The sequence below is a fragment of the Arthrobacter sp. TJ-236 genome, assembly GCF_058269235.1.
In genome coordinates this window covers 623,603-737,792 of record NZ_JBZCNI010000002.1, presented here as the reverse complement: position 1 = coordinate 737,792, position 114,190 = coordinate 623,603, and the positions used below count along the sequence as shown (strand labels likewise).

106 protein-coding genes, 2 tRNA genes and 1 pseudogene (2 of these 109 cut by a window edge) are annotated in these 114,190 nt (G+C 70.3%); 24 read left to right on the top strand and 85 right to left on the bottom strand.

The window, feature by feature from the left end; translation table 11 throughout:
• Positions 1–376, bottom strand: partial view of a translation initiation factor IF-3 gene (gene infC, locus AC4D16_RS12035; protein ID WP_490955154.1) — the beginning only. Its footprint begins 833 nt before the window's first position; the window shows 376 of its 1,209 coding nt (coding positions 1–376); its start codon is at positions 374–376; its stop codon lies beyond the left edge, outside the window.
• Between the two features lie 516 nt (positions 377–892).
• Between infC and AC4D16_RS12030 the strand changes: the two genes are divergently transcribed.
• Positions 893–1,210 carry a DUF1844 domain-containing protein gene (locus tag AC4D16_RS12030; protein WP_490955203.1) on the top strand — a complete coding sequence of 106 codons (318 nt, stop codon included), beginning with the start codon at positions 893–895 and terminating at the stop codon, positions 1,208–1,210.
• Between the two features lie 58 nt (positions 1,211–1,268).
• Here AC4D16_RS12030 and AC4D16_RS12025 read toward each other — a convergent pair whose 3' ends face one another.
• From AC4D16_RS12025 to AC4D16_RS11990, 8 genes are all read right to left on the bottom strand, one after another.
• Positions 1,269–2,564 (bottom strand): MFS transporter, encoded by a 1,296-nt coding sequence (locus AC4D16_RS12025; protein WP_490950793.1) that lies wholly within the window; start codon positions 2,562–2,564, stop codon positions 1,269–1,271.
• A 25-nt stretch (positions 2,565–2,589) separates the two neighbouring features.
• On the bottom strand, positions 2,590–3,444 hold the full coding sequence (locus AC4D16_RS12020; protein ID WP_490950792.1) for an SseB family protein: 855 nt from the start codon (positions 3,442–3,444) through the stop codon (positions 2,590–2,592).
• Positions 3,441–4,199: a bifunctional 1-(5-phosphoribosyl)-5-((5-phosphoribosylamino)methylideneamino)imidazole-4-carboxamide isomerase/phosphoribosylanthranilate isomerase PriA gene (priA, locus tag AC4D16_RS12015; RefSeq protein WP_490950791.1), complete on the bottom strand. Its 759-nt coding sequence runs from the start codon at positions 4,197–4,199 to the stop codon at positions 3,441–3,443. Before priA ends, AC4D16_RS12020 begins: the two co-directional genes overlap by 4 nt.
• Positions 4,200–4,332: 133 nt before the next feature.
• On the bottom strand, positions 4,333–4,488 hold the full coding sequence (locus tag AC4D16_RS12010; protein ID WP_490950790.1) for a hypothetical protein: 156 nt from the start codon (positions 4,486–4,488) through the stop codon (positions 4,333–4,335).
• 4 nt (positions 4,489–4,492) lie between these two features.
• A complete protein-coding gene (gene hisH, locus AC4D16_RS12005) occupies positions 4,493–5,131 on the bottom strand; it encodes an imidazole glycerol phosphate synthase subunit HisH (RefSeq protein WP_490950789.1) in 639 nt (212 codons plus the stop codon).
• Entirely contained in the window at positions 5,128–5,745 is a 618-nt protein-coding gene (gene hisB, locus AC4D16_RS12000; RefSeq protein WP_490950788.1) for an imidazoleglycerol-phosphate dehydratase HisB, read from the bottom strand. The genes hisH and hisB overlap by 4 nt, the downstream gene beginning before the upstream one ends.
• An 84-nt stretch (positions 5,746–5,829) precedes the next feature.
• On the bottom strand, positions 5,830–6,963 hold the full coding sequence (locus AC4D16_RS11995) for a histidinol-phosphate transaminase (RefSeq protein ID WP_490955153.1): 1,134 nt from the start codon (positions 6,961–6,963) through the stop codon (positions 5,830–5,832).
• A 9-nt stretch (positions 6,964–6,972) separates the two neighbouring features.
• Positions 6,973–7,413, bottom strand: a complete 441-nt coding sequence (locus AC4D16_RS11990) for a LysM peptidoglycan-binding domain-containing protein (RefSeq protein ID WP_490955152.1) — start codon at positions 7,411–7,413, stop codon at positions 6,973–6,975.
• Positions 7,414–7,820: 407 nt separating this feature from the next.
• Between AC4D16_RS11990 and lexA the strand changes: the two genes are divergently transcribed.
• Entirely contained in the window at positions 7,821–8,492 is a 672-nt protein-coding gene (gene lexA, locus AC4D16_RS11985; protein WP_490950785.1) for a transcriptional repressor LexA, read from the top strand.
• 67 nt (positions 8,493–8,559) lie between these two features.
• Here lexA and AC4D16_RS11980 read toward each other — a convergent pair whose 3' ends face one another.
• Positions 8,560–10,650 (bottom strand): ATP-dependent DNA helicase, encoded by a 2,091-nt coding sequence (locus AC4D16_RS11980; RefSeq protein WP_490955151.1) that lies wholly within the window; start codon positions 10,648–10,650, stop codon positions 8,560–8,562.
• Entirely contained in the window at positions 10,643–12,226 is a 1,584-nt protein-coding gene (gene hflX / locus AC4D16_RS11975; RefSeq protein WP_490955150.1) for a GTPase HflX, read from the bottom strand. The genes AC4D16_RS11980 and hflX overlap by 8 nt, the downstream gene beginning before the upstream one ends.
• 187 nt (positions 12,227–12,413) lie before the next feature.
• On the opposite strand from hflX, the gene AC4D16_RS11970 reads away from it, so the two are divergent.
• Positions 12,414–13,022 carry a class I SAM-dependent methyltransferase gene (locus AC4D16_RS11970; protein WP_490955149.1) on the top strand — a complete coding sequence of 203 codons (609 nt, stop codon included), beginning with the start codon at positions 12,414–12,416 and terminating at the stop codon, positions 13,020–13,022.
• A 26-nt stretch (positions 13,023–13,048) separates the two neighbouring features.
• On the opposite strand, the gene dapF is transcribed toward AC4D16_RS11970, so the two are convergent.
• The 6 genes from dapF to AC4D16_RS11940 all read right to left on the bottom strand — a co-directional run bounded on the left by dapF (position 13,049) and on the right by AC4D16_RS11940 (position 19,055).
• Complete coding sequence (dapF, locus tag AC4D16_RS11965; RefSeq protein ID WP_490955148.1) at positions 13,049–13,996, bottom strand: diaminopimelate epimerase; 948 nt, start codon at positions 13,994–13,996, stop codon at positions 13,049–13,051.
• Positions 13,997–14,026: 30 nt separating this feature from the next.
• Complete coding sequence (miaA, locus tag AC4D16_RS11960) at positions 14,027–14,938, bottom strand: tRNA (adenosine(37)-N6)-dimethylallyltransferase MiaA (protein ID WP_490955147.1); 912 nt, start codon at positions 14,936–14,938, stop codon at positions 14,027–14,029.
• Positions 14,935–16,452, bottom strand: coding sequence for a tRNA (N6-isopentenyl adenosine(37)-C2)-methylthiotransferase MiaB (miaB, locus tag AC4D16_RS11955; RefSeq protein WP_490955202.1), 1,518 nt, complete (start codon positions 16,450–16,452; stop codon positions 14,935–14,937). The genes miaA and miaB overlap by 4 nt, the downstream gene beginning before the upstream one ends.
• A 150-nt stretch (positions 16,453–16,602) precedes the next feature.
• Complete coding sequence (locus AC4D16_RS11950) at positions 16,603–17,076, bottom strand: regulatory protein RecX (protein WP_490955146.1); 474 nt, start codon at positions 17,074–17,076, stop codon at positions 16,603–16,605.
• A 527-nt stretch (positions 17,077–17,603) separates the two neighbouring features.
• Positions 17,604–18,647, bottom strand: coding sequence for a recombinase RecA (gene recA / locus AC4D16_RS11945; protein WP_490950778.1), 1,044 nt, complete (start codon positions 18,645–18,647; stop codon positions 17,604–17,606).
• Positions 18,648–18,836: 189 nt separating this feature from the next.
• Entirely contained in the window at positions 18,837–19,055 is a 219-nt protein-coding gene (locus AC4D16_RS11940) for a DUF3046 domain-containing protein (protein WP_490950777.1), read from the bottom strand.
• A gap of 231 nt (positions 19,056–19,286) precedes the next feature.
• Between AC4D16_RS11940 and AC4D16_RS11935 the strand changes: the two genes are divergently transcribed.
• A complete protein-coding gene (locus AC4D16_RS11935; RefSeq protein ID WP_490955145.1) occupies positions 19,287–19,796 on the top strand; it encodes a MarR family winged helix-turn-helix transcriptional regulator in 510 nt (169 codons plus the stop codon).
• A gap of 73 nt (positions 19,797–19,869) precedes the next feature.
• Here the strand turns inward: AC4D16_RS11935 and AC4D16_RS11930 are convergent, their stop codons facing one another.
• From AC4D16_RS11930 to dapA, 6 genes are all read right to left on the bottom strand, one after another.
• Complete coding sequence (locus AC4D16_RS11930) at positions 19,870–20,310, bottom strand: helix-turn-helix domain-containing protein (protein ID WP_490950775.1); 441 nt, start codon at positions 20,308–20,310, stop codon at positions 19,870–19,872.
• A 123-nt stretch (positions 20,311–20,433) separates the two neighbouring features.
• Complete coding sequence (locus AC4D16_RS11925) at positions 20,434–20,919, bottom strand: CinA family protein (protein ID WP_490950774.1); 486 nt, start codon at positions 20,917–20,919, stop codon at positions 20,434–20,436.
• 10 nt (positions 20,920–20,929) lie between these two features.
• Entirely contained in the window at positions 20,930–21,547 is a 618-nt protein-coding gene (pgsA, locus tag AC4D16_RS11920; protein WP_490955144.1) for a CDP-diacylglycerol--glycerol-3-phosphate 3-phosphatidyltransferase, read from the bottom strand.
• Positions 21,544–24,444: an FtsK/SpoIIIE family DNA translocase gene (locus AC4D16_RS11915; RefSeq protein ID WP_490955143.1), complete on the bottom strand. Its 2,901-nt coding sequence runs from the start codon at positions 24,442–24,444 to the stop codon at positions 21,544–21,546. The genes pgsA and AC4D16_RS11915 overlap by 4 nt, the downstream gene beginning before the upstream one ends.
• A 142-nt stretch (positions 24,445–24,586) precedes the next feature.
• Entirely contained in the window at positions 24,587–26,287 is a 1,701-nt protein-coding gene (locus AC4D16_RS11910; protein ID WP_490950771.1) for a ribonuclease J, read from the bottom strand.
• Positions 26,284–27,243 carry a 4-hydroxy-tetrahydrodipicolinate synthase gene (dapA, locus tag AC4D16_RS11905; RefSeq protein WP_490955142.1) on the bottom strand — a complete coding sequence of 320 codons (960 nt, stop codon included), beginning with the start codon at positions 27,241–27,243 and terminating at the stop codon, positions 26,284–26,286. The genes AC4D16_RS11910 and dapA overlap by 4 nt, the downstream gene beginning before the upstream one ends.
• Before the next feature lie 105 nt (positions 27,244–27,348).
• On the opposite strand from dapA, the gene AC4D16_RS11900 reads away from it, so the two are divergent.
• On the top strand, positions 27,349–28,527 hold the full coding sequence (locus AC4D16_RS11900; protein WP_490955141.1) for a heparan-alpha-glucosaminide N-acetyltransferase domain-containing protein: 1,179 nt from the start codon (positions 27,349–27,351) through the stop codon (positions 28,525–28,527).
• Between the two features lie 119 nt (positions 28,528–28,646).
• On the opposite strand, the gene AC4D16_RS11895 is transcribed toward AC4D16_RS11900, so the two are convergent.
• The 7 genes from AC4D16_RS11895 to AC4D16_RS11865 all read right to left on the bottom strand — a co-directional run bounded on the left by AC4D16_RS11895 (position 28,647) and on the right by AC4D16_RS11865 (position 34,437).
• Entirely contained in the window at positions 28,647–29,117 is a 471-nt protein-coding gene (locus AC4D16_RS11895; RefSeq protein WP_490950768.1) for a hypothetical protein, read from the bottom strand.
• A complete protein-coding gene (dapB, locus tag AC4D16_RS11890; RefSeq protein ID WP_490955140.1) occupies positions 29,114–29,884 on the bottom strand; it encodes a 4-hydroxy-tetrahydrodipicolinate reductase in 771 nt (256 codons plus the stop codon). Before dapB ends, AC4D16_RS11895 begins: the two co-directional genes overlap by 4 nt.
• A 16-nt stretch (positions 29,885–29,900) precedes the next feature.
• A complete protein-coding gene (locus AC4D16_RS11885) occupies positions 29,901–30,344 on the bottom strand; it encodes a molybdenum cofactor biosynthesis protein MoaE (protein WP_490950766.1) in 444 nt (147 codons plus the stop codon).
• Positions 30,331–30,807: a MogA/MoaB family molybdenum cofactor biosynthesis protein gene (locus AC4D16_RS11880; protein WP_490955201.1), complete on the bottom strand. Its 477-nt coding sequence runs from the start codon at positions 30,805–30,807 to the stop codon at positions 30,331–30,333. The genes AC4D16_RS11885 and AC4D16_RS11880 overlap by 14 nt, the downstream gene beginning before the upstream one ends.
• Positions 30,808–30,917: 110 nt before the next feature.
• A complete protein-coding gene (moaC, locus tag AC4D16_RS11875; protein ID WP_490955139.1) occupies positions 30,918–31,412 on the bottom strand; it encodes a cyclic pyranopterin monophosphate synthase MoaC in 495 nt (164 codons plus the stop codon).
• Complete coding sequence (locus AC4D16_RS11870) at positions 31,409–32,731, bottom strand: molybdopterin molybdotransferase MoeA (protein ID WP_490955138.1); 1,323 nt, start codon at positions 32,729–32,731, stop codon at positions 31,409–31,411. Before AC4D16_RS11870 ends, moaC begins: the two co-directional genes overlap by 4 nt.
• A 65-nt stretch (positions 32,732–32,796) precedes the next feature.
• On the bottom strand, positions 32,797–34,437 hold the full coding sequence (locus AC4D16_RS11865) for a molybdopterin-dependent oxidoreductase (protein WP_490955137.1): 1,641 nt from the start codon (positions 34,435–34,437) through the stop codon (positions 32,797–32,799).
• 141 nt (positions 34,438–34,578) lie between these two features.
• Between AC4D16_RS11865 and moaA the strand changes: the two genes are divergently transcribed.
• A complete protein-coding gene (gene moaA / locus AC4D16_RS11860; RefSeq protein ID WP_490955136.1) occupies positions 34,579–35,649 on the top strand; it encodes a GTP 3',8-cyclase MoaA in 1,071 nt (356 codons plus the stop codon).
• A gap of 1 nt (position 35,650) precedes the next feature.
• Entirely contained in the window at positions 35,651–35,902 is a 252-nt protein-coding gene (locus tag AC4D16_RS11855; RefSeq protein ID WP_490950826.1) for a MoaD/ThiS family protein, read from the top strand.
• Positions 35,903–36,061: 159 nt separating this feature from the next.
• Here the strand turns inward: AC4D16_RS11855 and AC4D16_RS11850 are convergent, their stop codons facing one another.
• The 4 genes from AC4D16_RS11850 to AC4D16_RS11835 form a co-directional block, all read right to left on the bottom strand.
• Entirely contained in the window at positions 36,062–37,429 is a 1,368-nt protein-coding gene (locus AC4D16_RS11850; RefSeq protein ID WP_490950760.1) for a M16 family metallopeptidase, read from the bottom strand.
• A gap of 101 nt (positions 37,430–37,530) precedes the next feature.
• On the bottom strand, positions 37,531–39,786 hold the full coding sequence (locus tag AC4D16_RS11845; RefSeq protein ID WP_490950759.1) for a polyribonucleotide nucleotidyltransferase: 2,256 nt from the start codon (positions 39,784–39,786) through the stop codon (positions 37,531–37,533).
• A 277-nt stretch (positions 39,787–40,063) separates the two neighbouring features.
• Entirely contained in the window at positions 40,064–40,333 is a 270-nt protein-coding gene (gene rpsO / locus AC4D16_RS11840) for a 30S ribosomal protein S15 (protein WP_490955135.1), read from the bottom strand.
• A gap of 103 nt (positions 40,334–40,436) precedes the next feature.
• The gene (locus AC4D16_RS11835) at positions 40,437–41,432 is read right to left on the bottom strand and encodes a bifunctional riboflavin kinase/FAD synthetase (RefSeq protein WP_490955134.1); all 996 of its coding nucleotides are present in this window, start codon (positions 41,430–41,432) and stop codon (positions 40,437–40,439) included.
• Between the two features lie 514 nt (positions 41,433–41,946).
• Between AC4D16_RS11835 and AC4D16_RS11830 the strand changes: the two genes are divergently transcribed.
• On the top strand, positions 41,947–43,767 hold the full coding sequence (locus AC4D16_RS11830) for a hypothetical protein (RefSeq protein WP_490955133.1): 1,821 nt from the start codon (positions 41,947–41,949) through the stop codon (positions 43,765–43,767).
• Here the strand turns inward: AC4D16_RS11830 and AC4D16_RS11825 are convergent.
• The 4 genes from AC4D16_RS11825 to truB all read right to left on the bottom strand — a co-directional run bounded on the left by AC4D16_RS11825 (position 43,764) and on the right by truB (position 46,318).
• Positions 43,764–44,483: a DUF4345 domain-containing protein gene (locus tag AC4D16_RS11825; RefSeq protein ID WP_490955132.1), complete on the bottom strand. Its 720-nt coding sequence runs from the start codon at positions 44,481–44,483 to the stop codon at positions 43,764–43,766. The two genes, AC4D16_RS11830 and AC4D16_RS11825, sit on opposite strands and share 4 nt — an antisense overlap.
• Positions 44,484–44,574: 91 nt before the next feature.
• Positions 44,575–45,024, bottom strand: a complete 450-nt coding sequence (locus AC4D16_RS11820; protein ID WP_490955131.1) for a hypothetical protein — start codon at positions 45,022–45,024, stop codon at positions 44,575–44,577.
• On the bottom strand, positions 45,021–45,389 hold the full coding sequence (locus AC4D16_RS11815) for a hypothetical protein (RefSeq protein ID WP_490950753.1): 369 nt from the start codon (positions 45,387–45,389) through the stop codon (positions 45,021–45,023). The genes AC4D16_RS11820 and AC4D16_RS11815 overlap by 4 nt, the downstream gene beginning before the upstream one ends.
• A gap of 2 nt (positions 45,390–45,391) precedes the next feature.
• Positions 45,392–46,318, bottom strand: a complete 927-nt coding sequence (gene truB / locus AC4D16_RS11810; protein ID WP_490955200.1) for a tRNA pseudouridine(55) synthase TruB — start codon at positions 46,316–46,318, stop codon at positions 45,392–45,394.
• A gap of 92 nt (positions 46,319–46,410) precedes the next feature.
• Here truB and AC4D16_RS11805 point away from each other — a divergent pair, with 92 nt between their 5' ends.
• Entirely contained in the window at positions 46,411–47,586 is a 1,176-nt protein-coding gene (locus AC4D16_RS11805; protein ID WP_490955130.1) for a pyridoxal phosphate-dependent aminotransferase, read from the top strand.
• 142 nt (positions 47,587–47,728) lie between these two features.
• On the opposite strand, the gene rbfA is transcribed toward AC4D16_RS11805, so the two are convergent.
• From rbfA to rimP, 5 genes are all read right to left on the bottom strand, one after another.
• On the bottom strand, positions 47,729–48,166 hold the full coding sequence (gene rbfA, locus AC4D16_RS11800; protein ID WP_490950750.1) for a 30S ribosome-binding factor RbfA: 438 nt from the start codon (positions 48,164–48,166) through the stop codon (positions 47,729–47,731).
• A 114-nt stretch (positions 48,167–48,280) separates the two neighbouring features.
• The gene (infB, locus tag AC4D16_RS11795) at positions 48,281–51,181 is read right to left on the bottom strand and encodes a translation initiation factor IF-2 (RefSeq protein WP_490955129.1); all 2,901 of its coding nucleotides are present in this window, start codon (positions 51,179–51,181) and stop codon (positions 48,281–48,283) included.
• 138 nt (positions 51,182–51,319) lie between these two features.
• Positions 51,320–51,589 carry a YlxR family protein gene (locus tag AC4D16_RS11790; protein ID WP_490950748.1) on the bottom strand — a complete coding sequence of 90 codons (270 nt, stop codon included), beginning with the start codon at positions 51,587–51,589 and terminating at the stop codon, positions 51,320–51,322.
• 209 nt (positions 51,590–51,798) lie between these two features.
• Positions 51,799–52,869 (bottom strand): transcription termination factor NusA, encoded by a 1,071-nt coding sequence (gene nusA, locus AC4D16_RS11785; RefSeq protein ID WP_490955128.1) that lies wholly within the window; start codon positions 52,867–52,869, stop codon positions 51,799–51,801.
• Complete coding sequence (gene rimP, locus AC4D16_RS11780; RefSeq protein ID WP_490955127.1) at positions 52,859–53,599, bottom strand: ribosome maturation factor RimP; 741 nt, start codon at positions 53,597–53,599, stop codon at positions 52,859–52,861. Before rimP ends, nusA begins: the two co-directional genes overlap by 11 nt.
• Before the next feature lie 117 nt (positions 53,600–53,716).
• Between rimP and AC4D16_RS11775 the strand changes: the two genes are divergently transcribed.
• Together AC4D16_RS11775 and AC4D16_RS11770 are read left to right on the top strand one after the other, a co-directional pair.
• Positions 53,717–55,030, top strand: coding sequence for a DUF4439 domain-containing protein (locus AC4D16_RS11775; RefSeq protein ID WP_490955126.1), 1,314 nt, complete (start codon positions 53,717–53,719; stop codon positions 55,028–55,030).
• Positions 55,020–56,078 carry an aminoglycoside phosphotransferase family protein gene (locus tag AC4D16_RS11770; protein ID WP_490955125.1) on the top strand — a complete coding sequence of 353 codons (1,059 nt, stop codon included), beginning with the start codon at positions 55,020–55,022 and terminating at the stop codon, positions 56,076–56,078. The genes AC4D16_RS11775 and AC4D16_RS11770 overlap by 11 nt, the downstream gene beginning before the upstream one ends.
• On the opposite strand, the gene AC4D16_RS11765 is transcribed toward AC4D16_RS11770, so the two are convergent.
• From AC4D16_RS11765 to AC4D16_RS11690, 16 genes and pseudogenes are all read right to left on the bottom strand, one after another.
• A complete protein-coding gene (locus tag AC4D16_RS11765) occupies positions 56,046–56,891 on the bottom strand; it encodes a sulfite exporter TauE/SafE family protein (protein ID WP_490955124.1) in 846 nt (281 codons plus the stop codon). The two genes, AC4D16_RS11770 and AC4D16_RS11765, sit on opposite strands and share 33 nt — an antisense overlap.
• A gap of 5 nt (positions 56,892–56,896) precedes the next feature.
• A complete protein-coding gene (locus AC4D16_RS11760) occupies positions 56,897–58,696 on the bottom strand; it encodes a proline--tRNA ligase (protein ID WP_490955199.1) in 1,800 nt (599 codons plus the stop codon).
• Between the two features lie 157 nt (positions 58,697–58,853).
• Positions 58,854–59,756 carry a GNAT family N-acetyltransferase gene (locus AC4D16_RS11755; RefSeq protein ID WP_490955123.1) on the bottom strand — a complete coding sequence of 301 codons (903 nt, stop codon included), beginning with the start codon at positions 59,754–59,756 and terminating at the stop codon, positions 58,854–58,856.
• Positions 59,710–60,873 carry a flavodoxin-dependent (E)-4-hydroxy-3-methylbut-2-enyl-diphosphate synthase gene (gene ispG / locus AC4D16_RS11750; RefSeq protein ID WP_490955122.1) on the bottom strand — a complete coding sequence of 388 codons (1,164 nt, stop codon included), beginning with the start codon at positions 60,871–60,873 and terminating at the stop codon, positions 59,710–59,712. Before ispG ends, AC4D16_RS11755 begins: the two co-directional genes overlap by 47 nt.
• 99 nt (positions 60,874–60,972) lie before the next feature.
• Positions 60,973–61,263, bottom strand: coding sequence for a YciI family protein (locus tag AC4D16_RS11745; protein ID WP_490950741.1), 291 nt, complete (start codon positions 61,261–61,263; stop codon positions 60,973–60,975).
• A gap of 9 nt (positions 61,264–61,272) precedes the next feature.
• Complete coding sequence (locus tag AC4D16_RS11740; RefSeq protein ID WP_490955121.1) at positions 61,273–61,722, bottom strand: hypothetical protein; 450 nt, start codon at positions 61,720–61,722, stop codon at positions 61,273–61,275.
• Positions 61,723–61,791: 69 nt separating this feature from the next.
• Complete coding sequence (locus AC4D16_RS11735) at positions 61,792–62,406, bottom strand: MarR family transcriptional regulator (protein ID WP_490955120.1); 615 nt, start codon at positions 62,404–62,406, stop codon at positions 61,792–61,794.
• Between the two features lie 39 nt (positions 62,407–62,445).
• Positions 62,446–63,789: a M50 family metallopeptidase gene (locus AC4D16_RS11730; RefSeq protein ID WP_490950738.1), complete on the bottom strand. Its 1,344-nt coding sequence runs from the start codon at positions 63,787–63,789 to the stop codon at positions 62,446–62,448.
• 98 nt (positions 63,790–63,887) lie between these two features.
• Positions 63,888–65,102, bottom strand: a pseudogene (gene dxr, locus AC4D16_RS11725) (1-deoxy-D-xylulose-5-phosphate reductoisomerase); the annotation flags it as partial.
• Between the two features lie 43 nt (positions 65,103–65,145).
• Positions 65,146–65,967, bottom strand: coding sequence for an HpcH/HpaI aldolase/citrate lyase family protein (locus AC4D16_RS11720; protein ID WP_490955119.1), 822 nt, complete (start codon positions 65,965–65,967; stop codon positions 65,146–65,148).
• Complete coding sequence (locus tag AC4D16_RS11715) at positions 65,964–66,506, bottom strand: MaoC family dehydratase (RefSeq protein ID WP_490955198.1); 543 nt, start codon at positions 66,504–66,506, stop codon at positions 65,964–65,966. Before AC4D16_RS11715 ends, AC4D16_RS11720 begins: the two co-directional genes overlap by 4 nt.
• A 20-nt stretch (positions 66,507–66,526) precedes the next feature.
• A complete protein-coding gene (locus tag AC4D16_RS11710; protein ID WP_490950736.1) occupies positions 66,527–67,177 on the bottom strand; it encodes a CoA transferase subunit B in 651 nt (216 codons plus the stop codon).
• Positions 67,178–67,179: 2 nt separating this feature from the next.
• Positions 67,180–67,977 carry a CoA transferase subunit A gene (locus tag AC4D16_RS11705; RefSeq protein WP_490955118.1) on the bottom strand — a complete coding sequence of 266 codons (798 nt, stop codon included), beginning with the start codon at positions 67,975–67,977 and terminating at the stop codon, positions 67,180–67,182.
• Between the two features lie 45 nt (positions 67,978–68,022).
• Positions 68,023–69,204: an acyl-CoA dehydrogenase family protein gene (locus AC4D16_RS11700; RefSeq protein ID WP_490955117.1), complete on the bottom strand. Its 1,182-nt coding sequence runs from the start codon at positions 69,202–69,204 to the stop codon at positions 68,023–68,025.
• On the bottom strand, positions 69,201–71,312 hold the full coding sequence (locus tag AC4D16_RS11695) for an acetyl/propionyl/methylcrotonyl-CoA carboxylase subunit alpha (protein ID WP_490955116.1): 2,112 nt from the start codon (positions 71,310–71,312) through the stop codon (positions 69,201–69,203). Before AC4D16_RS11695 ends, AC4D16_RS11700 begins: the two co-directional genes overlap by 4 nt.
• Before the next feature lie 4 nt (positions 71,313–71,316).
• A complete protein-coding gene (locus AC4D16_RS11690; RefSeq protein WP_490955115.1) occupies positions 71,317–72,936 on the bottom strand; it encodes a carboxyl transferase domain-containing protein in 1,620 nt (539 codons plus the stop codon).
• Between the two features lie 120 nt (positions 72,937–73,056).
• On the opposite strand from AC4D16_RS11690, the gene AC4D16_RS11685 reads away from it, so the two are divergent.
• Together AC4D16_RS11685 and AC4D16_RS11680 are read left to right on the top strand one after the other, a co-directional pair.
• Positions 73,057–73,710 carry a TetR/AcrR family transcriptional regulator gene (locus AC4D16_RS11685; protein WP_490950731.1) on the top strand — a complete coding sequence of 218 codons (654 nt, stop codon included), beginning with the start codon at positions 73,057–73,059 and terminating at the stop codon, positions 73,708–73,710.
• Between the two features lie 68 nt (positions 73,711–73,778).
• Entirely contained in the window at positions 73,779–74,246 is a 468-nt protein-coding gene (locus AC4D16_RS11680; RefSeq protein WP_490950730.1) for a GNAT family N-acetyltransferase, read from the top strand.
• A 98-nt stretch (positions 74,247–74,344) separates the two neighbouring features.
• Here the strand turns inward: AC4D16_RS11680 and AC4D16_RS11675 are convergent, their stop codons facing one another.
• From AC4D16_RS11675 to pdhA, 3 genes are read right to left on the bottom strand one after another with little or no spacing between them, the layout of a single operon-like run.
• Positions 74,345–75,901, bottom strand: coding sequence for a dihydrolipoamide acetyltransferase family protein (locus AC4D16_RS11675; protein WP_490955114.1), 1,557 nt, complete (start codon positions 75,899–75,901; stop codon positions 74,345–74,347).
• Positions 75,898–76,926 (bottom strand): alpha-ketoacid dehydrogenase subunit beta, encoded by a 1,029-nt coding sequence (locus tag AC4D16_RS11670; RefSeq protein ID WP_490955113.1) that lies wholly within the window; start codon positions 76,924–76,926, stop codon positions 75,898–75,900. Before AC4D16_RS11670 ends, AC4D16_RS11675 begins: the two co-directional genes overlap by 4 nt.
• On the bottom strand, positions 76,926–78,158 hold the full coding sequence (pdhA, locus tag AC4D16_RS11665; RefSeq protein ID WP_490955112.1) for a pyruvate dehydrogenase (acetyl-transferring) E1 component subunit alpha: 1,233 nt from the start codon (positions 78,156–78,158) through the stop codon (positions 76,926–76,928). Before pdhA ends, AC4D16_RS11670 begins: the two co-directional genes overlap by 1 nt.
• 186 nt (positions 78,159–78,344) lie before the next feature.
• Between pdhA and AC4D16_RS11660 the strand changes: the two genes are divergently transcribed.
• Complete coding sequence (locus AC4D16_RS11660) at positions 78,345–78,827, top strand: Lrp/AsnC family transcriptional regulator (protein ID WP_490955111.1); 483 nt, start codon at positions 78,345–78,347, stop codon at positions 78,825–78,827.
• Positions 78,828–78,923: 96 nt separating this feature from the next.
• On the opposite strand, the gene AC4D16_RS11655 is transcribed toward AC4D16_RS11660, so the two are convergent.
• Both AC4D16_RS11655 and AC4D16_RS11650 read right to left on the bottom strand, forming a co-directional pair.
• The gene (locus AC4D16_RS11655) at positions 78,924–80,561 is read right to left on the bottom strand and encodes a solute symporter family protein (RefSeq protein ID WP_490950724.1); all 1,638 of its coding nucleotides are present in this window, start codon (positions 80,559–80,561) and stop codon (positions 78,924–78,926) included.
• The gene (locus AC4D16_RS11650) at positions 80,558–80,941 is read right to left on the bottom strand and encodes a DUF485 domain-containing protein (RefSeq protein WP_490955110.1); all 384 of its coding nucleotides are present in this window, start codon (positions 80,939–80,941) and stop codon (positions 80,558–80,560) included. Before AC4D16_RS11650 ends, AC4D16_RS11655 begins: the two co-directional genes overlap by 4 nt.
• A gap of 310 nt (positions 80,942–81,251) precedes the next feature.
• On the opposite strand from AC4D16_RS11650, the gene AC4D16_RS11645 reads away from it, so the two are divergent.
• From AC4D16_RS11645 to AC4D16_RS11630, 4 genes are read left to right on the top strand one after another with little or no spacing between them, the layout of a single operon-like run.
• Positions 81,252–82,439, top strand: a complete 1,188-nt coding sequence (locus AC4D16_RS11645; RefSeq protein ID WP_490950722.1) for a histidine kinase — start codon at positions 81,252–81,254, stop codon at positions 82,437–82,439.
• 27 nt (positions 82,440–82,466) lie between these two features.
• On the top strand, positions 82,467–83,186 hold the full coding sequence (locus AC4D16_RS11640; RefSeq protein ID WP_490950721.1) for a LytR/AlgR family response regulator transcription factor: 720 nt from the start codon (positions 82,467–82,469) through the stop codon (positions 83,184–83,186).
• A gap of 11 nt (positions 83,187–83,197) precedes the next feature.
• Positions 83,198–83,635, top strand: a complete 438-nt coding sequence (locus AC4D16_RS11635) for a DUF485 domain-containing protein (protein ID WP_490955109.1) — start codon at positions 83,198–83,200, stop codon at positions 83,633–83,635.
• The gene (locus tag AC4D16_RS11630; RefSeq protein WP_490955108.1) at positions 83,628–85,151 is read left to right on the top strand and encodes a sodium/solute symporter; all 1,524 of its coding nucleotides are present in this window, start codon (positions 83,628–83,630) and stop codon (positions 85,149–85,151) included. The genes AC4D16_RS11635 and AC4D16_RS11630 overlap by 8 nt, the downstream gene beginning before the upstream one ends.
• Before the next feature lie 102 nt (positions 85,152–85,253).
• Here the strand turns inward: AC4D16_RS11630 and AC4D16_RS11625 are convergent, their stop codons facing one another.
• The 6 genes from AC4D16_RS11625 to rpsB all read right to left on the bottom strand — a co-directional run bounded on the left by AC4D16_RS11625 (position 85,254) and on the right by rpsB (position 90,353).
• Positions 85,254–85,829 (bottom strand): DivIVA domain-containing protein, encoded by a 576-nt coding sequence (locus tag AC4D16_RS11625; RefSeq protein ID WP_490955107.1) that lies wholly within the window; start codon positions 85,827–85,829, stop codon positions 85,254–85,256.
• A gap of 79 nt (positions 85,830–85,908) precedes the next feature.
• On the bottom strand, positions 85,909–86,802 hold the full coding sequence (locus AC4D16_RS11620) for a phosphatidate cytidylyltransferase (protein WP_490955106.1): 894 nt from the start codon (positions 86,800–86,802) through the stop codon (positions 85,909–85,911).
• A complete protein-coding gene (gene frr / locus AC4D16_RS11615; RefSeq protein ID WP_490950716.1) occupies positions 86,802–87,359 on the bottom strand; it encodes a ribosome recycling factor in 558 nt (185 codons plus the stop codon). The genes AC4D16_RS11620 and frr overlap by 1 nt, the downstream gene beginning before the upstream one ends.
• 119 nt (positions 87,360–87,478) lie before the next feature.
• Entirely contained in the window at positions 87,479–88,216 is a 738-nt protein-coding gene (pyrH, locus tag AC4D16_RS11610; RefSeq protein WP_490950715.1) for a UMP kinase, read from the bottom strand.
• Positions 88,217–88,447: 231 nt separating this feature from the next.
• Positions 88,448–89,284: a translation elongation factor Ts gene (gene tsf / locus AC4D16_RS11605; protein ID WP_490950714.1), complete on the bottom strand. Its 837-nt coding sequence runs from the start codon at positions 89,282–89,284 to the stop codon at positions 88,448–88,450.
• 133 nt (positions 89,285–89,417) lie between these two features.
• Positions 89,418–90,353 carry a 30S ribosomal protein S2 gene (rpsB, locus tag AC4D16_RS11600; RefSeq protein ID WP_490955105.1) on the bottom strand — a complete coding sequence of 312 codons (936 nt, stop codon included), beginning with the start codon at positions 90,351–90,353 and terminating at the stop codon, positions 89,418–89,420.
• A gap of 459 nt (positions 90,354–90,812) precedes the next feature.
• On the opposite strand from rpsB, the gene AC4D16_RS11595 reads away from it, so the two are divergent.
• Entirely contained in the window at positions 90,813–91,400 is a 588-nt protein-coding gene (locus AC4D16_RS11595; protein ID WP_490955104.1) for a murein hydrolase activator EnvC family protein, read from the top strand.
• Positions 91,401–91,482: 82 nt separating this feature from the next.
• Here AC4D16_RS11595 and AC4D16_RS11590 read toward each other — a convergent pair whose 3' ends face one another.
• From AC4D16_RS11590 to AC4D16_RS11560, 7 genes are all read right to left on the bottom strand, one after another.
• The gene (locus tag AC4D16_RS11590; RefSeq protein WP_490950711.1) at positions 91,483–92,673 is read right to left on the bottom strand and encodes an acyl-CoA dehydrogenase family protein; all 1,191 of its coding nucleotides are present in this window, start codon (positions 92,671–92,673) and stop codon (positions 91,483–91,485) included.
• Between the two features lie 204 nt (positions 92,674–92,877).
• Positions 92,878–92,951: transfer RNA gene (locus AC4D16_RS11585), tRNA-Ile, on the bottom strand.
• 62 nt (positions 92,952–93,013) lie between these two features.
• Positions 93,014–94,285, bottom strand: coding sequence for a glycosyltransferase (locus AC4D16_RS11580; RefSeq protein ID WP_490955103.1), 1,272 nt, complete (start codon positions 94,283–94,285; stop codon positions 93,014–93,016).
• A 49-nt stretch (positions 94,286–94,334) separates the two neighbouring features.
• On the bottom strand, positions 94,335–95,210 hold the full coding sequence (locus tag AC4D16_RS11575; RefSeq protein WP_490955102.1) for a DMT family transporter: 876 nt from the start codon (positions 95,208–95,210) through the stop codon (positions 94,335–94,337).
• On the bottom strand, positions 95,198–95,809 hold the full coding sequence (locus tag AC4D16_RS11570; protein ID WP_490955101.1) for a CDP-alcohol phosphatidyltransferase family protein: 612 nt from the start codon (positions 95,807–95,809) through the stop codon (positions 95,198–95,200). Before AC4D16_RS11570 ends, AC4D16_RS11575 begins: the two co-directional genes overlap by 13 nt.
• Positions 95,810–95,923: 114 nt before the next feature.
• Positions 95,924–96,781 carry a phage holin family protein gene (locus tag AC4D16_RS11565; RefSeq protein WP_490955100.1) on the bottom strand — a complete coding sequence of 286 codons (858 nt, stop codon included), beginning with the start codon at positions 96,779–96,781 and terminating at the stop codon, positions 95,924–95,926.
• 159 nt (positions 96,782–96,940) lie between these two features.
• Positions 96,941–98,398, bottom strand: coding sequence for a sugar porter family MFS transporter (locus AC4D16_RS11560; protein ID WP_490955099.1), 1,458 nt, complete (start codon positions 98,396–98,398; stop codon positions 96,941–96,943).
• A gap of 251 nt (positions 98,399–98,649) precedes the next feature.
• Between AC4D16_RS11560 and AC4D16_RS11555 the strand changes: the two genes are divergently transcribed.
• A complete protein-coding gene (locus AC4D16_RS11555; RefSeq protein WP_490955098.1) occupies positions 98,650–99,879 on the top strand; it encodes a multidrug effflux MFS transporter in 1,230 nt (409 codons plus the stop codon).
• Positions 99,880–99,954: 75 nt separating this feature from the next.
• Here AC4D16_RS11555 and AC4D16_RS11550 read toward each other — a convergent pair whose 3' ends face one another.
• The 6 genes from AC4D16_RS11550 to AC4D16_RS11525 all read right to left on the bottom strand — a co-directional run bounded on the left by AC4D16_RS11550 (position 99,955) and on the right by AC4D16_RS11525 (position 108,035).
• Entirely contained in the window at positions 99,955–101,469 is a 1,515-nt protein-coding gene (locus AC4D16_RS11550) for an SDR family oxidoreductase (protein WP_490955097.1), read from the bottom strand.
• Between the two features lie 93 nt (positions 101,470–101,562).
• Positions 101,563–101,635 (bottom strand) — tRNA-Asn (locus AC4D16_RS11545).
• A 54-nt stretch (positions 101,636–101,689) separates the two neighbouring features.
• Complete coding sequence (dnaG, locus tag AC4D16_RS11540) at positions 101,690–103,684, bottom strand: DNA primase (RefSeq protein ID WP_490955096.1); 1,995 nt, start codon at positions 103,682–103,684, stop codon at positions 101,690–101,692.
• A gap of 73 nt (positions 103,685–103,757) precedes the next feature.
• Positions 103,758–105,041 carry a deoxyguanosinetriphosphate triphosphohydrolase gene (locus AC4D16_RS11535; protein ID WP_490950702.1) on the bottom strand — a complete coding sequence of 428 codons (1,284 nt, stop codon included), beginning with the start codon at positions 105,039–105,041 and terminating at the stop codon, positions 103,758–103,760.
• An 82-nt stretch (positions 105,042–105,123) separates the two neighbouring features.
• Positions 105,124–106,329 carry a tRNA dihydrouridine synthase DusB gene (gene dusB, locus AC4D16_RS11530; RefSeq protein WP_490955197.1) on the bottom strand — a complete coding sequence of 402 codons (1,206 nt, stop codon included), beginning with the start codon at positions 106,327–106,329 and terminating at the stop codon, positions 105,124–105,126.
• A gap of 158 nt (positions 106,330–106,487) precedes the next feature.
• Entirely contained in the window at positions 106,488–108,035 is a 1,548-nt protein-coding gene (locus tag AC4D16_RS11525) for a YibE/F family protein (protein WP_490955095.1), read from the bottom strand.
• Positions 108,036–108,249: 214 nt separating this feature from the next.
• On the opposite strand from AC4D16_RS11525, the gene AC4D16_RS11520 reads away from it, so the two are divergent.
• From AC4D16_RS11520 to AC4D16_RS11510, 3 genes are all read left to right on the top strand, one after another.
• The gene (locus AC4D16_RS11520) at positions 108,250–108,978 is read left to right on the top strand and encodes an alpha/beta hydrolase (RefSeq protein WP_490950700.1); all 729 of its coding nucleotides are present in this window, start codon (positions 108,250–108,252) and stop codon (positions 108,976–108,978) included.
• 77 nt (positions 108,979–109,055) lie between these two features.
• The gene (locus tag AC4D16_RS11515) at positions 109,056–109,871 is read left to right on the top strand and encodes a DUF1295 domain-containing protein (RefSeq protein WP_490955094.1); all 816 of its coding nucleotides are present in this window, start codon (positions 109,056–109,058) and stop codon (positions 109,869–109,871) included.
• A gap of 2 nt (positions 109,872–109,873) precedes the next feature.
• Positions 109,874–110,689: a lysophospholipid acyltransferase family protein gene (locus AC4D16_RS11510; RefSeq protein ID WP_490955093.1), complete on the top strand. Its 816-nt coding sequence runs from the start codon at positions 109,874–109,876 to the stop codon at positions 110,687–110,689.
• 103 nt (positions 110,690–110,792) lie between these two features.
• Here AC4D16_RS11510 and AC4D16_RS11505 read toward each other — a convergent pair whose 3' ends face one another.
• Together AC4D16_RS11505 and AC4D16_RS11500 are read right to left on the bottom strand one after the other, a co-directional pair.
• A complete protein-coding gene (locus AC4D16_RS11505; RefSeq protein WP_490955092.1) occupies positions 110,793–111,704 on the bottom strand; it encodes a GNAT family N-acetyltransferase in 912 nt (303 codons plus the stop codon).
• On the bottom strand, positions 111,704–113,092 hold the full coding sequence (locus AC4D16_RS11500) for a glycine--tRNA ligase (protein WP_490955091.1): 1,389 nt from the start codon (positions 113,090–113,092) through the stop codon (positions 111,704–111,706). Before AC4D16_RS11500 ends, AC4D16_RS11505 begins: the two co-directional genes overlap by 1 nt.
• Positions 113,093–113,412: 320 nt before the next feature.
• Here AC4D16_RS11500 and AC4D16_RS11495 point away from each other — a divergent pair, with 320 nt between their 5' ends.
• Positions 113,413–114,190, top strand: partial view of a M28 family peptidase gene (locus AC4D16_RS11495; RefSeq protein WP_490955090.1) — the 5' portion only. It continues 848 nt past the right edge of the window; the window shows 778 of its 1,626 coding nt (coding positions 1–778); its start codon is at positions 113,413–113,415; the stop codon falls past the right edge of the window.

The window sequence follows — 114,190 nt, the reverse complement described above, 5'->3', positions numbered from 1 at the left end:
CGAACTTCTGGAGCAGGCGGATACCCATCTCGGGGCGCTGCTGCTCACGTCCACGGAACTGGATCATGGCCTTGACCTTGTCGCCCGCACCGAGGAAGCGGATGGCGTGGCCGCGCTTGGTCTCGTAGTCGTGCGTGTCGATCTTCAGGCGGAACCGGATCTCCTTGAGGACCGTGTTGGTCTGGTTCTTCCGGGCCTCGCGTGCCTTGACGGCCGCTTCGTACTTGTACTTACCAAAATCCATGAGCTTCGCGACCGGAGGCTTGGCCTGCGGTGCTACCTCGACCAGATCCAGGTCGGACTCGGCGGCGAGACGGAGGGCGTCCTCGATACGGACGATTCCTACCTGTTCGCCGGCAGGACCGACCAGCCGCACCTCGGGGACGCGGATACGATCATTGATTCTTGGCTCGCTAATGTGTGACTCCTGTGGCTTCTCAGGCGGATACCCGTGCAAACGAAAGAAGGCCTTCCATTGCATGAGCAATCGAAGGCCTCGACGGACGATCCGGGGGACGGAGGGAAGCGCGAGCTCCCTGCGATCACCGCCAGGACCGACCAGGGACCCGGCTACCTGCAATATCTCCGGGGAGATACCAGGCAAACGCGGGTGGGAGAGGTCTCCGCTTGCATACCGGTTACAGGCCCGGGCTCCGAAGAGCACGCGAGTTCCAGCGACCGGTTGGTCTGTGCCAAGCTTACCAGTATGGACACGCCCCACGACAATCCGCAGCACTCCCCCGGCCCCGTCGAGCCGACCGCCTCCCGCCGCAGCTTCACCGACGAGCAGGAATCGACCGCCGGCGCGATGAACTCGGGCGCATCCGGTGTGCCCGGGGAGGCAGGGACCACCGACACGGCGAGTGACGCCGAGGAGGGTGTGCGTCGTCAGATGCGCGACATCTCCGAGGTCGCCGCCGTGGAGGTCATCGTCACCTCGGCCGTCCACCTCATGAGCGCGGCGGCGGTCAAGTGCGGGCTCGCCCACGAGGACCACGCCGAACAGTTGAAGGACCTCGACGAGGCCCGGAAGCTCATCACGGCTCTCGCGGGCTTCGTCACGGCGGCCGCTCCCGAGATCGGCTCGCAGCACGCCGGACCGTTGCGCGACGGGCTGCGGTCGCTGCAGCTCGCCTTCCGCGAAGCATCGATCATCCCGGACCCTCCGGGCAAGGGCCCGGGCGAGAAGTACACCGGCCCCGTCAACTGACCAGTCAGTAGGGCCCTCGCGGGACGGAACCGGTGCCGCGACGGCGGCAGCGGAAGCCCTAGCGGGACGCCGGGGCCGCGTCGCTCACCGCGCGCCGGCCGTGCGCAGCCTGCACCGTCAGCCCCACGACGCCGATCAGCGCGGAGACGACGGCCACGGCGGTGAAGCCGCCCCAGGGACCGGTGAGGTCGATGAGGAAGCCCGCGACCGGCGCGCCCAGCGCGACGCCCGAGGTCAGTGCCGATCCGTACCAGCCCATGGCCTCTCCCCGGCGGTCCTCCGACACCAGCTCCGCCACCTTCTCCGACGCCGCCGACAGCACGGGTGCGCACAGCAACCCGGCGGGAATCGTCAGGAGGGCGAGGGCGAGCGTCGTCTCTGCGAAGCCCAGCGGCAGGGTCAGCAGTGCCATGCCCAGGAGCAGCAGGGACGGCGGGACAGGACGGTGGAGCGCCCCGTACACCAGGCCACCCACCACGGACGCCGCACACCATGCCACGAACACGAGCCCCAGCTGGCCCTCGTTGCCGTTCAGCTCGAGCGTGGCGACGATCCCCACCTCCGACCCCGAGAGCACCAGCCCCGCGCCTGCGGCGATGACCATGACGAGCACGAGCGACGGCGTCAGCCACGGGAAGGCCTGCCTGACGCCGCGGCGGAGCAGGGACGCCCTGGGGCGGTGGTCGGGGTCACCCGGGCCGATCAGGTCCGCTGCAGCCTCCCCCACTCCTGCGGGTGCCGCAGCGGCGAGGGTCACGGCCTCGGCGGATCGGTCGGAGCGCGTCGGCGGGTTGAACCACATGAGGAAGATGCCCGCGGTGGCTGTCGCGAGGCCTACGAGGGTCAGACCCAGCACCGTGGAGATCTGCGTCGCGAGCACCACGCCGACCGCCGGGCCCGCCATGAAGATCACCTCGGTGGAGATGGCGTCGAGCGTGAAGGCCGTGCGTCGCTGATCGCCGTCCACGAGGACGCCCAGCGCCTGGCGGATCACGGAGAAGGCGGGCAGCGTGAACAGCCCGCCGATCAGCGCCGCGACGAGCAACCACTGGTAGGACAGGTGCGGCGCGATGGACCAGATGGCCGCCTCGGCCACCACGGACGGGATCAGCGCACGTCGCAGACCGACGGTGTCGATCCGTCGGCCGCGCCACGGGGCGCCGACGGCGATCCCGATCGTCACGACCGCGGCGACAGCGCCGGCCTCCGCATACCCCCGGTCGAGGGTCTGCACCACGTGCAGCGTGAGCAGCACACCGGCTGCCGAGTGGGGGAAGCGGGCGATCATGCCGACGAGCAGCAGCATGCGGACGGGCCGCACGCGGAGCAGCTCTCGGTACACGGCGAAATTCACGGGCGTTCTTCCTTGCCGACCCTCGTCAGCGCATGAGTTTGATGTCGAGCGAATCGACGCGTTCCACGAACGCGGGGAGGCCCAGCAGCCTGGCCCGCAGCGACGTCACGGCAGTCTTCACCTGGTCGGCGGACAAGCCCTCCCGGAGCCGCACGTCCATCCGCAGCTCGGGGCCCGGGCCGCCACCGGAGGCAATGCTACCGTCGGCGGCGCGGGTGAGGACGCCGGCGCCCGGTCGCAGTTCGAGCCCGACGACGAACTCCTCCCCGACGGCGACGTCACCCACGAGGGAGGCAAGTCCCTCGTCCTCGTAGGACGGAAGCCACGCGGTCCCCTGCGCGAGCGCCCACACGGCCGGACGGCGGAGGACGAACGTCACCTCGGCACCGGGATCGAGCACCAGGAGTTCCGCCTGCTCGGCGGCGGCCGCAAGAGCCGCGCGAGGGGCGACGACAGCGACGGGCCGCGCGGTCGGGTGCCACGACGCGAGCCGCGCGGTCGAGGAGAACACGGGCAGCGCCGCCCGCCCGTCGGGCGCCGTCAGCGTGACCAGCGCCATGTCGGCTTCCTTGTCGGCCGTCAGGCCGTCGTCGGTCTCCACGGCCGCAGCCACCTGCGCGACGATCGGGATGAAGACCCTGGCGCTCCCGAGGGCCGCGAAGACGGCTCGCTCCCGTGGGCCGGGTTGACCCGGCGTCCCGAGCAGCGCCGCGACGGCGGTGACGAGACCGGCGTCGGGTGAGCCGTCGTCGTCGTCGAACACGTGCAACGGGTTCCTGTCCCCCGAGAGGTCGCGGTCGGCCCACGGCCTCCCGGCCGAGTCCGCCGCGTTGCCCTCGAGCGCCGCCCGGATGTGTGCCGGGAGCTGCCGACCGCTCACTCGTCGGTGCCGGGCAGCCCCGCGACGTCGAGCGCCTGCGGCAGCGTGAACGCTCCGGCGTAGAGCGCCTTGCCGACGATCGCGCCCTCGAGGCCGAGCGGCACCAGCTCGCGCAGGGCGGCGATGTCGTCGAGGCTGCTGATGCCACCCGATGCGACCACGGGCCGCATCGTCCTGGCGAGGACCTCGCGCAGCAGGTCGATGTTCGGACCCTTCAGCGTGCCGTCCTTCGTGACGTCTGTGACGACGTACCGGGCACACCCGGCGTCCTCGAGGCGCTGCAGCACCTCCCAGAGGTCACCGCCCTCCTCGGTCCAGCCGCGCGCGGCGAGGGTGGTCCCCCGGACGTCGAGCCCGACGGCGACGGCGTCACCGAAGCGCGCAATGACCCGCTCGGTCCACTCCGGGTTCTCGAGTGCAGCCGTGCCCAGGTTGACGCGGGTGGCTCCGAGCTCGAGCGCGGCCTCGAGCGAGACGTCGTCGCGGATGCCCCCGGAGAGTTCCACCTTGATGTCGAGGTGCTTCACGACGCGCTCGAGGAGGTCCCGGTTGGAACCGCGACCGAACGCCGCGTCCAGGTCCACGAGGTGCACCCACTCCGCGCCGGCCTCCTGCCAGGCGAGGGCGGCGTCCAGGGGGTCCCCGTAGCTGGTCTCGCTGCCCGCCTCACCCTGCACCAGGCGGACGGCCTGGCCGTCGGCGACATCGACGGCGGGCAGGAGTTCGAGCGAGGGGGATTCGGCGAAGGGGCTCATGGGGCTGCTTTCTGCGGGGACGGAACGGGCCGAGGGTCGACGTCGGTCGGGGAGGTTCGCGGTCGGTCGTGGTCACGGGGCGGACCGGTGGTGACCGGTGGTGATCCGGGTGGGACGAGTGCGTGCGAGGGTGTCACGCCTGGAGGGTGAACAGGTAGGCGGCGAGCAGGGAGAGGCCCGCGAGGACGAGGAAGGCGATCCAGACCCAGCGTGGGAATTCCTGACCGCGGAGTGAGAACGCTCCGCCGATCAACAGCCCGGCGACTCCCATCAGGACCAGGCTCAGCATCCGATCACCGCAGGCTGCCGATCCAGTTGCGCAGGAGCTGGGCCCCGGCGTCGCCGGACTTCTCCGGATGGAACTGCGTCGCGGCCAGCGGACCGTTCTCCACGGCTGCGATGAAGGGGCCGCCGTGGCGCGACCAGGTGACTTGCGGAGGTTTCATCGCGGGCTGGGTCACGTCGAAGGACCAGTCCTGCACACCGTAGGAGTGCACGAAGTAGAAGCGCTCGTCCTCGAGCCCGTCGAAGAGTACCGACCCGGCGGGTGGCTCCACGGTGTTCCATCCCATGTGGGGCACCACGTCGGCCTTGAGCCGTTCGACGGTACCCGGCCACTCGCCCATGCCGGGCGTGCGCACACCGTGCTCCACACCCTCGTCGAAGAGCACCTGCAGGCCCACGCAGATGCCGAGCACGGGCCGTCCACCGGCGACGCGCCGCCCGATCATGCGGAGGGCGTCGACGTCCTTCAGGCCCTTCATCACCGCCTCGAAAGCGCCGACACCCGGCACGAGGAGCCCGTCGGCGTTGAGGACGTCGTCCGGCTTGGCGCTGAGGACGACCTCCGCCCCGACGTGTTCGAGCGCCCGCACCACGGAGCGGACGTTGCCCGAGCCGTAGTCGAGGACGGTCACCGTGCGTGAGGTCACAGCGATCCCTTCGTCGACGGGATGCCCGTGACCCGCGGATCGGGCTCGACAGCCGCGCGCAGCGCCCGCGCGAGCGCCTTGAACTGCGCTTCGACGATGTGGTGCGGGTCGCGTCCGGCGATCACGGTGACGTGCAGGCAGATCCCGGCGTGCAGGGCGATGGCCTCGAACACGTGGCGCGTGAGCGACCCGGTGAAGTGGCCTCCGACCAGGTGGTACTCCTGCCCGGCGGGCTCACCCCCGTGGACCAGGTAGGGGCGTCCGGAGATGTCGACGACGGCCTGGGCGAGCGCCTCGTCGAGAGGCACGGTGGCTTCCCCGAAGCGACGGATACCGGCCTTGCTGCCGAGTGCCTGCCTCAGCGCCTCACCGATGGCGATGGCGGTGTCCTCGACCGTGTGGTGGACGTCGATGTGCGTGTCACCGCTCGATTTGATGGTGAGGTCGATCAGGGAGTGCTTGGACAGAGCCGTGAGCATGTGGTCGTAGAACGGCACGGTGGTGTCGATCGACGAGACTCCGGTGCCGTCGAGGTCAAGCTCGACGAGCACGCTGGACTCGCTGGTGACGCGCTCGATGCGTGCCGTACGAGTGCCGGAGGCAGTGACTGTCATGACATCCCTTCGAAGGATCGATGATCAGGGGGTGTGGTGGGCCTTCGCCCAGGACCGCGGATCGCGCGGACCCGCCGAACCAGTCTAGAAGACGTGCGCGCCGGGCACGGTGGCCTGGTCGCGCTCGAGGAGTCCGGAGAGCACCCGGAGGAAGACGGTGGTCTCCTCCTCCGTGCCGGCCGTCACCCGCAGTGAACCGGCGATCCCGACGTCGCGGATCAGGACGCCCGCCTCGAGGAGACCCTCCCAGATCCGGCGGGGATCCTCGAGGCCCGAGAAGAACACGAAGTTCGCATCCGACGGCGCAGGAGTGAGGCCCAGATCGGTCAGTTCGCGGACGATGCGGTCCCGCTGCACCTTGATCGCCTCGACGTTGGCCAGGAGGGTGTCGGCGTGCGTGAGGGCCGCGTTCGCCGCCGCCTGCGTGAGGGCGGACAGGTGGTACGGGAGCCGCACCAACCGGAGGGCGTCCGTCACCTCGGGGGCCGCCGCGAGATACCCGAGCCTCGCGCCCGCCATCGCGAAGGCCTTGCTCATGGTGCGCGAAACCATCAGGCGCGGCCGGCCGGGCAACAGGGTCAGCGCACTCGGGGTGCCCTGCTGGAGGAATTCGCCGTAGGCCTCGTCGACGATGATCATCGCCCTGGCCGCCTCACCCGCTGCATAGGCCGCCTCGATCACGTCGAGACCAAGGGCCGTCCCCGTGGGGTTGTTGGGTGAGCAGAGGAACACCACGTTCGCGCCCGACTCCGTGACCGCCCGCGCCGTGGACTCGGGGTCCATCGCGAAGGCCGCTCCGCGCTCCGCGGTCACGTAGCGCGTCCCCGTGCCGCTGGCGAGCAGCGGATACATGGAGTAGGTGGGCGGGAAGCCGATGGCCGTGCGTCCGGGACCGCCGAAGGCCTGCAGTATCTGCTGGAGCACTTCGTTCGAGCCGTTGGCCGCCCAGAGCTGGTCGGGCGTCAACCCGTGACCCAGGTACGCGGCGAGGTTCGCGCGAAGTTCCGAGAACTCGCGGTCCGGGTACCGGTTCAACCCGCCGGTGGCGTCCGACACGGCGGCCACGATGGCCTGGTGGACGTCGGCGGGGACACGGTGCGTGTTCTCGTTGACGTTCAGGAGGATGGGGACGTCGAGCTGGGGCGCACCGTAAGGGTGCTGCCCTACGAGGTCGTCGCGGAGGGGCAGGCTCGCAAGGGCGTCGGCAGAGGAAGGCACCTGCCGAGTTTAGCCCTGGACGGGTACCGAGATGCTCTGTCCGGCTTGCACCACGGAGGTCCGCAGGTTGTTGAGCTCGACGATCTCGGCGACGACATCCCGCGTATCGCGATCAGGCGCATAGGACGAGGCGAGGCCCCAGAGTGTCTCCCCCGCCGCGATGGTCACGTCGATGGTCGGCGCTGCCTGCGACGGCCCGTCCCCTGCCTGGGCCTGGGACGTCAGGAACGCCCCGAGCAGGATGAGCATCGCGACGATCAGGGTGATCGGCAGCCCGACGAGGAGGAGACGCCCGCGGCGGGTCAAGGTGATGCGATCGGGTACGGCGGCGGGCGTGTGGACGCGCTCGGCGCCGGCCGACGTCCGGGGACGGGCGACGGTGGGCACGATGACGCCACGATCGACGATGGACGCCGTGGAGCTGCCCTGCAGAACCAGTGCTTCGGTCATGACCTGCCTCTTCCCTTCGAACGGTCCGTCCGGGATCTGATCCCGAATCGAACATGCGTACTAATACTCCTGAGTCCTTTCTAGCACTGAGGAACGATGCGTGTCGAGACTCGCTCGAACATATGTTTGAAAACAAGCATCGACTCGCCTAGCGTGGCGTGAAGGACCGACGACCGTTATTCCTTGTCCCCTCGGGGACCCGGGCTTCCGATCTAGGTCCAGACAATCACCCGCCACCGACAGAATCGCTCCCGCGGTCCGGACGGTCCGGCGGGGGAACCCAGATCTGGACGAAGGGCATGCGCGTGGCGGAAGCAGCACCGGCAGACCGGCAGGAATCGAACACAGCGAGCAGTCCGCGCGCGGTTCCCGGGCCGGCCGGTCGTGGTCGTCCCCGCGGGCGGTCGGTGTCCAAGGGCCTGACGCCGCGGCAACTGACGATCCTGGAGACCATCCAGCGGTCCATCTCGGACAAGGGCTACCCGCCGTCGATGCGTGAGATCGGCGACACCGTCGGTCTCGCGAGTCTCTCGAGCGTGACCCATCAGCTGTCCCAGCTGGAGCGCCTCGGCTACCTCCGGCGGGATCCCAAGCGTCCGCGGGCCATGGAGGTCCTCCTCCCGCTCACGCTGACGACCGACGGCGCGTCATCGGACCCGTCGGACGGCGGGGCGGCGTCGAGCGCGGATCAGCAGATCGCGGTGGACACCGCACTGGTACCCCTCGTAGGACGCATCGCGGCTGGTGGGCCGATCCTCGCGGACCAGGTGATCGAGGACGTGATGCCCCTCCCTCGCCAGATCGTCGGGCACGGGGAGCTGTTCATGCTCAAGGTCTCCGGTGACTCCATGGTCGACGCAGCCATCTGCGACGGCGACTGGGTGGTGGTGCGGAAGCAGCAGAGCGCCCAGAACGGGGACATCGTCGCGGCGCTGCTCGACGACGAGGCCACCGTCAAGACCTTCCGCCAGCGTGACGGGCACACCTGGCTGCTCCCCCAGAACACGAGGTACGAACCGATCCTCGGCGACCACGCCAGCATCATGGGCAAGGTCGTCTCGGTGATGCGAGCGCTCTGACGCCGTCAGGCCCTGACCGGCCGTGTCAGCGCCGTCGACGGCGGTCGTCACCGCCCGTCAGGCCGGGTCAGCGTGCGGAGAGCCGCTCGAGGATGCCGGTCACGGTCGCCCGGTCGGTGGTCGCCCAGAAGGGCGGCAGCGCAGCGCGGAGGAACCCGCCGTACCGCGCGGTCGCGAGGCGGCTGTCGAGCACCGCGACCACGCCGCGGTCCTCCGCCGCGCGGATCAGACGACCCGCGCCCTGCGCGAGCCGCACCGCGGCATGCGTCGCCGAGACACTCATGAACCCGTTGCCCCCGTTCCGCGCAACGGCTCGCGTGCGCGCCGTCATGAGCGGATCGTCCGGCCTCGGGAACGGGATGCGGTCTATGATCACCAGCCTGCAGGACGACCCGGGGACGTCCACCCCCTGCCAGAGGGACATCGTCCCGAACAGGCAGGTGTCCGGCTCGTCGGCGAACTGTGTCACGAGGGCGTTGAGCGAGGATTCGCCCTGGCACAGGATCTCGAAGTCCACCTCGGGCCGGAGTGTCTCCGCAGCCTCCTCGGCGGCCCGTTTCGAGGAGAAGAGGCCGAGCGCTCCCCCACGGCTCGCCGTGATGAGCGTGAGGATCTCCGCGAGCTGGGCGTCGGACACCCCCCGCTCCGGCTTCGGCAGGTCCTGTGCCACGTAGAGCACACCCTGCTTGGGGTAGTCGAACGGGCTGCCGACGTCGACCCCGGTCCAGGCCGGGGCACCCGGGCCACTGAGCCCGAGCGATCCCGCGACAGGACCGAACTCGGAACCGATGGCCAGCGTGGCGGAGGTGAGGATCACCGTGTGGTCCTCGAACAGACCCTCGCGCAGGCGACCCGCCACCGAGAGCGGGGCGACGTTGAGGGTGGCCGGTGAGGTCTCGTCCGGCTGGGAGTACCCGGAGCCCGGAGTGAACGTGCTGGGGCGGGAAGCCCACACCACCTCGTTCAGGTCGGCCGCGGCGAGGATCCGCTCGGCGAGTTCGAAGACGAGCGTCACCCGGGCGCGCGCCACCTGCCGCCCGCCGTCGGCGTCGGCCTCCGACTTCCCCTCGGTCTTCGTGTCCGACAGGGCGGCGCGGGAGGCGTCCCGCACCTGCTCCAGGGACTGCGCGAGTTCCTCGGGCAGTCCGCCCGGCAGGAGCCCCGACGGCAGGCGTTCCGAGGCCGCCTCGAAGGCGTCGCCGGCCGTGTCGAGAGCGCCCGTGCTGATGGACGCGTGCCGCCGCAGCGCTGCAGCGGCGGCGGAGACCATCGACGCCGAGAGCTGACCGGACACGGCACCGGTGACGCGGTCGTGCAGCTCGTGGGCCTCGTCGATGACCACGACGTCGTACTCCGGAAGTACGGCGAGCCCCTCGAAGGCACTGATCGCGAGCATCGCGTGGTTGGTGATGATGATGTCGGCGTCCGCCGCCGCCGCGCGCGCCTTCTCGCTGAAGCACTCCTGCGCCACAGGGCAGCGCGCCGCACCGAGGCATTCCATGCTGGACACCGACACCTGTCGCCACGCGCGGTCGCTCACGCCGGGCACGAGGTCGTCGCGGTCGCCCGTCGTCGTCTCCTCGGCCCACTCACGCAACCGCACCACCTCCTGGCCGAGGGCCGAGGCGGGAGCACCGCCGCCCAGCGGCGGGGACGGATGCTGTGCGGCGTCCTCCCCGAGGCTGAACAGCGTTCCCGGGGCGTCCTCCTCCGGGAAGCCGCCGCCGGTCTTGTGGAGGCAGACGTAGTTGGAGCGCCCCTTGAGGAGCGCGACGTCGACCGGGCGGGAGAGCGCCGGGCGGACGGCGTCGAGCAGCCGCGGGAGATCCCGTCCCACGATCTGCGCCTGCAGGGCGAGGGTCGCCGTGGAGACGACCGACGGGCGGTCGCTCTCCATGGCCTGCGCTATCAGCGGCACGAGGTAGGCGAGGGACTTACCGGTTCCCGTGCCGGCCTGGACGAGGAGGTGATCCCCCGAGTCGATCGCCTCACTGACCTGTCGCACCATCTCGTGCTGTCCCGCGCGCATCTCACCGCCCATCGCACCGACGGCGGCGTCGAGCAGTTCGAGGGATCGGCGGGCGTGGGGGGAGGGCACCCCGCCGGCCGCGGTGTCCGGCGCCGCGATCACGGCGCCGGACCGCGTGGACTCACTCATGCCGCAGGTACGGCTCCAGTTCGGCTGCCAGACCCTCACGCACCATCACGTCGAGGCGCGTTCCCTCGTCCACGTGCTCCATGCCGAGGATCTCGGCGTCCTCCTCGTGCAGGCGGCTGACGATCTCCCCGTGCTCGTAGGGGATCATCAGGTCCATCTTCACCCCGGGTCGCGGGATGCTGGTGCTGACCAGTTGGCGCAACTCGGTCAGGCCCTCGCCCGTGCGGGCGGAGACGACGACGGAGCGCGGCTCACGCTGCCGCAGGCGCTCGATGACGAACGGATCGGCTGCATCGGCCTTGTTGAGCACGATGATCTCCGGCACCTTGCGGGCGTCGACCTCCGTCAGCACGGCGCGGACGGCCGCGATCTGCCCTTCGGGGTCCGGGTGGGACGCGTCGACGACGTGCAGGATCAGATCCGCGTCCGCCACTTCCTCGAGCGTGGAACGGAACGCCTCGATCAGCTGCGTCGGGAGTGACCTCACGAAGCCGACGGTGTCGGCCAGCGTGTAGCCGATGCCGTCCGGCGTCTCGGCCCTGCGGATGGTCGGATCAAGAGTCGCGAACAGGGCGTTCTCCACGAGCACGCCCGCGTCCGTCAGCCGGTTCAGCAGCGACGACTTCCCGGCGTTGGTGTACCCGGCGATCGCGACCGAGGGAACCTGGTTCCTCCGTCGGTTGGAGCGCTTCGTCTCGCGGGCAGGTTTCATGCCCGCGATCTCACGACGGAGCTTCGCCATCCGCGTACGGATCTTCCGGCGATCGAGCTCGATCTTCGTCTCACCGGGACCACGGGAACCCATACCGGCGCTGGCGCTACCCACCTGGCCACCGGCCTGCCGGGACATCGACTCGCCCCAGCCACGCAGGCGCGGCAGCAGGTACTCGAGCTGTGCGAGTTCGACCTGCGCCTTGCCCTCGCGGCTCTTGGCATGCTGCGCGAAGATGTCGAGGATCAGGGCCGTGCGGTCGATCACCTTGACCTTCACGATGTCCTCAAGGCCACGTCGTTGCGACGGCGAGAGCTCGCTGTCCACGATCACGGTGTCAGCACCGGTGGCCTGCACGATCGACTTCAGTTCCTGCGCCTTGCCCGAGCCGAGGAACGTGCCCGGATCCGGCTTCAGCCGCCGCTGGACGATCCCGTCCAGGACCTCCGAGCCGGCCGTCTCGGCCAGCGCCGCGAGCTCCTGGAGGGAGTTCTCGGCGTCCTTGGCCGTACCCTCGCTCCAGAGCCCGGCGAGGACGACCCGCTCGAGCCGCAGCTGCCGGTACTCGACCTCGGTGACGTCCTCGAGCTCCGTGGACAGTCCAGCCACGCGCCGGAGGGCGCGCCGCTCGGCGAGGTCCTCCTGGTCGCCGTCGGCGTCGGATGGCGTGTCGTCCCGCGACAGCGCGAGGGCCCGTGACCGCCACGTCTTCTCGATGGGAGCGGCGGACGTCTCCTCGCCCGCTCCCGACTTCTTCACCTTCGCCACAGCAGCTTCATCGCTGGCGAGGATCCGGTCGATTACTGCCTGGATCTCCTCCGGGCCCATGTCGGCTCCGTCGGTTCGTCCGTCATTCGTGGTCATGTTCTCCTTTATGGGATGTCCCCCAATTCTACGTCTGCGTGCCTCCCCTGTGGCAGGTTCTTCTCCCAGCGCGAAACTCCCCGCTCCACGACCGCCCCTAGCGCAGCGGTGCGCGGGGGGAACCGGCCGCCGCACCGCCCGCCAACCGCCCGCCAACCGCCCGCCAACCGCCCGATAGGCTTTCTGCATGGATTCGCAGCACTACTTCACCGCCTCGCCGCAGGGCCCTGCGGTCCGTCGTCCCCTCTCCGTGGTGCTCGCCGGGACACGGCGCGAGCTCGTGACGTCGTCGGGCCTGTTCAGCCCTGACGGCATCGACAAGGGGACGGCGATCCTGCTCGACACCGTCCCGCCGCCGGAGGGCGGCACGCTGCTCGACATCGGCAGCGGGTGGGGACCGATCGCCCTCACCATGGCACTGCTGTCACCCGAGGCGACCGTGTACGCGATCGACGTCAACGAACGCAGCATCGCCCTGACGGCCGAGAACGCCGACCGCCTGGGGCTCCGCACCATCCGCTCGAGCACACCCGACGACGTGGATCCCTCGCTGCAGTTCGACACGATCTGGTCCAACCCGCCCATCCGTATCGGCAAGCAGGAGCTCCACGCCCTGCTGCTGCGCTGGCTCCCCCGCCTGGCCCCGGGTGGTCGCGCGTGGCTGGTGGTGCAGAAGAACCTCGGCGCCGACTCCCTGCTGCGCTGGCTTCAGGAGGAGTTGCCCGCGGGATTCGTGGCGCGCCGGGCGGAGACGTCGAAGTCGTTCCGCGTCCTCGAGGTGCGGCGCCCCGACTGAGTCGTCGGGCGCGAAAGACCCGGGGTTCAGAGGTCGGGGTGGAGCGTTCCCTCGGCCACGAGCACTGCCGGACCGCTCAGTTGCACGTGCTCGCGGCCCTCGGGTCCGGCGAAGAACGCGACGCCGACCGTGCCACCCGGCACGCCGACGAGCCACTGGTCCGGCGCTCCGGCTCCGGCCCAGTACCGGATCGCCGCCGCGGCCGCGCAGGCGCCCGTGCCGCACGAGAGGGTCTCCCCCACGCCCCGCTCGTGGACGCGCATCGTCACGCGGCCCACGCCGTCATCGCCCACCAGCGGCTCCGACGGCACGACCAGCTCGACGTTGGTACCGTGCGGAGGTACCGGCCGGACGATCGGCGCAGTGTGGAGGTTCGCGGTCCCGAGTTCCTCGTACTCCGCGAGGGCGACGACGGTGTGCGGGTTCCCCATGCTGATGGACAGGGCGGGGCGGTCGACGTCGAGCCCCGCGACATCCACGATCGCGTCGGTTCCCCGCGCTGCCGCCGCCTCGGGGTCGATGAGGTCCCATGGACCCATGTCCACCGCGTATCCCTCACCGGACCGCGAGACGCGCTTGACCCCTCCCCGCGTGCCGATCGGGAGCGTGGCGCCGTCGGGCAGGTCGACGAGGCCCTGGGCGATCAGGAAGTGCACGAACACCCTCACACCGTTGCCGCACATCTCCGAGACGGAGCCGTCACCGTTGCGGTAGTCCATGAACCACTCGGCGTCCGGTTCGGTCGGCAGGAGGGCCCGGCCCTCCGGGAGCGCCGTGGAGCGCACCGCGCGGATGAACCCGTCCGCGCCGATACCCAGGTGGCGGTCGCAGGCCCGGGCGACGAACGGCACGTCGAGCGCGAGGGAGCCCTCCGGATCCAGGGTCAGGATGAAGTCGTTGCCCGTCCCGTGGCCCTTGGTGAAGGGCACCCCCGACGGGCGGGAGGACTCGTCGATGGCGCCGGTAGTGGTCATGGGCGGGTCATGGGCTCGTAGGTCACGGTCCTAGCTTAGGTCGGTCCCGCGACGGACCACATCGACGGCCCGCTCCCTGAGATCGGCCGCCTCCCAGTCGAGCCACGCGATCCGCGGGTCGGCGCGGAACCACGTGAGCTGCCTGCGCGCGAAGCGGCGTGTGGCGTCGATGGTGTCCTCCGTGGCCGCCGCCACCGTCATGCTCCCGTCGAGCACCCGCAGGAACTGGGAGTAGCCGAGCGCGCGCGACGCCGTCCGGCCACGCCGGAGCCCTGCCTCCTCCAACCGCGCCACCTCCTCCGCCAGACCGTTGCCCACCATCGCGTGCACGCGCTGTGCGAGGCGTTCGCGAAGGAGCTCCCGGTCCACCGCGAGGCCGATCTGAACCGCGGGCCGGTGGTACTCCCGGCGCGGCATGAAGGAGCTGAAGGGGAGGCCGGTGATCTCGTGGACCTCGAGGGCGCGGACGAGCCGCCGATCGTCCTCGATCCGTGCGGCGGACACGGGGTCGACCGCGTGGAGCCTGCCGCGGAGGACCTCCCGCCCCTCGACGCCGAGCTCGGCCTCGAGGCGGCTCCGTACGCCGGCGTCGGTGGGCGGGAACTCGAGGGTGTCGAGTGCTGCGCGGACGTACAGGCCCGAGCCCCCGACGAGCACCGGCACACGGCCGCGGGACCGGATGTCCTCGAAGACCCGGCGGGCCTGGTCCTGGTACGCGGCGACGCTGGCTTCCTCGGTGACGTCGAGGACGTCCAGGAGGTGGTGCTCGATGCCTTCGCGCTCGGCAGGCGGCAGCTTCGCGGTGCCGATGTCCATGCCCCGGTAGAACTGCAGCGCGTCGGCATTCACGACCTCGCCGTCCAGCCCGCGTGCGATCGCGACGCCGAGGTCGGACTTCCCTGACCCGGTGGGACCGACGACGGCGATGATCGGCTGCGTCACCCGGCGGAACCGCGCACGGGCAGCGGCGGCATGCCCAGCGAGACCGCCCGGGGCGCTCCCGTCGCAGGCGCCGGCGCCCCGCACGAGTCAGCCTGACTTCTGTCCCAGGCATCCCCCGCACGTGAGCGGCGCACCCCGTACTCGGCTGTCGTCGGATCGGACAGCAGATGGAAGGAGGCGGCCTCCGTGACGGGCACCGTGACGAAGTCCCCGGGCCGCGGGATCTCGGCGCCGTCGGGTACGGAGAAGTGCACCAGCCGCTGGTCCTTCGCACGGCCGGTGAGCCGGTGCGTCTCGCCGCCTTTCCGCCCCGGCTGGTCCGTCACGAGCACCTCGACAATGCGGCCCACCTGACGGGCGTTCTCCTCCCGGGCGATGCGGTCCTGCAGGGCGGTCAGACGCTCGAAACGCTCCTGGACCACGGCCTTCGGCAGCTGGTCCGGCAGATCGGCGGCCGGGGTCCCGGGACGTTTGGAGTACTGGAAGGTGAAGGCGGTGGCGAACCGCGACCGTTCTACGACGTCGAGTGTGGCGAGGAAGTCCTCCTCGGTCTCCCCGGGGAAGCCGACGATGATGTCCGTCGAGATCGCCGCGTGCGGCATCCGCTCGCGCACGCGGTCGAGGATCCCGAGGAATCGTGAGGACCGGTAGGAACGGCGCATCGCTTTCAGCACCCGGTCCGATCCCGACTGCAGGGGCATGTGCAACTGGGGCATCACGTTCGGCGTCTCGGCCATAGCGTCGATGACGTCGTCGGTGAAGGCGGCAGGGTGTGGGCTCGTGAAGCGGACGCGCTCGAGGCCCTCGATCGCGCCGCAGGCGCTTAGGAGCTTCGCGAAAGCTCCGCGATCTCCGAACTCCACCCCGTACGAGTTGACGTTCTGACCCAGCAGGGTCACTTCGACGGCGCCGTCGGCGACGAGAGCCTCCACCTCGGCCAGGATCTCACCCGGCCTCCTGTCACGTTCCTTCCCCCGGAGGGAGGGGACGATGCAGAAGGTGCACGTGTTGTTGCACCCCACGGAGATGGACACCCACCCCGCGTACACCGATTCGCGCCTCGTCGGCAGCGTCGAGGGGAACACATCGAGCGACTCGAGGATCTCGAGCTGGGCCTCCTGGTTGTGTCGGGCCCTCTCGAGCAGGGCCGGCAGCGCCCCGATGTTATGGGTGCCGAACACGGCATCCACCCAGGGCGCCTTTTTCAGGATGGTCTCGCGATCCTTCTGTGCGAGGCAGCCGCCCACGGCGATCTGCATCCCGGGGCGGGCCTCCTTGACCGCCTTCAGGATGCCGAGGTTCCCGTAGAGCTTGTTGTCCGCGTTCTCCCGGACGGCGCAGGTGTTGAAGACGACGACGTCCGCCTGGCCTCCCCCGGTGCGCTGCAGGCCCGCACCTTCGAGCAGGCCGGAGATGCGCTCGGAATCGTGCACGTTCATCTGGCACCCGAACGTCCGGACCTCGTAGGTACGTCCGTCGACGGGTGTGGAACCCGTCGGAGCGTCCACGGACACGGGACCTTCATCGAGGACGGTCGACGGCGCGTCGAGCCGGGGGGTCTGGGCGATACTCACGCGATCAAGCGTACGGCGGGCGACACAGGCACCCGCAATCCGCCTGCGTTCCGGCTGCTACTGCTGGTCCGGCTACTGCTACTCGTCCGGCTACTCGGACGCGGCGCCGGCGTCTGCCACGGTCTCCGCCACCACGTCCTTGACGATGGCGAAGGCGGCACCAGGGCTGTAGCCCTTGCGCGCGAGGACCCCCACGAGCCGCCGGATCTCCTTGTCGCGCAGCGAGCGGTCGGAGAGATCGGTCCGCGTCCGGAGCTTACGCACGACGATCTCCCGCGCCTGGTCGTGCTCGTCCTCGTCGGAGATCTGCAGGAGGGCTTCCTCGGCGAGCTCGGGATCTATCCCCTTCTCCGCCAGCTCCCGTCGGATGGACGCCCGGGCGAGCGCCTTCACCGAGGAACGCGTTCTCACCCACAGACGGGCGAACTCCGCGTCGTCGATGAGCTGCACCTCCTCGAAGCGATCGAGGAGTGCCGTCACCACGGACGCGGGAACGTCCCGTTCGGCGAGCTTCTGCCCCAGCTGATGACGGCTCCGCGGACCGAGTGCGAGCTGTCTGAGCATGATCGCTCGACCCTCGGTCGCCCATTCCTCGTCACTTCGGTCCTGCGCGACGCTGTCCGCAACCGTTCCATCGCCTGAGGTGTCGCGGCCACCGATCCGCCCCCGACTCCTGGACGCCGCGCGGCGCGTACCTCGGCCGGAGCCGTCGGCATCGGACGGAGACGTCGCGTCGGAGGCACCGGCGAGGTTGTCCGCGGAGGGCGGCCGTGCCTCGTCGGCGGCTTCGGCCGAGGTGCCGAAGGCCGGCGCGAAGGGGTCGCTGTACGACGACCACTTCCAGGAGCGGCTCCGGCTCGTCCGGGCAGCCCGAGGCCGCCCCCCTACGCTGCTTCCGTCCCGTTCGTCGGCAGAGTCCGGGCCGGGCGAAGGCTCTGTGCGGGACCGTTGTCGGTCGCGGCGTGCGTGTACCGGAGGGCTTTCGGCGTCGCCGTCCGGCTGAGCCCGACCGTTTGGGTCATCGCCATCGAACCGGCCGAAGGAGATTCCCCATCCGGCCGGTTCGGGTGCGGTGTCCGACGGCACAGGTGCTACTCGCCGCCGACCGCTTTCAGCTTCGGCGCTTCCGGCTCCTCGACCTGAACGCCGATGCCCAGCTTCACCCTGATCTTCTGCTCCAGTTCGTCGGCGAGGTCAGGGTTGTCGATGAGGAACTTCCTCGCGTTCTCCTTGCCCTGGCCCAACTGGTCGCCGTCGTAGGTGAACCATGCACCGGACTTCTTGACCAGGGCGTTCTCCACGCCCACGTCGATCAGTCCGCTCTCACGTGAGATCCCGTAGCCGTACAGGATGTCGAACTCGGCCTGCTTGAAGGGCGGCGCCATCTTGTTCTTGACGATCTTGGCGCGGGTGCGGTTACCGATGGGGTTCACACCCTCCTTCAGCGTCTCGATGCGCCGCACGTCGATGCGGACGGAGGCGTAGAACTTCAGCGCCTTACCACCCGTCGTCGTCTCGGGGCTTCCGAAGAACACGCCGATCTTCTCGCGCAACTGGTTGATGAAGATGGCAGTGGTCTTCGTCTGGCTCAGGCGACCGGTGATCTTCCTGAGCGCCTGGCTCATCAGACGGGCCTGCAGACCCACGTGGCTGTCACCCATCTCCCCCTCGATCTCGGCACGCGGCACGAGAGCGGCGACGGAGTCGATGACCACGAGGTCGATGGAGCCGGACCCGATGAGCATGTCCATGATCTCGAGCGCCTGCTCGCCGGTGTCCGGCTGAGAGACGAGCAGGGCGTCCGTATCCACGCCGAGCCGCTTCGCGTACTCGGGATCGAGCGCGTGCTCGGCGTCGATGAAGGCGACGATGCCGCCGTTGCGCTGGGCACTGGCGACCGCGTGCAGTGCCACCGTGGTCTTACCGGAGGACTCCGGCCCGTAGATCTCGACGATCCTGCCCCGCGGGAGGCCACCGATGCCGAGCGCGGCGTCGAGGGCGATGGAGCTCGTCGAGATCGTCTCGATCGGGGCCCTGATCTCGTCCCCGAGACGCATGATCGAGCCCTTGCCGTACTGCTTGTCGATTTGTGCGAGTGCAGCTTCGAGGGCTTTCTCGCGGTCTGGAGCGGCCATTCTTCACCTCGGTCATCCATGGCCAAACGGCCTGTTTACGTGTTCATGACGACTGTATTTGCAGTCGCCGACAGTTTGAGATGCGGCCGCCGCTATGTGCACAAGTGGGGACCACCGCCAGTGTCGATCATACGACAGACCGAACAGGTATTCGATTAATTCGTCCTCCGCGCGCGTGTTGTCGGTGCGTCAGCGGGGCCTCACGTCGCGACCGAGCCACCGCTCGCGCGGCACGTCCTGTACCCGGCAGATCGCCTCCCAGACCGCCTTCGGATCGACACCGGCATCCAGCGCCTCGGCGGCTGTCCGATCCCCCAGACGGTCGACGACGAGATCCCGCGCCAGCGTCCGCGAGTAGCCGGCCCCGAACTCGTCGTCCATCAGCCGCCAGAAGTCACTCGTCCGCATCGTCCATCCCTGTCCTCATCCGTGTCCGTGTCCGTGTCCGTGCCCGAGTCCGGGCCGCTGTCCGGACCCGTGCTCCCTGTCCCCGACCCTGCCCATGTGTCGCTCGTGCTGCCTGCCGGTCGCCCCGCACGCTCCACCCCATCATGGATCCCGGAGCCCGTGCCCGACGGCCACAGGAACGTCGTGCCGTCCGGTACTGGCGGCCCGCGCCCTGAACCCTACAATTGCCCCATGAACTCGAAGTCGAGCACCACAGACGCCGCCCCGGGCCTCCCAGCTCGTCCGGGCGACGACGCGGACACCGATGCCGCGATCGAAGCCCTCGAGCAGCAGCTCAGCATGCTGTGGCGGCGTGCTCGCTCGAACTCCTACAAGGTCGCCCGGCGCGTGCACCCGGACATGGAGCCCGCTGCCTACGGTCTGCTGGTGATCCTGCAGCGGGAGGGCTCCATGCGCCTGACGGACATCGCCGCGAGCGTCGGCGTCGGCAAGCCGTCCGTCAGTCGCCAGATCGCCATGCTCGAGCATCTCGGCCTGGTGCAGAAGGAAGCCGACCCCCTCGACGGCCGTGCGCAGGCGATCTCGCTGACGGCGGCCGGCACGCGTCAGCTCGTCGCGGCCCAGACCGCGCGCAAGCAGGCGTTCCACGAGCTGATGGAGGACTGGGACGTGTCGGACCTGACGCGTCTGGGTACCCTGATCGCCCAGCTCAACAACACGTACACCAAGGACAACTGGTGACGAACGGCAGGAAGGCCCGCCCCGAGGGGCGGGCCTTCCTTGTTCCCGGGGTGTCCCGGACCGGTTCGGTGGACTAGCGGTTCGTCGCCGCGAGCCCCCGACGGAAGTCGTCGTTGAGACCCTCGGTGAACTCGTCCCCGAACTCGCGGGAGAATTCCTGAGGGATGGTGTCCGGGATGGACACGCCTTCTGCTTCTGCCAAGCGGTCGCTGACCTCGCGCAGCATCGAGGAGAGCGGTACCTCGAGTGCACTGCAGATCGACGAGAGGAGTTCGGAGGATGCTTCCTTCTGCCCACGCTCGACCTCGCTGAGGTATCCGAGGGAAACCCTCGCACTGTGCGACACCTCTCGCAGGGTACGGCCCTGGCGCTGGCGGACGTCACGGAGGACGTCGCCGATCTCATGACGTAGAACTACCATCTTGCGCTCCTTGGGCTTGCGTTGTGCGTCCTCCGCCAACCCCACATCACGCCAACGGACCACACCGTTTACGGAGACGGGCTGCTTTGCCATCTGAATCGCCTTGCTCCCTCATAGATGAGGCGCCGCCCGGTGGGCGTGCCTCCTGATGATGACTTGCCCCGTTCGACCTGAGCTTGAGTCGTCAACCCTACCAACGGGCGACTGTCTACATAACTACCCTCGGTGATGGTTTGTTCCCCTGGACAGCTCGGCGAACAGCTCGGTGAGAACCGCCTCCCGCGTCGCGAACCTCACTGCCTGACGGTCGCCGGGGAAGCCGTAGGAGAAGGTGCGCGTCCCCTCGCTCGTGCTCACCGCCGTGAATACGGTGCCTGACGGCTTGCCCTCGTGCGGCCCTGGACCTGCGACACCGGTGGTCGCAACCCCGATGTCCGCCGAGAACAGACGCCGTGCACCATCGGCCATCGCCGCCGCGACCCGAGGGTCGACCGCCCCCGCCGTCTCGAGCAGCTCGGCGTCGACCCCGAGCACCGCCTGCTTGACGGAGAGCTGATAGGCGACCACGCCACCCTGGAGCACGGCGGACGCCCCGGCGACGTCGGCGAGAGCGGACGCGATCAGACCGGCCGTGAGTGATTCCGCGGTGGCGAGGCTGAGGCCGCGTTCGGTCGCGAGCCCGACGACGCGGGCCGCGAGCACCGACGCCGTGCTAGGCGCGACCGTCACCATGACCCGCGGACCGGGCACCGGCGCGGAGCCTGATCGCCTGGACGACGTAGTCGACGCCCGTCACGACGGTGATCACGACGGCGGCGGCCATGACGACGGCGGCGGGCCACCAGGCCCACTCGCCGAGCAACGTCTGCAGCGGGACGAGGAACAGCAGGATGGCGGCCGTCTGCACCACGGTCTTCAGCTTCCCGCCGCGCGAGGCCGGCATGACCCCGTAGCGGATCACGGCGAACCGCAGCAGCGTGATGCCCAGCTCGCGGGCGAGGATCAGGATGGTCACCCACCACCAGAGCTCGCCCAGGACGGACAGCAGCACCAGCGCGGACCCGATGAGCAGCTTGTCCGCGATCGGGTCCGCGATCTTGCCGAAGTCCGTGATCAGTCCGCGGCTCCGCGCGAGGTCGCCGTCGAGCTTGTCCGTGTAGATGGCGATCGCGAAGGTGATCACCGCGAGCCAGCGGAACAGGCCGTCCGCGCCGTCGTCCGCGAGGAGGAACCAGATGAAGAAGGGGACGAGCAGGATGCGGACGACTGTGAGGACGTTCGCGATGTTGAGGACCGGCACTGCCGCGTTCGTGGAGTCGGCCACGCTCATCTCCCGGTCAGGTTCCAGGCGTCGTGCCCGTCGTCGTCGTCCGGATCCGTGCTGGGATCGGCGCCGTCGTGGTAATCGACGGCCTGCGCCCTGGCCGCGAGGTCGTCCGCCACGAGATCGATCGGCGGCCGGACCTCTGCCTGCCGGGGCGCCTCGTCTCCGCGCATGGCGCCCAGGACGGACTCGAGATCGTCCGGCTTGACCAGCACGTCGCGGGCCTTGGACCCCTCGGACGGACCGACGACACCGCGGGATTCCAGCAGGTCCATGAGCCGGCCCGCCTTCGCGAAGCCGACGCGGAGCTTCCGCTGGAGCATCGACGTGGACCCGAACTGCGTGGTCACCACGAGTTCGGTGGCCTGCAGCAGCACGTCGAGATCGTCCCCGATGTCGTCGTCGATCTGCTTCTTCGGCGCCTCCACGGCGACGTCCTCGCGGTACGTCGCCTGGAGCTGTCCCTTCACGTGCTCGACGACCCGGTGGATCTCCGACTCCGTGACCCAGGCCCCCTGCACGCGCATGGGCTTGGAGGCACCCATGGGCAGGAAGAGGGCGTCGCCCTGGCCGATGAGCTTCTCGGCGCCGGGCTGGTCGAGGACCACGCGGGAGTCGGTGACCGAGGACGTCGCGAAGGCCATCCGGGAGGGCACGTTGGCCTTGATGAGCCCGGTCACGACATCGACCGACGGACGCTGGGTGGCGAGCACGAGGTGGATGCCCGCGGCTCGGGCGAGCTGCGTGATGCGGACGATCGAGTCCTCGACGTCGCGCGGGGCGACCATCATGAGGTCGGCCAGCTCGTCCACGATCACCAGCAGGTACGGGTAGGGCCGCACGACGCGCTTGGACCCCTCGGGAGGCACCACCTTGCCGTTGCGCACTGCCTTGTTGAAGTCGTCGATGTGCTTGTAGCCGTAGTTGGCGAGGTCGTCGTAGCGCGTGTCCATCTCGCGGACCACCCACTGCAGCGCCTCCGCGGCCTTCTTCGGATTGGTGATGATCGGGGTGATGAGGTGCGGGACGCCCTCGTAGGCGGTCAGTTCCACGCGCTTCGGATCGACCATGACCATCCGGACCTCGTCCGGCGTGGACCGCATGAGGATCGACGTGATCATCGAGTTCACGAAGGAGGACTTTCCGGCGCCGGTGGCTCCCGCGACGAGCAGGTGCGGCATCTTGGCGAGGTTCGCGACGACGAACCCGCCCTCGACGTCCTTGCCCACACCCATGACCATCGGGTGCTCCGTCTTCCGGGCGTTCCCCGAGCGGAGCACGTCACCGAGTGAGACGGTCTCACGGTCCGTGTTCGGGATCTCGATACCGATGGCGGACTTGCCGGGGATGGGCGAGAGGATCCGGACGTCCGAGGACGCGACGGCGTAGGAGATGTTCTTGGACAGCGCGGTGACGCGCTCCACCTTGGTGCCCGGGGCGAGCTCGATCTCGTACCGCGTGACGGTGGGCCCGCGGGAGAAGCCGGTCACCTTCGCGTCCACGTTGAACTGGTCCATGGTGTGCGTCAGGGCGGCGACGACGGCGTCGTTCGCCTCCGAGCGCTCCTTCGGCGGGGTACCGGCGGGCAGGTAGTCGGACGGGGGCAGGGTGTAGGCGACGTCGCCGGCCAGCTGCAGCTGCTCCGTCCGCTGCGGGATGGGCGTGGGAGGCACCTGCGGCTGCACGGGGGTGGAAGGAACGATGAGTGCCTGGGCGGCAGGCACGACGTCAATGGCCTCGGTGGCGCCCTCGGGGGCGCGGGGCAGCGCGACCGGAGGAGCGACGGGCGCCGCGGCGCGGGCACCCTGCGTCCGCTTCAGTTCCTCGGCTGCGAGCTCCTGCTTCGTCGGACGACGGACGCCCGGCGGCACGGCCGCCTCCGCCTCACGGGCGCGGCGCTCCTCGTCCTCGATGAGCGCCCGCTCGAAGGCCTCGTCGCCCACGTAGCCGTCGATCCCGGACTCGGAACCGGCGTCGTGCGGTGCAGCTGCTGTGTCGCGGCCGAACAGGCGCTTACGGCGTTTCGGCCCCGGCGCCGCACTGGCGCCGTGCGTCTCGTAGAGGTAGCTCTGGTCGTGGTCCTCGTCGTCGCTGCGGTCGCGCCGGCGGGCGGGTCCGCCGGAACCGTCCGCATCCTGACCCATGAGGTGCTCGTAGAGCGTGCGCAGGCGCGAGGGGATGTGTCGGAACGGCGTTGCCGTCACGATCAGCAGGCCGAGCAGCACCAGGAGGCTGAGCAGGAAGGCGACCGGCCAGGCCGTGAGGACGCTGCTCAACGGGCCCGCGACGAGGAATCCGACCACGCCGCCGGCACGCCACAGCGCATCGAGGCCGTCCGACAGGCCGGGAGCGCCGCCCACCAGGTGCGCTATCCCGGAGCCGGCGAAGAGGATGACGAGTTGACCGATGGCGATGCGGTTGTTGCCCCGGTGTCGCTCGGGATACCGGAACAGACGCACGGCTCCGATCACCAGCATGAACGGCAGGAGCAGGGCCATCCAGCCGAACGTGCCGCCCGCGGCTGCATGGACGACGTCGGCGGGTGGGCCCGTCAGTGCCCACCACTCGACGGCGGCGACCGCGAGGGCGAGCAGCATCAGGAAGAATCCGGAACCGTCGCGGCGGAGCTCACGCTCGGGGGCGACGTCGTGACCGAAGGTGCGGACACCCGAGGCGACCACGCGGGCCATGCTCATCCAGACGGCGCGCACGGCCCTCAGGGGGAAGGCGAGGCGCTCCTCGTGCTGGGGCTCCGGCGTCACCGGGGCCTGCCGTGTCTTCGTGACCGCGCGGCCCGCGGCCTTCGCAGGAGCCTTGCCACGCGAGGGCGTCGAAGCGGCCGAGGCTCCCCTGCCGCGGGTCTGCTGCTGGCCCCGCGGGGCGGGGGACGTTCGAGTGGCCATGATCCTCACGGTACCCGACAGGTCTGGCGCGACGCCGGATTCCCGCACCCGCCCGATCGGGAACGGGTAGCGCTACCGGCCTGCGGAGCGGGCGACTCCGGGCCGCGTGCGAGAGCCATACAGTCACCGCGTCGCTCCCGGCTCAGGCCTCCAGCACCACCGGGATGATCATGGGGCGCCGGCGGTGGCGCCGGTTCACCCAGGTACCGATGATGCGCCTGACGACCTGCTGGAGCTGGTAGGTGGTGTGGTCGCGGTTCGTCATCACCGCTTCCTCCAGGGCCTCGGCGATCCTCGGTTTGATCTCGTCGAACACGGAGTCGTCCTCCGCGAAGCCGCGCGCGTGGATGTCCGGGCCGGACACGATCTTGCCCGTGGTGCGGTTGACCACGGTGATGATCGAGATGAATCCCTCCTCGCCGAGGATGCGCCGGTCCTTGAGGTCGGCGTCGGTGATCTCGCCGACGCTCGAACCGTCCACGTACACGAATCCGCACTCGACCGCGCCGACCACCTTCGCGGTGCCGTCCACGAGGTCGATGACCGAGCCGTCGTCCGTGAGCAGGACGTTCGACGCGGGGATGCCGGTCTGCTGCGCCAACTTGCCGTTCGCGATGAGGTGCCGCGTCTCGCCGTGCACCGGCATCACGTTCTTGGGCCGGAGGATGTTGTAGCAGTACAGCAGCTCACCCGCAGCGGCGTGCCCGGAGACGTGCACCTTGGCGTTGCCCTTGTGGATGACGTCCGCGCCGAGTTTCAGCAGCCCGTTGATCACGCGATACACGGCGTTCTCGTTGCCGGGGATGAGCGAGGACGCGAGGATCACCGTGTCGCCGGGCCCGACCGTGATCCGGTGGTCGCCGTTCGCCATGCGGGACAGGGCGGCCATGGGTTCGCCCTGGGAGCCGGTGGACATCAGCACCACGCGGTCGTCGGGCAGGTCGTCGACGTTCTTGATGTCCACGAGGATGCCGTCGGGCACCTTCAGGTACCCGAGCTTCGCGGCGATCGACATGTTGCGCACCATGGAGCGCCCCGCGAAGCAGACGAAGCGGCCGTGGGCGTGCGCGGCGTCGAGGACCTGCTGCACGCGGTGGATGTGGGACGAGAAGGACGCCACGATGATGCGCTTGCGGACCTGGCCGAAGAGGTTCTCGAGGACCGGTCCGATCTCGCGCTCCGCCGTCGTGAAGCCGGGCACATCGGCATTCGTGGAGTCCACCATGAACAGGTCCACGCCCTCCTCGCCGAGGCGGGCGAACGCACGCAGGTCGGTGATCCGTCCGTCGAGCGGCAACTGGTCCATCTTGAAGTCGCCCGTGTGGAGGACGTTGCCGGCCTCGGTGCGGATGAACACCGCGAGGGCGTCGGGGATCGAGTGGTTGACGGCGACGAACTCGCACTCGAACGGGCCGAACTGCTCGATCTGCCCCTCGGACACCGTCAGCGTGTAGGGCCGGATCCGGTGCTCCTGCAGCTTGGCCTCGATGAGCGCCAGCGTGAGTTGCGACCCGATGAGCGGGATGTCCGCCTTCAGGCGGAGCAGGTACGGGACCGCCCCGATGTGGTCCTCGTGGCCGTGGGTGAGGACGAGCCCCACGACGTCGTCGAGCCGGTCCTCGATGTAGGAGAAGTCCGGCAGGATCAGGTCGACGCCGGGCTGCGTCTCCTCGGGGAACAGGACGCCGCAGTCGACGATGAGGATCTTCCCGCCGATCTCGAAGACCGCCATGTTCCGGCCGATCTCACCGAGCCCGCCGAGCGGCACCACCCGGAGCGTCCCCGGTTCCAGGGGCGGCGGCAGCGACGGCAGGAGCGGTGCGAGGTGCGCGGCGTCGCTCATGCGGAGAGGTCCGCGCGATCCGACGGCCCCGTCGGTTCCTTCGATACCGCGGACAGGTCCCAGCCGGCCTCGGCGAGGTCGGCGAGGATCGCCTCGACCTCTCCCGGCTCCGGCGCCACGAGCGGTAGGCGGACGACGTCGTTGGCCAGGACGCCCTGGAGGCGGAGGACGTGCTTGGCGGACACGGCGCCGGGGATGTGTGTCATCACGGCCCGGATCACGGGGTCGAGCTCGAAGTGGAGACGGCGTGCCTCGTCGAAGCGCCCGGCGGCGGCCGCGTCCACGAGGGCGCGGAACGTCCGCGTGGCGACGTGCACACTGACGCTCACGACGCCGACGGCGCCCGCTGCCATCCAGGGCAGCGTGAGGCCGTCGTCGCCCGAGTAGACGTCGAGATCGGTGGAGGCGAGGACGCGGGTGACCGCGGCGAAGTCCGCCTTCGCGTCCTTGAGCGCCGTGATGCGCGGGTTCTCGGCGAGCCTGCGCATCGTGTCGGTCTCGATGGGGATGCCGGAGCGGCCGGGGATGTCGTAGATCATGATGGGCAGGTCGCTCGCCGCCGCGACCGCCTCGAAGTGCGCCACCACGCCGGCCTGCGTCGGCTTGTTGTAGTACGGCGTCACCACGAGCTGTCCGTGGGCGCCTGCCCGCTCCGCCCGCCGGGCCATCTCGACGGAGTGGGAGGTGTGGTTCGTCCCCGTGCCGGCGATCACGCGCGCCCTGTCCCCCACGGCGTCGACGACGACACGGTAGAGGTCCTCCTTCTCGGAGTCCTCGAGCGTGGAGGTCTCCCCCGTGGTCCCCGACACGACCAGGCCGTCACAGCCCTCGTCCACGAGCCGGACGGCGAGGGCCGCGGTGGCATCGAGGTCCACTGCTCCATCGGCGTCGAAGGGCGTGACCATGGCGGCCACGAGGGTGCCGAACGGACGGGTGGGCGTGGAGGTATCGGCCATGGGAGAAACGTTACCCGTTCGACGTCCCGCGGACGTGGGGGGAAGCTCCCTGTCGCCCGCAGTCGCTCCCAGCCGCCACCCGAGGGGCTGTGCAACCATGGCTGGATGCAGACCACCCCCGCGCGGCGACTGACCGGTATCGACGCCGCCCGCGGTGTGGCGCTCTTCGGCATGATGAGCACGCACATATTCCCGCTCTACGTCCCGGGAACGGTCGAGGCCTCGACCACCGCACTCCTCTTCTCGGGCCGTGCCTCCGGCCTCTTCGCCGTCGTCGCCGGGATAGGCCTCGCGCTGCTCACGGGCGGACGGTCGCCCCACCGTGACGGGCTGCTGTCCGCGGACCGCACGGGTATCGCCGTCCGCGCCGTGATCATCTCCCTGATCGGGCTCGTCCTCGGTGGGGTGGAGACGAACATCGCCATCATCCTCTTCCACTACGGCGTGCTCTTCCTCCTTGCACTGCCCTTCCTCGGCCTGCGGGTCCGCGCGCTCGCCGCGTGGGCGGCCGGGTGGCTGCTCCTCGCTCCGGTGGCGGCCTACTTACTGCGGCCGGTCGTGCGGAATGTCGTGGAACCGGATTCCCTCGGCGGCAATCCGATCTTCGAGCATGTCCTCGCGCCGCAGACCCTCGCGGCGGACGTCTTCCTCACCGGCTACTATCCCGTGCTCCAGTGGCTCGGCTTCATCCTCGTGGGCCTGCTGATCGGGCGGACGGACCTGCGGCGTCTCCCCGTCCAGGTGGCCCTCGTCGCCGGAGGGGTCCTCGCGATGGCCGCCGCGAAGTTCACCAGTCTCCAGCTGCTCGGGCCGGCGGGAGGGCTCGCGGAGATCCTGCAGACGCCGGATGGCGCCCGGTACCCGCTGGAGGCCATGCTGGACGTCGGTCTCGCCGGGATCGACCAGTCGGGGTCCTGGTGGTGGCTCGCCGTGAGCGCACCGCATTCCGGGACCACGCTGGACCTCCTCTCGGTCAGCGGGTCCTCCGCCGCCGTCGTCGGGCTGTGCCTGCTCCTGACCCGCCGCTTCCCGCTCGCGCTGCTGCCGCTCTCGGCGCCGGGCGCGATGACGCTGACCCTCTACACCCTGCACATCTGCGTCATGAGCTGGGCCGACCAGCTGACGCCCCTCCCCGACCCCACGCAGCTGTACTGGCTGCAGGTGGTGGTGGCGGTCCTGATCGGCATGCTCTTCCAGCGCCTGCGCTCATGCGGGCCGCTGGAGCTCCTGGCCTCCGGGGCCGCGACGGCCGCACGGGACAGCCGGGCGGACGCCCGCACCTGACGTCGGAACGACGACGGTGACACGATCGGGCAGCAGCCGGGCGGAGAACCGCGAAGACGAGCGACCGGACGAGTGAGCTCTCGGCCCCGGCGTGAGCACCACCGTCAGCGGCGGCGCAGTCAGCGCGCCGAGTACAGCTTCGCGGCATCGCGCATGGCGCGGCGGGCTCGCTTGCGATCGCCGGCGGCGTCGTAGGCGCACGAGAGCCGGAACCAGGTACGCCAGTTCTCGGGGTCCGCCTCGACCGCCGCCTGGTACGGCGGGAACGCCTCGTCGGCGGCGGACCGGACGATCCGCCCGGCCGGCGTCCGCGGGAGGTCGTCGACGGGCAGCCCGCCCTCGCGCTCCAGGTGGCGGGCCATCGACTGCGTGCGCGCGCCGAAGAGGAGTTCGCGGATCAGCGCCCAGGCACCGATGCACGGAAGCAGGAGGTAGCCGACGCCGAGCGCCTTCGCGACGGGATCGGGGTCACCCAGCAACAGGAAACTCCGCTGGAAGGCGACGACGAGCCAGAAGACCAGCAGCGCCGTGACGAGCAGCACGCCCAGTTTGACGCTGTGCTCGCGGTAGAAACCGACGATCCCGTTCACGATGTGCGGCCGAGGTGCAGATCGAGGTAGCCGTCGAGCCCCACCGTGAGGCCGGGACGCTGCACCACCGTGCGGATACCGAGGAGAACGCCGGGCATGAAGGACGCCCGGTCGAAGGAATCGTGCCGGATGCTCAACTGCTCCCCCGGGCCACCCAGCAGCACCTCCTGGTGCGCGGTCAGGCCGCGGAGCCTGACCGAGTGGACCGGGACGCCGTCGACCGCCGCGCCACGGGCTCCGGGCAGCTGGTCGCGTGTCGCGTCGGGTGCGTCGGGCACGCCTGCCGCCAGCCGCGCCGCAGCGACGAGCTGGGCCGTCCTGGTGGCGGTCCCGGACGGCGCGTCCACCTTGTCGGGGTGGTGCAGCTCGATGATCTCCACGGAGTCGAAGTACTGTGCGGCGGCGGCGGCGAAGGCCGTGGCGAGCACCGACCCGAGGGCGAAGTTCGGGGCGATCAGCACACCCGCGGCCGGTGTGTCCGCGAGCAGGGCCTCGAGCTCGCTGACGCGTTCGCTCGTCCAGCCGGTGGTACCCACCACGGCGTGCATGCCGTGCTCGACGACGAAGCGCACGTTGGCGGCCGTCGCGTCGGGGACGGTGAGGTCGACGACGACCCGCGCTCCCGCCGAGACGAGGTCCTCGAGCGGATCGGAGCTGCCGAGGGCCGCCACGAGATCGAGGTCGGGGGCGGCCTCGATGGCGCGCACGGCCTCCGATCCCATCCGGCCACGGGCACCGAGCACGGCCACGGGCAGTAGATCGGTCATGCGTCCCAGCCTACTGTCAGGCTCCTGCGCCGACCCACTCGACCGTGCCGTCCGTGAAGAACTGCTCCTTCCAGATGGGGACGCGTTCCTTCACGAGGTCCACGAGCTCCGAGCACGCCGCGAAGGCCTCGCCGCGGTGCGCGGCACCCACGGCGGCGACGAGCGCCTGGTCCCCGATCACGAGCGGACCCACCCGGTGCGCCACCCAGAGGCGGACGCCGTCGTGCCGCGCGGCGATCTCCTCGGCGACCTCCCGGATGATCCGCTCCGCGCTGGGGTGCGCGGAGTAGCTGAGCGACGTGACCTCGCGCCCGCCGTCGTGGTTCCGCACCACACCGCTGAAACCCACCACGGCGCCGCACTGCGGGGAATCGACGCCCGCCCGGGCCTGGTCGGGGGTGATCGGAGCCTCGGCGACGGCTGCGTGGACGACGACGCCCAGGGCCTTATCGGTGGTCATTGTGGCCTTCCAGTTGCGAGCAGATGTGGTCGACGAGCGGCGAGAGCACGGCCAGTCCGTCCCGCACGCCGCCCGGAGATCCGGGCAGGTTGATCACGAACGTGGAACCGGCGGCGCCGGCGAGCCCGCGACTGAGAACGGCCGTGGGCACTGCGGCCTCGCCCGCCCGGCGGACGGCCTCCATGATGCCGGGCAGGCTCCGGGTCAGGTAGGGCGCCGTCTGCTCGGGCGTGGCGTCGTCGGGGCTGAGTCCCGTGCCGCCACTCGTGATGAGCACGGCGGGCCGTGCCTCCAGGGCCACCCCGATCGCCTGCCCCACGGCGTCACCGTCCGGGACGACGACGGCGTCGGACACCGCGTAGCCGTGCTCGTAGAGCCAGGCGGCGATCGCCGGGCCGCACTCGTCCTCGTACGTGCCCGCGGCAGCGCGGGTCGAGGCGATGACGATCGCGGCCGACCGCATCCCCGGCCCCCTGCCCGTCGGCGCATGGCTCCGCCCGTGCGCGTGGCCACTCGTCCCGCTACTCGTGCCACTGGTCGTGTGGCTGCTCGCGCCGTGCTCGTGGGGAGCGCTCATGCCGTCCAGTCCCCGCTCTTACCACCGGTCTTCGACAGCACCCGGATACCGGTGATGACGGCGCGCTTGTCCACAGCCTTGATCATGTCGTACAGCGTCAGCGCGGCCACGGAGGCGCTCGTGAGGGCTTCCATCTCGACGCCCGTCAGCGCCGTGGTCCGCACGAGCGCGACGACGCGCACCTGGCCGCCGTCGTCGGGCTCGAAGTCCACCGTGACCTTGGACAGCGGGAGCGGGTGGCAGAGGGGGATGAGCGTCGACGTCTGCTTCGCGGCCATGATCCCTGCCACGCGGGCGACGGCGAGCGCGTCCCCCTTGGGCAGTCCGCCGGCCGTCACGAGTGCGACGACGTCGGGTGTGGTCTGCAGGGTCGCCTCGGCGACGGCCTCCCGCACGGTGGCCTGCTTGTGGGAGACATCGACCATGTGGGCGGTGCCGTCGGCGCGGACGTGGGAGAGGCCCTCCGGGTGCGGGGCGGGCGGGTGTGTCATGTGGTCCTTCCAGCGGGGTTGCGCGTGTCCTCCGGCGAGACGGCCTCCTCCGTGACCAGGACGTCGTCCACCGCGAAGGGGTCCTCGGGTTCGGGGCCGAAGAGCGTCACCTCGACGGCGTCACCCGGCTCCAGGGACTCGACGCCTGCGGGCACGTGGATGAGGCAGTTCGACGCGGCGAGTGCGTGGAGGAGGTGGGAGTCCGGACCGCCGACCACGGTCACGCTGCCCTGCCGGTACAGGCCGCGTCGGATCTGGTGCTTCGCGGCGGGGCTGGTGATCGCGTCCGCGAGGTCGGCCCGGAGGACAGGCCGAGGTGCGGGAGCACCGGTCAGCCGGCGCAGCACCGGCCGGAGGAACATCTCGAAGGAGACGAAGGCGCTGACGGGGTTGCCCGGGAACCCGAGGAACGGGACGCCCCCGATGGTGCCGTGCGCCTGCGGGCCTCCGGGCTGCATCGCCACGGACGAGAACTCGACGGCGCTGTCGGCCAGCGCCTGCTTCACCACCTCGTACGCGCCCTGGCTGATGCCGCCGGTGCTGAGGACGAGGTGCGTGGTGCTGCCGTCGATGCCGCCGAGCACCTCCCGGAGCACGGCCGGGTCGTCACCGAGGAGTCTGTGCCGCGTCACCTCCGCGCCCGCCTCGTGCAGGGCGGCCTCCAGCAGGGTGGTGTTCGCGTCGTAGATGGTGCCCGGCACCAGCGGTGCGCCGGGCTCGGCGACCTCGTCCCCGGTGGAGAGCAGCAGGACGTGGAAGCGGGGACGGACGGGCACCGCGTCGACCCCGCACGCCGCGAGGAGTCCGAGCTGGGCGGGGCCGAGGGCGGTGCCTGCCGGGAGGGCGACATCGCCGGCCGCGATGTCACTGCCGGCCCGGCGGACGAAACGTCCCATCTCGACGCCGGCAGGAAGGACGACCGTCACCTCGTCCGCCCGCACCGCGGCGGGCGTCGGGAACTGCGCCGGATCGGCCTGCTCGATCGGCACGACGGCGGCCGCGCCCGGTGGGAGGACGGCGCCCGTCATGATGGGCGCCGTCGTGCCGGGCAGGAGCTCACCGGGCATCGAGCCCGCGGGGATCGCCTCGGCGACGATGAGCGGCGAGGTGCGGTCGAGATCGTCGGCGTGGACGGCGTAGCCGTCCATCTGCGAATTGTCGAAGGGTGGCAGGCTGACCGGCGCTGTGACGTCCTCGGCGAGAACCCGATCCCGCGCTGCGGTGAGGGGCAGGACCTCGCTGCGGGCGGCGTCGTACCCGCCACTCCACCGGAGGAGTCCGCTGACGGCGGCCTGGTGTTCGGCGACAGATCTCTTCACGCGCGCCTCCCGCGGGTCTGCCGGCATCGCGGCTCACGGCTGTCCGTGGGCGACGACCGTCCGGCCTAGGTCACCGTGAACGTTACCGTGTGCAGTCCCTCGGCGCCGTCCGGGGCGGGATCGACGAAGGCGTCCGACTGGACGTCGCCCCGGGCGTCCACGGCACGGGACTGCACGGTGCGGGAGCCCGGTTCCAGGGTCAGGGTGACGCTGTACTGGCACCAGGTATCGGCGGAGATGGGTGTGGCGAGCGTTGCGCGCTGCCAGGCTCCGCCGTCGACGCGCACCTCCACTGCCTCCACTCCCCTGTGCTGCGCCCAGGCCACGCCACCGATGGTCACGGCGCCCGCCGGGACGCTCGCGTTCGCCCGGGGCACGTCGATGCGCGACGACGTCTTGACCGGTCCGCGCTCGGACCAGCCACGCGTGGACCAGTAGGCCTTGTCCTCGGCGAACCGGGTCACCTTCAGTTCGGTGACCCACTTGGTGGCGGAGACGAATCCGTACAGACCCGGCACCACCAGGCGCGCCGGGAAGCCGTGCTCCACCGGCAGCGGCTGTCCGTTCATTCCGACCGCGAGCAACGAGTCGCGGTCGTCGGTCAGCGCCTCGAGCGGGGTGCCCGCGGTGAATCCGTCCGCACTCGTCGAGAGCACCATGTCCGCTCCCGGCCTGACCCCGGCCCGTTCCAGGAGCGACCGGACGGGGTAGCCGAGCCATCGCGCGTTCCCGGTCAGATTCCCGCCCACGGGGTTCGACACGCAGGCGAGCGTCACGTACCGCTCGATCAGGGGAAAAGCGAGCAGCTCGTCGAACCCGATCTCCACCTCCCGGTCCACGAGACCGGTGATCCTCAGCCTCCACTCGGCGGCGTCGACCACCGGCACCACGAGAGCCGTGTCGATGCGGTAGAAGTCGTCCGACGGCGTCACGAGCTCGCTGACACCCCGGACGCCGAGATCGGCGCCCTCGGGGACGAAGGAGCCCGGGGCTGGCGGGGGTACCGCCGGTTCCGACGGCGCCGGCAGCACGATCGCGGAACGCTGCTGCGTCACGGCGGACTGCGAGGACCGCACCCCACCGGCGGCGGCACCGGTCGCGACGGCGACGACGGCGGCTCCCCCCGCGCCCTGCAGGAACCGGCGGCGGGCAGACCTGCCGGACGTGGCGTCGTCCGTGCCGGCGTCCTCCCCCTCGTTCTTGCCCGCGTTCTCCGCCGGGTTCTTGCCCGCGCTCGACCCTGCGTTCGCCTGTCCGTTCTCCGCAGCGCTCGACCAGGTGCGGAGCGAGCGGATGAGGGCGTCGAGGACGACGATCGCGACCAGCGCCGCCACGATCGGAGCGACGTAGGAGATCGCGGAGGACTGCGGGCGCGAGGCGACGGCGATCGCGCCGAGCACCCCGAAGCCGGCGATGACCGCGCGTCCGGCGAACCTGCGTCGGAACTCGGCGAGACCCGCTGCGAGTGCGATGACCGCGATGATCACGGCGATGGACGAGAGCAGGACGAGCTTGTCGGACGTGCCGAACGCGGCGATCGCCCAGTCCTTGACGCCCGGCGGCAGGATGTCGATGACCCAGGAACCGACCGCGCTGACAGGCGTGACGGAGGGGCTCAGGGCCGCGGCGGACAGCTCGCCGCCGATGACCCCGAGGCCCACGGCGAGCCCACCGGAGACCGCGGCCCACGTTCGGCGTCGGATCATCGTCGCTCCCTCATCGTGCGGATCTGGTGCAGGTACGGACGGCTCGATGCCGGCCGGGGTGGCCCCTGGTACCACGACCGCCGTGCGGTGGCAGTTCCCCCGGACTTCGGGCCGGGCGGTCGAAAGGCGTACCCTCGATGCATGGGACTCCAACTGGGAATGCCGGGCCTCGCCCGCGAGGCAGCGGCCCCGGGTCTCATCGACACCCACGGCCGCCGCGCCACTGACATGCGCCTGAGCCTGACCGACAAATGCAACCTGCGCTGCACGTACTGCATGCCGGCGGAGGGGCTGAACTGGCTGCAGAAGGACCAGGTGCTCTCCCGCGAGGAGATCGTCCGCCTGGTCAGGATCGGCGTCGACTCGCTCGGTGTCCGCGAACTCCGTCTGACGGGCGGGGAGCCCCTCGTGCGCGCCGACCTCCTCGAGATCATCCGCGACATCCGGGCCAATCACGCCGACCTCCCGATCTCGATGACCACGAACGCCCTCGGGCTCGACCGCCGCGCGGTTCAGCTCAAGGAAGCCGGGCTCACCCGCATCAACGTCTCCATGGACTCGCTGCATCCGGAGACGTTCGCGCAGTTGACCCGCCGCCCCTTCCTCGACCGGGTGCTCAAGGGCATCGAGGCCGCCGCCGACGCCGGGCTGGGCCTCGTGAAGATCAACGCCGTGCTCATGCGCGGCATCAACGACCACGAAGCGCCCGACCTCGTCGAATGGGCCGTGGCCCGGGGCTTCGAACTCCGCTTCATCGAGCAGATGCCGCTCGACGCCGACCACGGCTGGACGAGGGACGGCATGGTGACGGCGGCAGAGATGCGCACCCTCGTCGAGACACGCTTCGTGCTCACCCCCGATCCCCGCACACGCGACGGCGCTCCCGCCGAACGGTGGGAGGTGCGCTCCAAGGACGCGCCCGACGTCGTCCTCGGGATCGTGGGCATCATCGCCTCCGTGACGGAACCGTTCTGCGCCGACTGCCGCCGCACGCGCGTCACCGCCGAGGGCAAGGTCATGAGCTGCCTGTTCTCCCGGGAGGAGACGGACCTGCGAGACCTCCTGCGGTCGGGCGCCGACGACGCCGCCGTGGCCCAGCGGTGGCGCGACGCGATGTGGCTGAAGCCCAAGGCACACGGCATGGGCCACACCGGCCTCGGCGCCGAGGACTTCGTGCAGCCCGACCGATCCATGAGCGCCATCGGTGGCTGAGGTGCTCGTCCGGTACTTCGGCGCGGCGCGGGCCGCGACCGGCGTCGATCAGGAATCCTTGCCCGCAGGGCGCACGCTCGCGGACGTCCTTGCCGAGCTCCGCACCCGACCCGTCGCACCGGGCGCGCCCTCGCTGGCGACGGTGCTGGGTCGCAGCAGCTTCCTGCTCAACGAGATCGCCCTGCGCGACCACGCCACGGTCCTCGGACCCGACGACGTCCTCGACGTCCTGCCGCCCTTCGCCGGCGGCTGACGCCGCAGCAACGCCGGCCGATCCGGCCCGGGTCCACCGGCGTCGTCAGCAGACGGTTCACCGGTCCGGCTGGGCATCCTGCTCAGCAGCCTCCGCAGCGCGCGGCGAGGCCCGGCAGTCGACTGAGCGACCGGCCCTGGCCTCGCGCCGACGAGTGCCTCAGCGGTCGGCGAAGTCCGCTTCGGTGTCGAAGGGACCGACGACCACGGTGGTGCGCGGAGCTGCCGCGAGATCACGGGCGAGCGCCTGCACGTCCTCGGCCGTGACGGCCCGGATCCGTTCGAGCGAGGCGTCCATGTCCACGAACTCCCCTGACACGAGCTCCGAGCGCCCGAGCCGCGACATGCGGGAGCTGCTGTCCTCGAGCGCCATGACGAGGCCTCCCGAGAGCTGCCCCACGGCCTTGCGGAGTTCCTCCGCGTCGATGCCGTCCGAGGCGAGACGGTCGAGTTCCGCGCCGAGCAGCCGGATGACCTGCCCGGTCTTCGCGGGCGAGCAGCCCGCGTACATGCCGAAGTACCCGGCGTCGGCGTAGGCCGCCGAGAACGAGTAGGTGGAGTACACGAGGCCGCGCTTCTCGCGGATCTCCTGGAACAGCCTCGAGGACATCCCGCCGCCGAGGACGGCGTTCAGGACGCTCATGGCGAAGCGCCGCTCGTCGGTGGCCGTCAGGGACGGGCAGCCGATGAGGATGTTGGACTGTTCGACAGCCCTGCGGATCACGTGGGTACCCGTCGCGCCACGGACCGGGGCCGCCGTCGTCGAGCGCCGCGGGACCGGGAGGGCGCCGTCCTCCAGAGACCAGCCGGCCGCCTCCAGCGCCTCCTGCACGAGGCTGCAGACGACATCGTGGTCGAGGCCGCCCGCCGCGGTGACGACGAGTTCGGAGGGCACGTAGTAGTGGCGGTAGTGGGCGAGCACCGAGTCCCGCGGGACGGCCTTGATCGCCTCCGGCGTACCGCCGATCGGACGGCCCAGGGGGTGCTCCCCCAGGACGAGCTCCACGAACTTCTCGTGCGCCACGTCACCGGGATCGTCGCTGTCCATCGCGATCTCCTCGAGGATCACGTCGCGCTCCTGCTCGAGCTCCTCGGGATCCAGCACCGCCGAGGTCACCATGTCCGCGATGACGTCGATGGCCATGGGGAGGTCCGAATCCAGCACGCGCGCGTAGTAGCAGGTGTTCTCCTTCGCGGTCGCCGCATTGGACTCGCCGCCCACCTCGTCGAAGGCGGACGCGATGTCCATGGCGCTCCGGCGCTCGGTGCCCTTGAAGAGGAGATGTTCCAGGAAGTGCGTCGAACCGTGCTGGCCCTCGGCCTCGTCACGGGAACCGACACCGACCCAGAACCCTATGGTGGCGGATCGCTGGCCGGGCATGGCCTCGGTCAGGACGCGGACCCCTCCGGGCAGCACGCTGCGCCGGACGACGTTGCCACCCGGGTCACCGGCCACGAACGAATCGGATCCGTCGCCGTCGCGCGGGGTGGGCAGGAGGGGCAGGGCTACTACGGAGGACAGGGACATCCTGGACTTTCTGACGGTTCGGGAAAGGCAGACGGCCCCGGCGCCGACCGATTCGATCGGTGGCGTCGGGGCCGTGTGTCGCTCAGGACGAGCGCGAGGGACTACTCGGCGTCGACGGCGTCGGGCAGGTCGATCCCGGCGTCCTCGGAGTCGGCGATCTCGTCCGCCACGACGGGCGAGAGGGACAGCTTTCCGCGGTCGTCGATCTTGGTGATCTCGACCTGGACCTTCTGGCCCACGGACACGACCTCGTCGACGTTGTCGACGCGCTTGCCACCGGCGAGCTTGCGCAGCTCGGAGATGTGCAGCAGGCCGTCCTTGCCCGGGGTCAGCGAGACGAAGGCGCCGAAGGTCGTGGTCTTGACGACCGTGCCCAGGTAGCGCTCGCCGATCTCGGGGACCTGCGGGTTCGCGATGGCGTTGACCGCCGCGCGCGCGGCCTCGGCCGACTCGCCGTTCGTCGCCCCGATGAGGACGGTTCCGTCGTCCTCGATCGAGATGTCGGCGCCGGTGTCCTCCTGGATCTGGTTGATCATCTTGCCCTTGGGGCCGATGACCTCGCCGATCTTGTCCACCGGGATCTTGACCGAGATGATCCGCGGTGCGAACTCGGAGAGCTCGTCCGGGGCGTCGATCGCGGCCTGGAGGACGCCGAGGATGTGCAGGCGTGCTTCACGGGCCTGCTTCAGGGCCGCAGCGAGGACCGACGCCGGGATGCCGTCGAGCTTCGTGTCCAGCTGGATGGCCGTGACGAACTCCGCGGTACCGGCGACCTTGAAGTCCATGTCACCGAAGGCGTCCTCGGCCCCGAGGATGTCGGTCAGCGCCGCGTAGCGGGTCTGACCGTCGACGACGTCGGACACGAGACCCATGGCGATGCCCGCGACCGGCGCGCGCAGCGGGACACCGGCGTTCAGGAGCGACAGGGTGGACGCGCAGACCGAGCCCATCGACGTCGAGCCGTTGGAGCTCAGCGCCTCGGACACCTGGCGGATCGCGTAGGGGAACTCCTCGCGGGTCGGCAGGACGGGCACGAGGGCGCGCTCGGCCAGTGCTCCGTGGCCGATCTCGCGGCGCTTCGGCGAACCGACGCGGCCGGTCTCACCGGTGGAGTAGGGCGGGAAGTTGTAGTTGTGCATGTAGCGCTTGCGCGTGACGGGCGACAGCGAATCGATCTGCTGCTCCATCTTGAGCATGTTCAGCGTGGTGACACCCATGATCTGGGTCTCGCCGCGCTCGAAGATCGCCGAACCGTGCACGCGCGGCAGGACCTCGACCTCGGCGGTCAGTTTGCGGATGTCGCTCAGGCCACGGCCGTCGATGCGGACCTGGTCCTTGAGGATGCGCTGGCGGACGACGGCCTTGTTGAGGGAGCGGAAGGCTGCGGACAGCTCCTTCTCGCGTCCCTCGAACTGGGCGCCCAGGGCGCCCATGAGCTCGTCCTTGAGCGCGTCGGAAGCGGTGTTGCGCTCCTGCTTGTCGGCGATCTGGAAGACCTGTGCGAGCTTCTCGGAGCCTGCGGCCTCGATCGCCTGGTACACGTCGTCCTGGTAGTCGAGGAAGACCGGGAACTCGACGGTCGGCTTCGCGGCACGCCCCGCGAGGTCGGCCTGCGCCTCGCACAGCGCGCGGATGAACGGCTTCGCCGCCTCGAGGCCGTCGGCGACGATCTCCTCGGTGGGGGCGGTGGCGCCGTTCTCCTTGATGAGGGTCCACGAGTTGTCTGTGGCCTCGGCCTCGACCATCATGATGGCGACGTCGTCACCGGCGATACGCCCGGCGACGACCATGTCGAAGACGGAGTTCTCGAGCTCGGAGTGCTTCGGGAAGGCGATCCACTGATCGGTGCCGCTGCCGTCGGACACGAGGGCGACGCGCACGCCGCCGATCGGACCCGAGAAGGGCAGGCCCGAGAGCTGCGTGGACATCGACGCCGCGTTGATGGCGACGACGTCGTAGCGGACGTCGGGGTTGATCGCGAGGACGGTCACCACGATCTGGACCTCGTTGCGGAGACCCTTCACGAAGGCGGGGCGCAGCGGGCGGTCCATGAGGCGGCAGGCGAGGATGGCCTCGGTCGAGGGACGGCCCTCGCGGCGGAAGAACGAGCCGGGGATGCGTCCCGCGGCGTACATGCGCTCCTCGACGTCGACCGTCAGCGGGAAGAAGTCGAAGCCTTCGCGCGGGTGCTTGCCGGCCGTCGTGGCCGACAGGAGCGCGGTGTCCTCGTCGATGTAGACCATGGCAGCGCCGGCTGCCTGCTGGGCGAGGCGTCCGGTCTCGAACCGGACGGTGCGTGTTCCGAAGCGACCGTTGTCGATCACTGCTTCGGCGAACTGGATTTCGGGACCCTCCACGAGAGTCACCTCCGTTTCTGCGGTATCGGAGGCAATCGGCACCCGTCTCGGTTCCGTCCGTCGGGACGAACCGCAGCACCCGGTCTTCGATCGAGATCCACGGAAGTGCCGTGTCGGCCCTCCGGAGACCACTACCGAGGACCGCGAATGCGTGGTGCCGGTTGCTCCTGGTGTTCTTGGATTCTGCTGGTCGTGATGGTGCTGGTCCTGCTGTGCCGGTGATCGCCACCAGCAGCGAAGGCGGCCTCCCTTCATGGGATGCCGCCTTCTCGTACTGCTATCGACGCAGGCCGAGACGCTCGATGAGCGTCCTGTACCGCGTGATGTCGGTTTCGCGCAGGTAGTCGAGCAGGCGACGACGGCGACCGACCAGAAGAAGCAGGCCACGACGTGTGTGGTGGTCGTGCTTGTGCATCTTCAGGTGCTCGGTGAGGTCGAGGATGCGACGCGAGAGCATCGCGATCTGCACCTCGGGTGACCCGGTGTCGCCCTCCGCCAGTGCGTACTGCTTGATGATTTCCTGCTTGATGGCGGCGTCAAGGGCCACGAGTAACTCCTAGAGTTGTACCGTGATCAAGTGCTGAGCGTCGCTTGCACGACGACACAGAAAAATCCAGCCACCACGGACTGCAGCCGGATCTGTGATCAGTTTAGCGTCTGGGCCGTTGTTCTGTCGAAAGCAGATCGCGTGCTCGCGCGACGTCGAGCTTCATCTGCTCGATCAGTGCTTCGGGACCCGTGTAGGTCACCTGTCCGCGCAGGTGCTCGACGAACTCGACGGCCACCTTCTGCCCGTACAGGTCGAAGTCCTGGACCCGCTCGGGCGGCCGGTTGATCACGTGGGCCTCCACCTGCCGGTCCACCCCCTCGAACGTCGGGTTCGACCCCACCGAGATGGCCGCCGGCCAGCGCTCCCCCGCCTCGTCGATGAGCCAGCCCGCGTAGATGCCGTCCGCCGGGATGAACCCCTGCGCGGTCGGTCCGAGGTTGGCGGTGGGGTACCCCAGCTCGCGGCCGCGCGCGGCGCCGTGCACCACCTCGCCGCGCATCCGGTGGAGCCGACCGAGCACCCGCGCGGCCGTTCCGACGTCTCCGGCCTCCAGGGCCTCCCGGACCCAGGTCGAGGAGCATCGGCGATCCCCGTCGGCGTCCGTGGCGTCCTGCGGGTAACTGGCACCGAAGTCGTCGATCGCGATGACCTCGAACCCGAGTTTCAGGCCCAGCGCGCGCATCGTCTCGAGGTCGCCGCTGTTGCCGCGTCCGAACCGGACATCATGCCCGATCACCACGGCCTTCGCCCCGAGAGCCTGGACGAAGACGCGCTCGACGAACTCCTCGGGTGTGTTCGAGGCGAGATCCAGGGTGTAGTGCATCATCAGGAGCGCGTCGATGCCGGTCCCGGCGAGGGTCTCCACGCGGTTGTCGAGGCCCATGATCAGTTCGGGGGCGCTCTCGGGCCGGTGGACCTGCGACGGGTGCGGGTCGAAGGACACCACGACGGCGGCCGCGGAACGCTCCCGAGCGGCGTCGACGACCTGCTGCAGCACGCGCTGGTGGCCCCGGTGGACGCCGTCGAAGTTACCGAGCGTCAGGACGGAGGGCCCGAAATCCGCGGGCACGCTGTCCAGGTCTCTCCAGTAGAACACGCATCTCCTTCGTGATTCGGCGGCGTGCTGCGGTCCCGGGTGGGTGCCACGGGTGGGGTGTCGCGGGTAAGGAGCCGCCTGATCGCCGCTCCCATTATGGACGACACGATCGCGGGGGACGTCATCCGCCCGTGCGTCCCCGGCACGGCACAGCACAGCGGGTACTCTCGCACGCTCAGCCGACGACTTGTCCACATACGAGGAGCGCGGCGGGCGCCGGCACGCCCTGCACCGGAGCATCGGTACGACGCCCCTGTTCCCCTCCTCCCCGTCACCTGTGACTCGCCCGTCTCCTCCGTCGCTTTTCTGATTGGTGCCCGCCATGCATGTCCCGCTCCCCTACCGACCCGTCGACCCCGCTGTCCACCCGGCCGATCGACCGACCGCCCCGACCACGTCGGCTCCTGATGGATCGCGGTCCCGCGACCGTTGCCTTCACGCTCCCGACCTGTCCGTCGCCCGTACCGCTCCGCAGGCGCACGGACTGCCGACATCGCCAGGACGGCGCGGGCTGATGCTGCGGCTGACCGGCTTCCTCGTGGGCGTCCTCGTCCTGCTGGGCGGTCTCGCCGCGGCCACGCCCGCCACGGCCGAGTCCCAGGCCGGGGGGTGGTCCAGGGGCGCCGGAGTAGTCGGCACCGGGTACTTCGTCGGCCAGCACCGCACCGCGGACGGGAAGATCGCCTACTGCACCGATATCGAGCGCCTCTCCCCGGACCGGGCCTCGGGATACACGGAGGGCGGCACCGGACCGTTCACGCGCAGCGACGGGACGGCGCTCTCGGCCTCGGACAATGGCGCACTGGCGTTCGTCCTCGGCAGATGGGGCGCCACCACCGACGACGCCGACGCGGCGGCGGTCCAGCTCGCCGTGTGGTCCCTGACCGCGGTCGGCATGCACTGGGACGGCCCCGGCATGACGTCCTTCCTCAGCGCACAGCGCCTCGCTCCGGAGCTGGAGATCCGCGCCCGAGCCATGCTCGAGCAGGCCCGGACGGAGGCAGGCCCCTACAGCATCCGGACCTCGTTCGCGCCGGACAAGACGGGTGGTCAGGTCGAAGCCACCGTGGTGTCCGCCGATGGCACGCCACGGCCGGGCCTGCAGGTCTCGGCTGTGGTCGAAGGAGGAGTCTTCGAAGACACCTCGACCACGGCGCGCTGGACCTCGACCGACAGATCGCACGACCTGGTCGTCCGGAGGACGGGGTTCGGACCCGCCGGCGTCACGATCGTCGCCCCGACAGTTCCCGCGTCGAACGCCACGTGGCTGTCGCCGGTCGAGCGGGACGTCCAGCGCCTCGTCGTGGCACCGGTATCCGTGGAAGCATCGGCCTCGGTCGCAGTACCTGCGCCCACCCGCTTCGCACCGAAGGTCACGACGGCGACCTCCTCGGCGCGGACAGCACCCGGCGCCGAGGTGTTCGACGTCCTCGAGGTGAGCTCCGATGCCCCCTGGTCGATCGATCCGGTGACGGGGCGCCCCGTCACGCTGGAGGTGGTCTCGACGCTGTGGGGGCCGCTGCCCGCTCCACCCGTCGAGGGCGCCTCCGTTCCGGCCGGCACTCCTTCGCTCGGTAGCACTGTCTCCCGCGTCGAGGGACCCGGCCGCTACGAGACGCCGGCCCTCACGGTGCCCGCACCGGGCTACTACGTCTGGACGGAGACCATCGATCCGGCCAGCACCCTCCCAGCGGGCGCCGCACCCTTCGTCGACGCATGGGCCGGCCGGTTCGGGCTCGCGGCGGAAACCACCCTCGTGCCGTGGTCGCCGGCGGTGACCACCCGTCTCACACGGACCGAGGTCGAGCCGGGCGGAACGGTCCAGGACACGATCGTCATGAGCGGCTTCGCGCCCACGGACGACGACGATGTCGTGCAGCTCACCATGTACGGCCCTCTCGCCGGGTCCCCTGTCGAAAGCGCCGACGTCCCGCAAGGCGCCCCCGTCCACTCAGCACTCGAGGTGCCCGCACGGAACGGGTCGGTGACGTCCAGAGACTTCGCGCCTCTCGTGGAGCCGGGGTGCTACACCGTGGTGGCCACCTTCGTCGGCAGTGGTGAGGAGTCCCCGTTCACCTCGGCGTTCGGGATCCCCGAGGAGACGGTGTGCGTCCAGCCACCCGCGGTTCCGGTTCCGCCGGTGACGGGCACCGAGTCCGCACCTGTGCCCGACACCTCCCCGGTACCCGCTGCAGGACCGCCGCCGGGACCGGCCGCAGCACCGCCCGCCGAACTGGCGCGGACCGGCGTAGGCGCAGCGGTGGTGTCGGGTCTGGCGCTGATCTCGGTCGGTGCCGGGCTGGGGCTCCGGACGCTCGCGCGGCGCAGGGCCTAACCGCGCTCCGCGAACTCCCGACGCAGGTCCGAAGTCTTGGCGATGTACTTGTGCCAGACGAGCAGGGCCGGCGGGAAGGCCAGCTCCACCACCATGAGGATGATCAGGATGTAGTTCGGCGTCCCCGAGAACGCCCAGGAGAGAACGCGCCCGATTCCGCCGACGAAGACCATGAGGCAGACGAGCCACAGCATGTTGGCCCACTGGAACTTGATGGCGATCGTGATGAAGGCTGCCCCGACGCCGACCATCATCGCGGAGAAGAACCGGAACTGGTTCTCGAGCGTCGGGTTGACGGGATCCGCCTCGGTGTCAGGCAGGCCCGCGGTTCCCAGGATGAGGTAGTACGCGCCGAATCCTGCGATTACCAGCCCGACGAGGACGACGACGGTGCGGAACACGTTCCAGTCCCCGCCCTTCGACGCGGTGCCGGGGGTCCGACCGGCGCCCTTGTCCGTGGGCTTGGCCTTTCCGGTCCCCTGCGCCGACCCGCGCCCACTCGGACGGGAGGAGGCAGGCGAACTCGTCGCGGACGTGTCGCCGCGACCGGTCGGCGCGTTCGAGGGGGCGGTGCCCGCTCCGGCCGCGCCGGCAACAGGCCCGCCGTTCGGCGACGGTGCATCGCCCGGAGCTCCGCGGCGGCCGTCCCGCCCGGAGACGGAGGACGTACCCGATGTCGCCGACGCGTCGTCGCGCTCGTGACTGTTGCTGGTCATGGCTTACTCCCTGGAACGGCTCGATGGTGTGCTCGTTCGTCATACTCTCACGCGCCGCACCGCTCCGCCGGGGCGGACGCCGGCGTGCGGACTAGGGCGCGGGGTGCATACGCGGCCTGGTCCGGCGGAGCCAGAGCAGACCGAGGATCGGGAGCACGAGGGGCACGAAGCCGTAGCCCCGCCCGAAGGCCGACCACACCGTCTCGTGAGGGAAGGCCTGCGCGTCGGCGATGCTCAGCGCACCCACCGTCAGGACTCCCAGCAGCTCGAGCGTCACGGCGATCACCGACACCCGGTAGGCCACCGCCCCTGGTCGGGCGAGGGACACCGTGGCCACGACGTACACGAGTGCTGCGACGGCAGACAGCGCATAGGCGAGCGGGGCCTCGTCGAACTTCGTCGTGATCTGGAAGGTCGCCCTCGCCGTCGCGGCCAGTGCGAACACGCCGTAGACGGCTACCAGGAGTCGGCCCGGTCCGGTTGCCCGGCTCGTTCCGCGGCCGGTCTCCGCTCCGCGGGTGCGCCCGTGCTCGGTGCTCACAGTCCTGCCACCCCGTCCCAGATCTGTTCCATGCGATACAGCATGACGACGATCGTCAGGCCGGACGCCGCGAGGACGAAATTGCTCCAGCGTGTCTTCTCGATGATCGACCACCAGAAGGCTCCGACGGGCACCACCAGTGCCGTCAGGAGATAGCCCCAGAACTCCCATGCCTCCCCCACCACGGGATCGCCCGTGAGCTGCCTGATCACTGCTGCGACGGTGTAGACCAGCAGGAACAGCTCGACGGCGGCCACGGAGAGGATGGTGATGTCGTTGGGCGGCTGTCGGAGCACACCTGCTCCGAGGCACAGGAGGGCCGATACCGCACACACCAGCGCTCCGACCACGAAGAACGGGTCCACGATCAGTCGCCCCCGCCGGGCGCGAAGACCAGGGCTGTGCGGGCGGCACCGCCGCGGTCCTCGAGCAACGCCACGAGGGTCCCGTCGGGCGAGAACGCGGCGACAGGCCCCTCCGCGGCCGGCCCGTCGGCGGCGGCGCTCGGTGTGATCCTCCGGCCGTGGGAGACGTCCTCAGCCTCCTCCGCCGTCAGTTCCCGGACGGGAAACAGCGCCCGTCCGGCCTCCTGCAGCGGCAGCACCCGCAGCTCGGCCGCGAGGTCCTCGAGCGTCCGCGCCTGGTCGATCGAATAGGGTCCCACCCGGGTGCGGCGGAGCGCGGTGAGGTGTCCCCCGACGCCGAGCGCTGCGCCGAGGTCCCGGGCGAGCGCACGGATGTAGGTGCCGGAGCTGCAGTCGACCGTGACGTCGACGTCCTGCAGCCTGCCGTTGCTGACGCGTCGGACGGCGTGGGCCTCGAAGCGGTGGACGGTGACGGGCCGGGACGGGAGGTCCACCTCCTCGCCCGAGCGCACGCGGGCGTAGGAACGCTCGCCCTTCACCTTGATGGCGCTCACACTGCTCGGAACCTGCTGGATGTCACCGGTCAGCTCGACGATCGCCGCCCGGATCTGTTCCTCCGTGACGGCCGCTGCGATGGCGCCCCCGGTGACCTCCCCCTCGGCGTCGTCCGTGAGGGTGGACTGGCCGAGCCGGATGGTGGCGGTGTAGGTCTTGGAGGTACCGACGATGAACGTCAGCAGGCGTGTGGCGCGGTTGATGCCGACCACCAGGACGCCGGTCGCCATGGGATCCAGCGTGCCTGCGTGGCCCACCTTTCGGGTCCCCGCAAGCCTCCGCAACCTGCCCACCACGTCATGACTCGTCCAGCCCTGAGGCTTGTCCACGATGATCAGCCCTGAGTGGACCTGCCCGGAATTCACGCTCCCCAGTATAGGAGCCGCCGCTCGAGGGCCTGACGGGGTGGCCGGGCGCAACGCCCGGGCAGCGGACCGGCCGTCACCTGCGGGATACCATCCTCCGTATGCCCTCCATCGCCCCCTCTGCGACCGATGTGCCGGTCAACCAGATCCGCGAGATCACCCAGGCGGCCTGGGCCACTCCGGACTCGATCGTCCTCAGCATCGGCGAGCCGGCGTTCCCCGTCGCACGCCACGTGCTCGACGCCGCGATGGCGGCGCTGGACCGGGACGACACGAACTACACGCCGAACTCCGGCCTGGCCCCGGTGAGGTCGGCCTTCGCGGACCGGTTCGCCGCGCGCTCCGGCGTGGCGACGGTCCCGTCGCGCGTGTTCGTGGTCGCGGGCGCCCAGCAGGGCCTCCACCTGGCGCTCAGCACGCTCATCACCGCGGGCGACGACGTCCTCGTCCCCGACCCCGGGTACCCCACCTTCGCCATGACCGTCGGCCTGCTGGGCGGGCGACCGGTGCCCTATCCCCTGGTACCCGAGCACGGTTTCCAGCCGCGCATCGCCGATCTCGAGCAGCTACTGACGCCCCGCACCCGGGTGCTCATGCTCAACTCGCCGTCGAATCCGCTCGGCTCGGTGTTCGACGCCGACCTGACGCGGGACCTCGTCCGCTTCGCCCACGAGCACGATCTGTGGATCATCTCGGACGAGTGCTACGAAGCCTTCACCTACGACGTGCCGCACGTCAGTCCGGCGCGCTTCGACACCGGTGGCCCCGAGGCCGTCGCCGGGGCCGGCGATGCTCGCGTCATCACGTCGCTGACGCTGTCGAAGACCTACGGGCTGACCGGCCTGCGCATCGGGGCGCTCATCACGCCGTCCGGTATGGAGACCGTGCTCAGCAACGTCATGGAAGCCACGGTCTCCTGCGTCTCGGCGCCGTCGCAGTACGCGGGCCTCGCCGCGCTCACGGGACCGCAGGACTACGTGGAGACGGCGCTCGCCCACTACCGGTCGAACCGCGACGCGGCCACGGCCGTCCTCGACACGCTCGGCGTCGACTACCTCGACGCGAGCGGCGCGTTCTATCTGTGGGCCGACATGACGCATGCAACCGGCGGCGACGTCAGGGCCTGGACGCGGACCCTGCTCGCGGAGCGCGGCGTCGCCGTTGCACCCGGCACCGCGTTCGGCGCGATGGGCGAGGGCTGGGTGCGGATCGCGCTGTGTGGCCGGACCGAGGATCTCGTCGAGGGACTGTCCCGCCTTCCGTCGCCGCGCGGCTGATCCTCCGGACGTCGTCCGGCGCCCGTCCTGCGGAGATCCTTCCGGACGACGCCCGTCCTCATCGGCGGCCGGACACACGAAGGGCAGCCGACCGGATGGTCGGCTGCCCGTGAGCGATGGTTCGGACGACGTCGCGCCCGGCCTAGCGCTCCGTGTCGTCGTCGTCCGAGCTGCGGTAGGGGTCCGCATCGCCGGCGAAGTCGGCTCCCTGCGCGAGGGCGGCCACCTCGGCGTCGCGCTCGCGCGCCTTCTGCAGCAGCTCCTCGAGGTGGCTGGCGTTGACCGGCACCTCGTCGGGGACGAACTCGAGCGTCGGCGTGAGCCGCGCCGTGATGTTCTTGCCGACCTCGGAACGGAGGACGCCACGGGCCGATTCCAGTGCCATGCGCGTGGCCTGCTGCTCCTCCGGATCTCCGAGCACCGTGTAGTACAGGGTGGCGTGCTGGAGATCGTTGGTGACGCGGGCGTCCGTGATGGTCACGGCTTCCAGCCGCGGGTCCTTCACACGACGCCGGAGCGCCTCGGCGACGATGACTTTGATGCGCTGCGCGAGCCGCGCGGCGCGGGCCGGATCTGCCATTGCTGATAACTCCTCGTGAAGCGGATGGAATCGGGACCCCGGCCCTGCCGGTTCCCGCGGTACGAAAGGCACAGGCGCCCCGGATGACCCGGGGCGCCTGTGCTGACCTGCGTGCTAGGCGCGGGGCTTCTCCCGCATCTCGAAGGTCTCGATGATGTCGCCTTCCTTGACGTCGTTGAAGGAGCCGAGGCCGATACCGCACTCGAAGTCCGTGCGGACCTCGGTGGCGTCGTCCTTGAAGCGCTTCAGCGAGTCGACCGAGAGGTTGTCGCCGATGACCTTGCCGTCACGCGTGACACGAGCCCTCGAGTTCCGTCGGATGATGCCCGAGCGGACGATCGAGCCGGCGATGTTGCCGAACTTGGAGGAACGGAACACCTCGCGGACCTCTGCGGTACCGAGCTGCACCTCCTCGTACTCCGGCTTGAGCATGCCCTTGAGGGCGAGCTCGATGTCGTCGATCGCGGCGTAGATGACCGAGTAGAAGCGCATGTCAACGCCCTCGCGCTCGGCGAGATCGGCGACGCGCTCTGCCGGCTTGACGTTGAAGCCGATGATGATCGCGTTGTCGACCGTCGCCAGGTTGACGTCGTTCTGCGTGATCGCACCGACACCGCGGTGGATGACGCGCAGCTGCACGCCTTCCCCGACATCGATCTTGAGCAGCGAGTCCTCCAGTGCCTCGACGGCACCCGACACGTCACCCTTGAGGATGAGGTTGAGGGTGTCGACCTTGCCGTCGGCAACGGCCTGGTCGAAGTCCTCGAGGCTGATGCGCTTGCGACGCTTGGCGAGGGCCGCATTGCGGTCCGCTGCCTCGCGCTTCTCGGCGATCTGGCGGGCGGTGCGCTCGTCGTCCGTGACGAAGAACGTGTCACCTGCACGGGGGACGTTGGACAGACCCAGCACCTGGACGGGACGCGACGGCTCCGCCGTCGTGACGACGTCGCCGTTCTCGTCGAACATCGCTCGCACACGGCCGTGAGCCGTACCGGCGACGATCGTGTCGCCGACGTTCAGCGTTCCGGACTGCACGAGCACCGTCGCGACGGCGCCTCGGCCACGGTCGAGGTTGGCCTCGATCGCGATACCGCGGGCGTCCTTGTTCGGGTTCGCCCGCATGTCGAGCGCCGCGTCGGCGGTGAGCAGGACGGCCTCGAGCAGTTCCTGGATCCCCATGCCCTGGAGGGCGGAGACGTGGACGAACATGGTGTCGCCGCCGTACTCCTCGGGGACCAGACCGTACTCGGTGAGCTGGCCCTTGACCTTGTCCGGGTTCGCGCCTTCCTTGTCCATCTTGTTGACGGCGACGACGATCGGGACGTTGGCCGCCTGAGCATGGTTCAGCGCCTCGACGGTCTGGGGCATGACGCCGTCGTCCGCGGCGACGACGAGCACGGCGATGTCCGTGACCTTCGCACCACGGGCACGCATGGCGGTGAACGCCTCGTGACCGGGGGTGTCGATGAAGGTGATGGCGCGCGTGGAGTCCTCGTGGACGTGCTGGATCTGGTAGGCACCGATGTGCTGGGTGATGCCACCGTGCTCGCCCTCGACGACCTTCGTGTTGCGGATCGCATCGAGCAGGCGCGTCTTACCGTGGTCGACGTGGCCCATGACCGTGACGACCGGCGGCCGGACCTCCAGGTCCTCGTCGCCCTCGGCTTCGAGCTCGGCATCGAAGTCGATGTCGAAGCTCGACAGGAGTTCGCGCTCCTCGTCCTCGGGCGAGACGACCTGGATCTTGTAGCCCAGCTCGGTTCCGAGCACCTCGAACGTGTCCTCATCCAGCGACTGCGTGGCCGTGGCCATCTCACCGAGGTGGAAGAGCACCGTGACGAGCGCTGCGGGGTTCGCCTCGATCTTGTCGGCGAAGTCCGTGATGGACGAGCCGCGACGCATGGTCACGATCGTGGTGCCGTCGCCACGGGGTACGCTCACGCCACCCAGCGACGGAGCCGACATCTGCTCGAGTTCCTGCCGCTTCGCGCGCTTCGACTTGCGCTGCTTGCCACGACCGGCGCCACCCTTGCCGAACGCACCGGCGGTGCCGCCGCGTCCGCGGGTGCCCTTGCCGAAACCGCCACCTGCGGGTGCTCCGCTGGGGCTGGCCGGCGCTCCACCGGGACCGCGACGCGGTCCGGCTCCCGCTCCGGGTGCACCGCGGCCGGGGGCAGCGGGACGCTCGGTGCGGTTGGGCATCATGCCCGGAGTGGGACGCGAGCCCGGGGCTCCGGCGGGGCGGGGGGCACCCGGACGCGGTGCGCCCGGGCGGGGTCCACCCGCACCGGCGGCAGGACGGGGTCCGCCTGCACCGGCGGCCGGGCGGGGTCCGCCCGGTCCTGCTGCGGGACGCTGGACGTCGTCACGACGACCAGGTCGGGGCATTCCCTGCGAGGGGGCGAACGGGTTGTTGCCGGGACGCGACGTGCGCTCCGGACGATCCGTGTCCCCGCGGCGCGAGCCCATGCCCTGTGACGGGGCGAACGGGTTGTTGCCGGGACGCGGCGCTCCACCGGGACGGGCACCCGACGGGCGGGTGGTGCCGGCCGACGGGGCCGCGGGCGGTGTGGCGGGGCGGGGGCCCGGACGGGAGTCCGAGGACGGGGCCTCGCCACCCGTGGCCGGTGCGTCCTGTGGTGCGGCGGACGGAGCCGGTGCGGCGCCGTTCGAGAAAGGTGATGCCTGGGGTGTGGCGGCGGGCGACGGCGACGGTGCTGCCGTCGGAGCCGGCGTGGGTGCCGTCTCCTGTGCCTGCGCTGCCGGAGCGGGTGCTGCCGGCTGTGCCGCGCCCGGCTTGGGACCCGACGACGCGGGGGCCGGAGTGCGTGCGGGAGCCGCAGCGGTGGGGGCTGCAGCGTTGGGGAATGCGCCGCGAAGCTTCTTCACGACGGGGGCCTCGATGGTGGACGAGGCTGAACGGACGAACTCGCCCAGTTCCTGCAGTTTCGCAACTGCGTCTTTCGAGGTTATACCGAGCTCTTTCGCGAGCTCGTGTACGCGGACCTTGGCCACATTTCTCCTGTCTCGGTCCGCACCGAGTCAGGCACGAACCGTCTATTTCCTGCTGTTGATCCCAGCCGCGAGGGCGGCCGGCAGATCGAATGCAGAGCGCGACGAATGAATCATCGTTGCGCACTCATCGCTGGGTACTCATCGGATTTCCATGAGGGTTGTAACCCGCTTTCCGGGGGGACGGTTGTGGTTCGGAGCGTCACGACGCTCCAGGAGTGCCTGGACCTCGACCGCCAATTGCGCAGTCTCCACGGGCCCTCGGAACGCCCTCGAGAAGGCCTTCCGTGCTACCGCTCTTTCCATGCATGCCGGGTCGGGGTGCAGCCATGCACCCCGTCCGGACAGCCGGCGGCGCTCGTCGAGCACGGCGATCATCCTGCCGTCCTTCGATCGTGCGACAACCCGCATCACGTGTGACTGGCGGTCCCGCCGGCGGCATCCCACGCAAGTGCGAACGGGATGGCTCTCCTCCGGCTGACGCCCGGTTGTGTCAGGGCGCGGCTCGGCAGCAGTCCCTTCCATGATACCCCTTCCAGTTCCTCCACCCGACCGGTCGACCGGTCGTGGCGTCGGTCCCTGCCCTGGTCCAGGACCTGTCCCGGCCCCGGTGCATCGCGTCAGTTCGCCGCGGTGCGCGGCGGCTGCTGGGACCGGGGTGGCTGGCCCGACCGGCCCGACGGTGCGGACGTACCGGTGGTACCGGACGCGCCGGACGGCGTGGACGGTGCGGCGTCGGAGACGATGTCGATCCGCCATCCGGTGAGCTTCGCCGCGAGGCGTGCGTTCTGGCCCTCCTTGCCGATGGCCAGCGAGAGCTGGTAGTCGGGCACGACGACGCGAGCCGACCGCGTGGCTTCGTCCGTGATGGTCACCGACGTCACGCGCGACGGCGACAGCGAACTCGCGATGAAGGCGGCGGCGTCGTCGTTGTAGTCGACGATGTCGATCTTCTCGTCGTTGAGCTCGTTCATGACGGCCCGCACACGCGTACCCATCTCACCGATGCAGGCGCCCTTCGCGTTGACGCCCGGGACGTTCGCCCTCACCGCGATCTTCGTCCGGTGCCCGGCCTCGCGGGCCATGGCGACGATCTCCACCGTCCTGTCCGCGATCTCCGGGACCTCGAGTTCGAAGAGCTTCCGGACCAGGCCGGGGTGGGAGCGCGAGAGCGTGATCGACGGACCCTTCATGCCGCGGTGCACGTCGACGACGAACGCCCGGAGACGCGAGCCGTGGAGGTACTTCTCCCCGGGGACCTGCTCGGGCGGGGGCAGCACGGCCTCGACCGAGCCGAGGTTCACCTGCACCATGTGCGGGTTGGTGCCCTGCTGGATCATCCCAGCGACGAGCTCGCCCTCCTTGCCGCGGAATTCGCCGAGGATGTTGTCGTCCTCGGCGTCGCGCAGCCGCTGCAGGATCACCTGGCGGGCGGTACTCGCTGCGATACGGCCGAATCCGGTGGGGGTGTCGTCGAACTCGCCGACCGGCTCGCCGTCGTCGTCCTTCTCCGTCGCCCAGATGGTCACGTGGCCGTTGCGGCGGTCCAGTTCGGCGCGCGCGGTCTCGTGCGCTCCCGGCGTGCGGTGGTAGGCGATGAGCAGTGCCTGCTCGATCGTCGGTACGAGCTTGTCGAGCGGGATCTCCCGCTCGCGCTCGAGCAGCCTCAGCGCGCTCATGTCAATGTCCATGTGGGTCTCCTTGGGCGTGGTGCCCGGGCCCGGAGGTGTCCGGTCCGGCTCCATCGATGTCGTGGACGCCGTCGTCGGCGTTGGCTTCGTCGGGATCGCCGGCGTGCGGCGCGTCGTCGAGGTGAGCGAACTCGACCTGGACGATCCCCTTGCGGATCTTCGAGAAGTCGAGGGCGAGCGGGTCGCCCTGCTTCGGTTTGGTGCCCTTCTTCACGGGCAGCTCGGGCAGCAGCCGGATGCCCGTCGCGGTGACGTCGAGCAGTCGTCCGAGGACGACGTCGCCGCTGACCGGCTTCACCTCGATCATCCGCCCGACGTTGCGGCGCCAGTGGCGCGGCTCGGTCAGGGGACGCGAGACGCCGGGCGAGGAGATCTCGAGGTTGTACGGGCGGTCGTCGCCCTCGTCGTCGGAGATGCTGTCCATCGCCGCGGAGAGGTCGGAGGAGACGGACGAGATGACGTCCAGGCCCACGCTCCCCGACGCCGTCTCGGGGAGGTCGACGATCACGTGGATGGTGCGGTGGCTCCCGGCGACCTTGATGTCGATCTCCTCGAGGAAGAGGTCATGCTGTTCGACGACGGGCTGCAGCCGCGTGCGCAGCCGCTGGGCTTCGACCTGCAGCTCCGCCTCGACGGACGGCCTGCGGGCCGCGGCATGATGTTCGTTCCCGGACCGGACCGCCATGACTGCCTCCCGCTCGATGATGTTGTCCTTCCAGAGTACCGACATTCCGCTGGGCGGAGTGTATGGCCGGAGCGGAACGGGCCACCCGTGACATCATCGGGGACTGTGGAGAAGCAGGGGCGGACGAGGCGCGAGGGGCTCCCCCGACGCGCGCGCTCCGCCATGACCCGCCTGGTCGCGTGGTGCGCGCGGTTGGTCGGACTCGCCGTCGTGGTGCTCCTCGTGGTGGGCATCGGCGCCGGTCTGCGGGCGCCCGACCGCGAGGCCCCGGTCTACTCCGCGTCGCAGGAAGCGCAGCTCTCAGCCGAGAAGCGCTTCCGCTCACTCGCCGCGTCGGCCCGGAACCTCTCGGCGACCGAACCGGCACTCGCCGACCTGCTCCTCTCGACGGCCTCGGATCTGGACCGGCAGGCCGACGCCGTCGCCCTCCCCCGTTCCCCGGACTCTCCCGGCCCCGCTGCCCTTCCCCTCCCGTCCGACGCGCCCGCATCGGGCTCTCCGGACCCGGATTCTGCGGAGGCAACGCCGGAGGGCGCTGCGCCCACGGACGCGGTTCGCCCGGCCGTCGACGCACCCCGGTTCCTGTCGCTGCTCCGGGAGAGCGCCCTCGGCAGTCTCGCGGACGCGCTCGACGCCGATCCGGGACCCGCCCGCGTGCTGGCCGCCGCGGGTGCGAACCAGTGGCAGCGGACGCTCTCCCTCGCTGCCGCGCTCAGCGTCGCGTCGGATCTGCCCGCGCCGGACGCCGCCGCCCTGACGGCCCTCGACGACGCGAGCGGCCCCTTCGACGCGAGCGGCCCCTTCGGCGCGACCGGCCCCTTCGGCACGGCCGGACCCGGCGCCACGGCCGGCTCGACGGACGAGCCGGTGACCGGGCCGATGCCCACCCCGGCCCCCGGCAGCACGTCGGGCACCGGTGAGCCGACCCCGAACCCGGTCCCGGGGTCGGAGTGCGCAGGCACACCGCTCGGGCCGGACGCCGACCGGCAGGCACTCACGAACGCGAGGGCGGCGGCGGAGCAGGCACACTACGGCTACGAGGTCGCGGCAGCGCTGCTGCCGGACCGTGACGCTCCCCTCCGACGCGCGGCAGAACACGAGTCCGCCGCGCGCCTCGCCGCGGGGCGCCTCACCGTCCTGTGCGCGGACCAACCCCCGGTTCCCGCCGGCTTCGTGCTCACGGCGGCCTTTCGCTCGGACCCGGTGGGCGAGCTGCGGCGCCTCGAGGAGCAGCACGTGGATCTCTACGCGGGATACGTGGCGACGGTCGGCCGGGATGCGCGTGCCTGGGCGTCGATCTCCCTGGTGGCGGCGGTCCTGCGGAGCGTGGAGTCCGGCGCGCCGCTGGAGCCGCTGCCGGGTATCAACGCGGAACCGCGTCCGGCCGACGGCCCGCCCAGTACGTCGGGCGACGCCGGTTCACCCTCCCCCATGCCGGGGCAGGACGCGGAGGAGGAGCGGCGCGATGGCGACTGACGTGCCGGTCCCGGCGAGCCGCACGCCGCACGGAATCCCCGACCTGCCGGAACGGCTCGTCCGCAGTGCCCGCGCGATCGAGGGTGGCGCCGCCTGGCTGCGCACCTGGGGCGACCTCCTGCGCGACCGCCTCGAGGCGTGGAACCTCGAGCTGGACCTGCCGCCCGACGGCAGCGTCTGGTCCGGCCAGTGCGCCGTCGCGATCCCGGTGACCCGCCTGAACGCCGATCCGGACGCAGATCCGGACGACGACGCAGTGCGGGCCGTCCTCAAACTCACCGTCCCGCACGACGAGGCGCTGACCGAACCGGACGCCCTCGAGCTCTGGGACGGCTGCGGCGCGGTCCGCCTGCTGGCGGCGTCGCGCAATGACTACGCGCTCCTGCTGCCGAGGCTCGACGGCGACCGCTCCCTCGCCGACGTGCCGCTCGCCGACACCCCCGACGCATGGGGCCGCGTGGTGCGCGCGCTCTCGCTCCCCGTCGGCGAGGGGCCGCAGTGGGCCGCGTTCCCCCACCTCGCAGCGGAGGCGGAGCAGTGGACCGACACCCTGCCCGCGCGCTGGGACGAGCTGGGCCGGCCGTTCCCGCGCTGGCTCATGGAGGAGGCGCTCGAGGTCTGCCAGTTCCGTGGGATCGTGGGGCGCCGCTCGGCCCGCGATGTCCTGGTGCACTCCGACCTGCACTACGAGAACCTCCTGCCCTCGACCCCGGGCCGGCTGCGGGACTTCACGGCGATCGACCCGAAACCCGTACTCGGCGACGCGGAGTACGCCCTGGCCCCGATGCTGTGGAACCGGCTGCAGGACCTCGACGCCTCGGATCCCGCGGGGCATTTGCGCGCGCATTGCGCTGCCCTGGCCGACGCGGCAGGCATGGACGCCGAACTCGCCGTCGGATGGGCCGTGGTGCGGGAAGTCCGCAACGCGCTCTGGTACGTGGGCCTCGGGCGGACCGGCGGCGCCGAGCGCTCGCTGTGGGTGGCGAGTTCCGTGCTCGGCAGGACGCTCGACGGGCTACCTGCCGCGCGCGACCTCGAGGTGCTCTGAGGCCACGAGCGGCCGGATGTTCTCCACCCAGACGTCGTGACCGAGCTTCAGGATCAGCGCACCGACCACCACGAGGAACACGATCCTGATGAATCTGCTCCCCTGGCTGATGGCCATGCGGGAGCCGGTGTAGCCGCCCGCCATGTTCGCGACGCCGAGCAGGAGCCCGAGGCCCCACAGGATGGAGCCGTTGGGCAGGAAGAACATGAGCGCACCGAAGTTGGTGGCCATGTTCACGATCTTCGCCTTGGCGCTGGCGCCGAGGAAGTTGTACCCGAGCAGGGTCACCATCGCGATGATCAGGAAGGAGCCCGTCCCGGGACCGATCAGCCCGTCGTAGAAGCCGATGACGAGCCCGATCCCACCTGCGGTGCCGTAGTGGCGGGCACCCTGGTGGCGGAGCTGGGTCAGCGTGCCGACGGACGGCTTGAGCGCCGTGAAGACCGCCACCGCGACGAGCGCGACGACGATGATCGGCTTGAAGACAGAGGCCGGCAGGGACGCGGCGAGCACGGCACCGCCGAAGCTGCCCATGAGCGCGATACCCGCCATCGGCAGCGCCGTGCGCAGGTCCGGGTGCGCCCGGCGGTAGTAGGTGACGGCGCTCGTCGTGGTGCCGAAGATCGACCCGAGCTTGTTCGTGGCGAGCGCCTCCACCGGGGTGATGCCGGGCACCAGCAGCAGCGCCGGCAGCTGCAGCAGACCGCCGCCACCCACCACGGCGTCCACCCATCCTGCGGCGAACCCTGCCACGAGGACCAGCAAAATGGTGGCGAGCTGCAACTCCTCGAGGCCCGAACCGAGGGGGAACACGGCCGCTAGTGCGCGGTGATGTCGAGCAGCAGCGCGACGGCGTCGTCGAGCGCGACGTTCTGCGCCTCACCCGTCCGCCGGTCCTTGACCTCCAGCACGCCGTCGGCGAGACCGCGGCCCACCACGACGATCGTCGGCACGCCGATGAGCTCCGCGTCACCGAACTTCACGCCCGGGGACACCTTCGGGCGGTCGTCGTAGAGCACCGTGAGCCCGGCGGACTCGAGTTCGGTCGCGAGCTTCTCGGCCGCCTCGAAGATCTCCGCACCCTTGCCGGTCGCGACGACATGCACGTCCGCGGGGGCGACGTTGCGGGGCCAGATGATGCCGCGGTCGTCGAAGTTGGACTCGACGAGCGCCGCGATGGCACGTGTGACGCCCACGCCGTAGGAACCCATGGTGACCGTGGCGAGCTTGCCGTTCTGGTCGAGCACCTTGAGGCCGAGCGCCTCGGCGTAGGTGCGCCCGAGCTGGAAGATGTGGCCCATCTCGATGCCCCGCGCAGCGACCAGCGGGCCGGAGCCGTCCGGAGCCTCGTCACCCTCGCGCACCTCGACGGCCTCAATGGTGCCGTCCCAGGTGAAGTCGCGGCCGGCCACGAGCCCGAAGACGTGCCGTCCCTGCTCGTTGGCGCCGGTGATCCAGGCGGTACCCACCACGATGCGGGGATCCACGAGGTAGCGCAGCCCCGTCGACGATTCAGAGCCGAGGACCGCAGCCTCGAGCGTGAGGCCGGGGCCGATGTAGCCCTTGACCAGGCCGGGGTGCTTCTTCAGGTCGTCCTCGGTGGCGGCCTCGACGGCCACCTCGCCACCGGTCTCCAGGTGACCGGCGATCGTCGCCTCGATGCGCTTGAGGTCCACGGTGCGGTCGCCCGGGACGGCGACGACGACGATCTCGCGCTCCCCCGTGGGCAGGACGGCGGCGAGGACGACGTTCTTGAGCGTGTCCGCTGCCGTCCAGGGACGGTCGTCGCGGGGCACGGAGGAGTTGGCGTGCTGCACGAGGGTGTCGATGGTCGGCGTGTCCGGGGTGTCGCGGACCTCCGCGGCGGGCGCGTCGGTGAAGTCGACGGCGGCGGGCACCACCGTGGTGACGGCCTCCACGTTGGCGGTGTAGCCGCCCGCCGAGCGGACGAAGGTGTCCTCACCGATGGGCGTGGGGTGGAGGAACTCCTCGCTCCTGGAACCGCCCATGGCGCCGGCGGTCGCCGTCACGGGAACCACCTCGAGGCCCAGACGGTCGAAGATCCTCAGGTACGCGCCGCGGTGGCGCTGGTAGCTCGCCTCGAGGCCCTCGTCGTCGATGTCGAAGGAGTAGGAGTCCTTCATGATGAACTCGCGTCCGCGGAGGAGCCCGGCGCGGGGCCGAGCCTCGTCACGGTACTTGGTCTGGATCTGGAAGAGGCTGAGCGGCAGGTCCTTGTACGAGGTGTACAGGTCCTTCACGAGGAGGGTGAACATCTCCTCGTGGGTGGGTGCCAGGAGGTAGTCCGCGCCCTTGCGGTCCTTCAGCCGGAAGATCCCGTCACCGTACTCGGTCCACCTGTTGGTGGCCTCGTAGGGCTCCCTCGGCAGCAGCGCGGGGAAGTGCACTTCCTGGGCGCCGATGGCTTCCATCTCCTCGCGGACGATCCCCTCGACCCGCGCCAGGACCTTCAGTCCGAGCGGCAGCCAGCTGTAGATCCCCGGCGCCGCGCGGCGGATGTAGCCGGCGCGGACGAGCAGGCGGTGGCTCGCGACCTCGGCGTCGGCGGGATCCTCGCGGAGCGTGCGGAGGAAGAGGGTCGAGAGTCGTAGGACCACGCGGGTTGTTCCGTTCATGTTCGTCGGGCCGTGCCGTGACGCTCCCCGCCGTGGGGCGGAGAACCACGTACCAATCTAGTGGGTCGGCGGAGGCGCGCCGAGGCACGGTCCGCTCGACGGGCTATGCCTCCGGACGAGCAGGGCCTCGGGAAGAGCTCTAGAAGAGGATGGTCGCGAACGTGTCGACCTGCCGGAACCCCACGCGCTGGTAGGCGGCGATGGCCCGCGCGTTGTAGGAGTTCACGTACAGGCTCACGGTCGGTGCGAGGGCCCGCGCGGCGACGACGACGGCGGCCATGTAGGCGGCACTGAGCCCGCGACCGCGCTGGTCCGGGTGCATCCACACGCCCTGGACCTGCACCGTCTGGGAGGAGACCGTGCCGAGTTCGGCCTTGAAGATCACCCCGCCGTCGTCGTCGAAGGCCGCGAGCGAATGCTTCCGTCCGATCAGCGAGGCGACGCGCCGCCGGTAGTGCTCGGAGCCGCCGATGAAGGGCGAGTAGCCGACCTCCTCCTCGAACATGGCCGCGCACGCGGGGAGCACGCGGTCGAGTTCGTCGGGGCGCGTGAACCGGAGGTCCGATGCGGGGGTGATCAGCGGGTCGGTGTCGATGGACATGAGGGGCTGGTTGGGCCGTACGTCGAACGGGTCGGCGCTGTAGTCCTCGAACGTGGACCAGAGGTCCATGACGCCCTCGGAGAGTCCGAAGATGGAGGAGAACGTGCGGCCGGACCGCCCGAGGTGGTCGCCGAAGATGGCACCGGTCTCGTCCGTCACACCGACCGGCACCAGGTTGACTCCTGCCCAGCAGGCCGCACGCAGCGTCCCGTGCCGGAACATCCCGATGATCTCGCCGCCGGAGAAGGAGGGCGCCGCGCTACCCATGGACTCGAGGTGGGCGGCCACGAACACGTTCGCCACGGGGTCGGCGAGCACGAGGGCCCAGAGGTCACGCGTGTCCGCCTCCCCGAGGACCCGGAAGGACCAGGGACCCTCCGGGTCGGGCTGGGGTCTAGCTAACGGTAACCATGGGGCCACCCTGGCCAGCAGTCTCGCCATCAGCTTCCATCTCCTCTGCGAGCCTCATGGCTTCCTCGATGAGTGTCTCCACGATCTGGTCCTCGGGGACGGTCTTGATGATCTCCCCCTTGACGAAGATCTGGCCCTTGCCATTGCCGGACGCGACACCCAGGTCCGCCTCGCGAGCCTCGCCGGGTCCGTTGACGACGCACCCCATGACCGCGACGCGCAGGGGCACCTCCATGCCCTCGAGGCCGGCGGTGACCTCTTCGGCGAGGGTGTAGACATCGACCTGGGCACGGCCGCACGAGGGGCAGGACACGATCTCGAGCTTGCGCGGGCGCAGGTTGAGCGACTGCAGGATCTGGTTGCCCACCTTGACCTCCTCGACCGGAGGCGCGGACAGGGAGACGCGGATGGTGTCGCCGATGCCCTTGGAGAGCAGCGCGCCGAAGGCGGTGGCCGACTTGATGGTGCCCTGGAAGGCCGGGCCCGCCTCGGTGACGCCGAGGTGCAGGGGCCAATCCCCGCGCTCGGCGAGGAGTTCGTAGGCGCGGACCATGATCACGGGGTCGTTGTGCTTGACCGAGATCTTGAAGTCGTGGAAGTCGTGCTCCTCGAACAGGGACGCCTCCCACACCGCCGACTCGACGAGTGCCTCGGGCGTCGCCTTGCCGTACTTCTCCATGAGGCGCGGATCGAGCGATCCGGCGTTCACACCGATGCGGATGGAGGTCCCGGCCGCCTTCGCCGCCTCGGCGATCTGCTTGACCTGGTCGTCGAACTTGCGGATGTTGCCCGGGTTCACACGGACGGCCGCACACCCGGCGTCGATCGCGGCGAAGACGTACTTGGGCTGGAAGTGGATGTCGGCGATCACCGGGATCTGCGACTTCCTCGCGATGATCGGGAGTGCGGCGGCGTCGTCGCTCGTGGGGCACGCCACGCGGACGATGTCGCAGCCCGTGGCCGTCAGTTCCGCGATCTGCTGGAGGGTCGCGTTGATGTCGGTGGTCTGGGTGGTGGTCATGGACTGGATGCTGATCGGGGAGTCCGACCCGACCCCCACGGAGCCGACCTTGATCTGGCGGGTCTTGCGCCGCGGAGCGAGTACCGGCGGGGGCGCTGCTGGCATTCCTAGGTTGACCGAGGTCACGACTTCCTCCATGCTGGCGGCCTGCACCGCGGATCGGACGAGCTGTTCGACTTCATTATCCACCCGGCCCACCGCGCGGGACGCCGGGCAGGACGCACGTCACACGCGGTCGCGGAACGCCCCGATGACCGGATTCCAGCCGATGGTCTTCACCGCGGAGATGGCGCCGGCGAGTGCGAAGGGATCCTGGCTGACGATCCCGTTCAGCGCGGCCTCGTCCTCGGCGGAGAACAGCAGGAGCGCCCCGCTGCCGTCGGTGAAGGGCCCGGACGACAGGACGACGCCCTGCTCCGCGAGGCCCTCGAGCCACTGGCGATGGGCCGGCCGGTGCTCGGTCCGGAGGTCGTCGTGGTCGGGGTTGTAGACGTATTCGACGGCGAAGATGCTCATGTTCTCACCCTACGTGACCGGCAGGAGGTAGACCTTGACGAGGGTGGCGATGCCCGCGGCCCACAGCATCGAGGCGAGGGTGCCGATGATGAAGCGCTCCGAGGCCGCGGGCGTCTCCTTGAGCTCGGCGTACCGGCCGAGCGCCTTCACGGCCACCACGTAGGCGATGGCGACCGGCTGGCCCCCGAGGATGGCGACGGTCACCGCGAGCCGTTCGAGGACGCCGATCACGAGCCCGCCGCGCAGCACTCCGGGCGGCAGGGCGTCGATGGGCACGCGGGGAGGTTCTGCCGGAGGGGCGGGGAGCTCCAGCTGCGGCTGGTCCGCGGGCGCCGGGAGTTCCTCGCGGCGCCTCTCCGCGCTGTCCACCGACCGCGCGAGCCGGAGCACGAGCATCGTCACGGGCGCACCCAGGGCGCCCGCCACCACGAGCGCCAGCACGATCCACAGCGCGTCCATCCGACCTCCTTGTGTCCTGGTCCATGTGTATCCCACCGCTCCCCCAAACGGCGGTCGCCGCGGTCCGGCTCAGTCGCCGTCGTCGTCTGCCCACGCGAGCAGACGCGCGGCGGCGGGACGTGCCGCCTGCTCCTCATGCCAGGCAGCGCGGGCCGCAGCCTTGCTCACGGCCTGCGGGGTGATGCCGAGGGCGCGGGCGACGACGGTCTGCGAGCCGCGCGTCCCGGGTTCCAGGAGATCGAGGATGCGCCACTCGGCCTCGGACCGGTTCATGACGTGACGCCCGAGCAGCGCCAGCACGCCCTCGGCCTCCGCGGCTGCCGCGGCGCGTCCATCGGGGGCCTCCACGGCCAGCGGGGCCTTGAAGGCGCCGCCGGCCCGCTTGGCGCGTTCGACGGCGGCACGGGCTGCGACGAAGGCGGCACCACGGCCCTCACGGGGCGAGGCCGGGAAGGGCCGCTCCACCTCGCCGATTCCGATGCCCACGTACCAGCCACCCGCTCGTAGGCACAGCATGACGGCGTCGACGACGGCGGTCGCATCCGCGAGGACGCCCTGCGCCTCGTCGCCGACCGACCGCTCCCAGGGGAGCACGGGCGTAATGGGTGCGAGGAGGTCGAGGAGTTCCGGGATCCTGTCCCCGGTCACGCGGCTGCCCATCTGGTCGATCGTGAGGACGAACATTGATCAACCGTATGCGGTTGAATTGCGGATTACAACCGATCAGCCGAAGAGGTCGACGGGCTTCACGATGTCCGCGTAGATGAGCAAGGCCCCCATACCCATGAGCAGGATCGCCACCGCGTAGGTCAGCGGCAGCAGTTTCGCCATGTCGAACGGTCCGGGATCGGGCCGCTTGAAGAGCCGCGCGACGGTCCGCCGCAGCCCCTCCCACAGGGCGCCGGCCACGTGCCCGCCGTCGAGCGGCAGCAGCGGGATGAGGTTGAAGACGAAGAGGGCGAGGTTGACGCCGGCCACGAGACCGACGAGCGTGGCCGCCCGCGAGGCGACCGGCACCTCGTCCATGGCGGAGATCTCGCCGGCGATCCGGCCCACGCCCACCACACTGATGGGCCCCTCGGGGTCGCGTGGCGCGTCGGAGAAGGCGGCCTCGCCCACGTCGACGAGCCGCTGCGGCAGGTTGAGCACCACCCCGGCGACGCTCACGAGCGAGTCCCCGACGGCGGGAAGCACCTCGCTCGCGGGCTGCCGGACGAGTTCCTGCGTGGAGCCGACGCCGATGAAGCCCACCTCCTCGGTGATCGCGACGCCGTCGTCGTCGACCGCAGCGGTGCCGGCCTCGGTGGCCACCGGCCGCTCCGTCAGCAGAGGGGTGATCGTGGACTCGACGGTCTCGCCGTCACGCACGTAGGTGATGTCCACCTCACGACCCGCGGCGTCCCGGATCCATCCGGAGAGCTGGTCCCAGTCGGTGACCTCGCGGCCGTCGAAGGCCACCACGCGGTCGCCCGGGAGGAGCCCCGCCTCGAAGGCCGGGGCCGCGGGGTCCTCGGGCGTGCACTCCGTCTGTCCCGTCGCGGCCTGCTGGCTCGCGGGCACCACGCACTCGGAGACGGAGGCGATCGTGGTGGTGGACTGGGCCGTACCGAACCCCATGATGAGCACGGCGAACAGCACCGTCCCGATCAGCAGGTTCATGAGGGGTCCGCCGAGCATGATGATGATGCGTTTCCAGATGGGCAGCCTGTAGAACACGCGATTCTCGTCCCCCGGCCGGAGCTGCTCCGCGGCCGCCTGCCGGGCGTCGTTGGAGAGCTGCTGGAACACGCCCGTACTGGACTGCCTCACGGCGCCGTCCTCGGTGGCGGCGGGCGGGAACATGCCCACCATCGACACGTAGCCGCCGGCCGGGATCGCCTTCAGCCCGTACTCGGTCTCGCCGCGGCGCCGTGACCACACCGTGGGTCCGAAACCCACCATGAACTGCGTGACGCGCACGCGGAAGAGTTTGGCGGGCACGAGGTGGCCCACCTCGTGCAGCGCGATCGACGCGGCGATGCCGAGGACCACGACGAGTACTCCGACGATGAACAGCAGAACGGTCACAGCTCTTCCTTCTGGCCTCTCGGGTCCGACGGCGCGTCGGTTGTAGATGGAGCACCCGCCGCACCCGGTGCGTCGACCGCACCGCGTCCGGACTCCCCCACGCCACAACGGATCCGTGCCCGGGTCCGTGCCCAGCGCTCGGCCCCGAGCACCTCGTCGAGCGTCACCGCGCGCGAGCCCGGGGCCGGCTCCGTGACCCGCTGTTCGTCGACCACGGCGGCCACCACGTCGACGATGTCCGTGAAACCGATGGCCCCGCTGTGGAAGGCCTCGACCGCTTCCTCGTTCGCCGCGTTGTACACCGCCATGCGCGTGCCACCCTCCGACGCCGCCCGCTTGGCCAGCGCGATCGCCGGGAACGCCTCCTCGTCGAGCGGCTCGAAGGACCACTGCGCAGCCCTGCTCCAGTCGCAGGGGCGCGCGGAGCCCGGCACCCTGAACGGCCACCCGATCCCGAGGGCGATCGGCAGCCGCATGTCCGGCGGTGAGGCCTGCGCGAGCGTGGACCCGTCGACGAACTGCACCATGGAGTGGATGACGGACTGCGGGTGCACCACGACGTCGATCCGCTCGAGGGGGATGTCGAAGAGCAGGTGGGCCTCCACCACCTCGAGGGCCTTGTTGACCATCGACGCCGAGTTCGTGCTGATCACGCGGCCCATGTCCCACGTGGGGTGCGCGAGGGCCTGCGCCGGGGTCACGTGGCGCAGCCGCTCGCGGGTCAGGCCGCGGAACGGCCCACCCGATGCCGTGAGCACCAGGCGGTCCACCTCGTCGGCGGTGCCTCCGCGCAGCGCCTGGGCGATCGCCGAGTGTTCGGAGTCGACCGGCACGAGCTGGCCCGGAGCCGCCGCCGCCCGGACGAGGGCTCCCCCGGCGATGAGCGACTCCTTGTTGGCCAGCGCCAGCAGGTGCCCGGCGGCCAGCGCGGCGAGGGTCGGCTCCAGTCCGATGGACCCCGTGATGCCGTTCAGGACGACGTCGGCGTCCGGCCAGGCGGCGACCCGCGCGGCCGCACTCCCGCCCGCGAAGAGCTGCGGCGCGTAGCCGCTCACGCCCGCGGCGTCGGCCGCGCGGGCGATCGCCCGCTCGAGGTCGGCCTCCGTGGCGGACGCGACACCGACGGCGGGAGCCCGCACGGCGACGGCCTGCTGCGCGAGGAGCTCGAGGTTGCGTCCGCCGGCGCTCAGTCCGGCCACGCCGAACCGGTCGGGGGCCGCGGCGATGACCTCGAGGGCCTGCGTGCCGATCGAGCCGGTGGATCCGAGGATCGTCACGCGCCGGTGGGCCCGCGAGAGGTTGCTGACGTCCATGGCCCCAGTATCCCGCAGACCGGCGCGCGGCCCGCTCAGGCTGTCAGGCGCGGGACCTCGCGAGGACGGCGCGTGCGTGACGGAGGATCGGCTCGTCCACCATGCGTCCCTCGAACACGAAGACGCCGCGCTCGTCCTCGGCCGCCGCGAGCAGGGCCCGGGCGCGGACCACCTCGGTCTCCTCGGGCGCGAAGGCCGCGCGGACCGCCGCGACCTGACCCGGGTGGATGCAGGCCTTGGCCCCGAATCCGGAGGCGACGGCGTCGTCGGCCTCCTCCGCCAGGCCCGCCGTGTCCGCGATGTCCACGTACACGGCGTCGATCGCGGCGACGCCCGCGGCGCCGGCGGCGAGGAGCACCTGCGAGCGCGCCTGCACGGCGACCGCCCGGTAGGCGCCGCCGGCCGATCGGCTCGAGGTGCCACCGAGGGATGCCACGAGGTCCTCCGCGCCCCACATGAGCGCGAGAACGCCGTCCGTCGCCGCGATGTCCGCGGCCCGGAGCACTCCGCGTGCCGTCTCGCAGAGCGCGATCACCTCCACCTCGCCGAGCGCCGCCCGGACGACGGCGACGTCCTCGGGCGACTCCGTCTTCGCCAGCATGACGGTGCGGTAGGGCGTGCCGCGGACAGCGTCGCAGTCGAGGACGAAGTCGTCGGTGCCGACGGCGTTCAGCCGGACGACGGTGCGGTCCGGGTCCAGCAGGGTGGCCCCGAGTGCCAGCCGTGCGGCGTCCTTCCCAGCGGGTGCCACGGCGTCCTCGAGGTCGAGGATCACGGTGTCCGACCGCTCGGCGGCCTTGGAGTAGCGCTCGGGGCGGTCGGCGGGGCAGAAGAGCAGGGCCGGTCCGAGGTGGGTGAGGCTCACGCCCGCTCCTGGGGTGCCGCGTCCGAGGACCACATGAGCACCGAGCGGGTGGCCGTCGCGACCACCTCGCCGTGCTGGTTCCGCCCGGTGTGGGTCATGGTCGCGATCCCCTGGCCCGGGCGCGACGACGACGCCCGGACCCCCGTGATCTCCGTCTCCGTGTACAGCGTGTCGCCGTGGAAGAGCGGCTTCGGGAACACGACGTCGGTGAGCCCGAGCTGCGCCACGATGGTGCCCTGCGTCAGCTGGGACACGGACTGGCCCACGAGGGTCGCGAGGGTGAGCATCGAGTTCACGAGGCGCTGACCGAACGGCTGCTCCGCGGACCACGCGGCGTCCAGGTGGAGAGCCTGCGTGTTCATGGTGAGCGTGGTGAACAGGACGTTGTCGGCCTCGGTCAGCGTGCGGCCCGGCCGGTGGGCGTAGACGGCCCCGATCTCGAGCTCGTCGAGGTACAGGCCGCGCTGCTCGATGACGCGCCGCGCGGGCGCAGCGCTCGGCGCAGCGGTCGACGCCGCCGCGGCACCGCCGTCGTCCACTCCCCCGGAGGCGTCCGTACTCACGCGACGGCTCCCCCGAGGTCGACGCGCAGCGGCGCACCGGTGGCGGCGACGACGTCCTCGGGGCTGACGCCCGGCGCGGTCTCGCGGAGCACGAGACCTTCCGCCGTCACGTCGATGACGGCGAGGTCCGTGACGATCCTGTCCACGCACCCCTTGCCCGTGAGCGGCAGCGAGCAGGACTCCACGATCTTCGGCCGACCCGCGCGGTCCACGTGCTCCATCATCACGATCACGCGCTTCGCCCCGAACACGAGGTCCATGGCGCCGCCCATCCCCTTGACCATCTTGCCGGGCACCATCCAGTTCGCGAGGTCCCCGTTCTGCGCGACCTCCATGGCACCGAGCACGGCGACGTCCACGTGACCGCCCCGGATCATGCCGAAGGAGGCTGCCGAGTCGAAGTACGCGGCCCCGGCGTTCGCCGTGACGGTCTCCTTGCCGGCATTGATGAGGTCCGGGTCCACGGCGTCCTCCGCCGGGTACGGGCCCACGCCGAGGATCCCGTTCTCGGAGTGCAGCACCACCTCCACGCCCTCGGGGATGTAGTTGGGGATCAGGGTGGGCATCCCGATGCCGAGGTTCACGTACTGGCCGTTCTCGAGCTCCAGTGCCACGCGAGCGGCGAGTTCGTTCCGGGTGAGTGCCATGGTCATGCTCCTTCGGGCGCGTTGACGCCGGTCCGCGGATCGGGGCTGCCGCCGATCGAGACGGTCCGCTTCTCCACGCGCTTCTCGACGCCGGAGGCGACGACGACACGCTGGACGAAGATACCCGGAGTGTGGATCTGCGCGGGATCGAGCTCGCCGGGCTCCACGAGCTCCTCCACCTCGGCGATCGTGATCCGGCCGGCCTGGGCGCACAGCGGGTTGAAGTTCATGGCGGTGGCGTTGAACACCAGGTTGCCGTGGCGGTCGCCCTTCCAGGCGTGCACGAGCGCGTAGTCCGGGCGCAGCGACTCCTCGAGGACGTAGTCGACGCCGTCGAAGGTGCGCACCTCCTTCGCCTGCGAGGCGACGGTGACGTTCCCCTCGGCGTCGTACTTCCGGGGCAATCCGCCCTCGCTGACCTGCGTGCCCACCCCCGCCGTGGTGTAGAAGGCGGGGATACCCGCGCCCCCGGCCCTGAGCTTCTCCGCGAGAGTGCCCTGCGGCGTCAGCTCCACCTCGAGCTCACCCGAGAGGTACTGGCGTGCGAACTCCTTGTTCTCGCCCACGTAGGAGCTGATGGTCCGGCGGATCCGGTGGTCCGTGAGCAGGATCCCGAGGCCCCAGTCGTCCACCCCGCAGTTGTTGCTGACGGTCTCCAGCTCCGACGTGCCCTGCGCGTGCAGCGCGTCGATGAGGGTCACCGGGATACCGCACAGACCGAACCCCCCGACGGCGAGCGAGGCGCCGTCGGGGATGTCCGCCACGGCGTCCGCCGCACTGCCAACCACTTTGTCGATCACTGCTTCTCCTTCGGTCGCCGCACGCAGGGCTGCGGCGGTCAGGTGCTAGAGCCCCAGATCCCTCGCGATGAGCATGAGCTGGACCTCCGTGGTCCCCTCACCGATCTCGAGGATCTTCGAATCACGGTAGTGCCTGGACACCACGAACTCGTTGATGAAGCCGTAGCCGCCGAAGATCTGCGTGGCGTCGCGGGCGTTGTCCATGGCGGCCTCACCGGCCACCAGCTTCGCGATGGACGCCTGCGTCTTGAACGGCTTCCCGGCCAGCATGCGGGCCGCGGCGTCGTAGTAGGCAAGCCGCGCGGTGTGGGCGCGGACCTGCATGCGCGCGATCTTGAACTGGATGGACTGGTACGTGCCGATGGTGCTGCCGAACGCCGAGCGTTCGTTGGCGTACTTGATGGACTGCTCCACGCACCCCTGTGCGGCACCGGTGGCGAGGGCCGCGATGGCGATCCGGCCCTCGTCGAGGATCTGCAGGAAGTTCGCGTACCCGCGGCCGCGGGCGCCGAGGAGGTTCGCCTCGGGGACACGGACGTCCTTGAGGGTGAGCGGGTGCGTGTCCGAGGCGTTCCAGCCCACCTTGTTGTAGGCCTTCTCCGCCGTGAATCCGGGTGTGTCGCTCGGTACGAGGATGGTCGAGATCTCCTTCTTGACCGTCCCGTCCGGGCGCTCGGAGGTCCCCGTGACCGCGGTGACGGTGACGAGCGAGGTGATGTCCGTGCCGGAGTTGGTGATGAACTCCTTGGTGCCGTTGATGACCCACTCCGACGCTCCTGAAGAGTCGGCCCCCGCCTCGAGCTTCGCCGTCGTCTTGGTCCCGGAGGCATCGGATCCGGCTTCGGACTCGGTCAGGCCGAAGCCGCCGAGCGCCGCACCCGACGCGAGGGAGGGCAGCCACTGCTGCTTCTGCTCCTCGGTGCCGAACCGGTACACCGGCATGGCGCCGAGGGAGACGCCGGCCTCGAGCGTGATCGCGACGGACTGGTCCACGCGGGCCAGTTGCTCGAGGGCGAGGCACAGCGCGAAGTAGTCCCCGCCCATTCCCCCGTACTGCTCGGGGAACGGCAGGCCGAACAGGCCCATGTCACCCATCTGCTTGACCACCTCGTAGGGGAAGCTGTGCTCGGCGTCGTGCGTGGCGGAGACCGGGGCCACGACCTCGTCCGCGAACTCGCGCACGGTGTCGACGAGATCCTGGTATTCCTCGCTCAGTTCGAAGTTCATGCTGCGTTCCCTTCCGTGGGACTCGGTGATTCAGTAGCGGTGGTATCGGGCGCTTCTGCCGCGCCGGCGGTGTCGGTGGCTTCGGTGGCTTCGGTGGCTTCGGTGGCTTCGGTGGCTTCGATGGTGGCGACGACCTGCTGGGCCTTCACGAGGTCGCCCGGCGCGAGGGACAGGCGGACGACGCCGGCGAGGCCCGCGGTCAGCTGGTGCTCCATCTTCATGGCCTCGACGGTGACGAGGACGTCGCCCGCCTGCACGGTTGCCCCGTCCGCGACGGTGACGGAGACGACAGTGCCGGGCATGGGACTGCGGACCAGCGGATCGGCCGAGCCCTCCTCGCGCTCGATGCGCGACAGCACGGCGTCGAGGAGTTCGCGGCGCCCGGGCCGGCGCAGGCGGGCCGACCAGCCGGCGTCGCCGATCCAGACCGTGTCGCCGTCGACGTGGTGCGTGAGCCCCGCGCGGACGCCGTCGATCGCGGCCCCGGCGCTTCCCGTGGTCACGACGACGGTCGCGTCGCCGACGGTCACGGACCATGCCGCACCGCGCCGCAGCAGGCGGACGGTGTCGGTGCCGCCGGCGTGCTCGAGGACCACCGTCCGCGGCCGCGGGGGCCCGAGGCGGAAGCCGTCGCCGCGCTGCCATGGACGGCCGCCCGCAGGAGTGGCGGCCTCGACGAGGAGGACGGCCGCGAGCGCGAGCTCACCCGGCCCCACGTGCCGGAACGCGAGCCCCGGCAGTTTCCGCTCGATCATGGTCGTGTCCAGGCGAGCAGCCCGGACGTCCTCATCGGCGATCAGCAGGCGGAGGTACTCGATGTTGGTGTCGACGCCGAGTACGCGGGTGCCGGCGAGCGCGGTGTCCAGCCGGTCGAGGGCCTGGGCGCGGTCCTCCCCCCAGGCGATGACCTTCGAGAGCATCGGGTCGTAGGAGGAGGAGACCGTGCCGCCGGTCAGCAGCGAGCTGTCCACCCGGACGCCCTCGCCGGACGGTTCGGTCAGCGCGAGGATGCGGCCGGTCGAGGGCAGGAATCCCGCCTCCGGCGTCTCGGCGTACACGCGCGCCTCCACCGCGTGCCCGGTGAGCACGACGTCGTCCTGCGTGAGCTGCAGGTGCTCGCCCGCCGCGATCCGGATCTGCCACTCGACGAGGTCCACGCCGGTCACGAGTTCGGTCACGGGATGCTCCACCTGCAGGCGCGTGTTCATCTCCATGAAGAAGAACTCGTCGGGCGCCGTGTCGGAGACGAGGAACTCGACCGTCCCGGCGCAGGTGTAGTCGACGCTCCGGGCGGCGTGACAGGCGGCCTCGCCGATGCGGCGCCGCGTGGCGTCGTCGAGCAGGGCCGACGGCGCCTCCTCGATGACCTTCTGGTGGCGGCGCTGGAGGGAGCACTCGCGCTCCCCGAGGTGGATGACCGTGCCGTGCCCGTCCGCGAGGACCTGCACCTCGATGTGGCGCGGACGCTCGACGAGCCGCTCCAGGAACAGGGTGTCGTCACCGAAGGCGCGCGCGGCGACGCGGCGCGCCGTCGCGAGGACCTCCGGGAGGTCCTCCGGGCGGTGGACGGCGTGCATGCCCTTGCCCCCGCCACCCGCGGACGGCTTGATGAGCAGGGGGAAGCCGACGTCCGTCGAGGCCCTGATGAGGGCCTCATCCGTGAGTCCCGGCTCGGCGATGCCCGGGACCACCGGCACCCCGAACCCGGCGACGTGGTTCTTCGAGCGGATCTTGTCGCCCATGACGTCGAGGGCGTGCACGCTCGGACCGATGAAGACGATCCCCGCCTCGCGCAGCGCCTCGGCGAAGGCCGCGTTCTCGCTGAGGAAGCCGTAGCCGGGATGCACCGCACCAGCGCCGGTGCGGCGGCAGGCGTCGAGCACGGCGGGAATGGAGAGGTAGCTGGACGTCGGTGCCGCCTCACCGATGCGGACGGCGACGTCGGCCTCGAGCACGTGCCGGGCACCGGCGTCGGCGTCGCTGTACACCGCGACCGAACGCAGCCCGAGGGCCCGTACGGAACGGATGACGCGGCAGGCGATCTCGCCGCGGTTCGCGACGAGCACGGTGTCGAAGGGCCAGGGACCGGCCGGAGCTGGAGGGGTCATCGGGTCACATCCTGAAGAGGCCGAAGGAGGTCTCGGGCAGCGGCGCGTTGGCGCACACGTCGAGGGCGAGGCCCAGGACGGTCCTCGTGTCCGCGGGATCGATCACGCCGTCGTCCCAGAGGCGCGCCGTCGAGTAGTAGGGGTTGCCCTGCGCCTCGTACTGGTCGCGGATGGGCTGCTTGAAGGACTCCTCGTCCTCGGGCGCCCATTCCTCGCCGCGGGCCTCGAGCTGGTCGCGCTTGACGGTGGCGAGGACGCTCGAGGCCTGGTTGCCACCCATCACCGAGATGCGGCCGGCGGGCCACATCCACAGGAAGCGCGGCGAGAACGCCCGGCCGCACATCGAGTAGTTCCCCGCGCCGAAGGACCCCCCGACGACGACGGTCAGTTTCGGGACACGGGCGGTGGCGACGGCGGTGACCATCTTGGCCCCGTTCTTCGCGATGCCGCCGGCCTCGTAGTCCTTGCCCACCATGAAGCCGGAGAGGTTCTGCAGGAACACGAGGGGCACCCCGCGCTGGTCGCAGAGCTCGATGAAGTGCGCCCCCTTGAGCGCGGACTCGCTGAACAGCACGCCGTTGTTGGCGACGATGCCGACGCGGTGGCCGTGGATGGTCGCGAAGCCGGTCACGAGGGTGGTGCCGTACTCGCACTTGAACTCGTGGAAGTGCGAGCCGTCCACGATCCGCGCGATGATCTCGCGGGCGTCGTAGGACGCGTTGACGTCCGTCGGGACGGCCCCGTAGAGCTCGTCCTCCGGCACGGCGGGCTCGAGGACCTCCGCGTCGACCGGCGGCGCGAAGGAGGCAGGTGCCGAGGGCGGCGGGAGGGTGGCGATGATGTCGCGGACGATCTCCAGCGCGTGCTGGTCGTTCTCGGCGAGGTGGTCCGTGACGCCCGAGATGCGCGAGTGCACGTCACCGCCGCCGAGCTCCTCGGCCGTCACGACCTCGCCGATGGCGGCCTTCACGAGCGGCGGCCCGCCGAGGAAGATGGTCCCCTGGTTCCGGACGATCACGGTCTCGTCGCTCATCGCGGGTACGTAGGCCCCGCCCGCGGTGCAGCTGCCCATCACCGCCGCGATCTGAGGGATCTTCCGGGCGGACATCGTGGCCTGGTTGAAGAAGATGCGGCCGAAGTGGTTGCGGTCCGGGAAGACGTCGTCCTGGCGCGGGAGGAACGCTCCACCGGAATCGACCAAGTAGACGCAGGGCAGGTTGTTCTCGAGCGCGATCTCCTGCGCACGGAGGTGCTTCTTGACCGTCATGGGGTAGTAGGTGCCGCCCTTGACGGTGGCGTCGTTGGAGAGCACCAGGACGTGGCGGCCGTGCACCAGGCCGATCCCGGCGATGGCCCCCGCTCCGGGACACTCGTCGTCGTACATGCCGTTGGCCGCGAGCGGGGCGATCTCGAGGAAGGGGCTGCCGTCGTCGAGCAGCTGGTCGATCCGCTCGCGCGGCAGGAGCTTGCCCCGCGCCACGTGGCGCTCACGGGACCGCTCGGGGCCGCCCAGGGCGGTGGCGGCGAGCCGCTCGCGGAGCTCCTGCACCAGCGCGGTCTGCGCCGCGTGATTGGCCAGGAACGACGGCGAGAGCGGGTCCACCTTCGACGCAAGGGTCTCCATCGGTCTCTTCCTCGAGCGGCCTTCAGTTAGCAGACACTAACCGGGATCAGGTTAGTGGTCATTAACCGTCCTGTCCATCAGAATGAGGGAGAACTCTCCCAGCGGACGCGAAGGACCTGCATGGAAGCACCACCCGCCGAAGACCGCATGACCGGCCGCAGCATCGCGAAGGCGTCGCGGCGCACGGCGTTGCTCCGTGCCGCCGCGCGACTGTTCGCGGAGCGCGGCTACAACGGTGTGTCCATCGAGGACCTCGGCGCGGCGGCCGGTGTGAGCGGACCCGCCGTGTATCGCCACTTCTCCGGCAAACCGGCCGTCCTCTCCGCCCTGCTGACGGGCGTCAGCGAGGATCTCCTGAGCGGTGGCCGGGACGTCGCGGCCGCCGCGCCGTCCCCCGCGGACGCCCTCCGCGGACTCATCCGGTTCCAGGTGGGCTTCGCGCTCGGGAACCCCGACGTGATCCGCGTCCAGGACCGTGACCTCGGGTCCCTGACGGACGACGACGGCCGCACGGTGCGGTCCCTGCAGCGCAGCTACGTGGAGGTCTGGGTCGAGCAGCTCGCCGCGCACCGCCCCGGCGTCGACACCTCGCTCCTGCGCTCCCGGGTGCACGCCGTGTTCGGTCTGATCAACTCCACGCCCCACACCACCCGCCGCTCGGGTACCCCCGAGGACCTCGATCTGCTCGAGGACCTCCTGCAGCACATGGCCTGGGCTGCACTGACGGTCGACGGCGGGGCCGCTCCGGCCGTGAACGGGACGCGGACCGCCTAGTACGCTGAAGCACGAGATTCCCGGGCCGCGCCGCACGAGCCGGCCCACCGCCTACTGAAAGTGACGCTGTGATCACGCTACGTCCCGTGGAAGCCGCCGATGTCGACGAGTTCTTCACCCACCAGCTGGACCCGAGCGCCAACCACATGGCCGCCTTCGGCGCCAAGAACCCCTCGGACCGCGGGGTGTTCGACCACCACTGGCAGGACATCCTGAACGACGGCAAGATCACCGTGCGCACCATCCTCTCCGACGGCGAGGTGGTGGGGAGCATCCTCGCCTACCACCACGAGGCCACGCCGGAGATCAGCTACTGGATCGACAGGTCCCGCTGGGGCCAGGGCATCACCACGGCGGCCGTCGGGCAGTTCCTGAACGAGGTCACCGAGCGGCCGCTCAGGGCGCGTGCGGTGGCCGACAACGCGAGCTCCATCCGTATCCTCGAGCGCTGGGGCTTCCGCCAGGTCGGCGAGACACAGGGCTTCGCACCCGCCCGCGGAGCCGTGGTCCGCGAGCTCATCCTCGAACTGGTCTGACGCCCGCTCTCCGGGCGGCGCATCCGGCACACGACAGGAGCCCCGCACCACGGCTGTGGTGCGGGGCTCCTGTGCGTGAACCGGTCGGCTGGGACGACTCAGACCATGGTCAGGACCATGGCCGGGTTCCGCAGGATGGTGCCGACGTCGGCGAGGAAGCGTGAGCCCTGCTCGCCGTCCACCAGCCGGTGGTCGAAGGACAGGCTCAGCGTCATCACCGAACGGAGTGCGATCTCCCCGCGGTACTCCCACGGCATGCGCCGGACGGCACCCATGGCGAGGATGGCCGCCTCGCCCGGGTTCAGGATCGGCGTGCCGGCGTCGATTCCGAAGACCCCGATGTTCGTGATGGAGATGGTGCCGCCCGTTAGATCCGCCGGTGTGGTCCTCCCGGCGCGCGCGGTCTCCGTCAGCGCGCCGAGTGCGCGGGCGAGCTCCACGAGCGGCAGGGTCTGCGCAGCCTTGATGGTGGGGACGAGCAGACCGCGGGGTGTCGCCGCGGCGATCCCGAGGTTCACGTCCTCGTACTGCACGATCTCCTGGGCCTGCTCGTCCCACGAGGCGTTGAGCGAGGGGTTGCGCCCCACCGCGATGCACACGGCCTTCGCCACGATGGTCAGCGGCGTGACCTTCGTGCCCTCGAACGCGCGCCCCGCCTTCAGCTCCGCGAGCAGGTCCATGGTCGGCGTGACGTCGATGGTGAGGAACTCGGTGACGTGCGGGGCCGTGAACGCGCTGGCCACCATCGCGGCGGCGGTGTGCTTGCGCATCCCCTTGATCGGGATGCGGGTGGCGGCGCCCGGCGTCGCCCGACCGGCCGGCGATGCGGCTGCCGCGCTCGCAGGGACACCGACGGTCGCGCCCTGAGCGCCCGCGGACGCGTCGTCGAGGACGGACGGCGCGGCTGCCCCGCCCGAGGAACCCGCGAGGGCAGCGAGGACGTCGGCGCGGGTGATCAGGGCCTGCGGTCCCGTCCCCGTGAGCCCTTCCAGCGGGATGCCGAGGTCACGCGCGAGCTTGCGGACCGGCGGGGTGGACCGCGGCCGCTCGGTGATGCGCGTCGCTGACGTGTGCGAGGAGGGTTCGCTCAGGGACACCGCGTGAGCCGGGACGGCGGCCGCGGTGACGCGCGCTTGGCGCTCCGGTGCGGGCTCGGTGGCAGGGACGGCGCCCGCACCGTCGTGCGGCGCTGCGGCGGGTGCTGGCTGCGGCAGCGTCCTGCTCCTGCGCTGCGGACGCCCGCCCTTCTCGACAGCGGCACCGTAGCCCACCAGGTTCGGCTCGCGGCGGGCCGGAGCGGCGTCCGCCCCACGCATGTCGGCGGTAGCGGACGGGCTCGACGACGGGCTCGACGACGGAACACGGCCCGTGGCGCCCGGCTCCCCCGGCACCTCGAAGGAGACGATCGGCGCCCCGACGTCGACGACGGTACCGGCTGCCTCGTGGAGCCGCACCACGGTCCCGGCGTACGGCGAGGGGAGCTCGACGACGGCCTTGGCTGTCTCGACGTCGGCGATGATCTGGTTCAGCTCCACCCGGTCACCCTCGGCGACGTGCCACTGGACGATCTCGGATTCCGTCAGTCCCTCCCCGAGGTCGGGCAGGCGGAACTCGCGCACCGTCGTCGTGCTGCGGGTTTCGGCGGGAGCCGTCACTGTGCCGCTCCTTCGGGGAGGCGGTCGAGACCGCTGAGCGAGTTGGGGCGGCGGAGCGCGCGGTCCACGCCGTCGAGGATCCTGTCGAGGTCCGGGAGGTGGTGGAACTCGAGCTTGGAGTACGGGTACGGGATGTCGAAGCCGGTGACGCGCACGGGCGCGTGCTCCAGGTGGTCGAAGCAGCGTTCGGTGATGCTCGCCGCGATCTCCGCGCCGAGGCCTCCCGACTGCGCCGCCTCGTGCGTGACCACGAGCCTGCCGGTCTTCCGGACGGACGCCTCGATGGTCGCGAAGTCGATGGGGGCCAGGGACCTGAGGTCGATGACCTCGATCGAGACGCCGTCGTCGGACGCGGCGATCGCGGCGTCGCGAGCGGTCGGGACGAGCGGTCCGTAGGTCACGAGCGTGACGTCGGTCCCCTCCGTCACCACGCGTGCCGCACCCATGTCCGACGACGACGGGTCCACCGACTCGTCCACCTCGCCCTTGATGTGGTAGCGGCGCTTGGGCTCGAAGTACAGCACGGGGTCGTCGCAGGCGATGGCCTGCTGGATCATCGTGTAGGCGTCCTGGGGGTCGGAGACGCTGACCACCCGGAGGCCGGAGGTGTGGGTGAAGTACGCCTCGGGCGACTCGGAATGGTGCTCGGGCGAACCGATGCCGCCGCCGAACGGCACGCGGATGGTGATCGGCATCGTCACGGCGCCCTGCGTGCGGTAGTGCAGCTTCGCGACCTGGCAGACGATCTGGTCGAACGCCGGGTAGATGAAGCCGTCGAACTGGATCTCGACCACGGGCCGGTACCCGCGGTAGGCCATGCCCACCGCGGTGCCCATGATGCCGGCCTCGGCGAGGGGGCTGTCCAGGACCCGGTGCTGCCCGAAGTCCTTCTGCAGGCCGTCCGTGATCCGGAAGACCCCACCGAGCTTCCCGATGTCCTCACCCATCAGGATCACCTTCGGGTCGGTGTCCATGGCACGCCGCAGGCCGGCGTTGATCGCGCGGCCGAAGGTCATCGTCGGCATCAGTGGGTTCCTTCCTGGGACGCCTGCCCGAAGGAGGCGAGGTAACGCTGGTAGTGGTCCTGCTGGCGGTCCAGCCAGGAGTTCGGCTCGCTGTACACGTGCCGGAAGACATCGGACGGCGCGGGTTCGGCCATGGTGAGGCAGCCCTCCCGCAGCTCGGCGGCGACGGCGTCGGCCTTCGCCTTCACGGAGTCCGTGTAGTCGGCCCCGAGCAGGCCGAGCGAGTCCAGCAGGGCCGCGACGCGCGCCAGGGGGTCGCGGGCCGCCCAGTCCTCCAGCTCGTTCGCGTCCCTGTAGCGCGTGGGATCGTCCGCCGTGGTGTGCGGACCCATGCGGTAGGTGACGGCCTCGATGAAGGTGGGCCCACCGCCGGACCGTGCCCGGTCGAGCGCCTCGCGCGTCACGGCGAGGCACGCGAGGACGTCGTTGCCGTCCACGCGGACCGACGGGATGCCGAAGCCCGGCGCCCGGCGGGCGATCGGGACATGCGCCTGGAGACCCACGGGCTCGGAGATGGCCCAGTGGTTGTTCTGGCAGAAGAAGATGACCGGCGCCTGGTAGCTGGCGGCGAAGACCATGGCCTCGTTGACGTCGCCCTGGCTGGTTGCCCCGTCACCGAAGTAGCTGACGGCCACCGAGTCCGCGCCGTCGGTCAGGATCCCCATGGCGTAGCCCGTGGCGTGGAGGGTCTGCGCGCCGATGATCACCTGGGGGGTCGCCATGTTGACGGTGTAGGGATCCCAGCCCGAGGAGGCATTGCCGCGCCACACCCGGAGCATGTCCGTGAGGTCCACGCCGCGGCAGTAGGCGACGGCGTTCTCGCGGTAGCTGGAGAACACGAAGTCGTCCGGGCGGAGCGCGCGGCCGGAACCGATCTGGGCGGCCTCCTGGCCCAGGAGCGGTGGCCACAGCGCGAGCTCGCCCTGCCGCTGCAGGGCCGTCGCCTCGGCGTCGATGCGGCGCACCGCCACGAGGTCCTCGTACAGGGCCTGGATCGCCGGCCCGTCGACGTCGTCCACGAAGCGGTCGTAGTGCGCGTGAGGGTGGCGCACCCCGTGCTCGTCGATGAGCTGGACGAGGTCGTCCGCGCCAGGATGCTGGGGCCCGGGCCGTGCCGTCCCGGACGAGCTCCGGGTGTCGGTCGCCGCGGGCGGGGAGTCGAAGGGTCCGCTCCCGCGGGCCGCCGGGCCACCGGCCTCCACCGGATCGGAAAGGGCCTCGTCCTGGTTCATCGCACGTTCCTCCGCACTGGCAGACGCGTGTCCACGGGCCCGTCGAGCGCCTGCGTGAACGTCCAGGCGCCATCACCCGGAGTGACTGTGACCCTACTCACAGCGCGCAGGTCGCACAACCGTTTCGTCCCGCACTGAGCATCCTGCTCGATCAGGCCGCGACTGCCCGTGTTAGCGTTGCGCAGTATGCGCTCCCCTGACCTCGACCTCACGGACACCCGCCTGCTGCAGGCGATGGCGAAGGATCCCCGACGCACCGTCGTGGCCCTGGCCCAGAAGCTCGGACTCTCGCGCAACACCGTGCAGGCGAGGATGGCGCAGCTCGAGAAGAAGGGCGTCTTCCTCTCCTTCGAGCGCCGCGTGAGCACCGCGGCGCTCGGCTATCCGCTCACCGCGTTCATCCACGTCCACGTGCAGCAGCAGAAGCTGGCCGCCATCACCGAGAGCATCGCAGCCGTGCCGGAGGTGATCGAGGCGTTCGGGCTCACGGGGCAGGCGGACATCCTGGTGCGTGTGGTCGCGGTGGATGCCGAGGACCTCTTCCGCATCAACGGCAAGATCCTCAGCTGCGACGGCGTGGAGCGCTGCGACACCTCGCTGGCCATGGGCGAGCTCATCCCCTTCCGGGTGGAGCCGCTGCTCGCCAGGGGTCCGCGCACCACCGCGTGATCACCGGCCACGCCCACGACGACGACGGCCACACCCCGTGCGGGGTGTGGCCGTCGTCGTGTCAGTAGCCGTCAGACGGCGTGGTACAGGCTGGGATCAGTGATCGGTGGCCTTCTCGGCTCCGACGCCCGTGAGGGACCGCACCTCCATCTCGGCCTGCTTCATCGGGTCCTCCGTGGTCTTCGAGAGCACCGTTCCGAGCCAGCCCAGGAAGAAGGCCAGCGGGATCGAGACGATGCCCGGGTTGCTCAGCGGGAACAGGGAGAAGTCCGCGGTGGGGATCATGGAGCGCTCGCCGCCCGAGACCACGGGCGAGAGGGCGATGAGGAGGATCGCCGAGCCGAGGCCGCCGTACATGCTCCAGATGGCGCCCTGCGTGTTGAACTTCCTCCAGAACAGCGAGTAGAGGATGGTCGGCAGGTTGGCGCTGGCCGCGACCGCGAAGGCGAGCGCCACGAGGAACGCGACGTTCTGGCCCTGGGCGCCGATGCCGCCGAGGATCGAGAGCAGCCCGATGACGACCACCGTGCGGCGGGCCACCTTGACCTCGCCGTCCGGGTCCACGCGGTCCTTGCGGATCACGCTGGCGTAGATGTCGTGCGCGAAGGACGCCGCGGCCGTGATGGTGAGGCCCGCGACCACCGCGAGGATGGTGGCGAACGCGACGGCCGAGATGAGACCGAGCAGCACCGAGCCGCCGAGCTCGAAGGCCAGCAGCGGAGCCGCCGAGTTGACGCCGCCCGGAGCCGCGAGGATGCGGTCCCGGCCGATTAGTGCGCTGGCGCCGTAGCCGAGCACGAGGGTGAAAAGGTAGAACGCACCGATGAGCCAGATGGCCCAGACCACCGAGCGGCGGGCCTCCTTCGCCGTCGGGACGGTGTAGAAGCGCATGAGGACGTGCGGCAGGGCGGCGGTTCCCAGCACGAGGGCGAGCGCCAGCGAGAGGAAGTCCAGGCGGGTGATGGCGCTGAGGCCGTACTGCAGACCCGGGCTCGTGATCGCGGCGTTGCCACTGGTCTCGATCGCCGCACCGAGCAGCGTCGAGAAGTTGAAGCCGTGCTTGGCGAGCACCCAGACCGTCATGATGAATGCGCCCGCGATGAGCAGCACGGCCTTGATGATCTGCACCCAGGTGGTGCCCTTCATGCCGCCGATCAGCACGTACATGATCATGAGCACGCCCACCACGGTGATGACGACGGACTGCCCCACGCGGTCATTGATGCCCAGCAGCAGGGACACGAGGCCACCGGCGCCGGCCATCTGAGCGAGCAGGTAGAAGAAGCACACGGCCAGGGTGGTGATCGCCGCGGCGATGCGGACCGGTCGCTGCTTCAGGCGGAAGGACAGCACGTCCGCCATGGTGAACTTGCCGGTGTTGCGCAGCAGTTCCGCGACGAGCAGCAGCGCCACGAGCCAGGCGACGAGGAACCCGATGGAGTACAGGAAGCCGTCGTACCCGTTGATGGCGATGGCGCCCACGATCCCGAGGAAGGACGCCGCAGAGAGGTAGTCACCCGCGATGGCCGTGCCGTTCTGGCCTCCCGTGAAGGAGCGGCCGGCCGCGTAGTAGTCGGCTGCCGTCTTGTTGTTGCGGCTGGCCCGCAGCACGATCACGAGGGTGATGGCCACGAAGATGCCGAAGATGGCGATGTTGAGGACGGGCGAGCCGACCGTCGTGACCTCCGCCGTCTGGGACGGGACGCGCACGGCGCCCTGGGTGATGCCGATCATTTCTTTCCACCTGCCGGGTCGACGAACACATCGGGGGCCGCTTCCTCGAGCTCGTGCCTGAGGCTCGCGGCGATCGGGTCGAGCCGCTTGTTCGCGTAGCTCACGTACCACATGGTGATCGCGAAGGTGCTGACGAACTGCAGCAGTCCGAGGATGATGCCGATGTTGATGTTGCCGAACACGGGCGTCGCCATGAACTCGTGGGCGTAGTCGGCCAGGAGCACGTAGGCGAAGTACCAGAGCAGGAAGAACACTGCCATGGGGAAGACGAAGCTGCGGTGGCGCTTGCGCAGTTCCTTGAACTGCTCGGTCTGCTGGACTTCCGTGAAGTCGACGGCAGCACCGGAGCCGCTGGACGGCTCGACCGGGTGCGAACCCATTGTTTCTCCTCTGTCTCGGTGGTCACGGGGCCGCGACGACGGCGGCATCGCCGCACAGGGAGGCACGGCGGTGTGACTGCCATCACTCTGCGCGACGACGACGGCGCCCACCAGAAGCACGCGCGGGCGCGTCGGTGAACGAGCGGCGAGGTGCGGTGAACGGTCGCACGTGGCCGGCTCCTGCTGCGCCGGCGACGCCCGGGTGGCCCGCTGCGGCGAGGCGCGGCGTCGTCCGGAGGGTTCGGCTCCGGCCCCCACCGGGCGGGCGACGGCGGGAGGCCGGTCCGCAACCGGGAGCTAGTGTTGAGCAATGTTCAGCGCCGCCGTCGACACCGCCCTGGTGTTCGCCGTCGCGGTGATCACCCTCGCCGTCGTCGCCTCGCTGGGTTTCCGCCTCTCCCGCTCCTACCGCGACCTCGGGTCCGACGCCGACCGCGCCACCTACGCCACCCTGCACACGGCGGCCCTCGCCTCCGAGCACCTCCGCGAGGGCCTCACCCCCGCGGGCGCCACGAAGGCCAGCCGCCATCTCCGCGGCCTGCTGCGCTGCGACGTCCTCATGATCAGCGACGACGCCGGAGTGCTGGCGTGGGAGGGCGGCCGCGGGACACCACCGGACGTCATGCCGCTCGTCCGCCAGGTCCTCGAGAGCGGGCGCACGCAGATCCTCCGCCGGCAGCAGCTGGACGCAGCCGGACTGCCCGGTCTCGGCGAGGGCGTGGTCTCCCCGGTCCGGGTCGAGAACCGCGTGGTCGGCACCGTGGGCGCGTTCACCTCGGTGGTGGACGCCGGTCTCGTGCGTGCCACCAACGAGCTGGCGGGCTGGGTGTCCACGCAGGTGGAACTGGCGGAGCTCGATTCCTCGCGCCGGCTCCTCGCAGAGGCCGAGCTCCGGGCACTGCGCGCGCAGATCAGCCCCCACTTCATCTACAACTCCCTCAACGCCATCGCATCCTTCATCAACACGGACCCTGAGCGGGCCCGCGATCTCGTGGTGGAGTTCGCCGACTTCACCCGGTACTCCTTCCGCCGGCACGGGGACTTCACCACCGTGGCCGAGGAATTGAGGAGCATCGACCGCTACCTGCTCCTGGAGCGTGCGCGGTTCGGTGACCGGCTCACGGTGACCCTCGAGATCGGGCCGGAGGTCCTCAGCACCGTGATCCCTTTCCTCAGCCTCCAGCCGCTCGTCGAGAACGCGGTGCGGCACGGCCTCGACTCGAAGGACGGCATCGGCAACATCACCATCACCGCGCACGACGCCGGCCCCTACGCCGAGGTGACCATCGAGGACGACGGCGTGGGCATCGACCCCGACCACCTGCGGTCCGTCCTCGCCGGCCACACGGAAGGGGTGCACGTGGGGTTGCGGAACGTCGACTCGCGGCTCCGTCAGGTCTACGGCGACGACCACGGGCTCATCATCGACACCGCGCCGGGCGCAGGGACCCTCATCACCCTGAGGGTGCCGAAGTCTCAGCCCGATCACCGGGCCTGAGGCGCGCGGTCCACGTACTGTAGGCCCATGGTCAACGTCATCGTCGCCGACGACGAACAACCCGCCGTCGAGGAACTGGCCTTCCTCCTCCGCCGGGACGCGCGCATCGGATCCATCCACCGGGCGTCCGGTGGCGCCGAAGCCCTCCGCCTCCTCGAGCAGCACCCCGTGGACGCGATGTTCCTCGACATCCACATGCCCGCGCTGTCAGGTCTGGACATCGCGCGCGTGATCGCCGGGCAGCCCCGGCCCCCCGCCGTCGTCTTCGTCACCGCCGACGAGGACCGAGCGCTCGAGGCCTTCGACCTCCGCGCCGTCGACTACCTGCTGAAGCCCGTGCGGACCGACCGCCTCGCGGAGTCCGTGCGCCGCATCTCGGAGTTGATGGACGGCGCCGCCGCGGCACCCGAACTCATCACCGTGGACCAGGGCGGCGTGAGCCGCATGATCAGGCGCGACGACGTCCGCTACGTCCAGGCGCAGGGCGACTACGCCCGCCTCCACACCTCCGAGGCGAGCTACCTCATCCGCATACCGCTCAACGACCTCGAGCGCCAGTGGTCCGACGCCGGGTTCCTGCGGACCCACAGGTCCTACCTCGTGGCGATGGATCAGGTGCGCAAGGTGCGCATCGGCGCCGGGCGCGCGAGTCTGTACATCGGGGACGCCGAGCTGCCCGTGAGCCGCCGGCACCTCTCGGACGTGCGCGAGAAGCTCGAAGCCACGCGCCTGCGCCCCGGCCACTGACGGTCCGCCCCGTGCCGTCGTCCGATCCGCCGGATGGAGGAGTCTCCCCCGCGAGCCCCGCGCCCCTCGACCAGCCGGCCTCGCCGCCTCCCCGCGTGCGCGTGACCGCTCCCCGTGCGGCAGCCCGCGCGACGGGCGCCTCGTTCCCGGTGTCCCGGGAGATGGCCGAGCAGTCCGAGGTGGGCCAGCTCTTCGTCACCTCCCTGATCCGCTCGCAGCTCCGCCTGGCGCTCGTGGTGGCCGGGGGGTTCCTCGTGATCCTCATCGGCATCCCCGTGCTCCTGGCGGTGTTCCCCGCCATCGACACCGTCACGATCCTGACGGTGCCCGTGCCCTGGCTGCTGCTCGGCCTCGGCATCTACCCGCTCGCCATCGGCTCCGCCGTCCTCTACCTCCGGAGCGCGACCCGCAACGAGCGCCGGTTCCAGGACCTGGTGGACGATGACTGACGTCCGGGACGCCGCCCTGCAGCTCAGCCCCGCCGTCGGGTACACCGCGCTGATCCTGGTGGCCCTCAGCACGGTGCTGATCGGCATCTACGGCCTGCGCGTCTCACGGACCACGGGCGACTTCTACGTGGCCTCCCGCACCGTGCGCCCCTGGTGGAACGCGTCGGCCATCGGCGGGGAGTACCTCTCCGCCGCGAGCTTCCTCGGTGTGGCGGGCCTGATCCTCGTGTCCGGAGTGGACGCCCTCTGGTTCCCCATCGGCTACACCGCCGGCTACCTCATGCTCCTGCTCTTCGTCGCCGCTCCCCTGCGCCGCTCGGGCGCCTACACGATCCCCGACTTCGCCCAGGCGCGCCTCGACTCGCTGCTGGTGCGCCGGGTCACGAGCCTGCTGGTCGTCGTCGTCGGCTGGCTCTACATCGTGCCGCAGCTGCACGGGGCGGCCCTGACGGTCACCATCACCACCGGTCTCCCCGCCTGGGTGGGCCCCGTCGCCGTCGTCGTCGTGGTGTCGCTGAGCGTCGTGACCGGTGGCATGCGGTCCATCACCTTCGTGCAGGCCTTCCAGTACTGGCTGAAGCTGACGGCGCTCGCCGTCCCGGTGGTGTTCGTCCTGCTGCGACTCGGCGCGGACGGCGGACCGATCACGGGTGGCGGCAGCGCCTTCGCCCGGGATCTCGACTCGGCCGCGGACGCCTCGCTGTACGGCACCATCTCCCTCGTCATCGCGCTGCTGTTCGGCACGCTCGGACTGCCGCACGTCCTCGTGCGCTTCTACACCAACCCGGACGGCGCCTCGGCGCGCAGGACCACCGTGATCGTGCTCGGTCTGCTCAGTGTCTTCTACCTGTTCCCCACGGTGTACGGGATCCTGGGGCGCATCCACACGCCCGAGCTCGCCGCGGCCGGGGCGGCGGACGCCACCGTGCTCCTGCTGCCGGGCCGTATCCTCGACGGCGCGACGGGCGACATCCTCTCGGCCCTCGTGACCGCCGGCGCGTTCGCCGCGTTCCTCTCGACCACCAGCGGGCTCGTGGTCTCCCTCGCAGGGGTGGTGAGCCAGGAGTTCTTCGGCGGCAGCGTCAGGGGATTCCGACGCGCCGCACTCCTCTCCGCCGTCGTGCCCCTGGTGTTCGCGCTGCTCACCGACAGCCTGGCCCTCGCCGGCAGCGTGGGCTCGGTGTTCGCCTTCACGGCGTCGACCATCTGCCCGCTGCTGGTGCTCGGGATCTGGTGGCGCGGGCTGACCGACGCCGGGGCGATCGCCGGGATGCTCACCGGGGCGGTGCTCTGCGGCGGGGCGATCCTCGTCACCGCGCTGCTCGGTCCGGGCAGCGAGACGGCGTGGGAGTGGCTCGCCCAGCCGGCCCTCTGGACCGTCCCCACCGCGTTCGTCACCATGGTCCTGGTCTCACGGGCGACGGCGGGGCGGCGGCCGGCGTCGGCGTCGCGCGTGCTCGCCCGCCTGCACACGCCCGAGGCGCCCCACGAGCAACAGTCGTCCCGGTCGCGCTGATGGCGCTGCTGGGTGTGCCTGTAGACGTGCGGCCGCTGGAGGTGCCGGGCACGCTGATCGTGACGGTCGCGCTGGGTCGCACCGGGTGGTATGACCGCCGCGTCAGTCGATCCCGGCCATCAGCTCCACGACGCGGTCGAGGAAGGCATCCACCTGGTTCTCCTCGTAGCCGTCCGCACCCCGCGCCTCGCGGAACACGGCCCTGCGCACCACGTCGACGCTCATGGGCTGGTCGTGCTCGAGGTACTGCAGCAGCTCGTCGCAGAGGCGGTCGACGTCGTCGACGTCGTAGCTCGACGTCCGCTTCTTGGACGGCCTCCTGAACCGCTCGCCCGGCGGCCGGTGGAGGCGGTTCCGAAGCACGGCGGCGCTGCGGCCGATGCGTCGCAGCCAGGCGTCCTCGCCCTCCGTGCTGATGAGATGATCGCGTTCCCGCTGCGCGAAGACGTCCTCGAGGCGGTCCAGGGCGGCGTCGACCGCCTGCGGTTCGTAGCCGCCCCTGGCCGGGTCGAAGGACATCGCGCGCACGTCGTTGCTCGTGATCGAGCCCGTGACGTGCTCGGCGTTGTAGTGCTCCCGGGCCTTGGTGAGGAAGCGGTCGACCTGCCGGGTGTTGTAGCCGTAGGCCCGGCGCCCCACACGGGCGAACGGGGAGCTGCCGGGGCGAGCCACATCCATTGTCGAGATCCTTCTGCCGAACCCTGCTGAGACCGAGCGGGAGTGGGTCGTCCCCCGAAGGACGCCGGCCGACGTGCGGCTACAGCAATCCCGGTATCAATGTAGCGGACAGGAGATAGGCCACCGGGGAGGCGAAGACGATGGAATCGAGGCGGTCCATGATGCCGCCGTGCCCGGGCAGCATGGTGCCCATGTCCTTGACGCCCAGTTCCCGCTTGATCATCGACTCGGCGAGATCGCCGGCCGTCGCGGACGCCACGATGGCGACGGCGAGGGCGAGACCCAGCCACAGGGGCTGGTCCAGCAGGAGGACGGCGCAGAGACCCCCGACCACGAAGGCGCCGCCGATCGAGCCACCGAACCCTTCCCAGGACTTCTTGGGGCTGATCTTCGGGGCCATGGGGTGTTTCCCGAAGAACGCGCCGATGAGGTAGCCGAAGGTGTCGTTCGCGACGACGAGGAGGAGGAGCGTGGCGATGACGAGGTAGCCGCCATCCGCGCGCATGAGCAGCATCGCGAAGCTCAGCATGAACGGCACCCAGAGCATCGCGAAGCAGCCGGCCGCAAGACTCTTCGCGGCGTCCGGCGCCGGATCGAGCGTGCGCCAGACGAACAGGACCAGCACCGCGCACACCGTCGCCGCGGCCAATCCCTCCGGTCCCTGGAGGTAGGCGGAGAACGGCAGCGCCAAAGAGCCCGCCATCACCGGCGGCAGGGGAACGTGGATACGGCGGAGCTCGAGCGCCCGGCACAGCTCCCAGGCGCCCACGGCCCCGAAGAGGGTCACCATCGCCACGAAGACGACAGGGAAGAACAGCAGCCCGGCGAGGACGGGGATCAGCAGGGCGGCTCCGACGCCGAACGCCGCCGGCAGGTCCCGGCCCGCACGCGACGGCGCCCCGGGCCGACGCCGGCCGGGCAGTCGCGACACGAGGGTCCCCCTGCCCGGGCCGGGAGGATCGGAGTCAGCCATCAGACCTCGAGCAGCTCGGTTTCCTTGCGCTTCAGCAGCTCGTCGATCAGGTCGACGCGGGACTTCGTGAGGGCGTCCAGTTCCTTCTCGGCCCGCGACCCCTCGTCCTCACCTGCATCGCCGTCCTTCACGGCCTTGTCGATGCCGTCCTTCGCCTTGCGGCGGACGTTGCGGACGGACACCTTGGCGTCCTCCGCCTTCGTCCGGACCAGCTTCACGTACTCCTTGCGGCGCTCCTGCGTCAGCTCGGGCAGCACCACGCGGATGACATTGCCGTCGTTCGACGGGTTCGCCCCGAGGTCGGAGTCGCGCAGGGCCTTCTCGATGTCGTTCAGCGAGGCACGGTCGAAGGGGGTGATGAGCAGCGTGCGGGCCTCGGGGTTCTGGAAGGAGGCGAGCTGCTGCAGCGGCGTCGGGGCGCCGTAGTACATCACCACGACCTTCGAGAACATCGCGGCGTTCGCTCGGCCGGTGCGGACCGTCGCGAAATCGTCCTTTGCAACCTCCACGGCCTTGTCCATCTTGTCGGTGGCTTCCAGCAAGGTCTCTTCGATCACAATGTCTCCTTCGCTCCGCAGTCGGTTGACAGGCAACCGGTCCAGTGGACAATCCTAGTTCAATGCCGCGTCCCCACCCGGGGGCCGCGGCCTTCCGTTGCCGAGTCGGCGTGCAGCCGCTAGGCCGTGACGAGCGTTCCGAGCCTTTCGCCTCGGATGGCGCGGGTGACGTTCCCCTCGCCCTCCATGCCGAAGACCACCATCGTGAGGTCGTTGTCCTTGCACATGGTCATGGCCGTCTGGTCCATCACGCGGATGTCGCGACGCAGGGCCTCGTCATAGGAGAGGGTGTCCAGTTTCTGCGCCGTCGGGTCCTTGTGCGGGTCCGCCGTGTAGACGCCGTCCACTCCGCTCTTGGCCATCAGGACCTCGTCCGCGTGGACCTCGAGGGCACGCTGCGCCGCGACGGTGTCGGTGGAGAAGTACGGCAGGCCGGCACCGGCTCCGAAGATCACCACACGGCCCTTCTCGAGGTGGCGGATGGCCCGCCGCGGGATGTACGCCTCCGCGACCTGCCCCATGGTGATGGCGCTCTGCACGCGCGTCTCGACGCCCGCCTGCTCGAGGAAGTCCTGGAGCGCGAGGCAGTTCATGACCGTCCCGAGCATCCCCATGTAGTCCGCGCGCGAGCGGTCCATGCCGCTCTGCGACAGCTCGGCGCCGCGGAAGAAGTTGCCGCCACCCACCACGATCGCCACCTCGACCTCGTCGACGGTCTCGGCGATCTGCCGGGCCACGCCCCGGACGGTCTCAGGATCGACGCCGAGCTTGCCGCCGCCGAAGACCTCCCCGGACAGTTTGAGGAGCACGCGGCGCCGTGTGGGTGTGCCGCCCGTCGGTGCTTCGGTGGTGTCCATGGGGGTGCCTCCCGGGCGTAGGGCTGTTCGCCGCTCGTGGTCGAACGGCCGGTTGCGTGTGGGTGGGGTGCTGTCTGCTGCGCATCGGCGCTGGGACGGATCCGTCTCAGGATACGTGCCGGGCCGCGGGCACGGGAAAGGGCGGCCTCCTCGACGGCGGCCGCCCTTTCCTGGTGGTGCGTCGACCGGCCGTGCCGGTCGCCGTGTGATCAGAGGGTGATCAGTGGACGATCAGGCGCCGACCCGGAAACGGGCGAACGCGGTTGCCGTGGCGTTCGCCTCGGAGAGCACCGCGGCGACGGACTTCTTGGCGTCCTTCGCGAAGGCCTGGTCCACGAGGACGCCCTCCTTGAAGAAGCCGGTCAGACGACCCTCGACGATCTTCGTCAGTGCCTGCTCGGGCTTGCCCTCGGCGCGTGCGGTCTCGTCGGCGATCCGGCGCTCGGACTCGACGAGCTCGGCGGGGACGTCCTCGCGCGTCAGGTACGTGGGCGAGTACGCGGCGATGTGCACGGCGATGTCGTGCGTGGCCTCGACGGCGGCGTCACCCGAACCTTCGACGGCGAACAGCACGCCGACCTGGGCGGGGAGGTCCTTCGACGTCTTGTGGAGGTAGGCGTCGACGATCTGACCCTCGACACGGGCGATGCGGCGGACGTCGACCTTCTCGCCCAGCAGGGCACCGGCCTCGATGACGTGCTCGGAGACGGGCTTGCCGTCGAGCTCGAACGCGAGGAGCGTCTGGACGTCGCTCGCGCCGGACTCGATGGCCGCACCGAGGACCTTGTTCGAGAAGTCGATGAAGGGTCCGGCCTTGGCCACGAAGTCGGTCTCGCAGTTGACCTCGACCATGACGCCCACGGAACCCTCGACGCGCGCGGCGACGAGGCCCTCGGCCGTCGAGCGGCCTTCACGCTTGGTGGCGCCCTTCAGGCCCTTGATGCGGATGAGCTCGAGTGCCTTGTCGGCATTGCCGTCGGCCTCGTCGAGCGCCTTCTTGACGTCCATCATGCCCGCGCCCGTGCGGTCGCGCAGGGCCTTGATGTCAGCGGCAGTGAAATTTGCCATACGAACTCCTCAGTCGTTGATGATCTACCAGTAGCATCCGCAGGGCGCAGCCCTCGGAGCAAGTCTCACGCGATGAACACGTGTGGAACATGCGAGAGGGGCGTGGGATACCCACACCCCTCACGCACGGGTACTACTTGGTGTCGGCTGCGGCTTCCGTTGCGGGAGCGACTGCCTCGGGGACTTCCTCGGCGATCGGGGCCTGCAGACCGGCGGGTGCTTCGTCGGCCGCGGGGGCCTCGGGAGCAGCCTCGGGTGCTGCGGCCTCGGCGGCGGGGGCGGCGTCGGGCTCGGCGTCCGCGTTGCCCTGCAGCAGCTCGCGCTCCCACTCGGCCATCGGCTCGGCGGCCACGGCGTCGTTGTTGTTGCCCGAGCGGTTGTGACGCTCCATGAGGCCTTCGGCCACGGCGTCGGCGATCACGCGGGTCAGCAGGTTGACGGCGCGGATGGCGTCGTCGTTACCCGGGATCGGGAAGTCGACCTCGTCCGGGTCGCAGTTGGTGTCGAGGATCGCGACCACAGGGATGTTGAGCTTCTTGGCCTCGTCGATGGCGAGGTGTTCCTTCTTCGTGTCCACGACCCACACGACCGAGGGAGCCTTGGTCAGGTTGCGGATGCCACCGAGGTTGGTCTGGAGCTTGGTGAGCTCACGCCGCATGAGCAGGAGCTCCTTCTTCGTGTGGCCCGACCCGGCGACGTCGTCGAAGTCGATCTCCTCGAGCTCCTTCATGCGCTGGATGCGCTTGGAGACCGTCTGGAAGTTGGTGAGCATACCGCCGAGCCAACGCTGGTTGACGTAGGGCTGGCCGACGCGGGCGGCCTGGTCGGCGATCGCTTCCTGGGCCTGCTTCTTCGTACCGACGAAGAGGACGGTGCCGCCGTGTGCAACGGTGGCCTTCACGAACTCGTACGCGCGGTCGATGTAGCCCAGCGACTGCTGCAGGTCGATGATGTAGATGCCGTTGCGCTCGGTGAAGATGAAACGCTTCATCTTCGGGTTCCAGCGGCGGGTCTGGTGACCGAAGTGGACGCCGCTGTCGAGCAGCTGGCGCATTGTTACTACTGGCATGTCATGCCTTTCCTCAGCATCGGCTCCTGCGCAGGGCGCCGCCGGTGCTTGTTGACGGTTGTCTTCGCGCCGCCCAGGGCGGGCGGCACATTCCTGGTACCCGTTCGTCCATCAGGACACCCACCCCCACCGGACGACGCCGGACCGCGGGGCGGATCCTCGGACCCTCGAGGGGGCCGAACCACGGATACGCGTAGTCAGTTGCTTCTTCCCGGTCGCACGCGTGCCGAGGGCACGAGGGCATGGGAGCAGCAGACTGCTCGCACAAGTGTACTACAGCGGCGGGGTCGGGCCGGGGCTCCTGACACCTACCGGCGGCGCGCCCGAAAGGCCTCCCGAGAGCCCTTTCGCCGGCCCTTCCGCCGGCCCAGGGAGTGTCCACCGAGGGGCGGGCAGGGGATTGTCCACATAGGGGCGGGCGAGCCGTTGTCCACGCGCGGTCCACGGCATCGTGGTGCCATGGCCCCTCCCCCGCGACCACGCCCGACGCCGGCACTGCCCGCCGTCTTCCTCCTGACCCTCGCCCTGCTGGGCACGTCCGGGGTGCAGGGCGCGCACGGCGTCGAGACGGGAGGGGCGGCTCGGACATCCGCAGCTTCGCCGTTCGTCGCCGAGTGGTCCTGGCCCTTGGCACCCGCTCCCCGGGTGCTGAGGCCCTTCGAGAAGCCGCCGCGCCCGTGGCAGCGCGGCCACCGCGGCGTCGACCTCGCGGCACCGGCCGGATCGCCCGGCGGCGGCGTACTCAGCCCCGCGGACGGCGTCGTCTCATTCGCGGGCACCGTGGTGGACCGGGGCGTGCTGTCGATCGACCACGGCGGCGGTCGCGTCAGCAGCTTCGAACCGGTGCGGACGGACCTCGTCGATGGACAGCAGGTGCGCGAGGGTCAGGTGGTCGCCGTCCTCGCCGATGCTCCCGGCACGTCCGGCCTCTTCCACTGCCCGTCCCGATGCCTCCACTGGGGAGTGCGGGAGGACGGCGAGTACGTCGATCCGCTCGGCTTCGTGACGGACAGGAGGCCGTCGGTCCTCCTGCCCCTCGGGCCCTGAGCCGGGCATCGCGCGGCGCCCAGGGCCCCCTGCTCCGACGTCGTCCGATGCGTCATCCGGTGCGTCGCGGACGCGCTCCGGATCAGACGAACGCGGCGATGCCCGTGATGGAACGCCCCACCACGAGGGTGTTGATCTCCTGCGTTCCCTCGTAGGAGTAGATGGCCTCGGCGTCCGAGAAGATCTTTGCCATCTCGTAGTCGGTGACGATCCCGTTGCCTCCGAGGATGTTGCGTCCCGCGGCGACGCTCTCGCGCATGCGCGCCGTGGTGAACGCCTTGGCGAGCGCGGACTGCTCGTCCTTCGCCTTGCCCGCGTCCTCGAGCTGGGACAGCCGCACCATCATGCCCATCGAGCTCATCGCGTTGCCGAGGATCTGCACGAGCTGCTGCTGTACGAGCTGGAAGCTCGCGATCGGCCGGCCGAACTGCTCGCGCTCCACGGCGTAGCGCCGCGCGACGTCGAACGCCGCCATCTGCTGGCCCACGGCCTGCCACCCGACAGCCAGTCGCGTGACCTTCAAGACCTTGTTGGTGTCGCGGAAGCTGTTCGCACCCTTCAGGTGATGGTCGTCCGGCACCACGACGTTCTCGAGGACGATGTCCGCGTTCTCGACGATGCGCAGGGCGATCTTGTTCTCGATCTTCGTCGCCGAGAAACCCTCCGAGGAGGTGTCCACCATGAAGCCCTTGACCTGGTTGTCCGCCACGTCCCGGGCGAAGATGACGACCCAGTCCGAGAAGGTGGCATTACCGATCCACCGCTTCGCGCCGTTGAGGATCCAGGTGTTCCCGTCGCGGCGGGCCGTGGTGCGGGTACCGCCGGCCACATCCGATCCCCCGAGGGGCTCGGTGAGCCCGAAGGCGCCGATCTTCCGCATCGCATAGACGTCCGGGAGCCATTCCTGCTGCTGCTCCGGGGAGGCGAGCGCCTCGATCGACCCCGTGAAGAGACCGTCGTGCACTCCCATGAACGTGGCGATGGAGGTGTCCGCGCGGCTGAACTCGGCGTGGACGATGCCCGCGAAGAGGTTCGAGTAGCCCTGGCGGTACACGGGGCTGACCGGATCCAGCTCGGCGATCCTGGGGATGAGCTCCTGCGGGAACGCACCCTGGTTCCACCACTCGACGGCGTGCGGGCGGACCTCGCGCGTGAGCCAGGAACGCACCTCCTCGAGCCGGGAGCGCTCCTTGTCGGTCAGCAGCTCCTCGAACGCGTAGAAGTCGCCGTCGGCATAGGGAAGGTTGTCGATGTCGATCGGTGTCTTGCTCATCGGTACGGCCTCACTCCGGTCATCGGCGACCAGGACTAGTGCTCGGCCAGGCGGACGCCTGACGGGTGCGCCGTCGTCGACGCGAGAGCTATGTTACCCGCCGGTAACTTAGCGCGCCAGCGGCACGAGGGCACCACACACAGCGAGGACGGCGCCTCCCGATCGCGGGAAGCGCCGTCCTCGATGATGTGATCCGACCGTCCGTAGGGCTGCTGGGGCTTGAACCCAGGACAAACGGATTATGAGTCCGCTGCTCTAACCAGCTGAGCTACAGCCCCTCGGGGAGACCCGAGCTCCCCCGCACCGCCCGGTGACCGGACCGTCCCGCTCGGCGCGAGTCCTATTGTATCCGGACCGCTCCGCCTCGTTCCGGGCCGGCGACCGCACCGGGGACGTCGACGTGACCACCCGCGGCCGACGTCGCCACGCCCGCGCGCAGTGTTCCGTAGTACAGCGCCTCGAAGGTCGTGAGGGTGGTCCCGATGTCGTGCGCACGGACGAGATCCCGGCTGGCCGCGCCCATCCGCTGCTGCTGCTCCGGGGAGGATCCGAGGATCTCCGTGATGCGGCGACCGAGATCGTCGGCGTCGCCCGGGGTGAAGAGGTACCCGTTCTTCCCGTCGTCGACCAGGTGCGGCAGGGCCATCGCGTCGGCTAGTACCACGGGTGTCGAGGCGGACATCGCCTCGAGCGTGACGAGTGACTGCAGTTCGGCGGTGCCGGGCTGGCAGAACAGGGAGGCGCGGATGTAGCTCAGGCGCAGTTCGTCGTCGTCGATCAGCCCGCGGAACCTCACGCGGTGGCTGATACCCAGCCGCGCGGCCTGCGCCTGCAGCGCAGGTTTGACCTCACCGCCGCCGACGATCTCCAGGTGCACGTCGAGGTGTTCGGGCGTCCGGGCGACGGCGTCGATCAGGACGTCGACGTGCTTCTCCTCCGCGAGCCTGCCCACGAACAGGACGGTGGGGTGCTCGTGCGGCACGACCGTCTCGCCGGGCCGGACCTCGTACGCCGAGGCGTCGATCCCGTTGGAGACCGGCAGGACCTCCGTCAGGAAGGCGTGGTCGTGCATCGCCTTCGCGGCCAGCGGCGTGGGAGTGGTCACGGCGGCGGCCTTGCCCATCACCTTGCCCATGTCCTTCCACGAGTTCTTCGCGATGACGCGCTTGAACCACTCCGGGAACGGCAGGAACGGATTCAGGTTCTCCGGCATGAAGTGGTTGGTGGCGACCACGCGGATGCCCCGCTTGACCGCCTCGTAGAGCGTGTACTCGCCCACCATGTAGTGGCACTGGATGTGGACGACGTCGGGTTGAACGTGGTCGAACAGCAGACTGATGTCGCGCCGGATCTCCCAGGGGTAGCAGATGCGCCAGTAGTCGTGGGTCGGCACGCTGTGGGACCTGAGCCGGTGCACCGTCCAGTCGCCGTCGGCCTCGGTGTAGCTCCTGCCGTTCGAGGGCCTCGGAGCGAGCACGTGCACGTCGTGGCCGCGGCCCGCCATGCCCTTCGCCAGGCGGTAGCCGAACTGCGCCGCGCCATTCACATTGGGCGGGTAGGTGTCGGCGGCGATCAGGATGGTCAGAGGCTTGGTATCAGCCGGGTAACTCACGCGTGGATCCCCTACGTCGGTGTGCTGGCACTCGCGGTGCCGGTCGGCGTCACCGCTGACGCTTGACCACATCGGGGTGGTGGCGTGACAGCGCGACGACCCCAACGATAGCAACGAGGGCCGCCGCACCCATGCCCAGGGCCGTGACGGTCCGGACATCCGGTTGCAGCTCGTCGAGGATGACGATGCCCACGGCGATCCCGATCATGGGGTCGATGACCGTGAGCCCGGCGATGACGAGGTCCGGCGGGCCCGTGGCGTAGGCGCTCTGCACGAACCACGCGCCGAGTGCGGCAGCCGCCACCAGGGCGACGACGGTGAGGACGGGCACGTTGAGCAGGAACCGGCCGTTCGGGTCCAGCAGGTGCCCCGCCGTGATCTTGGTCAGGACGGCGACGAAGCCGAACAGCACCCCGGCGCCGAGGATGTAGGCGAAGGCGTTGAGGCGGTGCCTGCCCATCACCGCTAGCGAGCCGAACAGCGCGACGGCGGCCCCGACGAGCAGCACCACGGACAGCTCCTGCGCCGGCTCGATCGCGTGGTTCTCCCGAGTGACCGTGACGGCGAGCAGCACGAAGAGGGCGCTGCCCGTGACGCACGCCGTGATCGCCGCGACGGTGGGCCGATTGATGCGGATACCCTGATCGCGGGCGTTCACGACGGTGGTGATGACCAGCGCGACGGCCCCGATGGGCTGCACCACGGTGAGGCTCGCGAGGGTGAGTGCCACGACGTTCAGGGCCATGCCCGCGCCGAGGAGCACGAGACCGAACAGCCAGCGGGGGTTGACGAGCAGCCTGCTGAAGCCCGACGAACTGAGGTTCAGGCCGCCGGTGTTGGCACGGACGGCACTGCCCTGCCGCTGCGCTCCGAACGCCAGGAAGACGGCACCGAGGAGCGCCAGGACGATGGCTAGGAGGGGCACGACTGCTGCTCGGCCTGCTCCAGCCTGTACTTGTGGTGCGCCGCCCTGAAGTAGAGGACGAAGGCGACGAGGTGGAGCACGCAGCCCGCGGCCAGCAGCGCCTGCGCGGTGACGAGGATCCACTCCTGGGCGAAGCCGTCCACGCGGTACAGCAGCAGGAGGGGTGCGCCCACGAGGAGGAGAGCCGTCCGGATCTTCCCCACGGTGATGACCGGCAGATGCAGTGGTCCACGGAAGAGGACGAGCGCGTTCACGATCAGGATCACATCGGGGATGACGATGGTCCACACGAACCAGGCCGGCGTGATGCCGTCCACCACGAACGTGACGGCGATGACGATCAGCGCGGTGCGGTCGGCCACGGGATCGAGCCACGTGCCGACCACCGAGACCTGGTGGAGCCGTCGGGCGAGCCAGCCGTCGACCCAGTCCGTCGAGCCGACGACCACGAGCGTGATCACCGCTGCTCCGTACCTCTGCTGGGTGATGAACCACACGAAGAGCGGGACCCCGAGGAAGCGGATGACCGTGATCAGGTTCGGCAGGGTCCACGCCGTCGCGAGGACGGCGTCACCGTCCGGCTGCGCGCCTGACCTCATTCCCCATCACCGAGCCTCTCCCTGCCATTATGCACAGCGAACGGCCGCTCTCCGGCGACCCCGGCGGCAGCGAGCCGTCGTGATCGCCGGTGAACGGCCGTGGAGTGTGCGGAACTACTTGGTGAGCAGACGGCGGAGCATGACCAGCATCGCGGCGACCGACGCGGCCAGCACGCTCAGCGGCTTCCACCGATCCGCGAGGGTCGTGTTGTGCGGGACATCGCGGCGCACGGCGACAGCCGCGGGCCTCGTGGCGCCCGGATCGGCGTTCTTCCCGCTCACGCCGGCGCGGGTCTGCGAGCCCGTGCCCGAGCCCTTGCTCGACGTCTGGTCGCCGGAACGGTGCCTGGCTTTGCCGAGCCGCGCCTTGATGTCCGCGCGGGCTCCGAGCGAGTCGCGGGCCTCCGCGATGTGCGTCCGGCGCTCGCCCGAGCGGCTCCGCAGCTCCTCGTAGGAGGGCGTGGGCTCCTTCGGCGCCGTGTCCTTGCCGTCCTTCTCGCTCTTGCCGTCCTTCTCGTCCTTGGGCTTCTTCACGTCCAGGGTCGCGGGATCGAAGCTGCGGCCCTCCTTCAGCACCCCGAGGTCGTAGCGCAGGCCGCGGATCGCATCCTGCGGAACCAGCGGGAGCTGCTTCTTGAGGCGTGACACCCCGATGAGGGCGAGCACTCCGCCCACGACGAGGAAGAACAGCGCCACCAGGAGCGCGGCGAGCCAGGCCGGCATGACCTCCGCGAGACCCATGATCGCCGCGACGATCAGCGCGACGGCGAAGAACAGCACGAAGACGAGCGCGACCACCAGGAAAGCGACGGCGATCCCGGCCTTGATGCCCTTCTGCTTCATCTGACCGATGGCGATCGATACTTCGTCGCTCACCTGCCGCGGCGTCAGACGCGCGAGGAGCTTGATCAGCCCGAAGAGTGAGAGCGAGCCCGTGGACCGCTTGCCGCGCGTAGTGGCCGAGCTGTTCATAGGCCCTGGCTCCGTTCTGAAGGTGCTGCTGGACGTTGGCTGAACCAAAATTACCACCGGACCCGGAACCCGCCCGGCGCGTGCTCCCGGCCGCCGTCCCGGCCACCCGCAGCGGGAATGTGTTGTATGGCTGCCCGGCGGGACACCGCGGGCGGTGGATCAGGCGTGCGTCAGCTCCGCGTTGTCCTCGAGGTCCTTGCCGTTGAACTCGGGCAGCTTGGTCCGGACGAACACGAAGGACAGGACGGCGAAGACCGTGAACGCCGCGTACATGATCCACAGACCCAGGTTCTCGCTGACCCACGGGAAGGTGAGGGTGACGATGAAGTTGAAGACCCAGTTGACCATCGTGGCGACGCCCAGGGCGATCGACCTGATCCGGTTGGGGAACATCTCGCCGAGCGTGACCCACATGACGGGCCCCCAGGTCGCGGCGAAGAAGATCACGAAGAGATTGGCGCCGACCAGCGCGACCGGGCCCCAGACGCCCGGCAGGGTGATCTCCTCACCCGTGCCTTCGGCCTGCAGGAAGGAGACCGTCGCGGCGAGCAGACCCACCGTCATACCGACGGACCCGATGAGCAGCAGCCTCCGACGACCCACGCGGTCCACGAAGAAGATGGCGACGAACGTCATGCTCACGTTGATCACGGACGTGATGACCGACGTGGTGAAGGAATCGCTCTCGCTGAACCCGACCGACTGCCACAGCGTCGTGGAGTAGTAGAAGATCGCGTTGATGCCCACGAGCTGCTGCAGGGCGGCGATCGCCATGCCGATCCAGAGGATGGGCTGCAGACCGAACGCGGGTCCCCGCAGGTCGCGGTAGCTCGCCCTGTCCTCGCGCTCGAAGCTCTGGCGGATCTGGTCGATCTTGCCGGAGGTGTCGCTCACACCGGTGACGCGTGACAGGACGCGTGCGGCGTCGTCGTCCCTGCCCGCCCGCACGAGGAACTGCGGCGACTCGGGGATGATCAGCGCCAGCACGCCGTAGACGACGGCTGGGATCACCCCGACGAGCAGCATCCACCGCCAGGCGGAGAGACCCCACCAGAACTCGTTGCCTGCTCCCCCGGCGGCGCTCGCCAGCGAGGCGTCCGAGAGCAGGGCGGCGAAGATACCCACCGTGATGGCCAACTGTTGGACCGAGCCCAGCGCCCCCCGCCACTTCGTCGGGGCGATCTCGGCGATGTACCCGGGAACGATCACGGACGCAATGCCGATCGCGAGCCCTCCCACGAGGCGCCACGCCATGAGATCCCACTCGGAGAAGGCGTAGGCGGAGCCCGCGGAGTTCACGGCGAACAGGATGGCCGCGGCCACCATCACCCTCTTGCGTCCCCAGCGGTCGGCGAGACCTCCGGCGAACCAAGCGCCGGCCGCGCACCCGAGCAGCGTGATGGCGACCGTGAAGCCGAGCACGCTCGGGCTGAGCTCGAAGTCGGCCTGGATGGAGTCCACGGCCCCGTTGATCACGGCGGTGTCGAACCCGAACAGCAGACCGCCGACGGCGGCCGCGACGGTGATCGCGATGACCCTCGCCATGTGTTTCGGTGACTGCGGGGTCTCCCGCTCCGTCTGCCCCTCGGTGTCCCGATCCGTGTGCCGGTCCGTCATGACGCGCTCTCCCTGCTCGTGGCCTGTCGCTTCACCCTACGCCGATGGACGGGCCGCGTCCCGGCCCCTCCCGCGGGCCCGCAGGGCTTCCGCGGCCCCTAGGATAGTGGTGTCATTGATTCGCCTCAGCAACCGTTCCGTCAGCGGACGCTGCTGCCGCGCGAGCCGCTCCGCCATCGTCGCCGGGCCGCAGGAGCCGAGCCTTCCGCCCAGACTCCTGGCAGTACATCCCGTCATCGTGAGGTACCACCGTGAGCACAACCCTTCATCCGGGCGACACCCTCTCCCGCAGCGAGAAGATCCGCTACGTCTTCATCCTCGGGACGCTGACCGCGCTCGCCCCGTTCACCATCGACCTCTACCTGCCCGCGTTCCCCGCGCTGCAGGCCGACTTCGGCGTGACCGAGGCGGCCATCCAGCTCACGCTCACCGGCACGATCATCGGCTTCGCAGGCGGTCAGCTCCTCATCGGCCCGCTGAGCGACGCGATCGGTCGTCGGGTCCCGCTGATCCTCGCGACGATCCTGCACGTCGGTGCCTCGATCGGGGCGGCCTCGTCCGAGGACGTCAGCATGCTCATGCTCTTCCGTGTCCTCCAGGGGATCGGGGCCGCGGGCGGCGGTGTGGTGGCGATGGCGATGGTGCGTGATCTCTTCGGCGGGTACACGCTCGTGCGCATGCTGTCCTACATGGCCCTGGTCAACGGCATGGCCCCGATCCTCGCCCCCGTGATCGGCTCACAGCTCCTGCTGCTCTTCCCCTGGCCGGGCATCTTCTGGTTCCTGGCCTGCTACGGGATCCTCGTGATCGTCGGCGTGGTGCTCTTCATCATCGAGACCCTGCCGGCCGAGAACCGGCGGAAGTCCGAGGTGACGGTGGTGCAGCGCTACCGGATCGTCCTCGGGGACCGCGTGTTCATCGGGATCCTGCTGGTCGGCGGGATGAACTTCTCCGGGCTCTTCTCCTACCTGTCGGCGTCGCCCTTCCTCTTCCAGGACGTCTACGGGCTCGACGAACAGCAGTACGGCTGGTTGTTCGCCGTGAACAGCCTGGGGATCGTGGCAGCCGTCCAGGTCAGCGCCCGGCTGCTGCGGAGGCTCGGACCGCAGTGGGTGATCGCGGGGGCCACGGCCGTGCAGGTGGTCATGGCATCGCTGATCGTCGCCTTCGACCAGATGGGCCTGGGGTTCTGGGGAACGGCCGTGCCGCTCTGGTTCTACATCATGGCCACGGGGTTCATCTTCCCCTGCGTCCAGGTGCTGGCGCTGATCAACAACGGCGCGCAGGCGGGTACCGCCGCGTCCCTGCTCGGTGCCGTCACCTTCGGCCTGGCCGGAATCATCTCGCCGCTCGTGGGCTTGCTCGGCGACGGCATCGAATCGGCCACGCCGATGGCACAGGTGATGGCGGTCTGCATCGGCTTCGCCGTGGTGTTCCTGTGGACCGTGGTCAGGCCGCGGACGGTACCCGCCCTCCAGTAGGCGGACGGCGGACGCCCCGAGCCCGCCCCGAAGCTACCCGGATCCGCAGCTCAGGACGCCGCTCGTCCCCCCGACTCAGGAGGCCGTGGCGCCCGACTCCGCGGGCAACGCCTCGGCCGCCTTCGCGATGTTCCGCGCCATCGCCTTGAAGATGAAGCCGTGGAACGGCAGGACGGCGAGCCAGTACAGGCGGCCGGAGAGGCCCTGGGGGAAGAACACGGCGCGCTGGTAGTAGGCACTCCCCGAGCCCTCCGGCTCCACCGTGAACTCGAGCCAGGCCCGGCCGGGGACCTTCATCTCCGCGCGCAGGCGCAGGCGCTCGCCCCGCACGATCTCCTCGACCCGCCAGAAGTCCAGGGCTTCACCCGTGAGCAGCTCACGGGCGTCGCGGCGGCCGCGCCGCAGGCCGACGCCGCCCGCCACCTTGTCCATCCAGCCACGGGCAGCCCAGCCGACGGGCCAGGAGTACCAGCCGTTCTCGCCGCCGATGCCCTCGACCACGCTCCACAACCTCTGGGGCGATGCCGTGGAACTGTAGGTCTGCACGTCGGTGAACACGGTGTGTCCGGCCCACTGGGGGTCGGAGGGCAACGGGTCGGCCTCGGAGTCGATCTGCGACGCCCCTGCCCAGCTGGTCTCCACCTCGCCCCCGCGCATCTTGCCGAGCGCGAGGTCCACGGAGCGCCGGTACCCTGTCAGGCCTCCCTCGGGCCTGTCGATGTACTCGTCGATGTCGTGCTCGGAGGTCACGGCGTCGTGCTGCAGGGATTCGATGAGGGGCATCGCCATCACGCGCGGGATGGGCGTGACCAGGTTGACCCAGTGCCCGGCGAGCCGGGGCGTGAGGACCGGCAGGGCGAGGATCTTCCGGCGCGGCAGGCCGGCGGCCTCCGCGTACTGGTTCATCATCTCGGCGTAGGTCAGGACCTCGCGGGAGCCGATGTCGAAGGTCCGGTTGAGGTCCGCCGGCAGGTTCAGCGCGCCGACGAGGTAGTGGATGACGTCCCGGACGGCGATGGGCTCGATGTGGTTCAGCACCCACTTCGGCGCGGGCATCACCGGCAGCACGTCGGAGAGGTGCCGGATCATCTCGAAGGACGCCGACCCGGATCCGATCACCACTCCGGCCTGGAAGGCGATGGTCGGCGTACCGGAGCCCAGGAGGATGGTCCCGACCTGCGTGCGTGAGCGCATGTGCGTGGACAGTTCGACGCCCTCGGGGTGCAGACCGCCGAGATAGACGATGCGCTTGACGCCGGCGTCGTCCGCCGCGTCCGCGACGGTCGAGGCGATGTCCGCTTCCCGCTTGTCGAAGTCCTTGCCGGAGTTCATCGAGTGCACCAGGTAGTACAGCGTGTCCACGCCGCGACTCACCCGGCGCATGGTGTCGCCGTCCTGGAGATCACCCTGCACGATCTCCACCGAGCCGGCCCACGGCACGTCCTTGAGCTTCTGCGGGGACCGGACGACCACCCGGACGCGGTGCCCGTCCGCCACGAGTTTGGTGACGAGACGACCGCCGATGTAGCCGGTGGCGCCGGTGACCAGGATGAGCGTGCCGTCAGTGTCCTGCATGCCGTCAGTGTCCATGCGCACAGCCTACGCTCGCCCCCTGACAGGTCACCCGGGGCCCCAAAAGGAACGCCCCCGACCGGTGCTACCACTGGTCAGGGGCGTCTTCTGCTCCTCCGACTGGACTTGAACCAGTAACCCTTCGATTAACAGTCGAATGCTCTGCCAATTGAGCTACGGAGGAATGCGCGGTTACCACTCTACATAGGTTGCAGGGCTGAATGAAATCGTCCGGGGGTCAGTCCACGCGGAGCTGACGGCGCTGCATCTCCAGCTCCATGAGGTCCCGCTGCAGCTGGTTGTAGAGAGCCGGATCAGCCGCAGGCTCCATGCGCTGGAGCTGCCCGAGCTTCTCCGCCTTCTGCTGCGTGATCCTCATCTCGGTGAGCCGGTTGAGGATGTCCCGGCAGTAGTTGACCATGGCGTCGGCGTCCTTCGCGGGCAGCGGCCGGACGGCGAGTTCGCTCACCAGCGGACGCAGGACGTCCGGCACGCCCTCACGGACGGCCTCGACCCAGCGGGAGAGCTCGGCGCCCGCCGCGCCTGCCGCGATCACCGCGGTGTGCAGGGCTTCGTACACAGGCACCGTGAAGTGCGACGTCGAGAAGCTCTCCCACTGCACCGCCGTCAGCATCGTCGGCTGCTGGAGCACCACCTCGAGGGCCTCACGCTCCATGCGGGCGATCGGGTCACGGGGATCCGGTCGCTCGAAGTAGGGCTCGTCGGAAGCACCGGACCCCGGACCCTCGGCGCCGTCCGGCCGCCGGTCGCCCTGCTGCCCCAATCCCGACGGGCCCGAGCCGCCCTGCCCCTGCTGGGAGTACTGCCGCCCGCCGGACGACTGCCCTCCCGATGACGACCCGGACGACGACTGCGCGCTCGACGCCTCGCGCCGCGCAGCCGAGGAGACGGCTCGCGCCACCTGGTCCTCCCCCACGTACTGCATCCCGAGCCAGCGGGACAGCTCGCGCGTGTAGGTGGAACGGAGGGACACGTCGCGGATCTGCGCCACGATCGGGGCGGCGTGGCGTAGTGCCTTGACCTGTCCCTCGCCCGAGGAGAGGTCGAAGTTCTCGAAGGAGGCCTTGATCGCGAACTCGAAGAGGGGCCGCCGGTCGGCAATCAGCGCGCGCACGGCGTCATCGCCCCTGGTCTGGCGCAACTCGCACGGATCGGCGCCGGACGCCTCGACGGCCACGTAGGTCTGGGAGGTGAAGCGCTGGTCCTCCTCGAAGGCGCGCAACGCCGCCTTCTGTCCGGCGGCGTCGCCGTCGAAGGTGAAGATCACCTCGCCACCCGTGCCGTCGTCGGAGAGGAGCCTGCGCGCGATCTTGATGTGGTCCGTTCCGAAGGCCGTACCGCAGGTGGCGACGGCGGTACCCACGCCTGCGAGGTGGCACGCCATGACGTCCGTGTACCCCTCGACGACCACGAGCTGCCGGTTCTTGGCGATCTCGCGCTTGGCCAGGTCGATGCCGTAGAGCACCTGCGACTTCTTGTAGAGCGAGGTCTCCGGGGTGTTGAGGTACTTGGGTCCCTGATCGTCCTCGTAGAGCTTCCGCGCCCCGAAGCCCACGGTCTCGCCCGTGATGCCGCGGATGGGCCAGATCAACCGGCCGCGGAAGCGGTCGTAGAAACGCCCCGCGTTGCTCGACGAGGCGCTGAACATGCCGGTGAGCTTGAGCTCGTCCATGCTGAAGCCGCGCCCGGTGAGGTGGTTGAGCAGTGTGTCCCAGCCCTGGGGTGCGTAGCCGACCCCGAACTGCTCGGCGGCGGCGCGGTCGAACCCGCGGCCCTGGAGGAACTCCCGGGCCGTCGCGGCGTTCGGTGTGAGGAGCTGGTCGCGGTAGAACTCAGCGGCGATCTTGTGGGCGTCCAGGAGGCGCTGCCGTCGGCCCACGTCCTCGCGGCGAGGGCCCGTGCCGCCGTCCTCGTAGTGCAGCTCGAAGCCGATCCGCGCGGCGAGCTTCTCGACCGTCTCCGAGAACGAGGTGTGGTCCAGTTTCTGCACGAAGGAGATGACGTCACCGCCCTCGCCGCACCCGAAGCAGTGGTAGGACCCCATCTGCGGCCTGACGTGGAAGGACGGCGAGCGCTCGTCGTGGAAGGGACACAGCCCCTTGAAGGAGCCGATGCCCGCCGATTTCAGGGTGACGTACCCCTCGACCACTTCCTTGATGTCCGTCCGCTGACGAACCTCATCGATGTCTTCACGCTTGATGAGTCCGGGCATGGCCCCAGTTTAGGCCCGCCCCTCCACGGCCCCGAACGCAGGCCGGGAGCATGTGGGCAAACACTCCCGGGCGTCACCAGAGGGCGGGGACGGGGCCCACGATCCGCTCGTGCAGTCCGAGCGCCGAAGCGTCGGTGAGCGAGGCGACCTGGTCGACGACGACGCGCAGGCGGGCGTCGTCGTCGGCCGCCTCTCGCCAGTCCGCCGCGAACATCGGCTCGAGGAAGCGGTCACCGTCGGCGTGGATCTGGGCCACCAGCGACGTCAGGACCTCGCGCTGCCGCTCGTAGAGCGGCTGGCGGTGGTCAGTGGTCATGACGTAGGTGGTGGCGAGGCCCTTCATCACGGCGATCTCCATGATGGTCTCCTCCGGCACCACCATCTCGGCGTTGTACCGCGTCAGGGGGTCCGGCCCGTAGATGGAGCGCGTCGACTCCATGGCGCTGAGGCAGAACCGGCCGATCAGCTGGCTCGTCATGTTCTTCAGGGCCGCCATGGAGCGGCGCGTGCCGTCGGCCTCGCGCACCCACACCGGGGTCCGTTCGAGCCGCGCGAGGGCGGCGTCCACGGCGGCGGCGTCGCTGCCCGGCAGGTACCACTGCTGGGTGTAACCGACCACCCGGGCGCGCGCGTCGGCGCTGTCCATCCACTTCAGCTGCAGGTGACCGGCGACGATCGCGTCCTCGACGTCGTGCACCGAGTAGGAGATGTCGTCGGCGAGGTCCATGACCTGGGCCTCCAGGCAGGAGCGGCCCTCGGGGGCCCCGTCGCGCAGCCAGGAGAAGACAGGGAGGTCGTCGTCGTACGCCCCGAACTTGGTGGTGCGTCGGCCCGCGAGCACCGGCGCGGAGGACGCCGTCCACGGGTACTTGCAGGCGGCATCGAGGCTCGCGCGCGTGAGGTTGAGGCCGGCCGGCCCGCCGTCGGCCTGCACCACCTTCGGCTCGAGGCGCGTGAGGAGGCGGAGCGTCTGGGCGTTGCCCTCGAACCCGCCGATGGCATGGGCGATGCCGTTGAGCGCGGACTCGCCGTTGTGCCCGAACGGCGGGTGGCCGAGGTCGTGCGCGAGGCACGCGGTGTCGACGATGTCCGGGTCGCAGCCCAGCGTCCGGCCCAGCTCGCGGCCCACCTGGGCCACCTCGAGCGAATGGGTGAGGCGCGTGCGCACGAAGTCGTCCGTGTCGGGCGCCACGACCTGCGTCTTGGCGCCGAGGCGTCGCAGCGCGGACGAGTGCAGCACGCGGGCGCGGTCACGCTCGAAGTCGGTGCGGTGCGAGCTCTTCGCGTGCTCGGCCACCCAGCGCTCGGTGTCCGACGGGCTGTAGCCCGTGGTGGCGGCGAGATCGAGGAAGCTCATGATGCCTTTCTAGTGCACGGACGAGCGGGGGAAGAGCGGAGGCCGCCGGATGTGGACGGGGATCGACGGCGCGGACGGGACGTCATCCGCCGGAGACGTCCACCTCGGCGGCGGCGATGTCCGCCTGCTGCGCCTCGTTGAGCACGCGGCCGTCGAGCCAGTGCTCGGGGAGGGCGGTCTTCTTCGGCGATCCGGCCCGCCCGCGTGGCCCTTCGGCGTCCTGGCCGGGGTAGGGCGACGTCGCGTCGAGTTCGTCCAGCAGGCCCCGCAGCACCTCCAGCGTGGGAACGGCGGCGAGCTTGGCCCGCAGTTCCCCACCGACCACGTACCCCTTGAAGTACCACGCCATGTGCTTGCGGATGTCGCGGAGGCCCATCATCTCGCTGCCGAAGGTCTCCACGAGGAGCTCCGCATGCCGGTACACCGTCTCCGCCACCTGGCCCAGGCCCGGGCGGTGCCGGGACGCGCTGCCCTCGAAGGCGTTCATGAGGTCGCCGAAGAGCCAGGGCCGCCCCTGGCAGCCGCGGCCGATGACCACGCCGTCCACGCCGGTCTGCCGCACCATGCGCACGGCGTCCTCGGCGCTCCAGATGTCCCCGTTGCCGAGCACGGGGATGTCCGGGAGGGCTTCGCGGAGCTCGGCGATGGCGTTCCAGTCGGCCTGGCCGGAGTAGAACTGCGACGCGGTGCGTCCGTGGAGGGCGACGGCGGCCACCCCGCTGTCGCGGGCGATCTTCCCCGCCTCACGGAACGTCAGGTGGTCCTCGTCGATGCCCTTGCGCATCTTGATGGTCAGCGGCACGTCACCCTTCGACGCCTCGCGGACCGCCGTCTGCACGATCGCCGTGAAGAGGTCGAGCTTCCAGGGCAGGGCCGCACCGCCGCCCTTCCGGGTGACCTTCGGCACGGGGCAGCCGAAGTTGAGGTCGATGTGGTCGGCGCGGTCCTCCTCGACGAGGAGCCGGACGGCCGCCCCGACGGTCTTCGGGTCCACCCCGTACAGCTGCACGGAGCGGACCGCCTCGTCGTCGTCGTGGGAGATGATGCGCATCGACTCGGGGCTGCGCTCCACGAGCGCGCGCGAGGTGACCATCTCGGAGACGTACAGGCCGCCGCCGTACTCGCGGCACAGGCGGCGGAAGGCCTTGTTGGTGATGCCGGCCATCGGCGCGAGGATCACGGGCGTGGTCACCGTGATGTTGCCGAGCGTCAGGGGCGGGAGGTCGAGCTTGAGGGCCGCGTCGGTCCGGTCGGGGACGACGTCGATCGCTGCGTCGGGCGCGTGCACCGAGGGCGCGGGAGCGGGATGGGTGGTCACGGCAGTCACCCCTCCATTGTCGCAAGGCTCCGCAAATCCGGGACGGTGCGGGTTCCGCTCGTCGATCGCAGCCCCGGGGCCACCGGGTGGCCGACGTCGTTCCCGGGCGGCCTTCCGCCAGGCGTTCGTCATGCGTCGTCCTCCCCGGGTCGGCCGGAGCGCAGGTCACCGCGGTACCCGCCGCCGGACGTATCCGTCCCGCTGCCATCCTGCCCGCCCTGCCCGCCGTCCCGGCTCCTCGTGAGCGCGTCGCGCCGCTCCCCCACCGCCACCCGCCGTTCGCCCGGCCGGAGGGCGGTCGAGCGCGGTGCGTGACGCACGGCAGGCGGCGATCCGCCGTCGGCCGTGTGAACCGCCGTGCCGTCGGCACGCGGATCACCCTCGTGAGCCGCATCGACGCCGCGGTCGCCCCCTGTCGAAGCGCCGACGGCGGATCGCCCGCCTCCCCTCGGCCCCACCGCCTTCACCACGAGGACCGCCACGAGCGTGGTCAGCGGGATCGCGAGGACCAGTCCGATCGACCCCACCAGGGTCCGGACCACCTCCTCGGCGAGCTCACCGCTGGTCAGGGTGTCGAGCAGCGCGCGGTCGTAGAGGGACACGAGGATCAGCACGGGCAGGGCGGCACCGGCATACGCGAAGGCGATGGTGTAGACGGTCGAGGCGATGTGGTCGCGACCGATGCGCATGGCGGACCCGAACAGCTGCCGCGCGGGCGTCTCCGGCGCGAGCTCGTACAGCTCCCACACCGAGGACGACTGCGTGATGGTGACGTCGTTGAGCACGCCGAGGCCGGAGATGATGAGCCCGCACAGGATGATCGACGAGATGGACAGCTCGTCCGAGGCGTTGACCAGCGTGTACGCGTTCTCGTCCCCCACCCCGGTCAGGTGCGCGGCATCGGTGGCCCACGCGGCGAGCAGTGCCGTGATACCGAGACCGAACACCGTTCCCAGCAGCGCCGTGGAGGTCCGCGCGGAGAACCCGTGCGCGAAGTACAGCACGCCGTACATGATCACCACGGAACCCACGAGGCCGAGGAGCAGCGGCGGCGCCCCGTCGAGGAGACCGGGCAGGATGAACTGCGCGAGGACCACGAGAGCGCCGACGAGCCCGATCATCGCGCGCAGCCCGCGCCACCGCGCGACCGCCACCACGACGACGGCGTAGACCACCGCGAGCGCGACGATCGGCACCGACCGCACGAAGTCGACGAAGACGTAGGCCGCGGCTCCGCCCTGCACGACACCCGCGAGGTCGAGGTAACGGATTTCGTCGCCGGGCTCGACGGCGTCGGTCATCGCCAGTTCCGGCGTCACCTCGACGGCGATCCGGTCACCGCCGGCGGCGGGCTCGGTGTAGGCGACGGTGCAGGTGCTCGCCGTCCCTCCGGCGTCGACCACGGCCTGTGAGGAGGGGCAGTCCGCCTCGGTGACCTCGCGGACGGTGCCGCGTTCGAAGCTGACGCCCTCGGCGGTGGCGTAGGGATTCGCGACCGAGAGCGAGCCGCGGTCGCCGTCGGGCCAGAGCAGGATCATCGCGACGAGCGTGATGACGCCGATGGGCACGAGGATCATCGAGAGCAGGAGCGTGGCCCTCCGCCGCGTGGCAATCGCGGAGGGTGACGGCTCCGAACCCTCGTCGGAGCGAGCGGCCTGCAGGTGGCTGTGGCCCACGGTGGTACCTCGGCTGGTCGGGGACGTGCGGTCTGATCCGGAGATCCTGGAGGCGGGTGCGGAACCCGGCGGGGCCGGGCGCCGTGTGCGATTCTACGGTGGGGCCGAGCCGGTTCCGGCGAAGGCGAGGCCAGGACCCGCGCCCACTCGGCAACGAAGCAGAGCTCCTCGAGCATGGAACGCCCCACGGGGCACGAAGGGACGGTGGGCACCGATGGCCCCAGCAGGACCAGCGCGCGAGCAGGACCCGGTGGTGAGGGTCACCGGCGCGTCGTCGGACGTCCGCGGTGTCGCGCTCGTCCTCCATGGCGGCCGCGCGAACAGTTTCGACGCAGCGGAGGCGTACCACCTCAGCCCTCTGCGGATGCGTCCGTTCGCCGCCCGTCTCGCAGCACAGGGCGGCCCGCACGGTCTCGCGGTCTGGACCCTGCGCAACCGCGTGCGGGGCTGGAACGGAGCGGACCAGTCCGCCCTCACGGACGCCCGGTGGGCGCTCGACCGCATCGAGGCGCAGCATCCGGGACTGCCGGTGTACCTCCTGGGGCACTCGATGGGCGGGCTGACCGCCCTCTACGCTGCCGACCACCCGCAGGTGCGCAGCATCAGCGCCCTGGCACCGTGGCTGGAACCCTCGGCCCCGGTCGAGCAGGTCCGCGGGCGGAACGTCCTCATCATGCACGGCGACACGGACCGCTGGACGAGTCCGACGGCGTCGCTCTCCTTCGCCCGCCGGGCCCAGGGTGTGGCCCGGGACGTCCGGTACGTGCGCATGCTCGGTGCCGGTCACTTCATGCTGCGCTCCGTGCCCGTCTGGCACGGCATGAGCACTTCCTTCCTCCTGCGGCACTTCGCCGAGGACACCGGAGCGGCGATCAGCTCCCGGGCGCTCGAGGCGTCGGAATCCCTCTATCGCGCGAACGATCCGCTGGGCATCACCGCCTGAGCCGGCCCCGGCCGCTCCTCCGTCCCCGTCACCGCATCCCGTCCAGCCCATCTCTTCACCCCTCCCAGAAGGCTCCCGTGCCCAGCTTCCCGTTCCCCGCGTTCCTCACCGGACTCGCCCTCTCGATCCTCGCCGTCGTCCTCCTGATGGCGGTGACCTTCGCCGTGGCGACCGCGCAGCGGCGCCACTCCGTGATCGACGTGACCTGGGGGCTCGGCTTCGTGGTGATCGCCGCCGTCACGTTCCTCGCCTCCGCCGGCGTGGAGGATGCCGACGACGGCCGGCGCCTGCTCGTGCTGGTACTCGTCGCGGTGTGGGGCGTGAGACTCGCCGCGTTCATCGGATGGCGCGCCCGCGGTGGCGAGGAGGACCCCCGCTACACCGCGATGCTGGCCGATCCGCAGGGCTCCCCGGCGCTCCTGGCCCTCCGGAAGGTGTACCTCCCACAGGCGGGCGTCATGCTGTTCGTCTCCCTGCCCCTCCAGGTGGCGATGGTCAGCACCGGGCCGCTCGGGGTCGTCGCGTGGGCAGGTGCACTCGTGTGGGCGGCGGGACTGGCGTTCGAGGCCGTCGGCGATCACCAGCTCTCCGCGTTCAGGAACGACCCCGCACGCCGCGGCACGGTGCTCGACACCGGCCTCTGGCGCTACACGCGCCACCCCAACTACTTCGGTGACGCCCTGGTGTGGACGGGGCTGTTCCTCGTGGCCGCCGACTCGTGGCCGGGGATCCTCACGGTGCTCTCCCCTGCCCTGATGATCTGGGCGCTCGCCGGGAAGACGGGCAAGCCCCTCACCGAGCAGCGGATGTCCGGCCGGCCGGGGTACAAAGAGTACATGGAGCGCACGAGCGGGTTCCTCCCGCTGCCGCCGAGAGCCAAAAGAGGTATCTGAGCATGGGATGGAAGCCGCGGCAGAGCGACCGCATGTACCGGACGGTCGTGTACGCGGGGAAGGCCGTCTTCACGGCGCTGCGCCTGCCGGTGACGGTCTCCGGGACGGAGAACCTGCCCGCCTCGGATCCCCTCGACGGCCGTTCACGCCGCGCGGTCCCCGGACACGGCGCGGTGGTCGCGATCACGCACTTCGGCTACCTCGACTTCGCCTTCGCCGAACTGGTCCTCTGGAACCACGCCCGCATCCAGGCCCGGTACCTGATCTCGAAACGAGCCGCGGAGCACTGGTTCGTGAGCCCGTTCGTCCACGGGCTCGGGCACGTCATCACCGACCGCAAGGCCGGAGCGGTCGCCTACGACGACGCCCTGGCGCGCCTGCGCGCCGGCGAGTACGTGGCGATCCTGCCCGAGGCCGGGGTCTCCCGCAGCTTCACCGTCCGCGCGCTCAAGACCGGCGCGGTGCGCCTCGCCGCCGAGGCGGGCGTGCCGGTCATCCCCGTCTCGGTGTGGGGCTCGCACAGGCTGCTCACCCGCGGGCACGGCTTCTCGGTCAAGCGCGCGCTGCGGACGCCCGTCCGCGTGCACGTGAACCCTCCGATCCACCACGCACCGGGCCTCGACGTCGCCGTCGAGACGGAGGAGCTGCGCCGCGAGCTGCAGAACGGCATCGACCTCTGCATCGCCGACTACCCGGGACAGCCCGAGCCGGGCGCCTGGTGGATGCCCGCGCACCTCGGCGGCGGCGCCATGACGGACGAGGAACGCGAGGCGGCGGACCTCGCCGACCAGAAGGCCGGCCGGCACGATCGCGGCTGACGCCTGTCGATTCGGTCGGTCGGCAGCGTCGGTCGCACGCCGGTGCCGCCGACTGCGCCGATCGCGCCGCGGATGGTCCGGTCCGCGGAACCGGAGCCTCACCTCAGGCGGTCGCGACGACCAGCGTCTCCGGCCCGGCGAGCCGCGCTGCGCCCGTGCCCAGCAGGGGCTCGACGACGGCGACGAGGGCCTCCATCGCGTCGTCGATCTCGAGCTGGATGGGGTACTGGTGCACGAGCATCGCGATCATCGTGGCCACCGCGGCCTGCTGCTCCGTGGGCGTGAGCGTGGTGTCGTAGCCGAGGAGGACGTCCGCGGGATCGTCGGTCCGCGCCTGGGTGTAGCTGACCGCGAACGCCGCGATCGCTCCGCCGTCGGCCCTGGGACGATCACGCAGGACGATCGCCCCGCCGGCACCGCTCGCATCCCCGAGGAAGAGCTGCTGGGCCCTGCCGAGGCTGAGGTCGGCGCGGTCCCACCCGTGCACGGACTCGTAGAACGTCGCCAGCGCGCGCGTCAGCTCCACCGAGCCGGTGGCGGCCTCCTCGAGCTGGGGCCCGGCGGGGTCGTCGAAGGAGGGAGCCGCGAGTGCGCCGGGCCCGACGACGACGAGCCGCGAGCGCTGCAGCGTCCCGAAGCCCGTGGCTTCGGCGAAGGCCGCGCCGGTGGTCCCGGGCGAGACCTTCGACCGCAGGGCCGTGACGCCCGACGGCGAGAGCGCGGCCTCGTGCTGCAGCATCGTCAGGAGCGTCGAGCCGACGCCCGAACGGCGGTGGTCCTCGGCGACCTCGATGTAGCACCACAACCGGTCCGGATGCAGCGCGGCACCGTAGACGCAGCCCGCCGCCACGGGGACGCCCTTGTCCACGGCCGTGATGCAGCGGTTCCACGGCTGGTTCGACGGCGTGCGGAAGGATCCGCGGAACTGCTCGGCGGCAGCCGTCTCCGGGCCACCCCACAGCTGGAGCAGCTCGAGGTCGTCGCCCTCCTGCCAGGCGCGGTACTCGAGAGCCATCAGGCTCCGATCAGGCGCGCGGCGAAGTATCCCTGCACCTGGTCGAGCGCAACGCGCTCCTGCGCCATGGTGTCGCGCTCGCGGATCGTGACGGCCTGGTCCTCGAGCGTGTCGAAGTCCACCGTGATGCAGAACGGCGTACCGATCTCGTCCTGGCGGCGGTAACGCCGCCCGATGGCACCGGCGTCGTCGAACTCGATGTTCCAGCCCTTGCGGAGCTGCGCGGCGAGGTCCTTCGCCTTCGGCGAGAGGTCCTCGTTGCGGCTGAGCGGCAGCACGGCGGCCTTGACCGGTGCGAGGCGGGGGTCGAGCCTCAGGACCGTGCGCTTGTCCACGCCGCCCTTGGCGTTGGGTGCTTCGTCCTCGGTGTAGGCATCCACGAGGAAGGCCATGAAGGAGCGCGTCAGGCCCGCCGCGGGCTCGATCACGAACGGCGTGTAGCGCTCGTTGGTGGCCTGGTTGAAGTAGCCGAGGTCCGTTCCGGAGTGCTTCGAGTGCGTCGAGAGGTCGAAGTCCGTCCGGTTGGCGACGCCCTCGAGCTCACCCCACTCCGAGCCCTGGAAGCCGAAGCGGTACTCGATGTCCGTGGTGCCCTTCGAGTAGTGGCTCAGCTTCTCGAGCGGATGGACGAAGAGCCGCAGGTTCTCGGGGTTGATGCCGAGGCCGGTGTACCAGTCGAAGCGCTCCTTGATCCAGTACTCGTGCCACTGCTCGTCGGTGCCGGGCTCCACGAAGAACTCCATCTCCATCTGCTCGAACTCGCGCGTCCGGAAGATGAAGTTGCCGGGCGTGATCTCGTTGCGGAAGCTCTTGCCGATCTGACCGATCCCGAACGGGGGCTTCTTCCGCGCGGTGGTCAGCACGTTGTTGAAGTTCACGAAGATGCCCTGGGCGGTCTCGGGGCGCAGGTAGTGCATGCCCTCCTCGGACGCGACGGGGCCGAGGAAGGTCTTCAGCAGCCCTGAGAACTCCTGCGGCGGGGTCCACTGGCCCTTCGTGCCGCAGTTCGCGCAGGTGATGTCCTGGAGTCCGTTCTCCGGGGCACGGCCCTTCTTCTCCTCGAACTCCTCCTCCAGGTGGTCGGCCCGGTAGCGCTTGTGGCAGGAGAGGCACTCGACCAGCGGGTCGCTGAACACGTCGACGTGTCCGGAGGCCTCCCACACCTGACGCGGCAGGATGACGGCGGAGTCGAGTCCGACGACGTCCTCACGGCCGCGCACCATGGTCTGCCACCACTGACGCTTGATGTTCTCCTTGAGCTCGGCGCCGAGCGGTCCGTAGTCCCACGCCGAGCGCGAGCCGCCGTAGATCTCCCCCGACTGGAACACGAAGCCGCGCCGTTTGGCGAGCGAGATGATGGGGTCGAGCGCGGACTTGGCCTGTGCCACGGGGTTCTCCAGTTCTGTGCAGGCCGCTGGGTGCGGTCCCACGGGGTCGAGCGGGGGGGGCGGATACGTGCGACGCCGCCCGCCGTCGCCGTCGACCGCGGGCGGAAAGCCACCCGGCAAGCCTACCGGGTGGCACGTCGCGGCACTCGTGATCGGCGAGCTCCGCCGCCCGCTCGGCGCACGTCCGCCGCCTGGGGGCGCGGATCGACGGCGTCGGCCCTTGACCGCCGGCCGAAAGCTTCCTAGGTTGAGGGCACCGTCGACGTGACACACGTCACTCGCGCCCGTGTGATCGGGCGTTCGCCTCACGAAGGACCCTCATGCCCCACCCCATTGCACCATCGCGCGCCCGCCTCGGCCGCGCCGCGCTCGCCATCGCCGGGAGCGTCGCGCTCGTGGCAGGGAGCGGCGTCACCGCGACCGCTGCACCCACGTTCGATTCCAGCACCAACAACTCCTCGAAGAAGCTGCGAGCCGCGGTGACGGTCGACAAGGTGGTCGGTCATCTCACGGCGCTCGACGCCATCGCCGAGGCCAACGGCAACACCCGCGCCTCGGGCACGGAGGGCTACTCCGATTCGGTGGACTACATCGTCGGGAAACTCACCGCCGCCGGCTACACGCCGACCATCCAGACCTTCCTCTTCCCCTACTTCGCCGAACTGTCCCCCGCCGTCCTGGAGGAGACCGCCCCGGATGCCACGAGCTACGGCGCCGCCGACGTCACCACGATGGACTTCTCGGGAGCGGGCGACGTCTCCGCCGCGATCCGTACCATCGACACGACAGGCACCGCGAGTGCTACCGGAACCAGCGGGTGCGAGCCGTCCGACTTCGCGGGCTTCGCGCCCGGGTCGATCGCCCTGGTCCAGCGCGGTGGCTGCACCTTCGCGATCAAGGCCGAGAACGCCGAGGCCGCAGGTGCTGCTGCCGTCGTCATCTTCAACACCGGCGTGGGCCTCAACACGGGCCCGGTGGCGGGAACGCTCGGGGCGCCCGGCGTGGTCGGCATCCCCGTGGTCGGAGCGAGCTTCGCAGCGGGCAACGCCCTCATCGGCGAGGGCGTCAGCGGCCGCGTGGCCGTGGACACCATCTCCG

Bases quoted from the DNA above. Each gene is read 5' to 3' on its own strand.
- AC4D16_RS12030 (WP_490955203.1), top strand. From the start codon at position 893: ATGCGCGACATCTCCGAGGTCGCCGCCGTGGAGGTCATCGTCACCTCG.
- priA (WP_490950791.1), bottom strand. From the start codon at position 4,199: ATGAGCCCCTTCGCCGAATCCCCCTCGCTCGAACTCCTGCCCGCCGTC.
- AC4D16_RS12010 (WP_490950790.1), bottom strand. From the start codon at position 4,488: ATGCTGAGCCTGGTCCTGATGGGAGTCGCCGGGCTGTTGATCGGCGGA.
- hisB (WP_490950788.1), bottom strand. From the start codon at position 5,745: ATGACAGTCACTGCCTCCGGCACTCGTACGGCACGCATCGAGCGCGTC.
- AC4D16_RS11990 (WP_490955152.1), bottom strand. From the start codon at position 7,413: ATGACCGAAGCACTGGTTCTGCAGGGCAGCTCCACGGCGTCCATCGTC.
- AC4D16_RS11980 (WP_490955151.1), bottom strand. From the start codon at position 10,650: ATGAGTGAGTCCACGCGGTCCGGCGCCGTGATCGCGGCGCCGGACACC.
- hflX (WP_490955150.1), bottom strand. From the start codon at position 12,226: ATGACCACGAATGACGGACGAACCGACGGAGCCGACATGGGCCCGGAG.
- AC4D16_RS11970 (WP_490955149.1), top strand. From the start codon at position 12,414: ATGGATTCGCAGCACTACTTCACCGCCTCGCCGCAGGGCCCTGCGGTC.
- dapF (WP_490955148.1), bottom strand. From the start codon at position 13,996: ATGACCACTACCGGCGCCATCGACGAGTCCTCCCGCCCGTCGGGGGTG.
- AC4D16_RS11950 (WP_490955146.1), bottom strand. From the start codon at position 17,076: ATGCTCAGACAGCTCGCACTCGGTCCGCGGAGCCGTCATCAGCTGGGG.
- recA (WP_490950778.1), bottom strand. From the start codon at position 18,647: ATGGCCGCTCCAGACCGCGAGAAAGCCCTCGAAGCTGCACTCGCACAA.
- AC4D16_RS11940 (WP_490950777.1), bottom strand. From the start codon at position 19,055: ATGCGGACGAGTGACTTCTGGCGGCTGATGGACGACGAGTTCGGGGCC.
- AC4D16_RS11935 (WP_490955145.1), top strand. From the start codon at position 19,287: ATGAACTCGAAGTCGAGCACCACAGACGCCGCCCCGGGCCTCCCAGCT.
- AC4D16_RS11930 (WP_490950775.1), bottom strand. From the start codon at position 20,310: ATGGCAAAGCAGCCCGTCTCCGTAAACGGTGTGGTCCGTTGGCGTGAT.
- pgsA (WP_490955144.1), bottom strand. From the start codon at position 21,547: ATGAGCGTGGCCGACTCCACGAACGCGGCAGTGCCGGTCCTCAACATC.
- AC4D16_RS11915 (WP_490955143.1), bottom strand. From the start codon at position 24,444: ATGGCCACTCGAACGTCCCCCGCCCCGCGGGGCCAGCAGCAGACCCGC.
- AC4D16_RS11910 (WP_490950771.1), bottom strand. From the start codon at position 26,287: ATGAGCGACGCCGCGCACCTCGCACCGCTCCTGCCGTCGCTGCCGCCG.
- dapA (WP_490955142.1), bottom strand. From the start codon at position 27,243: ATGGCCGATACCTCCACGCCCACCCGTCCGTTCGGCACCCTCGTGGCC.
- AC4D16_RS11900 (WP_490955141.1), top strand. From the start codon at position 27,349: ATGCAGACCACCCCCGCGCGGCGACTGACCGGTATCGACGCCGCCCGC.
- dapB (WP_490955140.1), bottom strand. From the start codon at position 29,884: ATGACCGATCTACTGCCCGTGGCCGTGCTCGGTGCCCGTGGCCGGATG.
- AC4D16_RS11885 (WP_490950766.1), bottom strand. From the start codon at position 30,344: ATGACCACCGATAAGGCCCTGGGCGTCGTCGTCCACGCAGCCGTCGCC.
- AC4D16_RS11880 (WP_490955201.1), bottom strand. From the start codon at position 30,807: ATGCGGTCGGCCGCGATCGTCATCGCCTCGACCCGCGCTGCCGCGGGC.
- moaC (WP_490955139.1), bottom strand. From the start codon at position 31,412: ATGACACACCCGCCCGCCCCGCACCCGGAGGGCCTCTCCCACGTCCGC.
- AC4D16_RS11865 (WP_490955137.1), bottom strand. From the start codon at position 34,437: ATGATCCGACGCCGAACGTGGGCCGCGGTCTCCGGTGGGCTCGCCGTG.
- moaA (WP_490955136.1), top strand. From the start codon at position 34,579: ATGGGACTCCAACTGGGAATGCCGGGCCTCGCCCGCGAGGCAGCGGCC.
- AC4D16_RS11850 (WP_490950760.1), bottom strand. From the start codon at position 37,429: ATGTCCCTGTCCTCCGTAGTAGCCCTGCCCCTCCTGCCCACCCCGCGC.
- AC4D16_RS11830 (WP_490955133.1), top strand. From the start codon at position 41,947: ATGCTGCGGCTGACCGGCTTCCTCGTGGGCGTCCTCGTCCTGCTGGGC.
- AC4D16_RS11825 (WP_490955132.1), bottom strand. From the start codon at position 44,483: ATGACCAGCAACAGTCACGAGCGCGACGACGCGTCGGCGACATCGGGT.
- AC4D16_RS11805 (WP_490955130.1), top strand. From the start codon at position 46,411: ATGCCCTCCATCGCCCCCTCTGCGACCGATGTGCCGGTCAACCAGATC.
- rbfA (WP_490950750.1), bottom strand. From the start codon at position 48,166: ATGGCAGATCCGGCCCGCGCCGCGCGGCTCGCGCAGCGCATCAAAGTC.
- AC4D16_RS11790 (WP_490950748.1), bottom strand. From the start codon at position 51,589: ATGCGGGTTGTCGCACGATCGAAGGACGGCAGGATGATCGCCGTGCTC.
- nusA (WP_490955128.1), bottom strand. From the start codon at position 52,869: ATGGACATTGACATGAGCGCGCTGAGGCTGCTCGAGCGCGAGCGGGAG.
- rimP (WP_490955127.1), bottom strand. From the start codon at position 53,599: ATGTCGGTACTCTGGAAGGACAACATCATCGAGCGGGAGGCAGTCATG.
- AC4D16_RS11775 (WP_490955126.1), top strand. From the start codon at position 53,717: ATGACCCGCCTGGTCGCGTGGTGCGCGCGGTTGGTCGGACTCGCCGTC.
- AC4D16_RS11770 (WP_490955125.1), top strand. From the start codon at position 55,020: ATGGCGACTGACGTGCCGGTCCCGGCGAGCCGCACGCCGCACGGAATC.
- AC4D16_RS11755 (WP_490955123.1), bottom strand. From the start codon at position 59,756: ATGGCGAGACTGCTGGCCAGGGTGGCCCCATGGTTACCGTTAGCTAGA.
- AC4D16_RS11745 (WP_490950741.1), bottom strand. From the start codon at position 61,263: ATGAGCATCTTCGCCGTCGAATACGTCTACAACCCCGACCACGACGAC.
- AC4D16_RS11740 (WP_490955121.1), bottom strand. From the start codon at position 61,722: ATGGACGCGCTGTGGATCGTGCTGGCGCTCGTGGTGGCGGGCGCCCTG.
- AC4D16_RS11735 (WP_490955120.1), bottom strand. From the start codon at position 62,406: ATGTTCGTCCTCACGATCGACCAGATGGGCAGCCGCGTGACCGGGGAC.
- AC4D16_RS11710 (WP_490950736.1), bottom strand. From the start codon at position 67,177: ATGGCACTCACCCGGAACGAACTCGCCGCTCGCGTGGCACTGGAGCTC.
- AC4D16_RS11700 (WP_490955117.1), bottom strand. From the start codon at position 69,204: ATGAACTTCGAACTGAGCGAGGAATACCAGGATCTCGTCGACACCGTG.
- AC4D16_RS11695 (WP_490955116.1), bottom strand. From the start codon at position 71,312: ATGACCCCTCCAGCTCCGGCCGGTCCCTGGCCCTTCGACACCGTGCTC.
- AC4D16_RS11690 (WP_490955115.1), bottom strand. From the start codon at position 72,936: ATGGAGACCCTTGCGTCGAAGGTGGACCCGCTCTCGCCGTCGTTCCTG.
- AC4D16_RS11685 (WP_490950731.1), top strand. From the start codon at position 73,057: ATGGAAGCACCACCCGCCGAAGACCGCATGACCGGCCGCAGCATCGCG.
- AC4D16_RS11670 (WP_490955113.1), bottom strand. From the start codon at position 76,926: ATGCCGACGATGACCTTCGGCCGCGCGATCAACGCCGGCCTGCGGCGT.
- pdhA (WP_490955112.1), bottom strand. From the start codon at position 78,158: ATGAACCAGGACGAGGCCCTTTCCGATCCGGTGGAGGCCGGTGGCCCG.
- AC4D16_RS11660 (WP_490955111.1), top strand. From the start codon at position 78,345: ATGCGCTCCCCTGACCTCGACCTCACGGACACCCGCCTGCTGCAGGCG.
- AC4D16_RS11655 (WP_490950724.1), bottom strand. From the start codon at position 80,561: ATGATCGGCATCACCCAGGGCGCCGTGCGCGTCCCGTCCCAGACGGCG.
- AC4D16_RS11650 (WP_490955110.1), bottom strand. From the start codon at position 80,941: ATGGGTTCGCACCCGGTCGAGCCGTCCAGCGGCTCCGGTGCTGCCGTC.
- AC4D16_RS11645 (WP_490950722.1), top strand. From the start codon at position 81,252: ATGTTCAGCGCCGCCGTCGACACCGCCCTGGTGTTCGCCGTCGCGGTG.
- AC4D16_RS11640 (WP_490950721.1), top strand. From the start codon at position 82,467: ATGGTCAACGTCATCGTCGCCGACGACGAACAACCCGCCGTCGAGGAA.
- AC4D16_RS11630 (WP_490955108.1), top strand. From the start codon at position 83,628: ATGACTGACGTCCGGGACGCCGCCCTGCAGCTCAGCCCCGCCGTCGGG.
- AC4D16_RS11625 (WP_490955107.1), bottom strand. From the start codon at position 85,829: ATGGATGTGGCTCGCCCCGGCAGCTCCCCGTTCGCCCGTGTGGGGCGC.
- AC4D16_RS11620 (WP_490955106.1), bottom strand. From the start codon at position 86,802: ATGGCTGACTCCGATCCTCCCGGCCCGGGCAGGGGGACCCTCGTGTCG.
- pyrH (WP_490950715.1), bottom strand. From the start codon at position 88,216: ATGGACACCACCGAAGCACCGACGGGCGGCACACCCACACGGCGCCGC.
- tsf (WP_490950714.1), bottom strand. From the start codon at position 89,284: ATGGCAAATTTCACTGCCGCTGACATCAAGGCCCTGCGCGACCGCACG.
- rpsB (WP_490955105.1), bottom strand. From the start codon at position 90,353: ATGCCAGTAGTAACAATGCGCCAGCTGCTCGACAGCGGCGTCCACTTC.
- AC4D16_RS11595 (WP_490955104.1), top strand. From the start codon at position 90,813: ATGGCCCCTCCCCCGCGACCACGCCCGACGCCGGCACTGCCCGCCGTC.
- AC4D16_RS11590 (WP_490950711.1), bottom strand. From the start codon at position 92,673: ATGAGCAAGACACCGATCGACATCGACAACCTTCCCTATGCCGACGGC.
- AC4D16_RS11570 (WP_490955101.1), bottom strand. From the start codon at position 95,809: ATGAGGTCAGGCGCGCAGCCGGACGGTGACGCCGTCCTCGCGACGGCG.
- AC4D16_RS11565 (WP_490955100.1), bottom strand. From the start codon at position 96,781: ATGAACAGCTCGGCCACTACGCGCGGCAAGCGGTCCACGGGCTCGCTC.
- AC4D16_RS11560 (WP_490955099.1), bottom strand. From the start codon at position 98,398: ATGACGGACCGGCACACGGATCGGGACACCGAGGGGCAGACGGAGCGG.
- AC4D16_RS11550 (WP_490955097.1), bottom strand. From the start codon at position 101,469: ATGGACACTGACGGCATGCAGGACACTGACGGCACGCTCATCCTGGTC.
- dnaG (WP_490955096.1), bottom strand. From the start codon at position 103,684: ATGCCCGGACTCATCAAGCGTGAAGACATCGATGAGGTTCGTCAGCGG.
- AC4D16_RS11535 (WP_490950702.1), bottom strand. From the start codon at position 105,041: ATGAGCTTCCTCGATCTCGCCGCCACCACGGGCTACAGCCCGTCGGAC.
- AC4D16_RS11520 (WP_490950700.1), top strand. From the start codon at position 108,250: ATGGCCCCAGCAGGACCAGCGCGCGAGCAGGACCCGGTGGTGAGGGTC.
- AC4D16_RS11510 (WP_490955093.1), top strand. From the start codon at position 109,874: ATGGGATGGAAGCCGCGGCAGAGCGACCGCATGTACCGGACGGTCGTG.
- AC4D16_RS11505 (WP_490955092.1), bottom strand. From the start codon at position 111,704: ATGGCTCTCGAGTACCGCGCCTGGCAGGAGGGCGACGACCTCGAGCTG.